Below are 115,343 nucleotides of genomic sequence, written 5' to 3'. Positions count from 1 at the left end.
CGACCAGATCTTCGACGCCAACTCGCTATACTTCAACCCTGGCAATCCAACGCCGGCCTTTCAGCGTAAACAGTTCGGCTTCGCCGCAGGCGGACCCCTCTGGAAAGATAAGATCTTCCTCTTCGGCGACTACCAGGCCCTTCGTCAGAAACAGCCAAAGGACACCGGCTTCTACACCGTCCCCACGCCACTGATGCGTCAGGGCAACTTCTCCGAGCTGCTCGGTCAAAATGTGACCAGCAATCCCGGAACATCTTCTTCGGCAACTGGCTGTCCCGCGCCAGCCGCAAACGCGACGGTTGTCGTCGGAGCCATCTACGATCCAACAACCTGCCAGCCCTTCGCAGGAAATATCATTCCGCAAGATCGCATCAACTCCGCCGGCCTCAAGTACCTCAACGCCTTCGACGCGCCGACACGTAGCGGCATCCTGAACAACTACTTCGCAGTACGCAAGTCTATTCAGAACTTCAACGACTTCGATGTGCGCCTTGACTATCACGTCTCTCAGAAAGATTCCGTCTTCGTCCGCTACAGCTACGGTCAGGACAACCTCGACGTCAATAGCCTCTTCACCAACCTACCGGCAGGTTTTGCCTCCGGAGGCAACGTAAACCATCCACGCGGCGGAGCGGCCGGGTATACCCACATCTTTACTTCGAATCTTGTCAACGAGTTTCGCTTCGGCTACATCCGTCCAGAGTTCGCCTACGTCAATCCGGACCAGGGCACACCCATCTCCGCCAATCTTGGCATCGTCAATGCGAACCGTACCCCGCTTCTGGGAGGCGGCGCTCTCATCGGCGGCAACAACTCCCAAATCGAGTACACCGGCGACGGCGGACCCTACTCCGTGCCTGAGAAGACCTTCCAATATCTCGACAGCGTCACCTATAACCGTGGCAGACACACCCTGAAAGGCGGTGCGAATGTCATTCGGCGCGAGGTCGACTTCTTTCAGGGGAACGACTCCAAGGGCTATTTCATCCTGGGCGGAGTCAACTTCCCCGGCACAGGACGCTTCACCGGATATGAAGCCTCAGAGGTTCTCGCCGGCTTCTCCGACTATGAGATCGGCGCTGCCAGCACCTTCTTCAAGACCTTCAACTACGAGACCGGCTACTTCGTCCAAGACGACTGGAAGGCGACCCGCAGGCTTACTCTCAACCTTGGCGTTCGCTACGATCTCTACACCTACCCCTACGAGCAAAACAACAACCAGGCGAACTATGACTTTGCCACCGCGTCCCTCCAGGTTGCAGGCGTCAACGGAAACTCACGCTCGCTCATCAACACCGACAAGAACAACTTCGCACCTCGCATAGGTTTTGCCTATGACCTCTACGGCAACGGTAAGACCTCACTCCGCGGCGGCTATGGCATCTTCTACTTCCTCGATCGTGGCGGCGTCGGCAACCAGCTCTCCAACCAGCCCGGCTTCAATGGCATCAATCAGTACACCGCCACGAACGGCTACCGCATCACCTTCACCGGCCAAAGCCCCACGATTCCTAACAACGCAGCCACCGCAACCGCTGCTCTACCCCTACCTCCCTTTGGACCAGGAGCGATTAACTCTATCGACCTGTCGAACGCCTCCGTCATCGCTGTGCCAAAGAACAATCAGAACGGCGCGGTTACCCAATACAACCTGCAGATCCAGCAGCAGCTCGATCGCGCAACCTCGCTCAACATTGCCTACGTTGGCAACAAAACCGATCACCTCATGACCTGGTACAACGCCAACGCGCCGGTCCTCGACGGCACCACGAAGGGCCTCTACCCCACCCGCGGAACCATCACCGAAGGTCTGGCCGGCGGCTCCTCGAAGTACGACGGACTGCAGGTCTACCTTGATCGCCGCGTTGGCTCGAGCTTCCTGGCAACGGTCGCTTACACCTGGTCCCACTCCCGCGATAACTCGAATGGCGCCTTCAGTTCTGGCGCCGGTGCAAGCGCTAGCGGACGCATCTTCATCACCCAGCAGGGCGTCGATCTGCCTGCTAACTACGGCAACTCCGACCAGGATCAGCGTAACGTCTTCGTCGCCAGCGCCGTCTACTCTCTACCCGTCGGCCGTGGCAAGATGTTCGGCTCAAACATGAATCGCGCTCTCGACGAAGCCATCGGCGGCTGGCAGCTCAATACCATCGTCACACTCGATAGCGGCACTCCGATCGACTTCAGCACTAACGGCAGCGGCGGCACCATCGACAACCGTCCAGACTTCATCAGCTTCAGCAAGGTACATCGCCAGCTGGTCGGCGGCTCGACGAATTCCAACAACCGAACCTTCTTTAGCGGGGAATTCGCACTGCCGCCTATCAACTCTTCCGGCATCTTCACTCGTCCGGGCACTCTCCAGCGCAACGCCTTCTCCGGCCCAGGCTATAAGACTGTTGACCTCGGACTCTTCAAAGGATTTCGTATCACCGAACGAGTCAACGCCGAGTTTCGCGCTCAAGCCTACAACCTCTTCAACACTCCGCAGTTCGGCAACCCCGACACCAACATCCACGATGGCGCCAACGTCCCCGGATCAACGACCATCTTCACCACCGGTCCAAATACCAGCGGCGCAGACAACGGCTTCGGAAGCATCAACAGCATTCGCCTCAATACCGAACGCCAGCTTGAACTCGCCGCTCACATCAACTTCTAACCCTTAGGAACCCTCAGGCGGCATCATCGAGCGAGTCTCGTGGTGCCGCTGCTCTCTTCGAAGAACACTAACTATAGGCACCCTCACCCTTCACCTCGCTCCCCAGACCACCGCTATCTTCAACCTGAAGTAGCGGCGTCGGAAAGTTGCGCCATTGTTGACCATGTCGATTCGAAGCTGCTCGCTAAGTGTCCTTCGTGCGGTTCTGTCCACGGTGCTTGGATCTCTCTTGCTCTTCTCTACTGCTGCGGCCTTGGCTGAACTGCCCGTGATCACCAAAATAGATCCGCCAAACTGGTGGATCAGCATGCCTCCTCCCATGCTGCTCGTGCATGGCGAGCACCTCACAGGGTGCACGTTCCGACTCCGCAACAGCAAGGCTTCGATAACCAAGCAGAGTGTTTCAACCAACGGACGTTGGGCATTCCTCGACATCTCGACAGCTTCAGCTGCTTCGGGCACGTTTTTGATCGAAGCCAGGAATGCTGATGGCGTGGCCACGAGTCCCTATACTCTCGAAAAGCGCCGGACAGCTTCGGATCAACCACGCGGCTTCTCCTCGGCAGACGTAATGTACCTCATCATGACGGACCGGTTCGCCGATGGCGACCCCAGCAACGACCATCAGCCGGGGATGCCCTACGCTCTCGATATCCCAAATGCCTGGCACGGCGGCGATCTTCGCGGGATCGAGCAACACCTGGACTACCTTGCGGAACTAGGCGTGACCACCATCTGGATTACGCCTGTGGTCCAGAATCGGGAACCGGAAAGCTACCACGGATATGGGGCCACGGATCTATATAAGGTAGACGACCACTTCGGTTCTCTCGACGACTTGAGAACTCTTTCGAACAAGCTACACGAACGGGGCATGAAGCTTGTATTGGATATTGTGCCCAACCACGTGGGGCCGGCGCATCCTTGGGTCGAAGACTCACCTCAGCCCGACTGGTTTCATGGCACCAAGGCAAACCACAGCGAAGCAGTAGGAACGTTTCAAACGCTCCTAGATCCCTATGCTCCCTGGCGTGATCGAGAGAAGGTGCTCAACGGATGGTTCGTCAATCTCCTGCCCGACATGAATCAGGAAAATCCGGCTGTCTCTCGTTACCTCATCCAGAACACTCTCTGGTGGATCGAGGAGTCCGGTGCGGACGGTCTCAGGCTCGACACCTTTCCCTACGTCGGCCGGACCTTCTGGCATGACTTCCATTCGCAGCTCCATGCCACCTATCCGAAGCTAACGACGGTAGGCGAAGTATTCAACGGGACCTTCGATATGTATCCCGTCTTGAACTCATTCTTCGCTGGGGGCGCAGTGCGTAGCGGCGATCAAGGCTCGATCGACACCGGCTTAGATACCCCCTTTGACTACCCTATGTACTCTGCCATCCGGAATACACTGCTGCGTGGCGCGCCCATGTCGCAGATCGCGGATATTCTCAGTCAGGACGGCCTCTACCCGCATCCGGAGCGTCTCGTTCCACTCATCGGCAGCCATGATACGAAGCGCTTTTTGGGTGAACAAGGGGCGACCGAAGAGAAGATGAAGCTGGCGTTCGCAATCCTGTTGACCATGCGAGGCACTCCGCTGATCTATTCCGGCGATGAGATCGCCATGACCGGCGGAGACGATCCCGACAATCGGCGTGATTTTCCCGGTGGCTTTACCCACGATGGACAAAAGACAGAAAACAATGCATTTGACAGTAGCGCGCGGACCGAACCCCAGCGAAAGATGCATGACTGGGTAAGCCTTCTAACTACCCTCCGCAAGACCTCCCCTGAGTTAGAAGCCGGCGGCGTACAGATTGAAGACGTGGCAGCTGATTCGATCAGCTACGTGCGTGGATTTGATTTGGATCGTGGTTGTTCGTCTGGGTCACAACGCGTTCTCGTGATGGTGAATAAAGCAGAGCATCCTAAGGCCATTCCTCTGTCCACTGACAAGACGGCCCTCCAGAATTGCACCAAGGCAGATGTCCTGCTCGGCGATAAAGTCTCCGTAGAGTTATCTGCCCATAAGCTACAGCTACTTGTTCAACCGGAAAGCGCTGTCATTCTTCGATTGAAATAGCAATCCAGTATTTAGGAGCAAAAAGTGTAATTCGGTGATCACAACCCCTGCGGGCCTAGAACGCGCCGCTCCCCTGGGATTCCTATACCAAGCCTGCAGCTCGTTGTTTTGCAAGCAGAGGGTGCAAATTTCCTCTCTGGCCACTATCCTTACGCGCGCCGAAGGACCTGCTCCAGACCTCGAATCAACCTCTCATTTTCAACTTCTGAACGGACTGCGATACGCAAATGGCCCGGCGCGAGCCCTTCGAAGTTCGCGCAGGAGCGAAGCACGATCTGGTGTTCAAGGATCATCCTCTCCCAAAGCAGCGAGACGTCCACCTCTGCGGAAAATCGAAGTAGCAGGAAGTTCGTGTTTGAGGGGTAGGTGACGATCTTCAAACGAGCAAGTTCCCCCAACAGCCAAGTCTTTCGTAAAGAGTTCTTCCGCCGAGTGTCTTCCGCATAGGTCTCATCCTGCAACGCAGCGCAGACTGCACACGATGCCAATGTTGTAACCGGCCATGGCGGAAGCCTCCGGTTCAGATCTTCTATCGAAGAAGGACTGCTGACGACGTAGGCGACACGTAACCCGGGGATTGCAAAAAATTTTGTAACCGAGCGGAACACAATCAAATTCTCATGTTGAGAAGCAGCTTCAGTCAGGGACTGTTCTGGAACATAATCTATGAAAGCTTCATCAAGCAGCACTTTAATTCCTTGCTCAGCGGCCGCTTCTATCAGACGTCGCATCGTCTTCGCTTCACAAAGTGAGCCGGAAGGATTCTGCGGATTCGCCAGCAGGATTGCGTTGCATCTCTCTTTCAGCGCAGCCTGCAACAGGGAGTCCGGAGCGTATGAGAAACTATTTTCTTGGAAGAGGTAGTGCGGAGCGGCCGCAACTCCGGCGTTCTCGAGCGTACGTCGATACTCGCTGAACGAGGGCACAGGCAGAAGGCAACGTGTAATCCCTAACGAACGCAGAGCAGCTTCGAGCAGCGGTACAAAGCCGTTAGCCACAGAGATATTTTCCGGCGAAATATTCGAAGCTTTCGACAGTGCCTGCTTGAGTGCGGCGAGTTCAAGGTCTGGATACGCCGTCAGTGTGGCAAAGTCCGCCAAAGCTCGATTTAGAGTTGCAAGCACTGACGCAGGGGGATCAGCCGGGTTAATGTTGGCGCTGAAATCAACGAGCTGTTCCACCGGGATTTCATATTGCGCAGCGATTTGACGCAGTTGTCCCCCGTGTGCGGGTAAAAAATCCTGCGGAGGGTGACTCATCTTCGTCTCCGATGCAGCAACAGTGCGGTAACTGCGCCAAGGGCAGAGACGATAGTAACTATCCTGATGGCCAGCCTTGCTTTGAGCACATTGGGCGGCGGAAAACCCGCCCCAAGCAGGGGCGCTGCAATAAGCTCGCCGACGTAGTAGTTGTCTCCTCCAAGTCGCACCTTCAGTGCGCCCGCCATGGCGCTCTCTGGCTGTCCCGCGTTCGGACTTTTGTGTTTCATGCCGTCGCGCCACCATGTCTCAAGCGCTGCTGCAGGACTCGCGTCTTGTAAGGCGGCTGCTGCAGCGATACCCAGAGCTGTCAATCGAGAGGGTATAAAGTTGGCGACATCATCCAGCCGCGCTGCGATTTTTCCAAAGTAAAAATATCGATCATCTGCATGGCCGATCATCGAATCAAGAGTGTTGATCGCCTTATAGGCCATGGCAAGCGGAACTCCTCCGATAGCCAAATAAAAAAGTGGTGCGACGACGCCATCCGAACCGCTCTCTGCCACGGTCTCGATGACAGCGCGGCTGATCTCCTGCATGTCGAGTGCCTGCGTATCGCGACCGACGATTCGTGTCAGCCGCTGTCGGGCCAGGATGCTGTCGCCTTCCTCCATAGCGTCGACAACTGCAGAAGCCTCCTTGTGCAGGCTGCGCGATGCAAGGCACGTCCATGCGAGCAGCATCTCCGCAGCGAATCCCAGCCGCCGGTCCGTCTTATGCGCCCAGTCAATCGTCTTTGCCGACGCGAAATACGCCGCAACGACCACTCCTAAGGTCAGTATGCCACCGGCGACAAACTCTGCTGCTGGAGTCTGCCTGGGCCTTCGAAGAATTCGTTCTCCCCCTTCTATTCCTTTGCCAATCAACCGAACGGGATGAGGGAACCATTCAGGATCGCCAGCTACCCAGTCGAACAGATAAGCTGCTGCGATAACGCTTCGACGACTCATCGCATCGCACCTGCACTTCGACGCTGCGGAGATACATCCTCTGTCAGAGGGACCTCATAAGACAGACCCACCCACTTGAAGATTGCTTTCATATCAAGCGAACTCTCAACCTCGCGTGCCAGCCTGTTCAGGGAGTCTTCTCGAAGTTGCTTCCAGGGATTCATCTTCGTCGGCGTGGAGAGCTTGTGAAACCCGCGCGCGGCACTGAGAAACTGATGACGAAAGCAATCATCGTCAAAGATCCCATGAAGATAGGTGCCAAAGACGCGCGTGTCAGCGCTGACGCAACCGTCTCTGCTGTTGCTGGAGGGGTCATTCTCGGGCGAGAGTGTCGAGAAGTGCTTTGCTCCAGCTTCATAGTCAGTGTGTCCGATGTGAATCTCATACCCTGCGAGTCTGCTATCAGTAACGGGGTGGCCGAACAAAACCTCAACCTCAATCTGCCCGCTGGCATTTCTGGTTACTTTTTCGGTGTGCATGACGGTGCCGATGGGAAGCAAGCCAAGACCCGCAACCGATCCCTCGTGCTCCATTCCGGACGGGTCGCTGATAGTTTTACCAAGCATCTGCATACCACCGCAGATACCTGCAACCAAGCCTGTCTGCGCGTGTCGCTTTATAGCGACCTCTAAACCTGAACCTCTCATCCAAAGAAGGTCATCCACAGTCTGTTTACTACCAGGCAGAATGACGACATCAGCGTGTGCGATCGCCTCTGCTGTGCGACAGAAGAGAAGTGATACCGATGGCTCCGCCCGCAAAGAATCGAAGTCCGTAAAGTTCGAAAAAGAAGGGAGTGCAATGACTGCGACCCGCAAGGCGCGATCAGTCCATTGGTCCGCAATCCGCTCTCCAGTCCACTGAGTTTGAGCAGACACCGGCAGACCCAGGCTGTCTTCTTCTTCGAGCATAAGAGAATTCAGATAGGGAACGACGCCGAGACATGGCTTCTTCACACGCTCTTCCATCATTCGTATGCCGGGCTCCAAGAGGCTTGTGTCACCACGGAATTTATTGATCGCGAATCCACGAATCCGCCGCTGCTCGTCCGGCTCCAACAGTTCCAGCGTTCCCAGCAATGACGCGAACACCCCTCCGCGATCTATATCCCCCACCAGCAGGCAGCTGGCATCTGCCATCTCCGCCATTCGCATGTTCGCAATGTCATGCTGTTTGAGGTTGATCTCAGCTGGTGATCCAGCGCCTTCCAGAATCATCACGTCGTACTGAGAGGCAAGCAAGTCATAGCTCTCGCGTACCACGGGCAGCAGCTCTTCTATGCGCCGACGATGATAGTCCGCTGCCGTGACTCGTCCCCAGATCTTGCCGCGCACAACCACTTGGGAAGAGTGGTCGCCCGAAGGCTTGATCAAAATTGGATTCATGTGAACCGATGCGGCAACTCCGGCGGCCTCTGCCTGCAATGCCTGCGCGCGTCCGATCTCAAGACCCTCAACAGTTGCTGCAGAGTTCAATGACATATTCTGTGATTTGAACGGCGCAACGCGATAGCCATGTTGCGCGAAGATTCGGCATAGAGCGGCAGTCAGCAGCGACTTCCCGACATGAGAGCCCGTACCTAGAACCATGATTGCTCGCGCTCTCATGACCGCGGCCGCCCCTGGTCCCAGCTGCTGTCATATTCATCCAGCGAGAGCACGCTCTTTAGAGGCGTTCTTGTCTCCCATCCTGCGCGCTCCAAATCCGGCTCAGTAGCAAACGCATCGACGTAACCCAAGCACAGATAAGCCACCGGAGTAATATGGCCGGGAATCTTCAGAGTCTCGCGCAACAAAGACGGCTCGAGAATACTCACCCAGCCCACGCCGATGCCCTCGGCTCTTGCGGCGAGCCACAGATTCTGAACCGCGCAGACGGCCGAGTAGATCGCGGTCTCAGGCATCGTTCGTCGTCCCAGCTGGTGCCCCTGGCTGCTCTGCGAATCGCACACGATGCACAGATTCTGCGGTGCCTCCAGTATGCCTTCGAGCTTCATCCCCGCATAGCTCTGTTGCTTTTCCTCTTCGTAGTGCGCCAGCGCCTGCGTATTTGCATCAAGGAAGATCTGGTGAACCTTTTGACGTACGGCGAGTTCGCGCACGACAATGAATCGCCAGGGCTGCATCAGACCAACCGAAGGTGCATTGTGTGCTGCTTCGAGTAGCCGATAGAGCAGCTCATTCGGAATCGGCTCCGGGAGAAAGCCGCGGCGCACATCTCTCCGCTCGCGAATAGCCCGGTAGACGGCATTTCGCTCACTCTCGTCGAAGCCTGCAGCCTTCGTCATTTCCATGCCCTTGACCACTTCGGTCCCGCAGTGTCGCCGCTGCGCAGCCGCGCATCAACGCCTGCCTTTACTTCAATGAGTCTGCCGAAGAGCCAGATCACGTCGGACAAGCGATTGAGGTACGAGAGTATCTCAGGCTTGAGCTCTACGCCACTGTTCGCAAGTCGAACCGCGTTTCGCTCTGCGCGCCGGCAAATTGTGCGAGCAACTTCGTATGCGGCAGACTCGGTATGCGCACCGGGCAAAGACCAGTCGGCAAGGATGCCTTCGGTTGCCTCGATCTGATGAACCAGGTCTGTCAGCATGTCAACGTCCTCGGACAAAACGGATGGCGGAGGTTTTTTGCTCTCCGGCGGGGTAGCCAGCGCGGACCCTACTCGAAACAGCGTGCGTTGGATCGTCTCGGTCCAGTCATGAATCTCCTTATTTGTGCAGATGCTTCGGGCAAAGCCTAGAGCCGAGTTCAACTCATCGACCGTCCCATAAGCTTCAACACGCAAGTCAGCCTTCGAGATGCGAATTCCGCCGGCCAGTCCTGTCTGTCCGCCATCTCCACGTTTGGTTGCAATGCTCATAGTCTTTCCTCTTGTTCTTGAACTTCGTCAAACGGCTGCAGCGACTCTTCCACACGAATACGAATCAATTTGCGGAGAGCCGTTCTCTCGTAGTGCAGGATCAGGTCGTCATCAAGAAAATCCGTGACCCGCGGAGGACGATCAGAGAAGATCTGCTCTTCACCGAAAAACCATGGGGCGGTTGCGCCAAGTTCCTCGATGCTCCGTGTGTGGATCACGACGGCAGGAGTGCGATCGACTCCCGCCCGCAGAAGATGGTAGGCGCGATGATAGCCATCGCGCAAAAACCAGCGTCCGCGTAGTTCAGCTACTTCGAAGAAAGGAGTGCCGCCATACAGCGACAGTGGCAAAGCTCCAAATCCGCTCGTCTTCGGAGTAAACCGTAGCTGCAGATCAGGATTATTCGAGTGAAGGCTAATATCCAAACGGTCAGTATCGCTGTCGTTATGAACCAAAACGTGCTCCGTGCTGCGTTGCGAACCGACAGTGAGTGAGATCAAACCGTGCCAATCATTCTGTGCCGGCATACACAATGCCTGCCGTGATGGATTGAAGATCAACCGGCGTTGAAATGCAAGCAGGAGGCGCAGGTCGACCACGCCCAGCATCCAGTTAAGGCCCCGATACTCCGCTTGCAAGTCTTCGCGTTGCGTTACCGTCGCGAGCAAAGGTTGAATGTCTCGTGTCTCTCGCTCGAGTAAAGCGCTGATACTCGTGTACCGAGCATGTTCGGCTAACTTCGCACCTGCTTTCGCAATGCGGGCAGTTAACTCCCTCGAATTGAAACCTGTGACGTCGTCGCGGTAGGAGTATTCATCCAAACCCCAGGCGATCAACTCGCGTACGTCAACCTTACGCGAAGTCATGAGCTTGCTCCGATGATCTGCGTCAGGAGCGGTGGTGCAACCGTATGCCGAACAATGGCACAGTAGCTCTCAGTCTGTCTCCAGGCATCGTCCAGGCTGCAGTTGTCCAGCGAGCACAGCACGGTTCTCAGGACTCCCGCGTGGGTCACGACCGCGATCCTTTGTTCTATTGCCTTTGCACACAAGAACTCCACTTCCTTCAGCACCCGCCGTTCAAAGTCGCTGAAGTCCTCTCCGTCAGGCGCCGCAAGTCTCGGATATTCCGATATCCATCGATGCGCATAAACCGCATCGCGCTGTTCAATGTCTTTCCAGCTAAGCCCCTCCCATGTGCCGAAGCTGATCTCACGCAGGGCCGCACGCACCTCGCACTCAACGCCGGACGCCTCGGCAATTGCGCTGGCAGTCGCCGCAGCGCGACGCAGATCGCTCGTGTAAACGATGTCGATACTCTCCTTGCGAAGTCTGTCTATCAACTCGGAGATCTGTTCCTGTCCGCGCGCATTGATGTCAGGGTCAGAGTGGCCGCAAAAGGTTCCAGCCATGTCTGTCGCCGCATGACGAATGAAGAGTATCTCGCTCATGCGATCCATACCCCGCAGAAGTAAACCGCGATTTCGGTAAGCTGATTGGTTGCGCCGAAGCAATCTCCAGTCACGCCATCAATCCTTCGATAGTAGAACCATCCGCTCAATGTCACTACAAAGAGGGAGACGAGAAGAGGCTGCACGGAAGCCCGTCGAAGAGCGAAGACCACGATTGCGGCAGCGAAGGTCGAACCAAACAGCAGCGAAGGGAGAGAGGTGAGCCGAGCGATGCGCGCACCTTGTCCCTCCTGTTTGCGAGCAGGAGGGAGAAAATAACTCAGCGGAAGGGAGCTCCATCGGCAGAGCACATGGGCGGATATGACGTAAGCGGCAAAGTGCTCCATCGGCATGGAAGACAGCAGGAGATAGCGCGCCAGCAGCGACAGAACAAGAGCAGATGCGCCGTAACTTCCAATCCTGCTATCTCGCAGGATGGCTAATACCCGATCCTTAGTCCAACCACCGCCGAACCCGTCTGCAGTATCCGCAAGGCCATCTTCATGCAGAAAGCCAGTAATCAGTACAAAATAAGTCAGCACGACCAGCGCGGCAAGAGGACGAATAAGGTGCGTTGTCAGCAGCTTTTGCAGCAGCACGGCTCCTGATCCGACAACTAATCCAACCAGCGGGAAAAATTTGACGGCACGCGAGAGGGAATCGGACTCGAACGCAATCGCAGGCATGGGGATTCGCGTGAGAAATTGGAAGGCGATTATGAGCTCCTCGCCAAGTCTCCGAATCTGTGCTGCTACGGTCAATCCCTGGCCTCGCTCACCCTGGCAGATTCAAACGTCGCCATCTGGTTATAAAGGCACATCGCGGACTCAAGGATCGGCATAGCCAGGACCGCGCCAGTGCCTTCGCCCAGACGCATATTCAACGCGAGAATCGGCCTCATTTCCAAGTAGTCGAGCAGCGCCTTGTGCCCGGGTTCTTCGGATTGATGTCCAGCAAAAAGATATCCGCGCACCTGCGGGGCGAACGCGCATGCAATTGCAGCAGCTGCCGTAGAAATGAAGCCGTCGACAACCACTGCGACTCCATGCCGCGCCGCGCCGAGTATGAAACCCGTCATCGCGGCGATCTCCAACCCACCGACGATACGGAGCACATCGACTGGATCAGGCAGAGTGTCACCTTTCGCTTCCCCAAAATACTTCTGCAAAACTGCTTCGATGATCCGGCGCTTGTGCTGCAACGCCTCGGTGTTCAGGCCGGTCCCTTTGCCGGTAGTGAACTCAACTGGTTTCCCGGTAAGAAGAGTGGTGATGGCGCTCGCAGCCGTGGTATTTCCAATGCCCATCTCGCCGACAGCAACCAGGTTGTGCCCCTTCGTCTTCGAATCGTCAGCCAGGTCCAGTCCTACACCAAGAGCTTCCGTCAACTCGTCGCTGCTCATTGCGGGCTCATGCATCATATTGCGCGTTCCCCTGCGCACTTTGCGATGCAACAGTCCGCCGATCCGGTTGAAGTCCGCATCCACACCGACATCGACAACATTCATCTCGACGCCGTGAAGTTTCGCGAGCACATTGATAGCCGCGCCATGAGCAAGAAAGTTGAGCACCATCTGCCGCGTCACTTCGCTTGGATACGCACTGACGCCCTCAGCGGTAACTCCATGATCGGCTGCAAAGATGTAGACAGCCTTTCGTAGCGGCTCCGCAAACTCCTGTTGTCGAATCGACACCATCTGTGCCGCAAAGTCTTCCAACCGGCCGAGACTGCCCAGCGGTTTGGTCAAAGTATCGAGATGCGCTCGTGCCTTTGCAAGCCAACGCTCACTAGGCGACTCAATGGTCGACACGATGTTAGAGTCGCTCACCGCGCCACCGTCTGCAGTGTGCGCGCTCGTCGAATGGCAGCGACAAAATCTCTCGCGATTGTAGGATTCGCCCGGAAGTGTAGATGAACATAGCTGGCCAGCACATTGCCTTGCCTAAATCCCTCAAGCTCCTCTTTGCCGGACATCGAGTACTGCACGCGATAATTTGTTGCCACCTCTCCCCGGGAAACAAGACACGAATAGTGAAAGCTGTGCCCGCGAACGGTGGTTCCTTTCACGCCCAGCAAGCAGTCGGCGGTGAACTCAACAGTGACGTATCCGAACTGCACGAGTTTATCCGTCATCTGCATCGACAGCGGTAGCACGCCAGCCATCGGGTACGTCTCCCCGTCCGTTGTGCTGAGGCTTTCGGATAGATAAATCATCCCTCCGCACTCCGCATAGACCGGTCTTCCCGAAGCCGCGAAGGTACGAACATCCTCGAGCATCCTGCGATTACTGCTCAACTGTTCTGCATGCAGTTCGGGATATCCTCCCCCCAGGTACAGCCCGTCCAGTCCGGGTGGCAGGCACCTGTCGTGTAGCGGACTGAACCAGACAATCTCAGCTCCCTGTTCGCCCAGCAGGTCAAGATTGTCCTCATAATAGAACGAGAAAGCATGATCGGACGGGAAGCCGATTCGCACATCTTCTTCAGAAGGCGAATGCTTCACGCCGAAATCCTGATCCTCGTTCAGCTCCAAACCGCACTGCAGCTCAAGCAAACGATCCAGATCGAAGAACTTTTCCGCGAGCGCGGCCAGTGTGTCGATCGCAGCATCGTCACCAATCGCCGCTTCCGCCGCCCCCTGCAAGCCAAGATGCCGTTCAGGAATCGCAATCGTCGGATCGCGTGGCAGCCAACCGAGAATCTTAGTCCTGCAGCTTGTCTCAATCGCCGCCCTCAGCATCTCGTAGTGCCGCTCCGTCGCAACACGATTCAGAATCACTCCCGCAAGCTGCAGTTGCGGATCGAACATCTCAAAGCCGAGCACCACCGCTGCGATGCTTCGCGCAGTCTTTGCCGCATCGACAACCAGCACCACCGGCAGCTTCAGCAGCTTGGCAATCTCCGCGGTGCTGCCCGCTTCAGTGTTCCCACTCTTTCCATCGAACAAACCCATCATGCCTTCAGCAACCAGAACATCCGCGCCACGTGCTGCATCTCGCAGAACACTTCGGTTCGCCTCTTCACTCAGCATCCACGTGTCAAGGTTGCGAGCATTTCGCCCACATATTCGGGTGTGGTGTCCCGTGTCCAGAAAGTCGGGTCCACATTTGAACGGCTGCACCGCAAGCCCGCGCCGTCGCAGGCCCGCCATAATCGCAAGAGATACCGTAGTCTTACCAACGCCGCTTGCAGCACCTGAAATCAGCAGCCCTCTCACAGAGTCACCTCAAGATGACCCTTCAGCGCAAGCGGCAGGCCAGCTACCATCAGCACCACATCATCGGCGACTCTTGCCACGCTCTGATTGATCTCACCCAGCAAATCACGATAACGCCGTCCCAGGGTGTATGCGGGCACCACTCCGCTGCCTACCTCGTTTGAAACCAGCACAACCGAGCAACGAGCCGACCGCAACGCCTCACAGAAAGCCTCAACGCGACGATTTACGGCGTCTTGGTCATCACCTTCGGTCTCAAGAAGATTCGCCGCAAAGATCGTCAGGCAATCCACCACCATCACATCGCAGCTCTGCCCATGCTCCGTCAGTACCTGTACCAGCTCCAACGGCTCCTCCACCGTGATCCACTCCGCCGGGCGCTCTTTGCGATGCCGTTCGATCTTCCTCTGCATCTCGTCGTCCGAAGCCTTCGCTGTCGCCACAAAGATCACGCGGCTTTCTCGCTCTGCAAGCTGCTGCGCATAACGGCTCTTGCCGCTGCGAACGCCGCCAAGAACGAGTGTCACGGAACTCTGGCGCATCTCCTGCATCGTTAGCTCCTTGCCCGGCACGTTCGAAGCAGCCGAGCAGAGCGGGAATAAAGTTAGGCAGCGCTCGGGCAGACCTCGGTTGCAGTCAGCGAGAATGCTCTTCAGCTCTCCCAGCGAAGCTGAATCAAGCCTGATCGGCCACCGGCAGGTCTCCTGACTTACGCTTCACCGAGCTTCGACTCACCTTCCCAGGACAAATCCCAGTGGCTTAATACCAATCGTCAAAACTCTCAGCGCTTACAGTTACGGGGTAGCGACGGATTTACACCGTCTTCCCAACACCAGTGTAGAAAAAGACTATCCCGGCCATTGCGCCGGGTCAAATATTTACAGCTCCGCGACCCCTGCAAGATCTTTATTCGCACCTGCGATACGCCTCGCCGCAACCCGGGCATCCCGAATTAGGTCGGGCACACCCACGCCACGATATCCGTTGCCAAGCAGCGACAGTCCATCGAGCGCACTCACTCGTTCATCTAGCTTCTTCATCCGTTTCAGATGCCCCACGGCATACTGTGGGAGACTTCGCGGCCATCGCCGAACCACGGTCACTTGAGGCTCCGGCAGCGGCCCCAGAATCCTGGCCAGCTCCATCCGCGCCACTGCGGCGGTCTCGTCGTTACGGCATCGCATCAGCCGTTCTGCAGCTTTGCCTCCAAAGAAGGCTCGCACTAACCGTCCACCCTGCGGTACCCGGTCTTCAAACTTCTGATCGACGAAGGTTGCAGCGAGCAGCAGACTATCGGAGCCTGGCGGCACCAGAAAGCCAAACCCAGGCGGCACGGGAAACTTCGTCGCACCGGGAAAGCCAAATGCCACCACCACCGCGGAGCTTGCCTCCATCTCCATCAAGGGAGCCATCTCCGCGTCCACTGGTTTAAGCAAAGAGCAAGCAACATCAACAGGAGCAGCCATCATCACGGCATCGAACCGTTCCACACCGCGAGCTGTTCCCACCAGCCAACCTTCGTCGCCGCACGACACAAATTGCACTTCGGCAGCCAGTCGAATCCAATCTTCAGGAATGGCCGCAATCATACGATCCACCAGCGTTCCCATACCGCTGCGCAGTGTAGTGAACACTGAGTGTTTCTTCGCTCCCGCACGCGCCTGCAGTGCGACGATCAGACTGCCATGCTCTCGTTCCATTGCGACAAAGGGAGTCATCACCGCCCGCACGCTCAACTTCGATACATCGCCGCCAAACACACCGCTCAGCAAAGGCGCACCGATCTTCGTCAGCACCTCTTCTCCAAAGTGGCGTCGAATAAACTCCGCAACGCTTTCATCCTCATCAGGAGCGTCCGCCCGCAACTGCTCCGCTCGTCCCACCTCTTCGCGATAAGCCCGCTTCGCCGCCGCGCTAAACATCTCCGACGCATCCAGCGCATCGAGATCGACCGGCACCATCATCCGCATCCCATCCGGCATCGCCTGCAGCTTCTTGTCGACCAGAACATAAGTCTTCCGCGTGGCATCGTTGGAAGGCATCACTTCATCGCCCAGGCCAAGCTCTTCTGCCAGCTCACGCGCCCACGGCTTCTCCGTCACCCACGCATCGGGTCCGCACTCAATGACGAACTCACCTTCATGCACCGTCTCGATGATTCCACCCAGCCGCGTCGAGGCTTCGAACAACACCACCTGCAGCGATGCACCGTTGTGGGTCTGCTGCGCCAGCTCATACGCCGCCGCCAGTCCTGCTACTCCACCGCCAACGATCGCGACGCGCTTCATCTTCTCTCCAGGAAAACATCTGCCAATAAAAAGAGCGGAGACCCGAGCCCCCGCCGTCGGCCCTCAAGACAGCCTATACCTACGCCGGAACCATCACCTCATCGACGGTCGCCTTATATTTTCCGGTGATTACGTCCACCAGCGCCTCCACCAGCACCGGCGAGTCGTTCAGGCTCTCCGCCCGCCACAACTTCAGATCCAGCTCGCTCGCCGTCTGACGAAAAGCAACGTCAATGTCGTACAGAATCTCCACATGATCGCAGAGAAACCCCACCGGCTGCATCACGACGCCCACGTGCCCTTCTGCCTTGATCGCTTTGAGCGTGTCCTCCACCGTCGGCCCAATCCACGGTCCTCCGCTCATACCCTGACTCTGAAACGCGAAGTACCAATCGTTCTCGCGAAGACCGGCTGCCGACATTCGATCCGCCACCATCTGCGCAGTGCGCTTGGCCTCCACCGGATAAGGATCCGGCGAATCCTGCACAGGAGTTCCCGGCCGCGCTCCCGCAATCGAAGCCTCACCGGTCATGATCGTTCGGCACGGCACGCTGTGCGCTGTAAACAGAACCGGCACTCGCTGTCCCGACTCAGCGCAGGCTTCTGTCCACACCGGGCGCAGCTTCTCGGCAAAGGCCTCCACCAGCAGCGGACTGTCCGCCCATCCAGCAACAAACTCAACCTCAATGCCTGTCGCCGCAGAGAGCACAGCCTTCCGGTAAAGTCCGACGCTGGTCCGGGAGTTCTGCGGAGCCAGGCACACAGCCTTGATCTTCGTCACTCCCTCGCGCCGCATCTCCGCAACAGTGTCCTCAATATAAGGATGCCAGTTGCGCATCCCAACATACACCTTACCCGCGGCCAATACGTGCTCCAGCATATGCGCCTGTACCATCGTCCACTTCGTCAGCGGCGGAGGCTCCAACCCAGGCGCCTCTTGCAGCCCGATCTGTGCATACCGATGCTGCAGCTCTTTGACAATCTCCTGCGGCATCGCTCGGCCGCCGGTCACCTTGCTCAGATACTCGGCCATCTCACCCAGCATGTCCGGCGTTCCATGGGCAAGCAGCAAAACCGCGCTTTTACCTTTCTCAAAACTCATCGTCGTGTCACTCCAACCGCGCTCAACTCCTTGACCCACTCCACCACGCGAATTACATTCTCCACCGGCGTACCAGGCACAATGCCGTGGCCCAGGTTGAAGATGTGCCCGGGCCGTCCATTTGCGGCGGTCAGAATCTCGCGCACCTGATCCTTCAACACCTCTTCGTTTGCGAACAATGCAACCGGATCAAGATTTCCCTGCACCGCGCAGCCCGGGCCGACTGCCTTCCATCCCGCATCCAAAGGCGTCCGCCAATCCAGCCCAATCACGTCTGCTCCCGTCTCGCTCATCGCCGGCAGCAGGGAAGCGGTCTCCACGCCAAAGTAGATCACCGGCACTCCAAGGGACTTGATGCGCTCGACCAGCTCCGTCGTCCATCCAAGACAGTACCGCCGATAGTCTCGAACGCTCAGCTTTCCTACCCAGCTATCGAAGACCTGGATCACATCCGCGCCAGCCTCCACCTGCTGCTGCGCATAAGCAACTAAAACGGTAACAATCTTCTCCATCAGGAGCGACCACGCAGCTCCATCGGAGTACATCATCTTCTTCGTCTCGATGTAGATGCGATCCCCGCCGCCCTGCTTGCCGCCCTCAATCATGTACCCAGCCAGCGTCCACGGAGCACCGCAGAATCCAATGATTCCCAACTCATCCCCATCCGCCCGCGGAGCAGCAAAGTGCTTTGCAACCTGCTCGATCGCCCGCGCAACGTACTGTAGTTCCTCCACGCGATCGGTCCGCAGCGCCTTCACATGCTCCAGCGTCCGCACCGGCGTATGCACCACCGGCCCTTCTCCCGCAACGAACTCGAAGTCCAGTCCCATCGGCGTAAACGGCAGCAGCAGATCGGCAAAGATAATCGCAGCATCCACGCCCAGCCGTTCAGCGGCCGTAATCGTTACCTCGGCCGCAATCGTCGGAGTCCGGCAGATCTCCAGCAGCGAATGGTGCTTCCGCACGGCCATATACTCCGGCATGTACCGCCCTGCCTGCCGCAGAAACCACACCGGCGTCCTGGCTACCGGCCGACGCAGGCACGCCCGCACAAAGCGGCTGCCGCCCGACGCCGCATCGGCAGACCATACTGTCGCACCTTCCACGATCGCATCACTCAAAAGACTCGTCCTCTATAACCTTTTAAGCCTAGCACTCGTGGCTCGTCGCGCGAACTCGCGCCAGCCTAAGCTGTTCATGGCACCCGAAAAATTCACGTCACTTTAGTATCGGGTGCCGCCCGTCGAGTACAGACCCAAAAAGCCTTCGCTCAGGCCTCAAGCCGGAACGTAAACTCTTCAATCACAGGGTTTGTCAGCACCTCACGCGCAATCCGTTCCACTTCGGCCTGCGCGGCGCTCTGTTCCAATCCATTTTCCAGAGTCAGCAGAAAATACTTCCCCTGCCGTACATCCGCAACGCCGCGATATTCCATCCGCCGCAAAGCATCTGCAACCGTCTGCCCCTGGGCATCCAGCACCGTTCGTTTCAGCGTGACATAGACATGAGCCTTCATCTTGTCTGATTATAGACAAGGTGCAGCCTTCGCCCTCAATCGAGGTCACGAACCTCCGCCAGGCAAGCTCGGACCCAAGCGACACAACGCCGCCCTCCGCCTAAAACTTTGATCGGACAAGAGAAGAGACACCAGCCTTTATGACGAACTACCTGGAACTCCCCGTTGGGCCTAAAAGCCCCGAGGTCATCAACGCAGTCATCGAGATTCCCTACGAGGGTGTCAACAAGTACGAGTACGACAAGGAGCTCCACGTCTTCCGTCTCGACCGCAACCTCTACTCCCCCGTCCACTACCCCGGCGACTACGGCTTCATCCCCAGCACCCTCGGCGACGACGGCGATCCCCTCGACTGCCTCGTCCTCGTCGACACTCCCAGCTTCTCCGGCTGCGTCATGCAGGTCCGCCCCATCGGTGTCCTCGAGATGCTCGACCAGGGCCTCGGCGACGAGAAGGTCCTCTGCGTCGGCCAGGACAACCCTCGCTACAAGGATGTCTGGAATTTCTCCGAGATCTACCCCCACATGCTCAAGGAGATCACCCACTTCTTCGCCATCTACAAGGACCTCGAAGGCAAGCGCGTCGAAGTCAAAGGCTGGCGCGACGCCTCCTTCGCCCGCAACAAGGTCCTCGAAGCCCAGCAACGCTTCCTCGACAACAAGGTCACGCCTATCCCCAAGCCAGTCCCGAAAAAATAGTCTAAGCCAGATCCCGACCAACGGGAGGGCCAAGCCCCTCATCCTGCCGAGACAGGGTACACAAGTCACGAAGTGACCGCCTCACGCGCGGTGAGCCCGTCCGGCAGGACAAGCACTTTCACCCACCCAAGCGGCCCTTCCGCACCATCCGCGCCGCCAGATAAACCACCGGCCCCGCCGTCGCCACAATCCCCGCAAACTCCAGCGCCGGCAGCCCAGCTACCCGTTCCCCTCGCGCTGCCCATAGCGCAAACGCGATCAACACCCCCGGGCCAACCCCCATCCCCACCGCGCCCCAAACCCCACCCGGCACCCTGAACGGCCTTGCCAATCCGGGCTCCTTCACCCGCAATACCACCAGCGCCACAAACTCCAGCATCAACGCCCCTCCATACAGCACCAGGTCAATCGAGATCAGCCGCTCAAATGACAACCGCAGCGCCAGCGCCCACCCCACCGAACACACCGCCAAACTCACCCACGGCACGCCCCACCTGTTCTTCCGCTCCATCACCTCCGGCAGCAGACCCTCCTCTGCCAGCGCATACGGCACACGCGTATAGCTCATCATCAGCGCGTTGAACATCCCCCCACCATTGATCATTCCACCCAGCACCACGCACAGCGCCAGCCAGGGTCCTACCAGCTCTCTCGCCGCATCCGTCCACGCCCCCGTAGAAAACCGTGCCGCCGGAATCCCCACCAGCGCCACCGCGGCCAGCGGCAGCACATATGTCAGCGCTACTAGCCCCGTCGCCGACAGCATCGCCCGCGGATAGTTCCTCTGCGGCTCCTCCACCTCCTGCGCCACTGTCGACGCGTTATCCCACCCCATGTAGTTCCACAGCGTCACCGACACCGCCCCCGCAAAGTCCACACCCGCCGCCCCCGCCCCCACCCCGCCCGCCCCCACCCCGCCCGCGCCACCAAGCATCCCATGCCCGCCCCCGCCTATCAGCCCCTTCCACAACCCCACCGCCGACAGCACCACAAACGGCGACAGCAGTACGCAAAACAGCCCCACCGACCCCTCACCCACCGCCCGCGCGCCCCGCAAGTTCCAAACCATACATACCACCACCACCGCCAAAGCCCACCCCGTCCCGCGATACCCCGCCGTCCACGCCGGTTCAATCCGCCCCAGATAAAGCACAAAGATCGTCGGGTAGATCGCCATATCGAACACGCTCGCCGCCAGGCTCAGCCACGCCTCCTGAAACCCCCAGAACTCCCCCATCGCCCGCCGCACCCACCGGTAGTACCCACCCTCCTCCGGGATCGCCGACGCCAGCTCCCCCACCATCAAACTCGTCGGCAGACTCCACACCACCGGAATCACCAGCAACAGCAGCAGCGCCCGCCCATACCCCGCCATGCCAATTACATCTTCCAGCCCATACGGCCCACCCGCCACCATAAAGTAAGTCGCCGCAATCAGCGGCAGCAGCCGCATCTTCCCCCCGCCCGCCGCCCTCGCTCTTCCCAAACCCACCCGGCCCAGCGCCATTCAGTCTTTATATAGCGAGTCCCGCCAGACCGCGAACCCGAAGCGCCTCACTTACCAGACATTCTTCGTCGTCTCCACCTGTCGTCATGCCACGAAGTGGCCGACTCGTTAACCCGCTGACTCGCGAAGCAGCTGTCTTGCTATAATTGCCTCAGCCGGGCATCACCTATAGGTGATGCTCACCGCAACACAGACGGAGAGTTGGCCGAGTGGCTGAAGGCGGCGGTTTGCTAAACCGTTATAGGGCGAAAGCTCTATCGGGGGTTCGAATCCCCCATTCTCCGCCACAAACTAGTATCAGGATCCCCAAGAGACCTCTAGATTTCCGGTGAAGCAGACGAGGCATCACCTCATCGCGGAAGTTCGCGTGGGCGGACCATCCGTCCGATCCAGCCTCGTTCCCGAATGAACGAACGACAGGCTGTGGCAGTCAAGTCGATCATGACGCGGATTGTCTCCAGCACGCTTTCCATCCAGTGTGAACGCGGCCTACGCGGGCGGTCTTCTCGCCTTTGGAGCCAAGCGTCGACGCGCCTTTTGCTCCATGCGCTTGTGTCCCAATATCATGACGAGCTGCGAAGCAACCGGCTGAGAGTGTGTATGTCTGTGAGTTGCTCGAGCTGGAGGACTGCAGAGATAAGCGCCTTCGAGGACGCAGGTCCGAGGACAGGTTCGATGAGGTCGCGGGACTTGGCGATGATCTCTTCACGACTCATTGGGTTCTCGGCAGTTCCGCGGACGGCGTCGACGTGCTGGGTGAGGACGGTGCCGTCATTCAAAAGGATCTCGACGGTGGCTTCGCGGGCGGGGAGGCGTTTCTCGAGCTCTTCGTCTCCGATCAGAGTGACTTTGGCGCGTTGTTGGAGGATGCCTGAATCCTTCATGAGGGCGGCGTCGTGGGCAGAGCGAAAGGTTAGGGTTCGCTGGACGAGCATGACGGCGACGAGGTGTTGGAGGCAGATGTCGGGGAGTGCGCGGTTGTCGACTATCGTGGCCTCGCGGGTGGCGACTTTTACGGTGACGTGACGAACCTGGTCCGGGGTGAAGGAGTGCTGGTTCAGGAGGAGCTGAACGGCGTCGAGCGGCGCTTGAATGGGCGAGCCGACGCACCATTTCTTGATATTCGTGCGTGTGATCTCGTAGTGCTCTCCGAGACCGCCGACTAGATTCTTGGCGAGCCCCTGAGGATTGGCGTGAGGGGCGTAGGCTGCGAAGAAGCTTTCGGGGCCTGAGAGCACATCATCGACGCCGCTCCAGCCCGCCTGAACCAGCAAAGCGGAGGTGACTCCATTGCGGGCGGGCATGCCGGCGAAGACGAAGGCTTTTTCGACGTGGAGGGTGTCCCGTTGCCACGCAGTGAAGCCTGAGGACTGCTGCGAAGCGTAATCGAGGAGGAGGCGCATCTGGCGTACGTCGAGGGAGGCGGCACAGCCAGCGGCAGCTGCGGCTCCGAAGCCTTCGGAGGTGGCGTGGGGATCACGGTGTGTCTCGGTCTGATAGTTGACTCCACCGAGGGTGACGCCGAAGCGCGGGCCTATGTCGTACCCGAGGGTGACGGCGCGGAGAAAGTGGGAGCCGGAGATGTTGAACTGTTCGCCCACAGCGAGTGCGGCGGGAACTACAGCGCAGCCTGGGTGGGACTGCGACGGGGAGTGGGAGTCATCGGTCTCGTCGGAGTGGGCGAGGACTCCGTTGGCCAGGGCCGCTTCGAGCGGACCGCACAGAATGACGGAGGTGGCGACAGAGGCGACTGGCTTACCGCCGTAGGATTGTGCGAAGGCGATGGCGGCGCGGCCGGGAGGAAGCTGGGAGCCGGAGATCATAGCGGCGAAGGTGTCGAGGATGTGATCTTTTGCCTGCTCGATGATGGCGGGAGGGAGTGGCCGGGTGGCGGCCTGGGCCATGTAGGTGCTGAGGGTCTGCATGACAGGGCCGATGGGGGCGGAGGGCGTCTGCTGCTCCTCTGAAAATAAATACGAAGGAAGAGGTAGAGCGGTGCCGGCCAGCACACAGGCTCCCTTTGCGAGCAGATTCCGGCGAGTGAGTTGGGGGACGGAGTTTGGTGCCTCCAGTGGTTTGAACGATAGGTGCGGTGCGTCCATTGAGTCTCCTGAATTCGGGCGAATCGCGGTGGTGGGGAAGCGGAACAACGAGGATGCCACGCAGGAATCCCCATCACGACACGCGACTAAAGGATGGCCAGCTTCTCTGCGGGAATGCGGCTTATGGAAGAGGCGTCAAGGTTGAGGTGAGCCGAGACCATCTCTGGGGGGAGACGACGTATCCAGTTATTGAGAGAGAACTCGAGGAATTGATCGAGCTTGAACATCTCAAGAAAGATGAGGTCGGAGGAGCCGGTGTTTTCGATGTAGTGGCCTGCAGCCGTGGGGACGAAGCCAACGTCGTTAGCGTTGAAATCCATGGTGCGTGCGCGGCCACCTGGGGCTATGACAGTCATCCTGCCGGAGCCTGCGATGTAGAACTGCCATTCGGCGGCGGTGGGGTGCCAATGCAGCTCGCGCAGGCCTCCGGGTTTGAGGGTTACGATGCCGGCGGCGACGGACTTCGAGGCGGGAAAGTTACGCGAGTCGACGATGCGAACTTCGCCCTGGGGGGAAGACTTTGTGGGCGGCATGGATCCCGCGCGGAAGATGTATTGGATGGGTGATACAGCAGAGGGACCGCCTGCGGATTGGCGGTCGTGCTCGAGGGACTGCGGCAGCGCGGCGGGGAAGATGAAGAGTTCGCGTGTGGGCAGCTTCGAAAGCTCGCTGCTGCTAAGGCGGAAGTTCTTTTCAAGGATCTCTGGCGGGGTGTGAGCGACCCACTCGGAGATGGAAAAGGTGTTCTCCTCGGAGAAAAATCCTTCGTCGAAGACCAAAAGAAACTCGCAGCCGTCGGAGGCGAGGCCCTGAATGGAGTGCGGGAAGCCAGCGGGAAAAAACCAGAGGTCGCCCTTGGAGACATCTTCGATCTGGATGGTCCCGTCCGGATTGAGGACAGTTACGCGGGCGGAGCCGTAGATCATGTAGGCCCACTCGTCTGCGGTGTGCCAGTGAAGCTCGCGGAAGCTGCCAGCGGTGAGGCGCATGTTGACTCCGGCGAGATCCCTGGATGGAGGAAGCTCACGCTGAGTCACTTGATGTGTCCAGCCACCATTCTCCAGGCGTTTGTGGTTAAGGTCGAAGGAGTACCAGATCGGTCCAATGTCTCCGCGGTCAGTGCGGGGAGGAGTATTAGAGCTGGGGTTTTCTTTGAGGAGCGGAAGATTCTCTTGACCGGGATTAGAGCCGGATGCGTTAGGTGAGGTGGCCGATGGCTGTTGGGCGGAGAGGCTGGCACCTCCTAAGGCTGCGGCGGCTAAGGCTACGGAACCGGCCTCCAGGAAGGAGCGGCGTGATAGAGAGTCGGCGGAAGGCCTTTCGTCGTTCTGGTTCAGCATGGATTCCTCGCGAAGGTAGTGGATGGAAAGTTTGTCATGCGAGGGCTCCCAGGCGCGGGAGGTCGCCGGCGTTGTGTTGCTCGGGTAGGTTCCAAGCAAAGGTCAGAAGCTCTTCGATCTGGGCGGGGGGAAGGATGCCGGTGGCGAGCTGGGTGAACTTGAAGGAGAGATCTTTGTCGGAGAGTGGGTTCTGGACGCTGCCTACGGCGTGCTCTACATGCTTGGTGAAGGTTTGACCGTCGGTGGTGGTAATGGTGATGTATGCCTCGTCAGTTTGGACGATGGGATCGACGGCGACGGTGACGCGCTCGCGAAGGGCAATGACTTGGGGATCGCGTGCGGCCTCGTCGGTGTACTCCTTCTCTCCTGCGAAGCCGCGGAGGAGAGCGACTGCGGCGGAGTGGAAGACGCTGAACTTGGCTTCGAGTCCAGTGGTGGGTGTCTTCTTGCCGGTGAGCTCGAGGACAAGGGGGTTGGCGCGGATGGCGATGGAGCGGATCTCGGGGGCTTTGAGGTGGTGCTGGTTGCGGAGCTGGAGGACGCCGTCGATGACGGGATGGATAACGATGCCGCAGGCGAATGGCTTGTAGGTGTTGAGAGCGATCTCGTAGTGTTGACCGAGGCCGTCGACGAGACGGGCGTAATCGTGCTGGCGGGAGGCGGCGAAGATGTAGCCGTCGTGACCTTCGATGCTCTCGTCGGAGCTGGTGAAGTTGTTTGCGGCGAGGAGAGCTGCGAGAAGGCCGTTCTCGGCGGCACGTCCGATGTTAAGGCTCTTGCACATGCTTCCGAACATGATCTTGAGGCCAGCTGCTTCGGTGGCGGCGATGCCGAGCGCCCACCGCATCTGCTGGGCGTTCAGGCCGAGGATGCGCCCGCATGCGGCGGCGGCACCGAAGACTCCGCAGGTTCCTGTGATGTGCCAGCCCATGTCGTAGTGGGAGGGATAGATGACTTTGCCGAGACGGCACTCGATCTCGGTGCCAAGGATGAAGGCGTGGAGGAGATCGGCTCCGCTGACTGGTCGGGTCTGAGCGAGCGAGAAGAGGGCGCTGGCGACGGGGCCTGCGGGGTGGATGATGGTCTCGAGGTGGGTGTCGTCGTAGTCGAGCACGTGGGAGCTGATGCCGGTGATGAAGGCGGCGCGAAGCGGGTCGAGGGTCTCGGAGCGGCCGAAGAGGTGTGCGGAGGAGGTGCCGGTGTAGGGCTGAAGGGTGGCGAGGGCTCGGACGACAGCCTGCTGGCCAGAGCCTCCGACGGTGACTCCGACCCAGTTGACGATGGAGCGCACCGCTTCCTTTCGCACATTGTCGGGTACAGCGTCTTGCGGAGAGGAGACCAGCCAATCGGCGAGGATGCGGGTCGCGGGGGGAGTGGAGGGTTGGACCTCGGTGGGTGCTTGCGGCGTAGGTGTCTGCGCTGCGGGTGTTTGCGGGGATGGGGCGGGGGCGACCGCGTTGGCTGAGACTCCGGCCAGTGCTCCCTGGACGAGGAAGGCGCGGCGGGAGAGCAGATGGGAGAGACTCATAGGAGGAGATTTGCTCGCTTTCCGAAGGTGCACGGGAGTATTCGTGCGGAGTGTCATCATTGTTAAGGAACAAACGCTAAAGACCGGAGTCTGCTGGAGGAGGCTTCTGATCGAGACGCGGAGGCATATCGAGGAACGCTCGCATGGTGTGCCAGAGTTGACTTCGGTTTGTGCCGAGGGCGACCGAGTGAGCGGCCCCGGGGAGGATGACGAACTCGCGGTCGGGAACGGGAAGGCTGCGAAAGAAGTTCAGGAGATCTTCCTCGGTGGCGATGCCGTCATACTCGCCGCGCACGATGAGGACGGGAACGCGGAGTTTGGTGGGGTCGACGAGGGGAAGGTTGGCGGACATATCGAGGTAGGTTCCGGTAGGGGCGGAGTCACCAAATTTGAGTTCAGCGTCGGCCATAGCCTCGGCGACGGCGGGGTCGGAGGTGCCGGGTTTGTCCCGGGTGAAGATGCTGCGGATGGCGTCGCGATCGCGGGGGCGTAGGTTGTGGGTGCGGTAGGAGTCGAGCGACTCGGCACGTTTGGTGAGGGTGGACGAGCCCTTGCCTGTCCAGGTGAAGGCTGCGAGGACGAGGCGACGGACGCTGGCGGGCTGGGCGACGGCGAAGGCTCCGGCGCGGAGTGCGCCGCCGGACTCTCCGTAGAGATGAAAGGCAGGCTGGCCGGTCTCCTGCTGGACGATCAGGCTCGCCGCCTTCAGGTCTTCCACGCCGTCGGCGATGTTCGAGTTGCCGGCGGAGAGTGAGGATCTTCCGTAGCCCTCGAAGTCCATCGTCCAGACATCGAAGCCGAACTCAACGAACTTGTTCATCAGGGAGTATTCGCCGTGGCCGGGGACTTCGAGGTCAAAGGTCGGCCGGGAGGAGACGGAAGAGCCGTGGCAGAGGAAGAGGATGGGGCGGGTGGAGTGGCCTGATGGGGCAGGCCCGGCGTTCTTGCGGAAGAGGTAGAGCTTGATGTCTCCCCTGTGGGCCCAGTACTCGCGGCTCCACGTGGCCGGTTGCGAGGCTGGCCGGGTAGAGGCGTGGGCGCTGTGTGGGGGAGGGTCTCCCAGCAGGGTCATGGTGCTCGCTAGAGCCAAGGGGGAGCGGAGTAGAAAACTTCGGCGCGAAGGCGCGGTCTCTGGAGTGTTGGAACCTCCGAGCACGGGTTCATCCGATGGGTTCATGTTCTTCTTCGCCCTCCGAGATCTGTTGGTCTCTGATTTGTCGGTCCATCCTCGGTTGGTCCATGATCTGCTGTTCGATGGTGCGATTATTTGGCATCGCTAGAGCTTGAGTCAGTGCAGAACCCTCGATCTCATGCTCCCATGAGGCTACAACGATAGTGCCTACGCCGTTGCCGATCATGTTGACCAGGGCGCGAAAGGTGCTGAGAAAGCGATCGATGCCGAGGATGAGCGCCATGCCCGCAACCGGAATCGTGGGCACGACGATGAGGGTTCCGACGAGCGCGACGAAGCCTGCGCCCTGGACGCCGCTTGCACCCTTGGAGGTGAGGATTGCAACAGCAAACAGGCTGAGCTGCTGGCCGATGGTGAGGTGGGTGTTGGTCGCTTGAGCTACGAAGAGCGCGGCCATGGTGATGTAGAGACTGCTGCCATCGGTGTTGAAGGTGTAGCCGGTAGGGACGACGAGACCGACGAGAGCTTTGGAGCAGCCGAGGCGCTCCATCTTCTCCATGAGGCTGGGGAGAGCCGACTCTGAGGAGCTGGTGCCGAGGACGAGAAGAATCTCTTCCTTGATGTAGCGCAGGAAGCGGAAGATGTTGAAGCCGGCCAGCCAGGAGACCGCGCCGAGAACGATGATGACGAAGAGCGCGCAGGTGAGATAGAAGGTGAGGATGAGCTTGAGCAGAGGCCCGAGGGACATGACGCCGTAGCGTCCCACGGTGAAGGCCATCGCTCCGAAGGCGCCGATGGGTGCGAGGCGCATGAAGAGATTGACGATGGTGAAGATGGCCTGGGTCAGCACCTCGAGCAGGCGGAGGAGAGGCTCGGCGCGGCTGTGCATCATGGCGAGGGCGACACCTAAGAGGACGGAGATGAAGACGACCTGCAGGATGTCTCCTTTGGCAAAGGCGTCGACCATAGTGGTGGGAATGATGTGCAGCAGGAATTGCGTGGTGTTTTGCGCCTTGGCCGCGCCGGAGTACTCGGCTACTGCCTTCACGTCGAGGGTTGCGGGGTTGACGTTCAATCCGCTGCCGGGGTGGGCGAGATTTCCCGCGACCAGGCCGATGAAGAGCGCGAGGGTGGAGACGACCTCAAAGTAGAGCAGGGCCTTGCCTCCGACGCGCCCGACCTTCTTCATATCCTGCATGCCAGCGATGCCGGTGACGACGGTGCAGAAGATCACCACGGTGATGACCATGGCGATGAGTTTGATGAAGGCGTCTCCGAGCGGCTTCATGGCGATGGCCGTCTGCGGCGCGAAGCGACCCAGAGCCACCCCTAGAACGATCGCCACGGTGACCTGCACGGAGAGGCTCTGATAGAAAGGCTTGCGCAGCGGAACGTCTGGCTCGATCTCTGTTCTCATGGTCACTTTCCTTGGGCCATGTTCCAGGCCTGTGTGCTGCTCGGGATGCAGGTACTGGCGAGAGGTGTGGGCGAATTAGAAGGTGAGCTTGACCGCTAATTGAATTTGCCTGGAGGTGAGAGTTGTTTGGTCGATCAGACCGGCGGAGGGAACGCCGTTTCCTGAGCCATCGTAGATTTGGAAGTGGTCGGTGGGCGCTGCGAAGTCGGCGTGGTTCATGAGGTTGAAGATCTCAGCGCGAAGCTGGAGGTTGGCGCCTTTGCCGAACCGCTCAATGGGCGTGTTCTTGTAGAGAGAGAAGTCGAAGTTGATGCTTCTGGGGCCGGTGAGCTCGTTTCTCCCAGCGTTACCCATGCGATTGACGGGGTTGGGGAAGGCAAAGCATTTGAGATTGATAAACCCGTTTGGATCTCCGGTGGTAAGACTTTTGCCGCAGCCTTTGATTCGGTCGGGAAAGTCGAAGGGGATGGCGGCGTTGGTTCCGAGGGGATCTCCGCCGATGGTGACGCTGAAGGGAGCTCCGCTGGCCGCGCTGAAGATGCCGCCGGTCTGCCAGCCGTTGATGGCCCATCCGGCGATGCCATGCCGGGCCTGGTCTCCGGGGAGGTTCCAGATTGCGTTGATGGTGAGGTTCTGGCCGACGTTGGTGTCGCAGGGGCCGCGATGGGTGGCGGGTGCGATGTAGAGGTCGACGTTGAGTGAGTTTCTGTACTGATCGGAGGCAGCCGAACCGGAGCTGGTATCGATGCAGCGGGACCAGGTGTAAGAGAGCTGACCCTGGAGGCCGTGCCAGGGAGATTGAGTGATCTGGGTCTCCAGCCCGTGGAAGGAGGAGCTGCCGTTCCAGCGTGCATCGAGGGTTTGACCGACGAGTGGATCGACGACGGTGCCGCTGCCGATGGGCGTGGGCCAGTAGAAGCTCTTTCCATCAGGAGTGGTGGGGAGGACGATGTTGGCGTCGTCGGTCTGGTACCAGTTGTGGACGCCGCGAGAGCCGACGTAGCCGACGAGCAAGGTGGTGTTCTTGGCGATGGCGCGCTGGACGTTGAGATTCCACATCATGATGTAGTTGCGCGGGGGATTGTACTGAAGGACGTAGTAGTTGCGGTTTGCGGGGTTGTTGGCGACGATCTGGTAGGCGGTGGTGGGAAAGGCTCCTGCGGGAAGGACGCCGGTGCTGGCGTCCTGGGCGAAGGGGTAGGCTGCGTCAACGCCGCTGCCCATTTCGACGATGTAAGGAAGCACGTCGTAGATGCCGAAGGCTCCGCGGATGGAGGTGTTGCCATCGTGGAAGGGATCCCAGGCGAAGCCTACCTTGGGCTGAAAGTTTTTGAAGGTTGGGTTCTTGATGTAGGGGTTGCCGAGGTAGGGGGTGTTGCCCTGCAGGATGCGGAGGTTGGAGAGCTTGCCGTTGATCTCGTAGGGGACCGAGGCGGCCTCATAACGGAGACCGAGGTTGAGGGTAAGGTTGGGATTCAGGCGGAGATCGTCCTGAACGTAGGCTCCGAAGATGGTCTGGCGCAGATTGCGCGGGGTGAGGGTGGAGGGCAGAGTGGTGATGAAAGACTGTGGCTGGTTGGTGATGAAGGCGTCAAGCGAGGGGAAGGAGAAGTTGCCGCCGGGGGCGTCGGAGCTCTCCTGATTGTCCTGAATGCGCTCGATGCTGACACCGAAGGTGATGTTGTTCTTGCCGGCGGTGTGGGAGACGTCGTCGTAGCCTTGGAAGGAGTTCCATCGAAAGAGCAGCGGGCTGGCAGCGCTGACGCCTCCGGTGAAGGTGGTGATGCCGGGGACCTGAACGATTCCTGCGCTGTCTCCGGGCTGAAAGCCGAACTGCGGGTCGGCAGCGGCCGGCTTGATGGCGGAGGCGGCGTAGGGGGAGCCGGCGTTGTCGCGGCTGAAGCCAGCGTGGAAGGTATTTACGGTGGCGGAGGAGAGGATGTGCGTTTCCAGGATCGACACTGCCTGGCGAACGGTTTTACTAAGGGTGAGGACGTTGTTGAAGGCATCCGGCTGCTGGCTCGGTGAGTTGTCGTACATGTAGACGACGGCGGCGGTGTCCTTCTGGGAGAAGGTGCGGTCGACTCTGATGGTGAAGTAGTTTTCGCTGGTGACCTGATAGGCGGGGAAGGTAAAGGTGCCGGTGTCGCCCTGGGTGGTTCCGGTGTTGGGTAAGGGGATGAAGGTGTTCAGGAAGTTGACGATGGCGGGGTCGGGGGTCACCTGCATGGTGGAGGCGCAGGGGTTGGAGCCGTCTGGCGAGGGGACGCAGAGGGTTCCGGCGCGTGCGGCTGGAGAAGGAACGGTATCGATGTAGGAGACGCCGAGGTTTTGGCGGACGCCTTCGTAGTCGCCGAAGACGAAGGTCTTTTCTTTTTGAATGGGTCCGCCGAAGGAGGCTCCGAACTGGTTGCGGCTGAAGTCCGGCTTCTGTACGGGATCGAAGTAGTTGCGGGCGTCGAGGGCAGCGTTGCGGGCGAACTCGTAGGCGCTTCCGTGGAAAGAGTTCGTTCCTGAGCGGGTGACGGCGCTGATGACTCCAGCTGCGGTACGGCCATACTGTGCGGTGGGATTGGTGGTGACGACGGTGAACTCCTGGAGTGCGTCCACTCCGATGTTGCCTCCGAGCACGCTTCCGGGGCCTGCGTTGGAGTAGTCGTTGATGTTGATTCCGTCGAGGAGGTAGCTATTCTGCTGGGGACGCCCACCGGCGATGCTGAGTTGACCGCCAAGTCCTCGCTTCATGCGGTCGGGCGCACTTACAGGAGGTTGGGTCTGAATGACGGTGACGCCGGGGGAGAGGGAGGCAAGGTCGGTCCAGGAGCGGCCATTGAGGGGGAGCTCACGCATCTCGTGGCCACTGACGGCGTTGCTAAGCTGGGAGCTGGTGACGTCGACCGAGGCAGGGCTCTCTGTGACGACGACCTCCTGGGTGATACTGCCGACCTTGAGGGAGAAGTTGATGAGGGAGGCTTCCCCGACGGTGAGGACGACTCCTTTGCGCGTTTCGCCGGCGAACCCGGGGGCGGAGACTTTGACGATGTAGTTGCCGGGGGGCAGGGCGGGGGCGTTGTAGATGCCGTCATCGTTGGCCGTGATGCTTCGACTGATCTTAGTGTCGATGTTGGTGATGACGACCAGGGCTTTGGGTATCTTGGCTCCGGTGGCGTCCTCGACAGTTCCGGAGAGGTTTGCGCGGCTGGTCTGTGCGCAGGTGGTGCCGACGGTGAGCACGAGGAGTAGAGCCAACAGGAAGAACACTCCAGAGCGCGGGGCGAGTCTGTGGGTCGCCGGTCTCTTCAGGAGGCTTGGAAGCAGTCCGTGATTCCCGGTGACATCGATGGCGGCTGGGATTTGGTTGAAGGGGCTGATCTTCACCGGATGGTTCGGGCGATGGGCTGCGTCATGCATGGCCGCTCCTCTTTTACGTCTCGACTTGCGTAGTTCGCTGTGCCTATAATCTCGGGCCTACGGAGAACTCCCGTGATGAGGTTCCAGTCACCGTAGATTGAGAGCGGAAGAAAGTCTTTTGAGAAGTGCGAAAAAAAGATAAAGGAATTATTAAGCTCGATGTCCCATACGGTCAGCCACTTATACGAATTTGGAAGCTTCAGTCTGGATCCGGTTCAGAGGCTTCTTCTACGCCAGGGCAGACCTGTTTCCGTAACTCCGAAGGCGTTCGACCTGCTTGTGCTGATGGTGGAGAACAATGGCCAGCTGCTGGTGAAAGAAAAGCTGATGGACGCTCTTTGGCCGAGAGTGTCGGTCGAGGAAGGCAATCTGGCGGTGACGGTCTCGCATTTGAGGAAGATTCTGGGCGACGATCGCGGGAAGCATATCTATATTGAGACTGTTTCGAAGCAGGGCTATCGCTTTGTGGCTCAGGTCGTGGAGGGGCAGGAGGTTCCGCTGGAATCCATCGACCTGCACCCAAAGCACGTGGAGGAAGAGCCGGCGGCTATGACTCCAATCGTGTACGCGGCTTTGCCATCGATGCTGGCCGGGTGGAAGTGGATGGCCGGCCCTGCTATTGCACTCGCTGGTCTATTGGCTATGACTGGCTGGTGGCTGGCGAGCAGGCATGTGGCTACAGCTTCGGCAAACGGCCGTCCGATCAAATCGCTGGCTGTACTGCCCTTTGCGATGATAGGGGGCGCGGGTTCCGATGAGTATCTTGGCCTGGGAACGGCTGACGCGCTGATTACGAGACTGTCCAATACAGGGAAGATCCTGGTCCGGCCGACCAGCGCGATCGAGAAGTACAGGAGCAGCTCCATCAGCGCGGAGGGTGCCGGGAAGGAGCAGCAGGTAGACGCGATCATCGATGGGAGGATTCAGCGCGAGGGGAATCGCGTGCGGATGACCGTCCAGATGGTGAGGGTAGCGGACGGAGCGCAGTTGTGGGCACAGGCGTTCGATGAGGAGTTCACGAATATCTTCAGCCTGGAGGATGAGGTCTCGGAGCGGGTCGCCCATTCCATTCGTCTGCAGCTGAACAACAAGGAAGAGAAGAGGTTTACGAAGAGGCCCACGGAGAATCAGGAGGCTTACAGCGCGTTCGTCAAGGGCAGGTACTACTGGAACAAACGGACGAACGAGGGGATGATGAAGGGGCTGGAGTTCTTCCGCGAGGCTATCCGGATGGATCCGAACTTCGCGGAGGCATATGAGGGAGTGGCGGACTCCTATGCCGCGCTGGGGCTATATGCGGCGATTCCCCCGCAGGAGGCGTTTCCGGCAGCACGGGATGCGGCGAACAAGGCTCTCCGGATGAACGAAGATCTGGCCGACGCGCACGCGACTCTGGGGTTGATTGACTTCTATTACGACTGGAATGGCCCCGCAGCGCAGAACGAGTTTCAGCGCGCCTTCGATGTGAATCCCAACTACGCGATGGCACACTCATGGAATGCCGAAAATCTGGCGGCGATGGGGCGCTTTCCTGAGGCGCTGGTGGAGGCGCGGCGCGCGGTGGAGGAGGACCCCCTGTCGTTAAGCGTGAACAGCAACGCGGGCTGGACGTTTTGCCTGGCAGGCCACTATGAAGAGGCTATCCAGACCTTGAACAAAGCAATCGACATCGATCCAAGCTTTCCGCGTACGCACTTTCGCCTGGGTGACGTGTATGAAACAAGGGGTTTGTACGACCAGGCAATTACGGAGTTCACCCATGCCGTGCAGTTGTCGGGAGGCGACGTCTATTACACTGCCGGGCTGGGGCATGCCTATGCGATGGCCGGCAGGACTCGTGAGGCACGTGAGGTTCTCGTCACTCTGCTGAATAAATCGGCTCACCAATACGTCCCTGCGTTTGCGATGGCGATGATCTACGCTGGGCTGAGGGAGAATGGCCAGGCTCTGAATTGGCTGGAAAAGAGTTCTGCGGACCATTCCACATCCATGGCATACGTGAAGGTGGACCCCACGCTAAATGGGCTGCGTTCCGACCCAAGATTTGGCGAGCTCCTGCAGCGCGTGAAGTTCTAACCGACTGCGGTACGATCATCAAACCAATCTTCTCAAAACCCATCGTCGTGCTTCCTTACGTTCCAGACCTGTCATAGATATTTCAAGCACTACAACGGCTTAATAGGCGAGCCACAGTAGTTCGGAGGTGCGCACCAAGATCCCTGATGCTTCGGCTATCTGAAAGCTATCGGCCAGGCGATCCGCTTGGAGGTCCCTCAATTCCCGCTGGACTTCAAAGGAACCCCCGTCTTCAGCGGCAGCGATTCAACCGAATCACCTACGGAAATCGTGAATCGATTCGATCCAATCGCCCATCTCTTGGCCGCAACATCATAGTAAGAAAACGACCTCGCCTCCAATGGGATCTCGACATGCTTCGTCTCGCCGGGTGAAAGTTCTATCCGCTGGAAGCCCTTCAACTCATGCTCTGGTCGCGGCACCTTCGGGTGGTCCTCCGTCACGTAGAGCTGCGCGACTTCAGCACCTTTTCGACTACCCGTGTTCGTCACGTCGAAGCTGGCCGTGCCTCTAGCCTCATCGCCAGAGCCGTTCTGATCGAACTTCAGATTCGTAAACTTGAAGGTGGTGTACGAGAGACCGTATCCAAACGGAAACAGAGGCTTGACCTTGTTCTTCTCATAACCGCGGTATCCAACAAAGATCCCTTCCTTGTAGTCGACCCGCTTTGAGTCGCCCTCGGGATAATAGTTCGCGAAGGTTGGATTGTCCTCTGCATTGCGCTCAAAGGTGGCGGGCAGATGTCCCGACGGATTAACGTCGCCGAACAATATCTCAGCCAACGCCTGTCCCGCTTGCTGTCCCGCGTACCATGTCTCCAACACGGCGGGTACGCGATCAATCCACTTCGCCGAATCGACATTTCCGCCCGACGTGATAGCGACGATAACCTTCGGATTTGCCGCCGTGATCTCGCGAATCAGTTCGCTCTGCCCATACGGCAACGCAAACGTCCTGTCGCCAGCCTCGCCCTCGCTCTCCTGTTCGAAACCAGCCTCCACAAGCACCACGTCGGCTTTAGCGGCAAGTTGTACGGCCTGCGGATTCACCACCTTGTCTTCCGGCACGATCCCCAGCTCCACATGGCCTCCGATAGGACTCTTTTGCCACTCTTCGACGACTATCTTGTGAGCCCCTTCCGCCAGCTCGAGCGTTACATGCGGCTGAAACGCGCGCACAATCTTCCAGTTGTCGATCACCAGCTTGTCATCGACATACACCCGATTGCCTGATCCTTCCCCAGAGTCCTCCAGTGCGAAGATGTATTTCGTGGGGGTCGCGGCATGATAAAAACCGGTGAGTCGATGCGAGACTTCAGACGGTGGCGAGTTGAACAGCATCTCGATCACCGCATCCACGTTTGCAATCACATCTTTTATAGTGAGTCCTTCCAGGACAGCATGACGTGCAACAGTCTTTGTAGCCGGAGCCCCGGACAGATCCAGATTTTTAAAGCTCTCAAGCGTCAGCCCGGCCTTGCCACCCTTGGCCTCGGTCGTAAACTCCGTCGCGGACGCCAGATGCTCCAACGTCGGAACTCCCCGGTCATACAGCACGGTCGTCGTCGCGCCTACTTCGTTGGAGATACCCTCAAGCGCACTCACCATATGAAACGGCACTACCCCGGCGCTTCCTCCGCCCACCGGCACGCCAGGATAAGAGTCCGGCCCGACAATCAGAATCGTCTTAACCGCCGATCTATCCAGCGGCAACAAATTGCCTGTGTTCTTAAGCAGCACAGCCCCCTCGCGAGCCGAATCAAGGGCAGCCTCTTTATTTTTCGCGTCGACGAAAGAGATCGACGTATCGCGTTGATCGCGATTCAGCCAGCCATAGGAAGCAGCCGTCCCGAGGATATGCCGCACCTTCTCGTCGATCGTCGCCTCGGTTACCTTGCCGGCCTGTATCGCCGGGCCCAGGTTTGCATTGTTCATAAACTTTCCGCTTGGTTCCTCTATATCGAGCCCGCCGTTCGCCGCGCCAATCGCATCGTAGGTCGCATCCCAGTCCGACATCAACACGCCTTTGAAGCCCCATTCCTTACGCAGAATGTCGATGTTGAACTAGCTGTTCTGGGTTGCATGTTGTCCATTGATCAGGTTGTAAGAGTCCATCACCGAGCTCACATGCCCCTGCTTCACCGCCGCCTCAAAGGCTGGCAGATAGATCTCGCGCAAGGTGCGTTCATCAATCTCGGTATCTGAGTCGTGCCGCAAAAACTCACTATTGTTGCCGAGATAATGCTTGACCGTCGCGCTGACGCCCTGCTCCTGCATCCCCGTGATGTAACCAACGGCGATCTGCCCTGAAAGGAACGGATCCTCGCCGAAGTATTCAAAGTTGCGCCCATTTCGCGGCGAACGGTAGATATTCACCCCGGGCCCAAGCATGAAGTGAACACCACGTGCCCGCGCATCACGCCCAATGCCTGCCCCCACCCGCGCCGCCAGCGCAGGATCCCACGAAGCTGCCGTATTGATTCCTGCTCCATACGTCGTCGAAGGAAATCCCGAATTCGATCTCGTCCCAAAGGGGCCATCCGACATATCGAGCGCAGGAATCCCGGCCGACGGAACTGCCCGCACCCCAAACCCTGTTCCTCCGATGTAGTCCAGCTTTTGCTGAAGCGTCATCTGCTTCACCATCGCATCCACACGCTGTTGTTCCGCAGCATCCACCGGATGGGGCGCTTGGGCGAACACTGGCGCACACAAGATTGCAACAGTTGCACTCAGGGCCAACTTCGCCAGGAAAGCAGGATTGAAGGATGTGAGAAATTTCGAATACATGGAAGGGATGTCCTCGTAGTTACAAAATTGTATCTGCATCATCCCGCTCTCGTCGCTAATCGCAAAAACACACAAGCCCGTACCTACAAGGATGTCGTTATCATCCAGTGCGGAAGAGGCAGCGACTAGAAACTAATCTTCAAAATCTGGCCGTTGTTGCCTACGAACCATCCGGCCTCCGGATTCGCAAAAGCGACCGCCCAATAGCCGCTCACCTCCGACAGTTTGATCCAGGTTTGTCCTTCATCCGGACTCCAGGCAGCTGCACCGGAGCTGAAGTTCGGCTGAGTCTCTGTCGTGATCACCACACTCCGGTCGTGTTCATGGCCGAAGTCGTCTCGATGCCGCCAATCATCCTTGTGTTCAACGCCACGAACATAGGCGAGACAGAAGATCGCTCCAGGAATAGGTGGTTTGGTGGTAAGCGTCCATCTCTGGCCGCCATTATCCGAAGTTGCTGCCTGCGTAGCGCTGTCGTTGGTCAAATCGCCGCCACCGACGATGCCGTGCCAGGGATCGCGGAACGCTACCGACAAGGCGCCTGCATTGGCGTTGCTCACGAACGGAGTGTCATACGCATTCCACGTATAGCCGCCATCCCGAGTCGCCAAGATTCGCGCGATGCTTGAGCCGCCTGTGGCAATCCACGCGTTTTGCCATCCTTCTGTAGTGATGCAGGTTCCGCTGGAAGAGAACGACGCTTCGCCTGGCAACGCAGGCGGCATGTGGGCGATCGAGTGCCATGTCGTGCCATCGCTGGTGCGAATGTCGGGAAATACTCCGTTGACGGAATCGCTATGCGTGATGCCGCGATCCGGCCCCCAGAACGCGAAGCAATCATAGAAGGCGTTCGCCGTCTTATTCGTAAACTGAACAGTCCAGTGTGCGCCGGCGTCTTCCGTCTTATAGATGCGAAAATCTCCGGTGTCATTCCCGATCGACATGAGATATGCAACTCGATCGCTTACGCCTTGCACGTCGCGGAACTGCAGACCTTCGGCTCCCGGCACGACTCCGGACTTCCACGTCGAACCGCCATCGGTCGTAACCACGTAAGTACCACCCGCTCCGGCCGCCCACACTACGCGGGAGTTCACGGGACTGACCGCGATCAGCAATTGTGTCGTGCCGCTGTGCTGAGGAACGAGAGAGGGTTTATGGCCTTTCCACTCTTGTGCATACGCGCCGGTAGCGGTTGCAATCAAGAGAACGAACAACAGCACACGCTTTGACATGGACTTCCTCCTTGAATTGCCGTTCGAGTGTGGAGAAGTATAGGAACGCCGGAGGAGCCGAGTCAAATCAGGTACACGTGACTTCTGCATGTGGTAAACATCTACTGTTGAAGCGGAACTCATGGATCGCGGTACTCCCGGCGCTTGAGTTCGCGCAGTGCCTGTTCGTGGCCTTGAAGAGCTGCCTGACGAATCCAGTGACGGGAGTAGGTGTAGTCATGCTCCACGCCGTGGCCTACCGCGTAAAGGTGGCCAAGCTGAAACTGCGCCTCTGCGTTGCCCTGATCAGCAGCCTCGCGATACCACGCGGCGGCCTGAGTGTAACTGAGCGGGACGCCTTGACCCATGTAGTAGAGGTCCGCTAGCTTCTGCTGAGCTTCGGCAAAGTTCTGGGTAGCGGCAAGGCGATACCAGTAAGCAGCTTCGATATCGCTTTGTTGTACCCCCTCCCCTTTTCGATACATCAAGCCAACGTTGTACTGAGCCCAGGCGAGGTTACTGTGCGCGGCGCGTTCGCACCATGCGAAGGCTTCAGCGAAATCATCGGCTGCGTAGTAGCGAAAGCTGAGGTTGGCCTGCGCGTAAGCGTGGCCCTGCTCGGCAGCCTTGCGCTCCCAGTAGGCGGCCTGCCTGTCGTCTTGCGGCAATCCCTGACCAGCGTCGTACAACGTGCTCAGCAGATACTGCGATTCGGCGTGGCCTTGCTCGGCGGCGAGCCGAAAACCGTTTGCGGCTTCGGCGAAGTTGCCGGCGTTGTAGTCGGTGACAGCCTGCCGGTAGTTCGGGTTCGAGGCTGCGTTGGCGGCATCGCGGCGCCCGCGGGCGATGATGCTCGAACGCGTGGAATGGAGTGACAACGCGGCGCCGATAGGAATGTGCTGCAGGCCGGCTTTGGCTTTATCGTCCATCTTTATCTTCCATGCGCGCTGATCTGGCGGTCGATCAGTTCGAAGCGGCGCCGAGCGTCGGCAATCTGCTCGCGGAGGCTGGTAGCGAGTTCCGTGAGGAGGTCGCGGTGCGCCCCGGCTGTGGCTTCCGCGTCGCGGTGCAGTTGGGCGACCTCTCCGGCGAGCAGCGCATCCCGCTCGGCATCGAGCGTGGCGATATCGCGCTCGGCGTGCTGAATCTGGCGCGTGATGCGGAGCAGCTCAGCAGCGGCGCCTTCGCCGGCGATCGAGGCGTTGATCTCGCGATGATCGTCAAGCAGGCGCTGCAGCGTTTCGGTATCGCCGCAACTGTACGCCTGATTAGCGCGGGCCATCAGCAGCGTGAAGTGTCTTTGCTCCACGTCATCGCGCGCGAAGTCGGGGTGGATGCGCTTGGCGACATCGCGGAAGAGGGTCTTGAGGCTGGGTGGTGGGTCGAACTCCTCGGCTTCGCGCGCATCCCCGAAGGCGGCATCATAGGTCTCCTGTGCGCGCTGGCGAACCTCCTCGGCTCGGCGACGCGCGGAGTCGGAGTCGTAGAGGTCGACCTCACGCTCAGCGATGCGCGCCTCCAGGTCGTCGAGTTCGGCGTAAAGGATGCCGACCTGGCGGAGGTAACGGCCTTCGAAGGTCTTGAGCTGGGCTCGGATTTGAGCAAGCTCGGATTCGCGCTCGGCCAGCGTCGTGCGGACAGTGGCAAGTTGCTCCTGCTTGTCGAGGAGGGCGGCGTCATCCGGGGTTTGCTGGAGAATGATTTCGGCTGGCATGCGGCTTCCCCTGAGGGAAGTTCTAGTTTAGCGGAATCAAGCTCCCCGTTTCGCAGAGCAGCCGTGATTGTTGCTACATCGCTTCATTGGTTCGAGACTCTGCCCATTTGTCATTGTCGGAAGCAGGGCTTCCAGTAGGAAGATTAATCGAGACACGCAGTCCAGGCATTGCATTCTCCGCTCGAATAGTCCCACGGTGAAGTTCGACAGACCGCATCGCAATGCAAAGCCCCAAACCAAGTCCGCCTTGGCTAGCTGACCGAGCAGGATCGACCTGAAAGAATGGATCGAAGATACGCTCGAGCAGCTCTTCAGGCACTCCCGGGCCATAATCTCGAACTGTAATCGAAGACCAGGCGTGACTCTGGTTGAGCGTCACTTCAACGGTCGCCTTCTCCGGAGAATGTCGAACAGCATTCCGCAAAACATTTCCGATCGCGCGTCGTAGATGTTCTGCTTCGCCTGAGATCATCTCCCTTGCGGAACCCGTACAGGAAACCGGGCATCCCTTCGCGGCAGCCTCCAGTTCGCAGTCGCGAACAGCCTCAAGCACAATCCCCTCCAGATCAACAGGAGAACTTCCCAGGCCATAGTTAGCGCCACCCGGCGGTCCAAGACTCAATGCGGTCAACTCCGAGACCAGAAAGCTGAGTCGATCGACATCTCGCTTCACTTCATCCATTGCAACACTCTGGTTCGGAGCCGTCCTCGCTAGCTCCGTCGAAAAGCTCAGCCTCGTCAAAGGAGCCCGCAGTTCATGAGAAACATCCTGTAATAGCTGCCGCTCTCTTCGGAAGGCAACCTCCAGCCGATCCGCCATGTCGTCATACGACTTCGCCAGAGCTCCAATCTCGTCGTGTCGCTTCGTTCCGATGCGTGCACTCATGTTGCCCATTCCAAAGCTTTCAACAACGGCAGCCATTCTGCGCAATGGCAGCACAATATACGCCGTTGAAAATGCTCCCAAAGCGAAAACGACACCCGCGATAAGGAAATAAAAGCGGCCGAAGGATACTCCAGGACTTTCGTTCTCTTCTGTGACGAAAAACCAGTACCGGCGATCTTCGGACTGCTGCGTCAGAGTAAAGTGGCCGTTGTGCCAACCCCGTGAATTTGTTTCCGGGATAGGGGGAAGAGAACTGGAGTGGTCTTCTCCTCCATCCATGCTCCGGCCGCTCCCATCCAGCAGAAAATGCTTGCCCCCGAACTGCCTGTCGAGTCTCTGAAGATAAGCCCGCAGCGCCGGAAGCCCCCTGCCTTCGAATGCCGACCGCGCGTCCTCCAACTCCATCCGGTCCATCCTGTGAAACACCGGGTCGAAGTAAACGTGCTCCGTCTGTTGTGAAATCGCAAATGCAGTGAACAGGCAGATGACAAGAACACAGAGCGAGGCAAGCGCGACCGCCGTGCTCAGAGACCGTATCACCGTGGATCCTCATCGTCTATCACCAGAACATATCCGGTGCCCCGAACAGTGCGAATTCTCGAACCCTCTGAACCAAGCTTCGTGCGGATGTGGCTGATGTGAACATCGAGGCTTCGATCAAAGTGGCTCGGTTGCCTGTCTTGAATCGCAGTGGTCAGAGAATCCCTCGTAACCACGCGACCGTTTGCCCGGCTTAGTATCAGCAGTAGTTCAAACTCCACCGCCGTAAAGTTGATACGGGCATTCTCTCGAAAGACCTCACGGCTCGTCTCCGAGATGCGCAGAGGACCAATCCTCTGCCACTGCGAGCTGACTGCAGCAGGTTCGGATCGACGAAGAACTGCGCGGATGCGAGCCAGAAGTTCCTCCGGATCGAACGGCTTGCACAGATAATCGTCCGCACCGCTGTTGAGACCAGTCAAGCGATCCGTTGCCATACTCCTGGACGTCAGCATAATGATCGGAATTGTACTGCTCCGACGCACCTGGTGAAGTACCGCGAAGCCATCGAGAACGGGAAGAGTCACGTCCAGCAAAACTAGATCGTATGCGTTTGAGATCGCCTCAGTGACTCCGTCGCGGCCATTGGCGCTGCAGGTCAACCTGTAACCGGCCTTTCCCAGGTACAACCCAATCAGCCGGCAAAGCTCCACATCATCGTCGATAAGCAGCAGCGAGATCTTTGTGTCCGTATCTGTAGAACGTACTCCGGATATGCCCATTGATTTTGCGCCAGCCGCCCAAAAGGTTCCGCGGGACGAAAGCGAGGGTCCGAAATCGTCAGAAGACCCGGACCCAAACCCATCGCGCTATTTGGCTGCGGTGTCTTTGATCATAAGGTTCCCAAGCTTTGTCGAAAAGCCTTGAAGAAGAGTCTTGTCTCCCGACATTGTAATGATCGCCCCATTGGAAGTCGCCGTACTGGGAGTTACCGTGATCGGAACGGACAAATTATGCCGACTGCCGCTGATCGAAAGTTCTACAACTCCAGTGCCATCGGGCCAATGAAGGGAGTAATCCCCTGCTGGCAATGTATTCGAGCCTACAGTCACGGTCTCATACAGAGTCACCGACGCGGAATGTTGAACTGCCGCGTAGCTGACGGTCACGAATGCGAGGACTAGTGCGAACCCGCTCAAAAGTCTCTTCATAATTTTTTCTCCTTTGCCCGGCACTTCCGGAGCTGGCCTGAGTTAATCACCGCGGCAGCCTTCCGAAACCTAAGAAGTCTTAAGCCGCAAACCTCCGACAGCCTCTAACCTCTAAGTGGCGGGTGCATATAAGATTTTTTGAGGATCGAGGAGAGGAGATGAGAGCTTTTCAACAGTGGTCGCTGATTGCCGAGGTAGCCCTCCTGTTTGGAGCAGCGTCGGTCCTGGCACAGCCGACCACATCCTCTGAAGCGCTCTACACCGAGTCCCGTCCCGCGATGGGTACGGTCTTCACCATCAAATGCTACATGCCCGATCGTGAGAGTGCAGACGAGGTCATGGACGCAGCCTTCGAGGAGATCAATAGGCTGGAAGCGTTGCTGAGCAACTATCAACCATCGAGTGAGCTGTCGCGGATCAGTCGCGAATCGGGTAGCGGCCCCGTGGTCACCGACCCGGAGACATTTGGCTTCCTTGCCAAATCGTTCGATTGGAGCGATCGATCTCACGGAGCATTCGACATCACCGTAGGTCCTCTGCTTCGTGCCTGGGGTTTCAAGGCGCGGAACGGACATGTACCGACGCAAGCAGAGCAGAAGCTTCTCCGCGACCAGGTCGGATGGGACAAGGTGAAACTTGATCCGGCAACGAATTCCGTTCGATTTACCACCCACAATCCAATGGAGCTGGACCCGGGAAGCATCGGCAAGGGTTTTGCGGTAGACAGCGTGGTGGCCCTGCTGCGCGAGAGCGGCGTCCACGCGGCATTCCTCTCGGCTGGGGGCAGCACGTTGTACGGCCTTGGCGCTCCGCCGGGTAAGGCCGGTTGGCCAGTCGAAGTTCCAGATCCCCGAACCGCAGGGAGCATAGCGACCACGTTTCTCCTGCACGATACGTCTCTTTCCACTGGTGCATGCACGGAAAAATTCTTCATCCAGAACGGACATCGCTACTGTCACATCTTCGATCCCCGCACTCTGATGCCAGTGGAAGGTGTTCTTCAGTCCACCGTGATTGCACCGAGTGCGACCGACAGCGATGCGCTCTCGACCGTTGTCTTCGTGCTCCCGCCTGCGCAGACTCGAGAGGTGCTGCGCGGACTGCAGGGTACACAGGCTATCCTGTTCTTATCGGCGCCCGGTGCGCCCACCTGCATCGTCTTCGGAGCGCCGGACTCCGCCTGCGATGCTCATATGCCCGCAACCAGAAAAGGAGTTCGTCCCTGATGGATCATCGGATGGATCGTCGCACGTTTACCCAGAGTCTTTCAGCTCTTGCCCTGGCTTCCTCCGCTTCGCTCAGCAGCTCTGCCCTGCAGGTTGCAGCCAGCGTAGTTGCCCCACAGGGATCCACTGACGACACGCGAGCGGAGCGGCAGACGGCACGAACGACCGTAAAGACGCCGCTGCGATTGGGTCTCATCGGCGCTGGCAGCCGCGGACAAGAGCTGACGCGGAGCTTTCTGCGTGTCCCAGGAGTCAAGGTCACCGCAGCCGCTGACGTATACCCACTACGATTTGAGCAACTCAACAAGGTATGCGGATATGAGGTAGCAAAGCACGCCGAGTACAGCGCGCTTCTCGATCGCAACGACCTCGATGCAATCGTGGTAGCCACACCACTCGGCCTGCATGCGGAACACGTGTTGGCAGCGTTAAAGAGCCGCCGGCCGGTCTACGGGGAAAAGACTATGGCCTACACCATCGAACAGGCGCGACAGATCGTGACAGAGGTGACTGCCGGAAAGCAGATATTTCAAGTAGGTCACCAGTACCGCTACTCTCCCTGGATTCGCGCCGCCATGGCGCGGGTTCAGGCAGGCGAGATCGGCGACGTCACCCACGTTCTGGCTTATTGGAACCGGAACAGTAGTTGGCGGAGACCCGTGCCCGATCCATCGTTGGAGCGGCTGATCAATTGGAGACTCTATCACCAGTGGTCACTCGGGCTGATCGCCGAACTAGGGTCGCATCACATGGATATCGCCAACTGGGCCATGGGCTCCTACCCGGTAGCAGCGCAAGCCTCAGGCTCGATCTGCTGCTACCACGACGGACGTGAGACGGACGATAACGTCCAGGTCATCCTGAGCTATCCAGCTGGCAGACGGATGGTCTTCACCTCGATGACCGATAATGCCAAGATGGGCGATCAGCTCTGGCTCTATGGAACCAAAGGCTCGCTGAACCTGACGCTGCAGGACGCAACCTTCTTTTACGAGCCACGAAAAGTAGAGGTAGACAAGGTTGTAAAAACCGGCGAAGGCCACGAGCCGGCAGTCACAAGCGCCTCCTACAACCCGGCCAACGAGATGCCGTACCGCGGACCTGGAAGTCCCGTTCAGGTTAAAGACGGAGAAGATCCAACGACAGCGGCCACGCGGGCGTTCGTCCACTGTGTCCGAACAGGGGACCGGCCCATCGCAGACGAACACGTCGGCTTGGGCTCTGCATTGGCCGTTGTGTCAGCAAATGAGGCGCGTGTCACCAAGCGAGAGGTTGAGATCGCTATCGTCTAAACACTCGCTGCCGCGCGTCGAACCTTCGTTTTTCGCAACGAATCAGGGATACCCAGAAGTGACGCGAGTGAGCGGGTTCAGTTACTGCCATGTTCTTGGCCCGCCCGCACAAGCATGCCAATACTCTCCTGAATTGGAAAGCCCCAAAATAAATCCCAAATCCTTGTCACATTTTTAGAGACCGGAAAAGTGACTGCCAAAACACCACATCCACCACGCAAAACACCACAACTTCACCACCAAAACACCACGTTAAAACACCCGATTTCCCCAAAAACCCCAGCAAAAACGCACAAAGCATCGCGCAGGAAAAAATCCGTAGTCTGCCGCCCGGTCGAACGCCAAAACACAATCCCCAAAATTCAAATCCGGAGGCGCACGCTACCGCCACCGTCCCGATAATCCCCAATACCAGACTGTAAACTGTACTGAGGACCATACTTATGACAGCAACTCCAATGATAGGCAAACCGGTTGCCGACGCAATCGTGACCAAAGTAAAAGCAGATGTCGTTGATTTAAAAGAGCGCTACGGAATCACCCCACAACTAACGGTGGTCCAGGTAGGAAAAGACGCCTCCTCCGAAGTCTATTTGCAGAACAAAGTAAAGAGCTTCGCCAAAATCGGCATCGCCGTAAAGCCCCACACCTTCGAATCCACCGTCAGCGCCGCCGTGCTCGAAGACACAGTGAGTGCCTTGAGTGAAGACAAATCCGTTCACGGAATCATGATCGGTCTACCCCTTCCACTACACATCGAAAACTCCACCGCCGCAAACAGAGGCAAATTCGATATCTTCGACCGCATCCATCAATTCAAAGACGTCGATGGTGTATCGCGACACTCCACAGCGGAGCTCTATCGAGGGCAACTTGAGCGCCTGACCTTCCTTCCCTCAACCGCCCTGGCTGTAAGTCGAATGCTGAAGTTCTACGGTGTCGAAACAGCAGGGAAACGAGTTGTAGTAGTAGGCAGAAATGACATCACCGGCAAGCCGATTCATCATATGCTAGGCGGCCGAATGGGAAACGCAACGGTCTCATGGTGCCACCGGTTCACGCCCAAGGAGACGCATGACGACCTGACCAGAGCGGCAGATATCGTCGTTACCTGCGTCGGCAGCCCTCGATATCAATTGAAAGCAGATGTTCTTCGCGGCGGATCCACAGTGATCGACGTAGGCACACGAGTCGACAAGGACGGCAATTTGATTGGAGATGTAGACTTCGACGGCGTGAAGCACGTTGCAGCCTTGTTGACGCCGGTACCCAGAGGTGTCGGACCCGTTACAGTGGCCTGTCTAATGGAAAACGTCGTCAGGGCTACAAGGTTTTGCGCCGGAGAAGATGTCCGCGGATATCTCCTCTAGGCCATCTTCTCTAGGCCAATTCAATGCAAGTCTCAATATAATGACGTCTCATGCGTTTTACTAAGACTGTCCTCGTCCTACTTTTCGTATCCTCCTTGCTCTGCGCTCAGGAACTGACCACTCGATATTGGGGCGGGACGCTGCAGAACGAAACCGGCGCATCAATCGATGGTGCAACGATCCGCCTCGTTGCGAAGCAAGGTGAACTTAGCTCGAAAACATCGGCAGACGGCAGCTTTCAACTCCCCAATCCAGCCCCCGGCGACTACATGCTCGAGGTAACAACGGCCGACGGCATCCTTCATCGCTCCGTGGAGCCACTCAAACTCAAAGCGGGCTCACCCCAAGCGATAGTGACACTCTCCGCTGAGGGAGCCATCTCGGTTGTATTTCGCGCAGCCGATGCTGCGAAGACCGGCGGAGAGAAGCTCTCCAGTCAGACAGTCAGCGCAATTCCATTGAACAAACGCGATTTCAGCCAGTTGCTGCTGCTCGCGGCTGGAACGATGACCGACGCCAATGGCCAGACGAACTTCACCCAGCAGTTCGCCATCAACGGACAGCGCGGCGTCGAGGCAGTCTTCGCTATGGATGGCGCCGACACGAGCGACCCCGAGATGGGAGGCGCGACGTTCAGCAACTTCAACGTCGATGCTGTCCAGGAGATCCAATCGACCTCAGGCTGGATGCCCGCCGAGATTGGGCGCGGCGCAGCAGGTTTTACAAACATTACGACACGCTCCGGAAGCAGTGGTTTTCACGGCTCCGTCTTCGAGTTTCTTCGCAACTCCGCACTCGACGCACGCAACTACTTCGATCATCCTTCTATCGCCGAACCGGGTCGAATCCCGCCATTTCGGCGCAATGAATTCGGCTTCACCAACGGCGGCCCGATCATCCTGCCCCATCTTTATGACGGAAGCGGCAAGACATTCTACTTCGCGCAATATCAAGGCTTTCGTCAGGTTCTTGGAACAACACAGGTCCTCCCGGTGCCCACGGCCTCCGAGCGGCTTGGCATCGACACGACCGCGTTTCCAGGCGATACGCTGGTCATTACGCCCAAGCCGGAGATCGCGAAGATTCTCTCCCGCTATCCGCTGCCCAATAACCCGACAGGCTCCTACGGAGCCAATACCTACGCGGCGTCCTCCAAAGTAGTCACGAACGCCAACCAGTTCTCCGTGCGTATCGACCAGGTGCTCTCCCCCAGCAAACACCTTACCGCGAGATTCAACTTCAACAATCTCTTCGGCCCGACCACCAACCCTGATCAAACAGCCATTGATCCCAGCTTCGGCGTCGTGTACGTCGATCATCAGCGCAATGGAGTCCTTACCTACAACCAGACAGTCTCTCCTCGCTTCTCCTTCGAGAGTTCTATAAGCGTGACTCGAACGACACCCCAGTTTCCAACACCGAACCACACCGACCCAGCAGTCAAGTTCAACGACGGACTCTTCGAAGCCTTCAACTCTGCGGCAGGCTCAGTCGCGTCCGCATACGGCAATCTCTTTCAGGCCAGACAGAACTTCGTAGTCACCATCGGACGTCACCTCATCAAGGCTGGCGGAGAGTTCCGCGCCAATCGCGACACGACCTACTTCGGTACCAGCCCAAACGGCGAATACGACTTTGGTGGAGGGACAGCCTATTCTCCTGTAGACATCACCTCGCAGAGCGGTGCTCACAACATCCGCGTCGGCGATCCTCTTCCAGATACCCTTAGCGGGCTGCTCACCGGGAGTGCCTTTGTTTACACAAGGGCGGTCGCGGCACCTTATGTCTCAGGTGGCGATCACATCGGCCCTGCAGCCGTCTCTCGCAACGGCGGAGCAATCTACGCCCAGGACACCTTCAAGATCTCCGACCGGGTCGTGCTCGACTACGGAGTTCGCTACGAGATCTACTCTCCCATCGCCGAACGTGCTCATCGCACCTCAGGCTTCCTCATCAACGGTTCGCAGCAGCAATATCTCGTCAATCCTCAGCCTGGATATCACTTCGACTGGGGCGGTATCGCTCCCCGAGTTCAAGTCGACTGGAAGGTTACAAATACACTTCACCTTCACGCTGGCGGCGGCATCACGACAATCCCGCCCAACATCTGGCAAGACAATTTTCTAACCGGTGCCGTCCCCTTCGTGATCTATCCCCACATTACTGCCGCCGTTGGAGCGCCGATTCTGTATGGATTTCAGATCACCTCAGCGCAGCTTCCCACCTTCTACACTCCCACTGGACAAAACGTCTTTGCCAGCGGCAATACCAAAAGCGTTCCATCCAACACCGTTCTCGACGTGGAGCGCTATCAAAGAGATCTTGCCGCGCTCTCGCCAGGCGCTCAGTTCACGCCGCTAAACCTGACAGGAATCGACCGCCACTTCGGCAACGGTTATCTGCAAACGTGGACACTCGGCGCCGAACGTCAGTTCGGTAAGCTCACCGCGGACGCCGCCTATGTCGGCACTGCATCGGTCAAGCTGCCGCGTACCGCCTTTCCCAACAGCTACTCTGGAGCCAGTCCGGAATTCGCTACTCATACCCAGTTTGACGGTTCTGGCAACGCGATCGGCGGTTTTGGGACGGAACAGCTCATCGTAAATAATGCTCACTCCAGCTATCACTCGTTGCAAACTTCGCTTACTGGGACACCCTTTCAGGGTGGCCCCGGCATTCAACTCAGCTACACCTGGTCAAAGTCGATCGATGACACAAGCGGCGTCACGGCAAACGGAAATACCACTGGCGCGATATCCAATCCGTACCCGCAAAATCCATTCAATACCCACGCAGAAAAGGGGCCATCCAGTTTCGACGTTACCCATGGCTTCACCATGAGCCTCGCTCAAGATCTGCAGTTGGAAAAGATCGAGCTGCTGCAACCGATCAATCGAAAAGTCACAGCCGGGTGGGAGCTGTTGAGCATCTCGACGATCAGCAGTGGTCTGCCCTTCACCGTCTACTCCGGCGTACAGCAGACAGGTGCAGGCTCCAACGGAGTTGATCGGCCAAACCAGATTGCAAAGCCGACTCTCTCCACCGCTAGAAAAGTTCGCGAAGACTACTTTGGACAGGGAGCAAACAACGCCAACTTCTTTTCAATCCCAATCAATGAACCGGGCGGCACAGGACCGAACCAAGGATTCTTCGGCTTTCTTGGTAGAAATACCTTTCGCGGACCGGCCTATTACGACTTTGATTTCTCGCTTATCAAGGACACTCCCGTCGGAAGGCGTGTCGGCGGTTCCGAACTCTTCGACGTGGAGTTCCGGTCAGAGTTCTTCAACCTGTTCAACATCGTAGATATGGGTCTGCCGGCCAATACGATCAAAGGATCCGGCTTCGGCGTAATCAGCAAAACCGCAGGAACCTCGCGGCAGATCCAGTTCTCCGTGAAGCTACTTTTTTGAGCGCCTCTGTTAGAGGAGCGCAAGTCTCGCACATTTTTTGCTTCGACCACTCGCGCATTGCGAAAAGTATGGAAGTATCGGCGCGAATCCTCGCCGCTACTTACTTGCCTGCCGGAGCCTGAGGCGCATCAACTCCGAACCGAGTGATGTTCCAGATATTCCTGCAGTACTCCTGAATCGATCGATCGGAGGAGAACCGACCCATGCGTGCTGCATTGTAGATCGACATCTTCGACCATCCCTCCTGGTCCGAATAAGCTTTACCCACCTGATCCTGACAGTCGACATAAGACTGATAGTCGGCGAACAAAAGATAGGGATCAGTATTGAGCAGACCGTCGACCAGCGGGCGGAAAAGATTGCGGTCGCCTCGCGAAAACTGTCCGGAGACGATGCTATCGATGACCTCGCGCAGCTCCCCATTCGACTCGTAGATTTGATGAGGGTGGTAGCCGGCAGCCTTCTTCGCGGCAACTTCTGCTGCGGTCAATCCGAAGAGGAAGAAGTTTTCATGCCCCACAGCCTCGCGAATCTCAATGTTGGCTCCGTCGAGAGTCCCGATGGTAAGCGCTCCATTCATGGCGAACTTCATATTGCCCGTGCCGGATGCCTCTTTGCCGGCCGTAGAGATCTGTTCACTAAGATCGGCGGCAGGGTAGACCAGCTGGCCGAAGGTGACGTTGTAGTCCGGAAGAAAGACCACCTTCAGCTGTTGATTTACCTCCGGATCATTATTGATGACCTCAGCGACTGAGGTGATCAGCTTGATGATCAACTTCGCTATGAAGTATCCAGGAGCAGCCTTTCCGCCGAACAGGAAAGTCCGCGCCGGAATCTCCAGCCCGGGAGTCTTCTTCAAGCGCTGATACTGCGTCAAGATGTAAAGAAGGTTCAAATGCTGCCGCTTGTACTCGTGAATGCGCTTCACCTGCGCGTCGAACATCGACTTCGGATCGACAGCAATTCCGGTCGTGTTGGCGATGTACTGGGTCAGTCGAACCTTGACGGCGTACTGTACATTGCGCCAATCCGCACGGAAGGCGGAGTCTTCGGCATAGCGCTCTAGCTGTGAAACCCGATCGAGATCCCCAATCCAATCCTGTCCAATCTTGCTGATCATCAGCTCCGTCTGCTCAGGATTGCTAACCGCCAGCCAGCGCCGCGGCGTCACGCCATTGGTTACGTTGATGAACTTCTCAGGCCACAGCTCATAGAAGTCGTGAAGCACGTCGCTCTTCAGCAACTCGGTATGCAGTCGAGCGACCCCGTTGATATGCTCGCTTCCAACGCAAGCGAGGTGGGCCATGCGAACGTACCTCTCCCCATGCTCGTCGATCAGAGACATGCGAGCCACCCGATCTTCATCGTTCGGGAACCGCTCGCGCAGCGCACTCAGAAAGCGCGCATTGATCTCATAAATGATCTCGAGGTGGCGAGGCAGCAATGAGCCGAACATCGGCAGCGGCCAGCGTTCGAGCGCCTCTGGCAGAAGAGTGTGGTTGGTGTAATTAAAGGTATGCGAGGTGATCTCCCAAGCCTTGTCCCATCCCAGACCATGAATATCGATCAGGAGCCGCATCAGTTCGGCGACGCCGATCGACGGATGAGTATCGTTGAGCTGGACGACACACAGCTCGTGGAAGTTCTCAATGGCATGGCCCGCATTCTGATGCCGCCGGATCATATCCTGCAGGGAACACGAGGTGAAAAAATACTGCTGCTGCAGGCGAAGTTCTTTGCCGCGAATCTCTTCGTCATTCGGATAAAGAACCTTAGAAATATTCTCGGCGAAGACCTTCGCCCCGACCGCACCCTCATAGTCACCGCTGTTGAAGCGTTCAAAGTAGAAGGATTCGGTCGCTTCGGACCTCCACAGGCGGAGAGTGTTTGCGACTCCCGAGCGATACCCCAGGATCGGCGTGTCATAAGGAATTCCCTTGACCACTTCCCCGGGAATCCACTGCACCTTGTACTCGCCGAAGGGATCTCTCCAAGACTGAGTATGTCCGCCGAAGGCTACTTCGACGTCGGCCTGCGGACGCCGAATCTCCCAGGGATTGCCGTAGCGCAGCCAGTAGTCCGTGAGCTCGACCTGCCAGCCATCACGGATCGTCTGATGAAACATGCCATACTCATAGCGAATCCCGTACCCCATCGCAGGAACTCCCAGCGTTGCCAATGAGTCGAGATAGCACGCCGCAAGTCGGCCCAGTCCACCATTGCCCAATCCAGGCTCGCTCTCCTGCTTGATCAATAGATCGAGGTCAAGATCGAGCTCCGACGTTGCCTGGCGAACAGCCTCCTGGAGTCCAAGATTGAGTATGTTGTTTGCCAGATGAGGTCCCATCAAAAACTCAGCCGACAAATAATGGACAGTACGCATGTGATGCTTTACGTAATCTCCTTTGGTCGTGAGCCAGCGGGCCAGAATCCGGTCTCGCACTGTATAGGCGAGAGCCATGAAGTGATCCATGTCCGTCGCCACCTCGGCTCGCTTGCCCACAACGTAGAACAGATTATCCAGAATCGCTTGTTTGAGCGCCGGAACCGTGATGCTGGTCCGATCGTCATCAACTATCAGGTCATGCCCCTTCGGCGTTGGTTCCTGCATGGCGTGCCTCGTTTCTAGTGGCCTGCTTCTGTTGCAGAGAGCAGAGAGAGGTGAGAACTTAAAAACTATGCAGTCGACAGGGAAGTACTAGTGTCGTGCCGACTCCTTATGCTGACTCCCTCTATGATCGATGCTAGAGACGGCTCTAAAGCGGCAGCAATAAAATATTGCGAACTCTAAATAATTTACGGGAAAATAATTCATACGACATTCACGAACCATCGGTGATGGCTCCAATCGCCTCGTTCGTCTTGTCACTAGACGTAAGCAAAATCATCGGAACTCACGCGATCCAGGCAGTTCAAAGTTTTCCACTCTACAAACACCTCAAGGCTCGATCGCGAGTTGTGGATTTGCATCGAATATACTAACTACTGGCATGAGCGAAGAAGATCTCAAACAACGGCTTGCATATTTTCAACAGAGGCTCGAAGAGGCCAAGCGAAGGCACTCCGCAAAAGAGCCGCACCCGCGAACCTTCGATGCCGGCTACACCACCGAAACCTTCAAGACTTGGGCCGAATCAATCGCCGTTATTAATGAGCGCCTTGCAACCATCAACGATCAGCTGAAGGTGGAGGCTCGAAAGTCGAATCTGGCCCAAAAAGACCTCTAGGAGATCGCGGTTCCCTGAGGCGGCATCCGTAACTCGACATCGGCGGCAAGTTCCAGGGGCCCCTAGGCAACTCCTGCGACAGTTTACTCATCCGACAACAAAACATAGTTACGTTGTAGAGGAGACCCTATGGCCGACCAAGCCGCTGCAACACATCCCCGTCGCCCTAAGATGGATGGATCATCTGATTCGATTTGTTTGAACTGTTTAGCGACTGTTGTTTCAAAGCATGAACAGGAGGCTGATAAGTCTGGCGTTGACTTGCGCCACATCTGTCATCCGTACTTCTCAGCCAGACGGACCCCTGTCCCGCAGCAGCTGTTGGCCTGAATCCGGGTCGCTCCCCAACAAATTCTCTAAAACTTATCTCAGCGCAACGTTATCTCTCGAGGACACCTCCTCGGTCGCCTCCGCTCGATGGCCTGTCACGAAGCTTCTGCCTCGCTTCTCCGGACCAAACCAGAAGATCAGAAGCAGCGAAACGATCACCAGCGTCTCAAAGGAACATAACGCCCAAGGATAGCCAAATCTGCTCCGCAGCAGATTCTGCAGCGGCAGCACAGGCGAAGCAAACAGCACGCCGAGCTGATACACAAACCCCGGAAACAACCCGCGAATCGCATCCGGAGCCAACTCATTCAAGTGCGCCGGAATCACCCCAAACGCCCCCTGCACACCGCTCTGCATCAAGTAAGATCCAACCACAATCGCCAGCACCGAGCCGCCGAATGCCCACATCGGCATCGCCAGCAGACACACCCCAAGCGCAGCCATCACGGCATACCGACGCCCAATCCGCTCCGACATCGCCCCCACCACAATAGCCCCGATGATCGCTCCAATGTTGTAGATCACCGGAACTCCAAAAGTAGCTCTCATTCCCAGCACGGTGACGCCGTTCATCCATGGCAGTGTCTTCAGGAAGTCGGGATAAAGATCCTGGGTACCGTGAGAGAGGCAGGTGATCGCTGCCATCAACAGCAAAAGGTATCCGAAGACGCCTAAGTGTTGAAACAACGTTCCGAATATCTTTCCGAGAGATGGCGTCCGATGCAACCGCCAGGCCGCCGATTCAGGCGCCACTGCAGCCAGCACAACAATCACTAGCGTGACCCCAACCCCCACAAAGAACATCGCCTGCCAGCCGAACCTCGGCGCTATCGTCTGCATTCCGATTGCCGCCATGAGATACCCAAACGGATAACCACCCTGCATAAGACCAGAGAGAACGCCACGCCTGTGCCGAGGCGCGCTCTCCATCGCATAGGAAGCGCAATACCCCAATAGCCACCCATTCCGAGACCGTACAACAGTCTCATCGCCATAAATATCCAATACGTCGGCGCAAGCCCGCTCAGTACGGTCACCGCCGAGAAGTACAGAACGCAAGCAATCAGCGGTTTCTTGCGTCCGAACTTATCGGCTAGGGCCCCGAAGAATAACGCTCCAATCGGTCGCATGGCCAGCGTCAGTGTCATGCTCCACACAATCGCGGCCTTCCCCACGTGAAATTTGCCCATCAGCTCCGATATCAGAAAGACGACGACAAAAAAATCGAATGCATCGAGAATCCAACCCAGAATGCCGGCCGCTACGGCAAACCTCCACCCTGGAGCGCCCGTCTCCGAGCTTGCAGCGGCTGCTTCGATCTCTTCAAAATGCATAAAAAAAGGGTCTCTCTTCCGGCGAGACTAGGAGATGGGTGATAGGTAGCGTATCCAGACCAGGCCAATCGGCAGTCATAAACACCTATCTGACCCTTGCAGAAATACTATCGTGATGCGGATTACTCCGCACGATGACATTCAGAGGTCATCGTGCCTGCAATTGAATCCGACGAAAAGGTAACTCCCCGGCCTCCAGCCTCCCACCAGATATAGCTCCCAGCCGCATATCGCGCTCCCGACCCCGAAGTTACATTTGCAAAGATCAGAGAATGTCCGGCAACGGGAACAATCGCAAGACTGTTACCCGCTCCGTTTATATACTCCACCGAAAATATTCCTGCAGGCAGTCCCATCTTGCTTCCCTGGCCGTCACATTGGTACTTCATCGTGTTCCGTGAGATCGGCTCTGTACTATTCAGGTGGATCGTTACGTCAGTGGCTCTCGCAAAAGCGCAACAAGCAAGAACAGTCACACCGGCCAGAGACTTCTTCAATGATGTCCGCATAAAATATCTCCTCGTCCTCAACCTCGTAGACGCAAACATCATACCTTCTAAGTCTGTGGCTTTCGATGTCGCGCGCCCGAGCCTTCGCTAACGTTCCGCGGCTGCACCCTGGTAAGTCCATCTTGAGGAGATGCTTCACGACCAAGGTGTCGCAAACTCATCGGTCTACGAGACCCGCCTGAGAGATCGTCCTGAAAAAGTAGAAACCTGCGGAGGTGATGTCTCCCGTCACCTCTCGCAGGCATCACCAGCCCGAACAACTCAACTGGCTGGAACTCAAGATCAATTTGTCCCTGCACACAGTAGTGATGGCTACCACAAGATCGTTTCAACATCTCCGACTACTTGCCTGAACCATTCTAAAGATGGCCAAATCGATCTAAGCCTGTCGAAGACAGCTGCAAATCTCTCACGACCCGGCGTAGAGCTGAAACGCTGCCCAATACATAGGCTTGCGCATCACACCGCTGGAGCGCATCATATCTAACTTAGCCGCTCGAAGCGCCTCGTCCGGATTGCTTCCGCCTTCAAGTCCGCCATACAAGCGATCCATCAGTTGCGGTGTCGAAGCGTCGTTTACCTCCCACAACGCTCCAATGACGTTATGCGCACCAGCCCGCAGGAACGCCCAGGATAGACCCACCATCTCCTCTCCCGCGTAAGCGCGAAGCCCCGATCCATAACAGGACGAGATAGTCACAAGCCGGGCGTGCAACGGATGACGCACAATCTCTCTCGCGTACAGCTTATAGTCATCCGCGTGTGCGGCAGGCGCCGAAAGCACCACCGCCGAATCCAGCGGACTAAGCCGACTCGCAGTTCCATGAGCGACGAAGTGGATGTACTCAAAACGATCCGGCCTGACTGTTCCATATGCCGATGGCACTGCCTCTGCCTGCGTCAACACGGTCTCTCGGTCCGTTGGAAAATGTCTTTTGATCTTATCGACTTCAGCCGGCGCATTGGGCAGGCTTTCATACTCCGAGCCCGAAGAGACCGGATTGCCGATCAACAGCAGATCATTCGCATCTTTGGAAGATACCGAATCTAGCCGCGACAGAAGCCGAATTGAGTTCGCGTTCGTCAGCGTCACATCTTCGATCCAGTAATGCAGTCTTTCGCCACCCGGCTTCAACAGAGTCTCGAAGTTCAACCCATTGAGGCCGCCATCAGGAATGATAAACACCTTTGTCCCATCCGGAATCATCGACGCAGCTGGAGCGACGATCGTGTCATAGAGATATCTACCGTCAACATTCCCCTCGCGCAGCGCATCACTCGACTTCAAAATCGCTCTCTGATAACTCTGAACATGAGATTCGAGCTCCTGTTTCTTCGGAAGCACAAACAGCCTAGTACGAGTAGCTGTCACAGCCCACAAGTAAGACTTCTCTGCTCCCAGAGAATAGAAGAGAATTGCAGCGTTATGTCTGCGAGCGATCGCCTGCGGATCGACGTCCTCCTTTAGAGTCACAAAAATTTGTTTCGCGGCTCCGAGACCCTCCTCCAGCGTTCGTGCGCGACCAAGGTCAAGAAGCTTCAAAGCCTCCCTCTGCCGACTCGAAGAGATTAGAAAATCTGCATAGTCACGATAGAGCGAATCCCCGTGCCCAAAAAAAGGTAACTTCAGCTCTTCGTTCTTAACGGAGTCTCGTTTCGCTTCGAAGGTGTGAATCGATTCACGATACCAGTGCTCCGCTTGAACTGCCTTATGTCTGTCGCTGTAATAATTGCCCAGGGAATCTTCGATATCCCATCTCAAGTAGGGAGTTCCGATCGACTCCTCATGGACTTGCAGCAGCATCTGCTCTGGGTTCTGCCCATTCGGCGTCCGCACCGCCAGAAGTGCCTGGACGTACAAAGGTTCTAACTTCGCCGACTTGTCTGCAGACTCCGCTGCCGCCCGGATCGCTTCATCGCAGTGACTCTTGGCCGAATCGAGCTGTCCTTTCTTAAATAGCACCATCGCCAGTTCAGTATTGGTCCCCGCAATCTCTTCCCGCGCATTGATCGCGGTTGCCACCTTCAGCGATTGTTCATAGTCCAGCTTTGCATCATCAAGTCTTCCAAGTTCGTAGTTCGAAGAACCGGCATTCCAAAGCCACTTAACCTCAAGGTACGTAGAGCCGGTCTCTCTCGCTTCTTTTTCAGCCAGTTTGAAGTTATATAAAGCCTTCTCAAAGTCGCCGAGATGAAAATAAGCGACTCCAAGATTCCCCAGTGCTACTTGAAGAAGCTGCCGCGATTGAATCGTCTTGGCAAAATCAGTTGCCGCATCCAGCGACGCCACCGCTTCGTCATAGTGTTCTTGTTGCAACTCGACGAACCCAAGATTCAAAAGGTCACTGGCTTCAAGGAACGTATCCCGCTGCTCTCGAGCAGCCCCCAGGCTCTTCTTATAGAGAGCTGTAGCTTCTGCCGGATGGTCGTTGGAGAGCTGAATCTTGGCCTCGGCCCGAAGAACCTCGCCGTTTAGCTTTGAGTGACTCAAATCGGTGAGACGCCGGGCCTCGCGCAAATCCTGATCAGCCAACTCCGGCTTATTCAGCCCGGAGTACGCTTGACCACACAGCAAATCTCTCTTGATCGCCAGATCACCATCGGTCGGATAAGAAACACCCTTCTCCGTCAATAGGGCAAGAACATCCTGGCGCTGTCCTTGATATGTGCGGATCTCAGCCTCAAGCATGCGAAACTTCATGGGCCAATCCGAGCCCATTTGAGAGAAGTCTTCTCGTGCCCTCTTCGCCCTCTGCTGGGCAACATCGAGATTGCCCTGCAAGGCATCGCTGCGAATGCTTTGATAAGTCTGCTCAGGATCCCGGCTCACGGAAGAGGAGCGGCAACCTGACGAAGTTGCGGCCAGCACAGTCACCGCAAAGAGCACTATGGTGGAAAAGTTGAACCCCCGCCCCCCACAACTCCCGCGCTGATATTCCCCTGGATACTGCAACCCAACTCGGCCCGAATCATGGAGAGCCGGACCGACCCGCAACTCGGAGTAAACTCCCCTAGAAAGATCCTGCCAAACTCCGGAATCTCCAGAACGTGACCGAACGATCGACCCGGAACGTTTTGATCCACGCCATCCACCAAGGAACATAGAACGCATCGATCTTCTCCTGGCTTCGGTTCCGAATCCATCCAGCTAAATCTGTCGTGCACCCATTTAACTTTCTTAGCATTGGCGCTCTTGATTATAGTGCGACCTTGCTCGCGGCTTGCCTTCTGAAACTCCTTGAGCGGAAGGCAGTCTTCATCCTCGCACTGCAGCGTCATAAACTTTTTGTTCATCACCGGCACAACATCGCGGCCTGCCACTCGCAGCCCATCAAACCGGGAACCGGCAAACGAAATGCGAGGGAAGCGAACGCCCTTGGCGTACTGAAGGGAGACCTGACCCACAATTCGATCGGCCGTCACGACCTCCATAATGTTCAGCCCCTCGATGACAGAGGTAGTCACCATCGACCACGGCCCCTCCTCACCCTGCTCTCTGCCCGAAACGCGTGTGTAAGCCGTTCGGCATGAGACGACCGAGTCGTGATCGAACGCTCCGGTCGTTGTCGTCACATGGCCTCCTACGGCCGGCAGCGAAGAATGTGCCTGTGACGGGATCACTTTTTGCGAAGGATGTTGAACGAATCCGCCCAGCGAGTGAGCATCGGATTGAAAGTAAAATGTCTTCGTTGAAGTGGGTCGCATATCAGCCCTTCAAGTTCAGTAGTCTAATCCTGAATATTCAAAGTAAAGCGATAGTGAGCTAGTTCGACAGCGGGCCCGGTTGAAGCTTGATCTGCATCTCCTCGCACGGTCAAGGTGTAAGTGCCGCTCACCTTGTCCACGCCGGGGACGCGTATCGAAACAGTATCCTTCGCTTCCTGTGCAGACACCTCGACGTGCCACGCAAGCGTGCCGGAAGGAGAATACAGAGAGCAAGTGTAGCCCATAAAGCGATCTTGTGTAGGAACATCCACAAGCAAAAGAAAGGGCTTAGCCTTTAACACCGTTACAGTAGCCGCCTCACCGCCGCCGCGGCTGTTTCTGTTTACTAAAGAGAGCGATGGTAGAACCTCAGGTGCGCTCAACTGAGCAATCTCCCGAGTCAGGTGTGGGTACACCACGATATTCTGATACGCAGTCACCAGCAAAGATGCTGCCAGCGCCGCCCAGGCAAACACCGGCCACTGTAGAACGAAACGGGATCTCTTCGCAGGCTCAGCCGTCGGCTTCGAACGAGGAAAAGACTTCAGCTCCTGTTTCGCTGTATCAAGGAATGCAGCCGTTGCGCGAAGATCGGCAGCGCACTCCGGGCAGTCAAAGAAGTGTTCTTCGAACGCATCGCGCTCTACCGGAGACATCTCCCCCAGCAGATACTTCTCTACCGCTCTGCTCTCTGTGGATTCAAAATGGTTCATTAACAAAGATGCCTCAACTCTATAGTGTTTCAATCCGCAAAATCGTGTCACGGACTTCTTCAGTTCACCCTGCTATCGCCTAAGTGGCTTATATAAAAAGACTTGAAAGACTGCTTCGCGCGGTGTACTAGCACCCTCAGATAGTCCCGGGTTATGCCAAGCTCAGCGCACACTTCATCTTTATCGCGCTCCTCCAGCAGAACCAATTGCAGCAACTGCCGATCCCGGTCGGTCAACTCCGTCAAAATCTGACGAACGACTCGCTGCGCATCCTTTGTCTCCAGAAGACTCAGAGCGCTCGGTTCGTGATTCGCCAGGGTGGCTTCAATGTCGCTGTCGAGATAGGACTCTGTCTTACTCCTGGAACGGTAATGCTCCATCAAAACATGGTTACAAACCGAATTAACAAACGCCCCTAGGCGATCAGGCTCCCTCAGGCCATTGGCCGAGCGAACTAGCCCCAGCACCCGCACAAAAGTCTCCTGCCGGACGTCTTCGATTGCTTCTCTGGAGTTCAGTCGCGAACGCAGCTTCAGCTGGATCAATTCCCCGAAATAGCTGACAAAGTGCTCCTCGGTGCGGGCGTCTCCAGATCGGAGTCTCTCAAGATACGCCGCGTCGAACGCAAAAAATTGCAAGCTCTATCCCCCCAGGCGGCTGTACTTGCGCCCAAGTTTACACCGTGGGACGAACTTGTTACGAACCTCCAGGGTAATCGTGAGTTCTGATCTTTCGGCACCCTGTCGCCTCGCTCAATTGGTCGTTCTTACAGGATCCTCTGGTACGCCCCAGAAGGGAATCGAGGCAGAGAGTAACGCAAAAAAAAGAAAACAAGAGTTTCGCTTACAAGGCGTGACATTTGGATAGTGACCGACAGGTGACAATCGTTTCAGAAGAGATCCAAAAAAAAGACGAGCGCAAACCCGCAAAATTGCTCTCCGCTGGAAGTCTGCACGATTACGCCCCCTCGACCGCGGCTGGTAGGATAAATCTCTCCAGAGGAGGTCCGCCTATGTCCGCCACATCCACACTGACCCCATCCGAATCCACCGCCCGCCAGCTTCGAGAGGTCCATCACTGGGTAAACGGCGAAATCATGGCCGGAGTCTCCGGACGGTTTGGTGATGTCTACAACCCCGCCACCGGTAAGGTCCAGGCGAAGGTAGCCCTCGCAACCAGTGCCGAAGTTGACAAGGCCGTAGCCGCCGCTGCTGCAGCATTTCCAGCATGGTCGGCGCAACCGGTGCTTCGGAGGGCTCGCGTACTCTTCCGCTTTCGCGAGATCTTCGAGCGCCGTCTCGACGAGGTCGCCGCCTTACTCACCAGCGAGCACGGCAAGGTCTTCTCCGATGCAAAAGGCGAGGCCACCCGCGGCCTCGAAGTCGTCGAGTTTGCCACCGGCATCCCGCACCTCCTTAAAGGCGAGTTCACCGAACAGGTAGGCTCCGACATCGATAGCTGGTCTATGCGCCAACCCCTTGGCGTCGTAGCCGGCATCACCCCCTTCAACTTCCCGGCTATGGTGCCCATGTGGATGTTCCCCATCGCTCTGGCATGCGGCAACACCTTCGTTCTCAAGCCCAGCGAGCGCGACCCCAGCGCATCGCTGCTCCTCGCCGAGATGCTCAAAGAAGCTGGCCTGCCCGACGGAGTCTTTAACGTTGTCCACGGAGATAAGACAGCAGTCGACGCCCTCCTGGCCCACCCAACCGTACAGGCGATAAGCTTCGTAGGTTCCACCCCGATCGCCGAGTACGTCTACCGCGAAGCAACCAGCCACGGCAAACGCGTACAGGCTCTCGGCGGTGCCAAGAATCACATGATTGTCATGCCCGACGCCGACCTCGATCAGGCCGCGGATGCGCTCGTCGGCGCAGCCTACGGATCCGCAGGCGAACGCTGCATGGCCATCTCAGTCGCGGTCACAGTAGGCAATGCCACCGCCGAAAAGCTGATAGACAAGATCGAGCATCGCATCGAAGGCCTGCAGATGGGCGACGGCATGCAGCCAGGCGCAGAGCTTGGCCCTCTCGTTACAAAGGCTCATCTCGAACGAGTCACCGGCTATCTGACGCAAGGTCAATCCGAGGGGGCAGAACTAAGAGTCGATGGACGCAACAATGCTCTCACCAAAGGAGAAGGCTTCTTCCTCGGCGCCTGCCTGTTCGATCACGTCAAGCCGGAGATGAAGATCTATCGCGAGGAGATCTTCGGCCCTGTGCTCGGCATCGTGCGAGCCAGCGACTTCGAAACAGCGCTGCAGCTAGTCAACGAGCACGAGTACGGCAACGGCACCTCCATCTTCACGCGCGACGGAGACACAGCACGAGACTTCGCGCACAGAGTCCAGGCCGGCATGGTCGGCATCAACGTCCCCATTCCAGTGCCAATGGCGTTCCACAGCTTTGGCGGATGGAAGCGTTCTCTCTTCGGCGATCACGCCGTCTACGGCCCCGAAGGCGTGCGCTTCTACACAAGGCTAAAGACGATCACCTCACGCTGGCCCACAGGCATTCGCAAAGGAGTAGACACCTCCATGCCAACGCTAGGCTGAAAGCCGTATCCCGACCAACGGGAGGGCCAACCGAAGGGGTATACAAGTCACGAAGTGACCGCGCCACGCGCAGTGGGCCCGTCCGGCAGGACGCAAGGACACGATCAAGCACTCAAAGCAGCATCTGCAATCACAAGATGCTTATCCAAAACCGAGATCCCAAGGTCGATCTGCTCCTTCGTAACAATCAACGGAGGAGCCACCACAAAGTGCGAGACCCAAGCCTGAATCGTGACACCATCCGCCAGTATCTTCGCGGCGATCTGATCCACCAGCAGCGGCTTTCCAGAAACCTTGTCTGAATAAGTATTGAAAGGCTCCTTCGTAGTTCGATCTTTCACGAGGTCAACCGCCCAGAAGAGCCCCTTCCCGCGAACGTCCCCAATACTGGGATGTTTCGCCTTCAACTCCTTGAGCTTGCCTTCAACATAAGGAGCACGTTCGCGAGCCCTCTCCACCAGCCCAAGACGCTGCATTTCACGAATCGTAGCCACCGCAGGAGCAAGCGTAAGCGGATGCGCCTCATACGTATGACCATGAGCGAAATAATGATCCTGAAAGAAATCAGCGATCTTCTCACTTGTCGCGCAAAGTCCCAACGGCACATAAGCCGAAGTAATCCCCTTCGCCGTAACCAGAATGTCCGGCACGACTCCCCAGTGATTCATAGCGAACCACTCGCCAGTGCGCCCCCACCCCGTCATCACCTCGTCCGCAATCAACAAAACGCCATATTCGTCGCAGATCCGGCGAAGCTTCGGCATGTACTCCTCTGGAGGAACAATCACGCCGTTCGTCCCAACGATAGGCTCCACCAGAACCGCAGCCACATCCGACTCATTCCGGATCATGTGTTCGATATAATCCGCGCACGCGATCCCGCATCCCGGATAGGTGTGCTTGATCGGACATTTGTAACAGTGAACCTCCGGCGCAAAGAGAACACCCGGCCCCTTGCCGCCAGGCTCCATCGCCCATCGCCGCGGATCTCCAGTCGCCGCGATAGAACCGGCGGTAGACCCATGATAAGAGCGATAGCGCGCAATGATCTTCGTCTTTCCCGTATACATGCGCGCGATCTTGAACGCCGCCTCGTTAGCCTCTGTCCCGGAGGTAGTAAAGAAAAACTTGCTGATGCCCTTAGGCAAAACTTCCAGTAGAAGTTGAGACAGCTCAGCGCGCGCCGTGGTCGCATAGCCAGGCATCGCGTAACTCAACTCCTGGGCCTGCCGCGCAATCGCATCAATTACAGCCTGATTTTTGTGCCCAAGATTAGAGCACATCAACTGCGACGAAAAATCCAGATACCGCTTGCCCGCACCATCGACGATGGTGCAGCCCTCGGCGTCCGCGATGTGCATCGGGTTCCAGCCCTTTTGAAATCGCCAGGTGCCGTAGTTGTGCTGTCGCGTAATATCCACCACCTGCTGGCTCGTAAGCGACGCTGATTTATTAGAGCTCTTAGGCTCGACGACATCAATCGGACTCATGAGTGCCATCCTATTCCTGAGACGTTATCTGTGTCACGACGCCGGACACACCCGAAGCCGCCGTGCGGTATCCCTGCATAAGCAGATAGTAGCTGGCCGCCGCAACAAAAAAGCCAACGAACCACGCGTAGTCATAGAGGAACCGCAAAGAGGGAACAGCAAGCCCAATCAACGCGACGGTTACCCCACCGACCAGCGCAACAATCGCTCTTGGATTGATCCCGCGTGTGTACTCATAAGGCCCGCCTCTGCGATACAGCGACACCGTATCCAGCCGCGTCCCACGTATCAGGAAATAATCCGCGACCATAATGCCGGCAACAGGCCCGAGCAACCCCGAGTACCCGATCAGCCAGCCAAAGATGTAGTTGCCAAAGCTGCTCATCAGCTTCCACGGCATCATCGCCAGTCCCAGAAAGCCAGTGATCAATCCGCCGGTGCGAAAGCTGATCAGCCCCGGAGCCAGGTTGGAAAAGTCGTTTGACGGCGAAACCACATTCGCGCCGATATTTACATTCAGTGTCGCGATCAAAAGAGCAACCAGCGCCAGCAAAGCCGCAAAGGGCTGATGAAATCGCCCCAGCAAAGTGATAGGCGACCAGACCGGCTCTCCAAAGATAATCTCAGATGCTGAAGTGCAAGCGATGCCGATAAACGAGTAAAGCACCATCGCAACCGGCAAACCGAACGCCTGTCCCACAATCTGCGAATCCTGAGACTTCGCATAACGTGTAAAGTCCGGAATATTCAGCGACAGCGTCGCCCAGTACCCCACCATCGCCGTCAACGAAGGGAAAAAGAAACGAAGAAAGCTGCCAGTCGTATGGAAGTGGCTCGGTGCCGAAAGCATCGGTCCAAATCCACCCGCCTTATGCAGCATCCAGAAGAGCAGCGTCAGCGACATCACCAGCATGAAAGGCGCAGAGAAGCTCTGTAGAAATCGAATCGATTCGACGCCCCGCCACACCACATACATATTCAGCAACCAGAATCCAAGAAAGCTCGCCCACAGCACCAAAGGCATCTGGGCAGTCTGTGGCCAAAGCACTCCAATCATCGCGGCAATCGCCTGCCCTCCAAGCCACGACTGAATACCAAACCATCCGCAAGCCACAAACGCCCGCAGCATCGCCGGAAGATTAGCTCCCCGCGTCCCAAAGCTCGCGCGAACAAACACAGGAAAGGGAATCCCGTACTTCGCGCCAGCATGTGCATTCAGAAGCATTGGCACCAGCACGATCAGGTTTCCCAGAAGAATCGTCAGAATCGCCTGCTTCCAGTTCATGCCACCCGCGATCAGCGACGACGCCAGCATATACGTCGTCACCTCCATCGACATCGAGAACCACAGCGCAATGTAGTTATAGGTCCCCCACGTACGTTGAGCCGCGACCGTAGGTGCAAGATCGGCGTTATAGAGGCGCGAGTCATGTTCCGCTGCAAGATCAGCGGCAGACTGATCAACAACTCGTGTCGAAATCGAACTTACTGCCACGCCCCTCCTCTCGCCTCACGCCGCAGATACTGGCCACGGCCCACCGCCGCCACATAGCGTCCTCCATCCGCAACAAGCTCCCCACGCGAATAAACCTGCCGGGCATTTCCCTTCACCTTCCACCCTTCAAACATAGAAAAATCGCAGCGCATACTGTGGGTAGCCGCAGAGATCACGTGTTCCGCCTCAGGATCCCACAGCACAATATCCGCATCCGATCCAGCAGCAATCGTCCCCTTCTTCGGATACATCCCGAAGATGCGCGCCGGCGCAGTCGACGTAATCTCGACAAACCGCTGCAGCGAAATCTTTCCCGCATTCACGCCGAAGTGATACAGCAACTGCATGCGATTCTCCACGCCCGGCCCCCCGTTAGGGATCTTGGTGAAATCATCCTTCCCCAGCTGCTTCTGATCCGCAAAGCAGAACGGGCAATGGTCGGTCGAAACCACCTGCAGATTGTCCGTCGCCAGCCCATCCCAAAGCTTCGGTTGATTCTTCTTCTCCCGCAGTGGAGGAGTAAAAACATACTTCGCCTCTTCAAAACTCTTCCCCGGCATCTGATCTTCGATCGACAGCAGCAGATACTGCGGACAAGTCTCCGCAAACGCCGGCACTCCGCGATCCCGGGCCTCACGAACCTGATTCAGAGCATCCTCACTCGAGAGATGAACAATATAGACAGGCACTCCAGCCATCTCCGCCAGCGCAATCGAGCGGTGCACCGCCTCCGCCTCCGCCTTCGTAGGCCGCGTCAGCGCGTGATAGACCGGAGCAGTCTTCCCCTCCGCCAGCGCCTGCTGCACGATCACATCGATCGCACTTCCATTCTCCGCATGCATACAAACCAGCGCACCATTCTTCGCCGTCTGCTGCAGCGCCTTAAAGATCGTCCCGTCATCTACCATCAGCACATTCGGGTAAGCCATAAAGAGCTTGAAGCTGGCGACACCCTCCCGCACCATATCGTCCATATCGTGCAGCCCCTGTTTGCCATTATCGGAGCCAAGATCGGTCACAATCATATGCAGCCCGTAGTCGATACAGGCCTTGCCGTCGGCCTTCCCCATCCAGAGATCAAGCGCGTCCCGCATCCGCGTTCCCTTCGCCTGAATCGCAAAGTCGACAATCGTAGTCGTCCCGCCGATCGCCGCCGCACGTGTGCCCGTCAGAAAATCATCCGCAGAGACAGTCCCTCCAAACGGCATATCCATATGCGTATGCGCGTCGATGCCGCCCGGCAAAACAAAGAGTCCAGCCGCGTCCACAACCGTATGCCCCGCAGGATCAATTCCGGCCCGGACCTCCAACACCGTGCTGCCATCAATCAACACATCCGCTTTTTCGAAGCGCTCGGCCGTGACAACGGTGCCGTTCTGAATCAGAGTCCCCATACACATTGCTCCAAACTATTTCCACGCTGTAGTTCAACACGAGAGGATGCTCCATCTCTAAAACACACCGCATCAAGTATTCGTACTCATCACTTCACCCGTCCCCGTCGCGACCAGCCCCTTGGCAACTCGCTCCTCCCAGCTCTCGAACGGAAGATCCTTGTCGATGCGCTCCATCGTGATGCAGTTCTCAACCGGGCAAACCAGCGAGCAAAGATTGCAGCCCACGCAATGGTGCTCATCTACCCGCGGAATGCGCTCAAGCGGAGTAATCGCGTTCGTCCTGCCCGAAGTTCCCGAGTCAAGCTTCGGAATAGGCGTAGTCGAAATTCGTCGCGCAGATTCAGCCTCAACCATCTTCGGCGTCCGTGTCGTATCCGGCGCAGGCGATGTGCGATCAAGATGAATGCACTGATGCGCGCCATCCCAGCACGCCGTATAGCAAAGCTGGCATCCAATGCATAGATCCTCATGAATACGAGCAACAATCTGGTAGTTGAGATTAAGCTGCTTCCATTCGTGAACATTCGGAAGCGACAACCCGCGAAAGTCTTCGATCGTAGCGAAGCCCTTCTCCGCCATCCAGTTCAACAACCCGTCCTGCATATCCTCGACGATCCTGTAGCCGTAGTGCATCGCAGCCGTACACACCTGCACCGTGCTGCATCCCAGCAGAATAAACTCCGCCGCATCGCGCCAGCTTCCAATGCCGCCAATACCTGACAGAGGAAGCGCACTCGTAGCATCAGCCTGTATCTGCTGAACCATGTTGAGCGCAATCGGCTTCACCGCAGGCCCACAGTAACCGCCATGCGAACTCTTGCCATCCACATTCGGATTAGGCTGAAACGTATCCAGATCGATGCCCGTAATCGAGTTGATTGTATTGATCGCCGAGAGCGCATCCGCCCCGCCCTGCTTTGCAGCCCGCGCAGGAATGCGTATATCCGAGATGTTCGGCGTCAGCTTAACGATCACAGGCGTGCGAGCCTTCTCCTTCACCCATCCCGTAATCTGTTCGCAGTACTCCGGCACCTGCCCCACCGCAGACCCCATACCCCGCTCGCTCATCCCATGCGGACATCCAAAGTTAAGCTCCAGCCCATCAGCCCCTGCATCCTCGGCACGCTGCACAATCTCATGCCAGCTCTCGCGCTTACTCTCAACCATCAGCGAAGCGATCACCACATGCTTCGGATACCGCCGCTTCACCTCCGCGATCTCCTGCAGGTTCACCTCAATCGGGCGATCCGAGATGAGCTCAATATTATTGAAGCCCATCATCCGCCGCCCCTCCCAATCGATCGACGAGTAGCGCGAGCTCACATTCGTAATCGGCTCGCCAATCGTCTTCCACACCGCTCCTCCCCAGCCCGCATCGAAGGCCCGCATAATCTGTTCGCCGCAGTTGGTCGGCGGCGCAGACGCCAGCCAGAACGGATTCATGCACTCGATGCCGCAAAAAGTGCTCGCAAGCGTCGGTCTACCCTTTGCCATGTTGCCCCCCCAGCCATCCAGCGATTCCGATTCCAGCGCGCTTCCCGTCCGCCACCGCGTCCACGACCTCGCGCCCCCCGTTCGTGCAGTCTCCCCCAGCAAAAAACTTAGGCTGAGAGGTCTGCCCCGTCGCACGATCGATCACAATCCGGCCACGCTCCAGCTGAATCTTCCCGAACGCACTCGAAGACCCAGAACTCGAAGATCCAGAGAGAAAATTCGCATGCGTAGCCTGCCCAATCGATAGAACAATCAAATCCGCCTCGAGAACAAACGCCGAATCTTTTTCAGGCACAATCGAACCATCCTCAGTCCCCGCAACTCTCGTCAGTTCGAGTCCCTTCACGACTCCATCCCCGCGAATCCCTGTCGGCTGCACATGCCACAGGAACTTCACGCCCTCGTCCTTCGCATGCTGGTATTCAAACGTGAACGCCGACATCTGCTCCTGCCCTCGCCTGTAAAGAATATGGACCTCGCTCGCACCTAGCCGCACCGAAGCGATGGCCGCATCGATAGCAGTATTTCCCGCTCCCACCACCACCACGCGCTCCGGCACCGTCGTCAGCGCACCGGACTTATACCCGGCGATTAGATCCAGAGCATTCGTCACCCCCGCAAGTTCCTCGCCAGCAACTCCGAGCTGATGAATCGCGCCAAGCCCAATCCCCAGAAAAACCGCATCATGCGTCCGTTCCAACTCCGCAAGCCCCGCCGCATCCACCTTCGTCTCGAAGTGAAATTCCACTCCCAGCTGCGAAAGCATCTCAATCTCCCGCAGACTCTCCACCAGCGGAAGTTTATATTCCGCCACCCCATAGGTATTCAAACCCCCAGGCAGAGGACGCGCGTCATAAAGATCGGCACGAATGCCACGCCGTCGCAGCTCAGCAGCACAAGCCAGCGAAGCAGGTCCCGCACCGATCAGCGCGACCGCCAACCCAGTCTCCGGCCCAGGCTCAAACGGCAGCGGAGCTCCACTCTCGTGGAGCGCGTCCATTGCGAAGCGCTGAAGCCGTGCAATCTGAATCGGTTGTTTGTTATACCGGTGCATCACGCATGCACCTTCGCACAGCACCTCAACCGGGCACGCGCGAGAGCAGCTCGCACCCAGAATATTCGCATCCAGAATCGTTCGCGCCGACCCAGAAAGATTTCCGCTGGCAATCTTCTTAATAAAGCTAGGCACATCAATATGCGTCGGGCAGGCGGTCGTACACGGAGCATCAAAGCAATACAGACAGCGATTCGCCTCGGGCACAGCGGCCTGTCTGTCGAAGGGTGGATGCAGATCGCCAAAACGCTCTACCACCTCTGGAGTGGCTACAACCTGCTCAGGAAAGGGAACGCGCTCGTTCATCGGAGTCCGGTCGCCTCTTCGAAACGCCCATCCAATGGAAGCAGTTGCATCATGGAAGAAGACAACATGACCCTCCTTGCCCCGCATATCTTTTCTCAGGAGTGACTATTATGCACCATCACAACAAACTCCTCGTCAGTCGAGAGCGAAATCCACCGTGAAATCACAACACACGCCGTTATCCTCCCCGTTCGCTCAACCACTCCAACGTCTTCCTCGCAAGCCGGTCAAAGGCCTGCACAGCCAGCGTCAAATCTTCGACCCTCGTATCTTCCGCCTTGTTATGACTCAGTCCGGCAAGCGACTGCGTAAACATCATCACCGTCGGAATCCCCGCGCGCGCCACCTCCGCAGCATCATGCAACGGACCCGAGGGCAGTCGATGGGACACGCCCGCCGTCTCGCGGACAGCTTCCTCGGAAAACGCAATAAGCTGCGCATCAAACGGTATCGGTTCGATACTCCAGATCCTCGACCAATCGACCGTGCATCCCTCTTCCTTCGCAAAGCGTTCACTCGCAGCGCGAGCCTCGGCTAACATCGAGGCAAGCACCCCCGCGTCCAGATCCCGCATATCAAGTGTCGCCTCGCAGCGTCCAACCACAGCCGTCACAATCCCAGGAAAAGTCTTCACGCTTCCCATCGTCGCAACCGCGTCCGGATGCCGTCGTGCGATCGGACGAATCTCAAGCGCCAGCTTCGCCGCAGCGGCCAGCGCATCTCGTCTCGCACCCATCGGAGTGGACCCCGAATGAGCCTCCTGCCCAAGGAACGTAATCGCATGCCGCTCCACGCCTTTGGTTCCAAGCACAACTCCCAGCGGCAGCCCCATCCCTTCAAGCACCGGCCCCTGCTCGATATGCAACTCCAGGTAAGCAGCCGCACCGCCTCGTTCTTTTGCCGCGTCTCCTATCTGATCCATGGCGACGCCGCAACTCCGAAGTGCATCCTCCAGCCGAACTCCATCGCGATCCGTACGTCCGCGATCAGCCTCAATCGTATGGGTCCTGGCAAACGCAGACGAGCCGAAGAGACTCCGTCCAAAGCGCGCTCCCTCTTCATCCGCCCAATCCACCAGCCGAATCGTGATTGGCGGTTCGCCCTCGAAATCCTCCGCCAGACTGCGCAACACCTCAAATCCAGCCAAAACACCCAGACACCCATCCAGCCAACCGCCGTTCGGAACCGAATCGAGATGACTCCCCAGAATAAGTGCTCGCTCGGAGCCCCCCCGCAGCGTCGTCCACGAATTTCCCGCAGCATCATAATGATGCTCGAACGGCAGCCCCTCCAGCTTGCTCTGAAACCACGCCCGCGCCTCCTGCCACACGGAACTCCACGCCACCCGCTGGGCACCATTGGCATCTGCCGTTAGGGCACGAAGTTCTTGAAGGTCGGAGATCACTCGCAACGGATCAACGGGCACGCATCGTCTCCTGAAAAGTAGTCCTAAAAACAAATCCTGAAAAAATAAGGTTATACCCAAATCCGCAGCTGCAACTTTCATCAAAACACGGACGTCAGTCTGCCAGAGAATCACTAACATCAATCCAGACCTCTCTGTATCAGCCCACTCGTCCATCAACCAGGCTCATAGCCAAGCAACCAGGGAGCACTGTTTGTTCGCTCGCCATCTCATCCTCAAAGCGTGCCTCATCGCAGCTCTGTTTGCCTCTGCAGCGCAAGGCGTTCGAGCGATCTCTCCCCAGAGCGCTGATAACGGCAAGGTTGTCGAGACCGCCGGGCCTCTCAATTCGCCCAGGCAGCAGAAAAAACACTACGTCGTTCTGGTCTCGCTCGACGGCTTCCGCTACGACTATCCACAAAAGTGGGGCGCACCCCACATCGCCGCGTTAGCAAGCACCGGAGCAACAGCGCCGGAAGGAATGCTTCCCGCATACCCCTCCATCACCTTTCCCAATCACTTCACCCTCATCACCGGCCGCTATCCCGAGCACCACGGCATCGTGGGCAACACCTTCTACGACCCCGCCCGAGGCGAGGGTTATTCCTACAAAGACAACAAGACAAATCGCGACGGAAGCTGGTACAGCGGCACTCCTCTCTGGTCGCTGGCCGAGCAACACGGAATGCGCGCCGCCTCCTTCTTCTGGCCCGGCTCCGAGGCCCAGATCGCCGGCGAACGGCCCGACGAGTACGTCCACTTCGACGACGCCTTCGACGACGAAAAGCGCATCGACCAGGTCATCGCGTGGCTCCAGCTGCCGCCACCGCAACGCCCTCACTTCATCACTCTCTACTACAGCAACACCGATCACGCCGGCCACAACTACGGCCCCAACTCACTCGAAGAGCAGCAGCAGGTCCATCACGTCGATCAACTCATGGGCGACCTGAAGTCCAAGCTCGACGCCACGCACCTCCCCATCGACCTCATCATCCTCGCCGATCACGGCATGACGAAGGTCGAAGGCGACTGGGTCACCCTCGACCAATACGCCGATCTCTCGCACTTCAAAACCGATGGCGCGCTCCTCTACGCGGACACCGAAGCCGATGCGCAGAAGGCCTACGAGAGCTTTCGCGCTCACACCGACCCACGTTTCACTGTTTACCGCCGAGCCGACGTCCCCGCCTATCTGCACTTCAACGAAAACCCACGCGAAGGCGATCCTGTCATTGTGCCCAACGGACCCTACGTCTTTCGCGCCCATGAAAGCTCCCGCAAGCCGCCCGCAGGCGACCACGGCTACGACGCAACCCGCATGCCCGAGATGAAAGCCCTCTTCGTCGCGAATGGCCCGGACATCCGCCCAGGAACAAAACTCCCAAGCTTTCAAAACGTAGACGTCTACGACTTCATCGCAAAACTCCTCCGGCTCAAACCCGCACCCAACGACGGAGAACTTAAACCGCTGCGCCCAGCTCTCAAGTAACGCAGGGGGCTGCGTTCCCAGGCGTCTCGCGATCAATTGGCACACACACCCTCAAGCTCGGCGTCCATACCACATCGACCAGGTCAATGAGCATCCCAACGCCACCTTCAACCACACCCAGTTCTACGGCCCCGTGCGGTCACGTCGTGACGTGTATACCGGTCGCGGTAGGATGAGTTGCACAGGTCCTCCCGTTGGTCGGAAGAGAAGGTCGATTCCGACCAACGGGAGGACAGCGCGAAGCACTAAAAAAGGCGTGTGAACGCCCGCCCCACGCGCAGTGGGCCTGTCCGGCAGCACAGCTTCTAACCAACGGAATTCTCCCAGCAGGTAAACTGTTCGCACCGCCGCGCCAGTCGAACTTACCCCGCTCACGGAGATGCGCCGTTCATGCAGAACAGAAGCTGTTTCAATCCGCTTGTCATCCTCATAGCAATCCTGTTCTCTTCAACCGCACTCCGCGCAATACAAAACGAAGAGCAGACACGCTGGAAGCAAGAAGCAGCCAACGTCACCATCACCCGCGACTACTGGGGAATCGCGCACATCCACGGCAAGACCGACGCTGACACCGTCTTCGGAATGGAGTACGCCCAGGCCGAAGACGACTTCAATCGCATTGAGATCAACTACATCAACGCCATGGGCCGCCTCGCCGAAACAGAAGGAGAATCCCGCATCTACCAGGACCTCCGCATGAAGCTCTTCATCAACCCCATAGCACTGAAGAAGCAGTACGCCGACAGCCCCGCATGGCTCCACGCCCTCATGGACGCCTTCGCCGACGGCCTTAACTTCTATCTCTACCAACACCCCGAGGTAAAGCCGCGAGTCATCCACCACTTCGAACCCTGGATGGCCCTCTCCTTCACCGAAGGCAGCATAGGCGGCGACATCGAACGCATCGACCTCCCGCAGCTCGAAGCCTTCTACTCTCACCCACCGCCCGTCGCTCCTGCCGTTGGCTCTCATCTTTCTAGCGAGCCTCAAATACAGTCATCTCGACCGGATGCGGCGCATCTTGCCGCCGTAGTGGAGAGACACCCGCACTTCATTTTCACGGCAAATCTTCCATACATCCACGACAGCGACCCACCCGAGCCCACCGGCTCCAACGGCATGGCCATCGCCCCATCGAACACCGCCAACCACCACGCCCTCTTGCTCATCAACCCCCACACCTCTCTCTTCTTCCGCTCCGAACTTCAAATGACCAGCGACGAAGATCTCGACGCCTACGGAGCCGTCACCTGGGGCCAGTTCTTCATCTATCAGGGCTTCAACCAGCGTGCCGGCTGGATGCACACCTCGAGCGGTGTCGACGCGGTCGACGAGTATCTCGAAACCGTCGAGAAGAAGGGCGACCACTTCACCTATCGGTACGGCAACCAGCAACGCCCCATCACCGCCGAGCAGATCACCATCCCCTACAAGACCGACCACGGCATGGCCGAAATGAAGTTCACCATCTACCGCACCCATCACGGCCCCGTCATCCGCGAAGAGAGCGGAAAGTGGGTCAGCATCCGCCTCATGCAGGAGCCCATCAAAGCTCTCACCCAGTCCTATCTCCGCACCAAAGCCACCAGCTACAAAGCCTTCCGCCAGACCCTCGAACTCAAAGCCAACTCCTCCAACAACACCATCTTCGCCGACGCCGACGGCGATATCGCCTACTTCCACGGCAACTTCATCCCCCGCCGCGACCCCGCCTTCGACTTCACCAAACCAGTCGACGGCAGCAACCCCGCCACCGACTGGAAGGGTCTCCTCACCGTCGACGAGATCCCCCAACTCCTCAACCCAGGCAGCGGCTGGCTCTACAACAGCAACAACTCGCCCTGGTCCGGAGCAGGCGCCAGCAGCCTCCGCAAGCAGGACTACCCCGCCTACGTCGAAACCGGCACCGAAACCGCCCGCGGCCTCCACGCCATCCGCGTCCTCGAGAACAAAAAAGACTTCACTCTCGACTCACTCATCGCCGCCGCCTACGACAGCTACCTCCCCTGGTTCGACAAGCCACTCCCCGCCCTCCTCAAAGCCTGGGACGAAGCCCCGCGCTCCAATCTCCTCAGAGCGAAGCTGACCGAGCAGATCGCAACCCTCCGCCCTTGGAACCACCGCTGGGCCGTCGACTCCATTCCCACCTCGCTCGCCGTCTTCTGGGGCGAAGACATCCGCCGACACACCCTCGCCGACGCCAAAGCCGCCGGCATCTCCGTCGAAGACTTCATCGCAACAAGAGTTTCATCCGCCCAGCTCCTGCAATCGCTCTCCAACGCCACCGACAGACTCACCGCCGACTTCGGAACCTGGAAGACCCCTTGGGGCGACATCAACCGCTTCCAGCGTCTAGCCGGTAATGGCGTCGCGACTGGGAAAATCGCCCAACCCTTCGACGACACCCAGCCCAGCATCCCCGTCCCCTTCACCTCCTCCCTCTGGGGCTCCCTCGCCTCCTTCGGCGCCCGCCCCTACCCCGGAACAAAGAAGTGGTACGGCACCAGCGGCAACAGCTTCGTAGCCGTAGTCGAGTTCGGAGACAAAGTCCACGCCAAAGCCGTCACCGCCGGAGGCGAGAGCGGTGACCCCACTTCCCCACACTTCAACGACCAGGCCACCCGCTACAGCACCGGCAATCTCCGTGACGTCTACTTCTATCCCTCCGACCTCAAGGACCACATCGCCCGCCAGTACCATCCCGGAAGTCAGGAGCCCGGCAACTAAGAAATCCCTCAAGTAAATCCCCACAAGCCACCGCCATAAGCGGCCTCTGTCCAGTCGTGTAGAATCCTCCAGACCACTATCATGATTAAGCTGGCTAAAATCCCAAACCTCACCGAGCTCACCTACCGGAGCATTAAGCAGAGCGTGCTGAACGGGACCCTGGGCGAGCTATCCCGCCTCACCGAAGAGTCCCTCGCCACCCAGCTCGGCATCAGCAAATCTCCCGTCCGCGAAGCACTTAATCGCCTCGAGGCCGAAGGTCTCGTTCGCATCGAAGCCCGTCGCGGAGCCTACGTTCGCCAGTTCTCCGCCAAGGAGATCCGCGACCTCTACGAGCTCCGCGAGGTCCTCGAGGTCCACGCCATCGAGGCCGCGACCATCACCCCCAAGCTCCTCACCGACCTCGCCGCCAGCATCACCCGCACCAAAAAATTCCTCAAAAACGGCAACAAGCTCGAGCACATCGAAGAGGACATGCGCTTTCACAGCCTCATCGCCGCCGCCACCGGCAACCAGGAGCTCAGCCGCGTCCTCGAAAACGTCCAGCAGAAGGCCCTCCTCTGCCGCTCCAAGTCCTACGAGCTCTCCGCAACCACCGCCCCCGTAGCTCACACCAGGATCTACCAGGCCCTCAAGAAAGACTCCAAACGCGAAGCCCGCCTCGCCATGCGCGATCACATCGTCTTCGTTCGTGAGCGCCTCCTGGCCACCTTCAAAACCCCAAACTGAGCCTCGCAAATTCCGTAACTCACCACGAGCCCCGCCAGCCCCAACCTCGCCCAAAAACCTTCACGCTCTTGTCCATTTTTAGGGACGAATCAAAGGTAGTAAGCACTTCAAGCAGTAACCAGCCAGAGTCCCGCACCCCTCAAAAATCGTCCGACCACTGCCCCCAAGGGCACCCGGCCCCTCCACACACTTGTTGTCGGAATACCGCCCAAAAGCGGCATTCACTCACACAGGGATAACGTGATCCAGCATCTCTGAAAAAACAGTCTTCCCATTCCCGCAAACTGGTATGACCAACCCCGAACCAACCCCGAACCAACCCCGAACCAACCCAGGACAAGCCTCTCGGCCGACCCTCCGAAGTCACTCCCCGGCCAAAAACTTTCTTGACAAGCAATAGGCCGATCCAGCAGAATCCACAGCCGGGGAAGAATGACGACATTCCCCCTACTCAAACGTTTGAAGTAAATGCAGTACGAGCAACATTTGCCGGATACGGCGACTTCTTCGAACAACAGCAGTCAAGTAAGTAGATTCAACGTGCTGAGCAGCTCTAAACAGAAGTCTGCCAACACAAGTACAAGAGTGTCAGATTCACTTAAACGTTTCACAAACCCAAAGCTCGAAGGGCAGGACAACATGATCAACGAGGTAACTACCCAGATGGACCGCTCAGGCCAGTGCGGACGCAGAATTTTTCTCAGAATAGCTAAGGGGTGGAGCAAGCCGGCATATCTCCTGGCGCTCCTCGTCCTCTTTACCTCAGCCGCCTTCGCGCAGCTGACCACAGCCGACATCCTCGGCACCGTCACCGACGCCACCGGCGCCGTCGTTCCCAACGCCACGATCACCCTCACCAACACAGGCACCAACCTGGTGCGCACCATTCAGTCCAACGGCTCCGGAGACTATGTCTTTGCTCTCCTCCCCGTCGGCACCTACTCCATCTCGATCAAGGCCACCGGCTTCCAGTCAGCCAAGACTGTCGTCGCCGTAGAAGCAGGAGACCGCGCCCGTAACGACATCAAACTCCAAACGGGTGCAGAAAGCACCATCGTCGAAGTCACCTCTTCCACACCCCTGCTTCAGGCCGATAACGCCACCGTCAGCTCGACCGTGACCGCCCAGGCTGTGCAGGACCTGCCCCTCAACGGACGCAACTTTGTCCAGCTCATCTCTTCCACCCCAGGCGCAAACGAAGGCGCCGGCAACGGACTCTCAAGCGGTGGCCGTCCCGACGATCGCCGCACTAACGCCGCCGGTCTCTCCGTCAACGGTCAGGACGAATCCCTCAATAACTGGATCGTCGACGGTATCGACGACAACGAGCGCGTCATCGGAACCATCGGAGTCAAGCCCAACATCGAAGGCATCCAGGAGATCACTATCGAGACCAACTCCTATGCTCCCGAAGCCGGACGCACCGCGGGTGGTGTCATCAACATCGTCACTAAATCCGGTACGAACAGGTTCCACGGCTCCGTCTACGAGTACTTCCGCAACGACATCTTCGACGCTCGCAACTTCTTCCAGACCACCGGACCTAAACCCGAACTCCGCCAGAATCAATACGGCGCCAGCATCAACGGCCCCATCTTCAAGGACCGCACCTTCTTCACCTTCGACTATGAAGGCTTCCGCAACGTTCGCGGCACCACCTATACCGGTACGGTGCCCACCCAGCAGGAGTACAACGACATCAACGGCGTCAATGGCGGTTCGCTCACGGATCTCTTCTCGAGAACCAATAACGGCACTCAGGGCGCCGGTGGCGCGGCTGCGGTCAACCCGATCATCCTCGCCTATGAGCGGCTCTATCCCGCTCCCACCAACCCGAATGCGGCTCCCGGCGCGTCTAACTTCGCCATCAGCCCCAACGTCACCCAGAGCTACAACACCTACGACGCCCGCATCGATCACAAGATCAATGACAAAAACCAAATCTTCGCTCGGTTCTCCTACAATAGCGTCAACACCTTCACACCCCCAGCGTTCGGAACTGTTAATGGCATCCAGATCAGCGGCGGACGTTACAATTTTTCTGGTCCGGCCACGAACATCGCCCAGCAGTACGAGCTCGGCTACACCCACATCTTTACCCCCGCGCTCGTCGCCGATCTGCGCGCCGGCTACACGCGCATCAACAACCTCTCACTTCCTCTGAACTATGGCGTCGGCATCGACCAGAAGGTCGGCTTCCCTGCCAGCATGACTAACTTCAGCCCCTTCGCAGACTCCCTCACCCCGGTCTCCATCGGACCCTTTGGGGACATCGGCGACGGTGCCTACGTTCCCTTGCAGGACATCGATGGCACCTACCAGTACAGCGGCACCGTCAGTTGGACCAAGGGCAACCACAACTTCAAGTTCGGCGCAGCTCTTGTCCGCCGTCAGGCCCGCAACGTCCAGAGCGCCTCTGCAGTCGGAGCTTACGGGTTTAATCTCTCAAGCGACGGCCTCAACGCCCAGGGCACATCAAATGATCAGGGGCAGACCCAGGACAACCAGCTAGCTTCGGCGCTGCTTGGAGCCTTCAACAACCAGGCCCGTAACTTCAACCTCTCTCCGCCTGACTACCGCAGCTGGGAGCCTGGCTTCTTCGCGCAGGATAGCTGGAAGCTCAGCCCCAAGCTGACCGTCATCTACGGTGCCCGGTACGACATCTACACGCCCTTTACCGAGGCGCATAACCACATCTCCAACTACGACTACCTCGCTGCTCTCTCCAGCCCCGCTGCAGCAACCTCCAGCGCGTTGAACATCGCCGGAGTCAACGGTGTCAACAACAACGCAGGCATCTCAACCCAGTACAACAACATCGGACCGCGCGTGGGCTTCGCGTTCTCCGCCCGGCCCACAACTGTGTTGCGCGGCGGCTATGGCATCAGCTACTTCCCCGGCAACTACACCTCGAACGGCGACCTCAAAAACGCGCCCTTCACCTCCGTTTATGCTCCAGCCTGCCAGTCCACCTTGGCCGTTCAGCTCGAGGCTTCGATCCCTGGCGCGTCCAAGGGCCAAAACCCAGACTGCGCCACACTTGGTCAGCCTGGCATCATATCGTCTACCGTTGCAATCCCACCGCCCGCTGCACCCAGTGCAGCTCAGCTGGCTAACCTTGCTACTCTTCCCGGTCTTGGGTTCGTCGCCGAACAGAGGAACTTCAAGAATGCTCTCATCCAGCAGTTCAACCTGCAGCTCGAGCAGCAGATCGGTGCCAACGTCCTCACCATCGGCTACGTCGGCAACATCGGCCAGCATCTGCCGGAGTCGATCGACAACATCAACCAACCGTTGCCCTTCAATGTCGTAACCAACCCGGAACTTGCAGCACGTCCGCTGGCGGGGCCTCTGCCCAACCTCAGCGGTGTCAGCTACCTCAACAGCGGCGGCGTCTCCAACTATAACGGTCTCCAGACCTCCTTCCAGCGCCGCTTTACCAAGGGCCTCGCTGTGAACGCCAACTACACCTGGGCCAAGGCGCTGACGGACGTCAGCAGCTACTCCCAGCAGGGCGACCAGGGATGGTCTCACGCGCTTCCCACCAACATCCGGGCGACCGAATACGGCTATGCGGACACGGATATCCAAAACCGCTTCGCCCTGCAACTCAACTACGAGTTGCAGTACGGTAAAAACTTCACGGGCGTCAAGAAGCTGGCGTTCTCCGGGTGGCAGACCAACATGATCGCGAGATGGCAGAGCGGTAAGGTCTTCTCGATCGAGAACGGCGGCGGCAACCAGGGACCCCTCAACAACGACACTGCGATCGAGGCTGACGGCGCAGAGCATGGCTACGGCAATCGCGCCGTTCCGCAGAATGCGGGCGGCAACGATCGTCCTGACACCATCTCCGATCCGCGCCTGGGCCACAAGTCCAATGCCGCATTCTTCAACACCGCATCCTTCGTTCCTCAACCCCTCGGAACCATCAGCAACACGCAGCGCAACTCGCTGTTTGGCCCTCACTTCCGTCAGGTTGACCTCTCCCTCTTCAAGAACTTCGCGGTCGCAGAACGTGCGACCATACAGTTCCGCGTTGAGGCGTTCAACATCTCCAATACACCCAACTTCTTCATCGCCAACAACAACAGCTCAAACGCTCAGCTAGGTAACGCGAACTTCGGCACCATCACCCAGACGGATCCGAACGACGTTCCCCGCGAGTACCAGTTCGTACTCAAAGTGCTGTTCTAACTCAACCGAAACACAGCCCGTCGGCGAAGAGATGTCTTCTTCGCCGACGGGTAATTTTTGCCCTAACCCTCAACTCTGTTCAAAGCCATCATTCCTGTCCCCTGAAAGTCGTCATCCTGAACGGAGTAAAGGATTCCCGTATTTTCGTTTTTGCAAGAAACTGCACCCCAAAAATAAATCACCAAAACCTGGCCCATTTTTCAGACCACAATTCACCATCCAAAACACCACATCCACCACGCATCGCACCACAACCACACCACCAAAAACCACTCTCGAAAACCACATTTTCCCCAAAATCCCCTTCTAAATCCGAGCTTTCACCATCCAATTTTTTCCGCGAACTTCGTTCATAAAATAATCCGCACGGAGACCACCTGACATGAATCGCCGAAGCTTTCTCGCCCAAACCTCCGCATGGGCCGCCGCCGCCGCGCTCCCCAGGCTCTCCGCAGCCTCCATCCTCCCCGCCCTCGACGCCTTGGCCGACCAGGGCCCAGCCGCTGCCGAGGTCAAGTTCCCCAAGGACTTCCTCTGGGGCACCGCCACCGCGGCCTACCAAGTAGAAGGTGCCTGGAATGTTGACGGTAGAGGCGAGACCGTTTGGGACCGCTTCAGCCACTCCCCCGGCAACGTCAAAGGCGCCTACACCGGGGACACCGCCTGCGACGACTACCACCGCTACCCCGGCGACATCGCCCTCATGAAGCAGATGAACATGCGCAGCTACCGCTACTCCATCGCCTGGTCGCGCATCCAGCCCACCGGCGAAGGAGCCGTGAATCAGAAGGGAATCGACTACTATAAGCGCCTCACCGACGCCGTCCTGGCCGCCGGAATGCGCCCTCTCGTTACCCTCTACCACTGGGATCTCCCCCAACCCCTTGAAGACAAAGGCGGCTGGCCCAACCGCGACACCGCCGCCCGCTTCGCCGACTACACCGAGATCGCCGTCAAAGCCCTCGGCGACCGCATCAACACCTGGGCCATCTTCAACGAACCCTGGGTCTTCACCTATCTTGGCTACGGCAGCGGCGTCCACGCCCCCGGCAAACAAGACTTCGACCTCTTCCTCAAAGCCTCCCACACCGTAAACCTCGCCCAGGGAGACGCCTTCCGCGCCATCAAGGCCATCGCCCCAAAATCAAAGGTCGGAAGCGCCTTCAGCATGTCCTCCACGACTCCCGCAACATCCTCGCCGGAAGACGCAGCCGCGGCCAAACGCTTCGACGCCTTCAACAACGTCTGGTTCCTCGAAACCGCCCTCCGTGGCCGCTACCCCGAAGCCTTCGTCCACGGCGTCCCCCTCGAAACCATGGGCTTCCAAAGCGGCGACGACAAGCGCATGACCGCGCCCCTCGACTACATCGGCGTCAACTACTACTTCCGCCAGATCGTCGCCAATCTCAAAACCCCAGCCCCCACCAAGCCCTCCTACGACGCCATGGGCTTCGACCACTTCAACGGAAAGGAAGGCCCCCTCACCGAGATCGGCTGGGAGGTCTACCCGCGCGGCATGTACGAGATCGTGCAACGCGTCTCGCAGGACTACAAACTCCCCATCGAGATCACCGAAAATGGCTGCTCCTACGGCGACTACCCCGATGCCAACGGTCGCGTCGCCGATGTTCGCCGGATTCACTACTACCGCGAGCACCTCCGCGAACTCGCCCGGGCCATTCACGACGGAGCCGACGTCCGCGCCTACCACTCCTGGTCCATCCTCGACAACTTCGAGTGGTCCGAGGGCTACACCCAACGCTTCGGCATGGTCTTCGTAGACTTCCCCACACAGCGCCGCTTCATGAAGGACTCAGCAAAGTGGTACACCCGAGTCGCCGCCACCAACACCATCGAAGCCACCCCAGCCACTACATAACCGCCTCAAAACAGAGGCACAGGGGTAAGCGATAATACCTCTGTGCCTCCGCCCGATCTTTCAATGCCCGATTACTCTCCGTCCGATCTTTCTCCCTCCGAAGAGTACAGGCAGCGCCAGCAAGCCCGCGAGCAGCAGGTCGCGCACTTCGAAAAACTGCACCGCCGCTTCGGAAATCTCCGCCTCCTCGTAGTCCTCGCAACCCTCATCGCCGCCTGGCTCTCTCTCCACAACGACGTCTTCTCTCCGTGGTGGCTGCTGGCCGGCCCCGCAACCTTCCTCGCCCTGGCCATCCTCCATGCCAGAGTGCTCCGCAGTCGCGCCTGCGCCGAACGCGCCGTAGACTTCTACCGCAAGGGCCTCGCCCGCACCGAAGACCGCTGGAGCCAGACCGTCCCCAGCCAAACCGGCGAACGCATCGACACCCACGCCAGCCTCTACGCCACCGACCTCGACCTCTTCGGCCCCGGCAGTCTCTTCGAACTCCTATCCCTCGCCCGCTCCCGCATGGGCGAAGACACCCTCGCCGCGTGGCTCCTCTCTCCATCCCCCGTCGCCGACCTCAAGCAACGCCACGCCGCCCTCACCGAACTTCGCACCCGCCTCGACCTCCGCGAAGACATCGCCATCCTCGGCGAAGATCTCAAGGTCGGCATCCACGCCGAAGCCCTCACACACTGGGCGGAAGCCTCCAATCAGCTCAAGCATCAAGCTCTCCGTTGGATCTCTCTCCTCCTCTCCCTCTCATCGATAGCTTCAGCCGTCTTCTGGGCCGAGCGCGGAGAAAAAACTCCCTTCTTTATAGTCCTCATCCTCGCTTGCATCCTCACCGCCTCTCTTCGCAAACAAACCGCCGAAGTCCTTCAATCCACCGAGCACGCCCTCAAAGATCTCCAACTCCTCTCCTCCCTCCTTGCCCGTCTCGAACGCGAAGATTTCGAATCCCAACGTCTGCAGACCCTCAAGCAGCAACTCTCCTCGCATCACCTCGCCGGCTCTCAAGCCATCGCCCGCCTGCGCACCATTGTGGAGTACATCAACGCCCTCGAAAACCCCATCCTGCGCGCCCTCAACGTGCCACTCCTCTACGGCGTCCAGGTCGCCTATGCAGCCGAGGCCTGGCGCAACGCCCACGGAATCGCAGTCCGTTCCTGGCTCACAGCAATCGGCGAAGCCGAAGCTCTCCTCTCCCTCTCCGCCTACACCTACGAGCATCCCGCCGATCCCTTCCCCGAGTTTGTCGAAGGCCTCGACCACATCCCAGCTCCGCCCTGCTTCATCGCCGAACAACTCGGTCATCCCCTCATCCCCGCCGCAAAGTGCGTTCGCAACAACGTCAGCATCTGCGGCGAAACCCGCGTCCTGCTCATCAGCGGCTCTAACATGTCCGGCAAGAGCACCCTTATGCGCGCCGTCGGCATCAACACCGTCCTCGCCATGGCTGGCGCTCCCGTCCGTGCCCAAAGATTGCAACTCACACCGCTACAAATAGGCGCAAGCATCCTCATCAACGACTCGCTCCAGGAAGGTAGCTCCCGCTTCTACGCCGAGATCACCCGACTCCGCCAGATCTGCGACCTCGCCGAACAAAATCCCCCCGTCCTCTTCCTCCTCGACGAACTCCTGCAAGGCACAAACTCGAAGGATCGTCTCATAGGAGCTGAAGGCGTAGTCCGCGCTCTGCTCGACAGCGGTGCCATCGGACTCATCAGCACCCACGATCTCGCCCTCACCAACATCGGCGAACAACGCGATTCTCGTCTTCACAACGTTCATCTTCAGGACGAAATCAAAAATGGAACGATGAGCTTCGACTTCAAGTTGCACGAGGGAGTCGTCACCAAAAGCAACGGTATCGAACTCATGCGCCTCATAGGCCTAAAGGTTTGATTCGCAACTTCCACCGACCGAAGGGAGGACCAAAGCCGTCAGATCCATCCAGAAAAGGTATGCGAGTCACGAAGTGACCGCCCCACGCGCAGTGGGGCCGTCCGGCAGGACAGAGTTTTTGGGGAGCGTTGACGAACTGAACGCCCATTCAGTATCCTTCTCGCGTTGGACCAAAGCTCTTTTCCCGAACTAATCCCATAAAGAGTCAAGCCAAACAGTCAAACAACGACACACAGGATAAGGTAGAGATGACATGCGCATACTGACCTACATTCGGCAGGTCCTCGACGCCGAAGAGAGCGTACACATCGCGAACAACGCCGTCGCGCTCGAAAACAGCAAGCTCGTCATGGACACCATGGACGAGTACGGCGTCGAAGAGGCGCTGCGCCTCCGCGAGAGCGGTATCGAAGCCGAGATCGTCGCCGTCGCCGTAGGTCCCGCCCGCGTGCAGGACGCCCTCCGCACCGCCCTCGCCATGGGTGCCGACCGCGCCATCCACGTCGAAACCGACACCCGCCTCGACGCCATCGCGCTCAGCAAAGTCCTCGCCCAGCTCGCCACGCAGGAAGAAGCAACGCTTATCCTCTCGGGCGGTCAGCAGGCCGACTGGGACTCGCACGCTCTCGCCGCCGCCACCGCCGAGCGCCTCAACTGGCCGCAGGTCACCTGGACCAGCGCCCTCGAACTTGCAGGCACCACCCTTACCGGCAAGCACGACGCCGACGAAGGTAGCGAATCCTTTACGCTCGAGCTCCCCGCCGTCGTCACCACCCAGCAGGGACTCAACGAGCCGCGCTATCCCACGCTCCCCAACATCATGAAGTCGAAGAAAAAAGAGCTGCGCAAAGAGGCTTTCGACCAATTCGATGCAGCGCCCAAGCTCAAGTTCGTCAGCGCCGAGATCCAGGTAAAAAATCGCCTCAACAAAATCCTCGATGGCAAAGACGCCCCAGCCGCCGCCGTGCAACTTGTAGATCTTCTCCGCAACGAAGCCAGGGTGATTGCATGATTCTCGTCGTCGTGGAGTATGCCAACGGCAAAGTAAGCAAGAGCACCTGGGAGATGATCACCGCCGCACGCGAGTCAGGCCGCGAAGCCCCCGTCACCGCCCTGGTTCTCGGCAGCAACATAGCAGCCATCGCCGCTGAAGCAGCCAAAGCCGTCGACCAGGTTCTCGTCGCCGATCTCCCTGCTCTCGCCCAGTACGACCCCGAACTCTGGTCCACGGCGGTCGCACAGATCGCCACCGAAGGCGAAGCCTCCCTCATTCTCATCGGTGGTAGCCGCAGCGGTCGCGAGTACAGCCCACGCGTAGCCATCAAACTCGACGCGCCCCTGCTCGAAGACGTCATTACACTCAAAGCTACCGGCGAAACTCTTCAAGCCCAGCGCTACACCTTCCTCGCGCGCGTCACCGAGACCATCGAAACCACCGCGCCCATCGCCGTAGTCACCATCAAACCCGGCGTCTTCAATCCCGCAGCGCCGAAGGCCGAAGCTGCAGAGCAGTTCGACGTAGACCTCAACCTCCCCACGCCGCGCCTCAAGATCACCGGCAAGACCGCCGAACGAAGCTCCCGCATCTCGCTCGCCGAAGCCGAGATCGTCATCTCCGGAGGCCGCGGCGTAGGCAGTGCCGAAGGCTTCACCCAGTACGTCGAAGCCCTCGCCGACCAGCTCGGCGCCGCAGTAGGAGCCACCCGCGCCATCGTCGACGCAGGCTGGCGCCCCTACTCCGAGCAAGTCGGCCAGACCGGCAAGACCGTGCAGCCCAAGACCTACATTGCCATCGGCATCTCCGGCGCGGTCCAACACCTCTCCGGCATGAACAAAAGCAAAACCATCGTCGCCATCAACCGCGACGCCGAGGCCCCCATCTTCAAAATCGCCGACTACGGCATCATCGGCGACGTAACCCAGTTAGTCCCAGCCATCCTCGCCGAGCTAAAAAAATAACTTGTTCAAGAGACCATCAGCGCGCGAGATGGCGATCCATCAAACGCGAGGAGTTATCTCAGAAATCGACGTTTTTGCATCTAGGTACCCCAAGGCTTTAGCCTTGGGTCTCTCAATCTGCCTTTAACGCGGGGCTTTAGCCCCTGGGGTATGTCTTTCTCATCCCGCGATTCGTATCAATGCATGGCAAGATCCAACGGTTCATAGAAAACGACGCACAGTTCGTCATAACAAGCACTAGACTAGCGGCTCAAGCCCAATGCTTCCATTCCACCAAAAGATCGCCTTCCTCCTCTTCGCAGCAGTCACCCTCGCACTGGGCTTCCATGGCTTCTATCGCCTCTACCTCCGCATTCGCCGAGGCACCACAGACCCGGAACCCCGCTTCAACAAACTCCCGCGCCGCTTCCTCTACGCCCTCATCACCACCCTCACCCAGCAGCGCACCTTCAAGAAGCGCCCCACCGTCGGCCTCTTCCACTCCTTCATCTTCTACGGTTTCGTCTTCTATGGCCTCGTCAATCTCGTCGACGCCGCCGAAGGCTTCCTTCCCGCATCTTCCGGCGATATAAGTTTCTCCTCAAATGTCCCCGGCCTCACTCATGCGTTTCTCTACACTTACATCACCGTCCTCGCAGCTTACAGCTTCCTCGCCGACCTCCTCAGCTTCCTCGTCCTGCTCGGCGTCGTCGCGCTGGTCATCCGCCGCTTCGCCCTACCCAGTCGCACCGACTTCCGCTTCAACCCACGTACCCTCCTCCACAAAGACGTTCAGCACCAAAAGATCACCCGCGACTCCCTCATCGTCTCCGCCTTCATCCTCTTCCACGTCGGCAGCCGAGCCATCGGAGCTGGAGCAAAGATCGCCTCCGAGGGTCCCGACCCGCTCCAACCCTTCGCCACCCTGCTCTCCCACCTCTTCACCCCCGCCAACGCCGAAGCCTTCCGCATCTTCGGCTACTGGGGAGCGCTCGGCAGCGTCCTGGCCTTCCTCGCCTACTTCCCCTACACCAAACACATCCACATCTTCATGGCCCCGGCGAAGTACCTCGTCGCCCGCGAACCCACCTCCGGAGTCCTCCCTCTAGCAGCCCTCAATCTCGACGCAGAGAACGAAACCGAAGACGAAGCCAACGCAAAAACCATCGGCGCCGCCAAACTCGAAGACCTCGCCTGGCCCCGTCTCCTCGACGCCTACGCCTGCATCCAGTGCAACCGTTGCCAGGACGTCTGCCCCGCCACCGCCACCGGCAAATCCCTCTCTCCCGCCGCGCTCGAGATCAACAAGCGCATGGAGCTCAACGACCTCGCCGCGCAGCAAAGCCCCTTCGCGTTCACCTCCGCGCCCTTCGAAGCCGGAAAACCCAGTCTCCGCCCGCTCCTCCAGTTCGCCCTCTCCCCCGAAGCCGCCTGGGCCTGCACCACCTGCGGAGCCTGCATGGAGGTCTGCCCCACACAAGACGAGCAGATGCTCGACATCATCGACATCCGCCGCAATCAAGTCATGATCGAAGGCGAGTTCCCCAGCCAGCTTCAATCCGCCTTCCGCGGCATGGAGCGAGCCCAAAACCCCTGGGGCATCAACCACGAGCAGCGCCTAGCCTGGGCCGACGGCCTCAACGTCAAGACCACCGACGAGAATCCCACCCCCGACGTCCTCTACTGGGTTGGCTGCGCCGCCAGCTACGATCCCCAGGCGCAAAAAGCCGCCCGTGCCTTCGTAGAACTCCTCACCCACGCCGAGGTCAACTTCGCCGTCCTCGGGAAAAAAGAGTGCTGCACCGGCGACAGCGCCCGTCGCGCCGGCAACGAGTACCTCTACCGCCAGCTAGCCGACAAAAACGTCTCCACCCTCAACACTGTCCAGCCCAAACTCATCGTCGCCAGCTGCCCCCACTGCATGAACTCCATCGGCCACGAGTACAAACAGATCGGCGGCGACTACAAGGTGATGCACCACACCGAGTACCTCGAAACCCTCGTAGCCACAAAAAAACTCACCGCCACGCCCAGCGCAGCGACCATCACCTACCACGACCCCTGCTACCTCGGCCGCCACAACGGAGTCTACGAACCTCCACGCAACCTCCTCAACATCCTCTCCAACTCCACCCCCGAACTCCCCCGCCACCGCGAAAACTCCTTCTGCTGCGGAGCCGGCGGAGCCCAGTTCTGGAAAGAGGAAGAAGAGGGCGACGAGCGCATCTCCGACAACCGCTTCCGCGAAGTCCAGCAAACCCTCTTCCCCGCCGCCGGAGAAAAAATCCTCGCCGTTGGCTGTCCCTTCTGCAAGAGCATGCTCGGCAGCACCCCCACCAAAGCCGACTCCGAAGACATCGCCATCAAAGACGTAGCCGAACTCCTCCTCGAAGGCGTCCGCCGCAGCAAAGGCCTCACCACTCCCGTCACACAAAGCGAACCCGCAGCAACTCCCGTTACCCAATCCATCCCCGAGCCTGCCCCCACATCACTCGTCGCCGCCGCTGTTGCTGAAACTCCCCGCAAGGAAGATGTCTCGGCACCGCATACACCCGCGCCGCCGTCGATCGACAGAAAAAAGTGGCAACCGAAATCTGTCTCACCCGCTCAACCAACACAAAGCATCACCACCCAGACTCTACCCGCTCCTGCAGCGCCAGCGGCTGAAGTCTCGTCAACCCCGTCGACCCCCGAACGCAAGAAGTGGCAACCCAAAGCAGCAACCCCTGTTCAGCCGGAACCAGGCAACGTTCAGGCTTCCACAGTTGAGATCCTTCCGATCGAACCGCCAACTCCCACCGCGCCGGCACCCACGATTACCCCGCCCCCCGAAGCCCCAACGCCGGAACGCAAGAAGTGGCAGCCAAAATCCGCAACCCCAGCGTCTGCCTCGGAACCGGTCCCTACAGTGTCTACCGAAACGGCAACGCCGCCTGTGTCAACCGATGTACCCGCGCGCAAAAAGTGGAGCCCAAAAAAGCCCAGCTGAACTAGCCGCCAGCCTTCACCCAAGCCGCCACCCTCCCCAGCATCTCCTTCGCCTGCGGCAAAAGCGGAAATTCATTCGCCGAAGCCGCGAACCCATGGTTCATCCCCTCCGCAAACACATGGGTCACCTCCACCCCATCAGCCTCCATCCGCCGTGCGTAAGCCTGTCCCTCATCCCGCAGCACGTCATACTCCGCCGTCACCACAAACGCCCTCGGCAGCCCCGCCAGCGAACCCGCCAGCAGCGGTGCCACCCGAAAGTCCGCCGCCTCGCTCTTGTCATTCAGATAGTGATCCCAGAACCAGATCATCCCCCTCCGCGTCAGCCCATACCCCTCAGCATTCTCCAGATAAGAAGGCGTCGGCGGATCATAGTAACTCGCAGCCGGGTAGAGCAGAATCTGCCCCGCCAGCCCACCCACACCCTTATCCCGGAGTAGCAGAGCCACCACCGTAGCCAGCGTTCCCCCTGCGCTATCGCCCCCCACCATCACCTGCGAGCCATCTCCACCCAACTCCCCGGCATGCTCCAACACCCACTCCGTAACCGCTACGCAATCCTCCAGCCCCGCCGGAAACTTATGCTCAGGAGCCAGTCTGAAGTCCACCGCGACCACCACCACTCCAGCCTCTTTTGCCAGCGCCCGGCAGTAGGGATCATGCGTCTCAAGCGTCCCCGCCACCCACCCGCCTCCATGGAAGAACACCACCACCGGCAACAGGCCAACCCTCACCGGCGTAAAAACCCGCACGCCAATCTCTCGCCCCGCCGCCGCAGCAATCGTCCGAGCAGCGATTCCAAGAGCAGCGATCGCCCGATCCGCCACCCTCACATCGGCATACTCCGGCATCGGCACAAACCGCGCCATCATCTCGGCTCTCTCCGTCCGAGCCTCCTCCGGCGTCTGCTGCTCCACCGGCGGCCGACCCAGCGCCTTCCCCGCATCCAAAATCGCTCTTATCTTTGCATCCAGTGTCATGAAGCCATCTTATCGCCGCCCTGCGTGATAATCCTTATCTATGCACCTCGCCGGATCCTGGATCCTTCTCATCTTCCTGGCGGTCGTCACCGCGCTCATCCTGCTCGTCCTCCATCTCACCAGTGCCGGGGAGATTATCTGCCAGCAGATTCCCGACCGCCCCCAGCGGCGCCTCTTCCTCGCCTCGGTCAGCTTCTTCATCACCTTTCTCGCCGTGCGTCTTCTGGTCGCCTCCATCACCCATCACATCGGCCCCTTCGGGTACGTCGAGATGGGCGGCCGCCACATCCACCATCTTGTCTGGGGAATCCTCCTGCTTCTCATCTCCGGCTATGCTGAAATCGCGGGCGTGGGGACCGGAGACACCTCCATGTCCATCCTCCTCAGCCGGCTCCTCGCTCTCGTCTACGGAATCGGCGCTGCCCTTACCCTCGATGAGTTCGCCCTCTGGCTGAACCTTGACGCCGCTGCCTACTGGTCTCGCGAGGGCCGCGAAAGCATCGACGCGATTGTTCTCTTTGGCGCTTTACTCTCCATCGGTGCCTGGGGGGCACCGGTCTTCCGCTGGATCGCTCGTCCTAGAGCCAGAATCTGATCCGGTTACAGCGCCCTCTGTGGGCGGCGGTCACGCCGTGGCGTGTCTACCGGTTTCGCCCGGGCCTTCCGACGGTCGGCATAAGATCTTATTCGCGACCAACGGGAGCGCCAACCGAAGGGGTATACGAGTCACGAAGTGATCGCCGCCCGCGCAGGGCGCCCTTTAAAGAGTTAAAGAATCTATCCGATAGAGCCTGGCAAGGCTTAGTTCTGAAAGCTCAACAGCTCCAGTTTCACCGGGTCGAGCCCCGTGTTGACCATCCGCAGCTGTCTCGCGGCTCCAAGAGAAAGATCGATCACCCTGCCCGGATAAAGCGCCCCTCGGTCAGTGATCGTCACAATCACCGACCGCTGGTTTCGCAGATCGGTCACCTTCACCTTGCTGCCGAACGGAAGCGTCTTGTGCGCTGCCGTCATCTCGTTCATGTCGAAGATCCGTCCACTGGCAGTCCGGCGTCCCTGCCATACCTCGCCATACCAACTTGCCAGCCCACTCTTAATTCGGGTCAAAACCGTGCGCCTGGGGACCGATACCGTGTTCACAATCTCCGATGTGGTGACATCGTGCATTACCGGCACGGGGTCGGTAGGTCGAGCCGATGCCGGATTAGCGTTATCCGTCGCAAAGGCAGACAGAACTACCATCGCCGCCAGAGTAACAGCGGTTCGAGCCCTTCCTGTCAGGATTGCCGTACGGTCGTTTCCGGGTCTCTGTTCCATCCCTTAAGTATAAGAAAAACAACCATTAAAGGGTATTTTTTATGCACTAAAATGAGCTCCGGTTCACCATACCTAGACTACCTTGTCAACCCTTTTCGGGGTTGCCTGGCCGCACGAAAAAGTGCCAAAAACAGTCCCGTTTTGGCAACTCAACGTTACAAAGGGGTTAACCTTAGCCTTCAAGAGAGTGATAGTTCCTCCGGGTACACTCTCTTTTGCATTTTTTTTTGGTCCCACGCCCCAAACAGCCTCGTACAACGAATCTGCCCGAACACGAGGGAATAACAATCCACCCGAAGACTGCCTCCGCAACCAAAAACCAGCCTTCCGCGCTCCCGCCCGAGGAGGGCCTACCTCGTCAGTAATGCCACCTTATCGTCGCTGTTGCCCCCGCTTTCTTGTTGTCATGCCCGAAGGGGATCTGCTGTTGTCTTGTCATCACCCTTGCCCTTGCCGTCATCCTGGGCGTCGCGAAGGATCCCGAAGGTCTCCACCATTCACAACCTTCCGAACCTTTTTGCCAAAAAACTGTTCGGCCATAAACATCTCATTCCAATTAGCTTATTGCTCCCTCTCGTCGCCGGTCAGCACCGACATAGTGTCAGTCTCCCTATTTGCTCTTCTGCTGTTGCCGGTAGTACCGGCGAGCCTTCTCTCGGTTGCCGCAGTCCTTCATGTCGCACCAGCGTCTGCGTCTCCCTCGGCTCTCGTCGAGAAAGAGCCATCCGCAAAGGCCGCCTCCACAGATACCGATCCGAGCCGACCTCCGGGAACAGAACAAAAACAGCGCCTCCCCCGCCAGGATCGCCCTCAGCTGCATCGATGCGAACTGCGGATCAGGCCGCCAATGGAGCCCTCCTCCGAGACTCACAACTATCGGTTTCGGCGCGTTCGCCTCTTCGCGAATCGCCACCAAGTCGTCTTCCGCAACCGGATCTCCCAGGGCAAGCGTTAGCCCAACATGGTAGATCTCCTCTCGAAGCTCCCAAACCTCATCGATAGGCGACGAAGATTCCACCAGTTCGCAGTACAACTCAGGCTCGATCAACCCAACCTGAACCGTCCATCGGACAAACGACTCCCAGTCCGGAAGCAGCTCGTCAGGCTGTTCGGCCAGATGCTCGGCCGCCGTATTGCAAAAGTCGAGCGCCAGGTGGCCACCAATGAGGGAAGCGACAAGCTTCGCAAGTGCAGCCCTGACAGCAACATCGCTCTGTCGATCCTTCATCGGCGTATCCCGCTCTCTATTGCCCGTCTTCCTGGATGCGAGATCTTTATACCACCTAACCGGTTAGACAGCTAAGTCGCAATAACAAAAATTACGCTCTCAAAGTCGCAAGTCATCTTTCTTCGCGAACAACGGGAGCGCCAACCAGAGGGTATACAAGTCACGAAGTGACCGCCGCCCGCGCAGGGCGTACTTAAAGCTTAAAGAAAGCCCGATCAAAACGATCTTTCAAAGGAGCTCGGCTAGTCGCGAAGACCAAAACTCTGTCAAGCCTCCAAATCGCATAACCCAATTCAATTCAGTACATTACGCGTGGCGTATAAGTTACATGCCAGACGCTATAATTGATACATAGATAAAAAGCCCCGGCTCTAAGCCGGGGCTTTTTGTTGCCGTGCTAACTAATTGATAACAAGTATTTTAGGCACAAGCCTTCTGGTTTCTACATTTTGCAGACATCACCCCTCTGCAAATTACTGAATAGAATAACTTTACCGCCAAGATACCCCTCGGGGGGGGAGGGGGTACCAGGGGGAAAGGAGATTCAAAGGGAGGAACTAGACAAACACCAGGCACTGCGGCCGCGACAAAGGAAAACTCTTCCCCGCATCCGTCAGCTTTCCCGTCTTTTCATCACGCGCCAGCACCGAGATATTGTCCGACTCCTGATTGGCAATCAGCAGCCACCGGCCACTCGGATCAAGCGCCAGATGACGTGGAACTTTGCCTCCGCACGGTATCCGGTCCACCACGCTGAGCCTCCCATCGGTCGGCGAGATTGCAAAGATGACCACAATGTCGTCAAACCGGTCGGTCGCATAGGCAAACTTTGCCTCCCGATCGATGACGATATCGTTCCCTGAGCTCACACCCGAAAAGTCGGCAGGCCTCATCACCACCTCCTGCACCGTCTCAAGCGCCCCGCGCGCAGAGTCCCATCGCAGCACCACCACCGAAGACGTCATCTCGGTGACGCAGTACGCAACCCTGCCGTTCGGATGAAACCGCAGCGCCCGAGGCCCAGCCCCCGGAGCAGACTTCCAGGCCGCCGGCTCATTCGGCACCAGCTTCGCCGTAGCCGCATCCAGCCGATAGATGTGGATCGTGTCCAGTCCCAGATCGTTGACCAGCAAAAACCGGTTATCAGGAGACACCGTCACGCGATGGGCATGAGGAGCCGTCTGCCTCTCCGCATTCGGTCCATGTCCACTGTACTGAAAGAACGAAACTGCGGGACTCAATGCACCGCCCGCTCCCACCGCAAACGAAGCCGCGCTGCCCCCGCCATAGTTCGCAGCAAACGCAGCCTTGCCAGTCCGGTCGAACGCGACGTGACAGGTCCCCCCTCCCCCGGAGGCAACCTGACTGACCTTGGACAACCGCGTCTTAGTTCGATCCAGCGTAAAAGTCGATACCGCCCCGCCGTCCTTGCCCTCGAACTTATCCAGTTCATTCGCCACGACGACGGTCTTCCCGTCAGGAGCCAGCGCCAGAAACGTAGGATTCTCCGCCTCAGCCGCAAGGCTGAGCGCCGTCAAATCTCCCGTCGACGACGCAAAGGAGTACGAATAGATCCCCTTGCTCGAGCCGGAGGTCTGAGTCCCGACCAGCAGCCGCCCCCCATCCTTTCCGGCCGCAAACCCAGCCCTCCCCGCCACCGTCAAAGCCGCCGAACCGAAGATAAATCCACGCCGATCAATCTGTCTCAAATCTCGCTCCTTTTTTCCCTCATCCACAATAACGCGATTTGCAGATAGTCTGTTTCCTACGGCGTCGTGTCTTCCCCATCAATAGCCAGACAGCCGCATTCAAGGAAGCATCAAGTGTCTCAAGGCTCGAACCCCTCATTCAACTCGCCCTTCCATCTCCTCCGCGGCCGCATCATCGTCTCCTGTCAGGCTGCAGAAGGCGATCCGCTGGACGATCTCGAAACACTCACCCGAATCGCAACCTCGGTCCTGCGCGGCGGAGCTGGCGGTCTCCGCGCCGAAGGCACAACTCGTATTGCCGCCTTCCGCACCCTCACGCAGCTCCCCATCATAGGCATCATCAAGACATACGACGCCAACGGAGACGTCTACATAACCCCCGACTTCCACTCCGCCAGGGTCATCGTTGACGCCGGAGCCGACATCGTCGCGCTCGACTGCACCGGCCGCCGCCTCACCGCCCCCGAACCGTGGCCAGAACTCATCACCCGCATCCACACCGAGCTGCGCCGTCCTGTTCTCGCCGACATCGCCTCCTTGGAAGATGCCCTTGCCGCCGAGCGCGCCGGAGCCGACGCCGTCGCGACTACTCTGTACGGCTACACCGCTGAGACCGCCGGCATCCGCTCTCCCTCCTGGCTCTTGCTCCAATCCCTGGTGGCCCGCTTGACTATCCCCATACTCCTCGAAGGCCACATCACCCACCCCCAAGAGGCCCGCCACGCACTGGACCTGGGGGCCACCGCCGTTGTTATCGGCTCCGCCATCACCCGCCCCGAGACCATTACGAATCGGTTTGTGCAAGTGACCAGGCAAACGGGGATTCAATCTTCAAGCAAGTAATCCGTCGAAACAGTATAGTCATCTAGACATATAAAAAGACAGTTCGTGCACAAACAGGGGATGGAAATGGCGCTTGGAGTCGCGGGAGAACGCTCGATCACCACGGTCGAGACCAGCAGCAAGAATTACACCGTTCCACTCATGCTGATGGTCTCTTTGTACTTTGGCATCGGCTTCATCACCGCGCTGAACGACATCCTGGTTCCACACTTCAAAGATCTCTTTCATCTCACCAACGTCACTGCGCTGCTGGTTCAGTTCTGCTTCTTCGGAGCATATTTCGTTATGTCGCTTCCGTCAGGATGGATCGTTGGACGGATCGGCTACAAGCGGGGCATTGTGGTCGCGCTGTCAGTTATGGGTTGTGGCCTGCTTCTCTTCCTGCCCGCGTCCATCATCATCTTTTATCCACTCTTCCTCTTCGCTCTGTTTGTCGTCGGCAGCGGACTTGCGCTCCTCCAGGTAGCCATTAATCCCTACGTGGGCGCATTGGGACCTCCGGAGACTGCGGCTTCCCGACTAAATCTGGCGGGCTTCTTCAACTCGATTGCTACAACTTCCGCTCCTCGAGTTGGCGCCGCATTTATCTTCATAGCCGCCGGTGCCTCTACAGTGCAGCTCGCCCACTCTGTGCGTAAGCCCTATCTCATTCTCGCAATCTGCGCCTTTGCTATGGCAGTCATCACAGCCTTCGTGCAGTTACCCGACGTCATTGAAAAGGGCGGCTCCAAATCCGGGACTGATGGCAGCGCGTGGAGCTTCAGCCATCTAAGGCTGGGTGCGCTTGCTATCTTCTTCTACGTAGGAGCCGAGGTTGCCATTGGAAGCATCATGATCACCTATCTTGGCCAGCCATCGATGGGAAGCTTGAGCCACGAGGTCGCCGCGCGATACGTCTCCTACTATTGGGGACTATCCCTGATAGGCCGCTTTGTCGGCTATTTCGCGATGCGCTGGATTCGAGCTCAAAGGGCACTTACCGTCGTCTCGCTGATTGCTGCTGTCCTCATCACTCTCACGGTCGCAGCACATGGACACATTGCAATGTGGGCCGTAGTCTTTTGCGGCCTGTGTAACTCGGTCATGTGGCCTTGCATCTTTCCGCTGGCGGTAAAGGGTTTGGGAAGATTCACGAGCCAGGGCTCTGGAATTCTAATTACTATGGTCGTCGGTGGAGCCGTTATCCCTGAGATTCAGGGCTTTCTCGCCGATACGCTCGGCTATCAGCACAGCTTCGCGATTGTTCTACTCTGCTACGCGTATATTTTCTTCTTCGCGATCAGAGGGCATCGCAACCTGGACTTAGCCGAGGCGTTGCATTCTCAGAGCGCCGCTCTTACTCAATAGTTGTGGTTGGGACACGGATGGAAGCCCGATAGCGGTCACCGCGGTATCGAGAGCATGCTACTTCGATTGGCGTCTCTTCGGTCGTCATGATTGTCCGCGAGACGGAAAGGATGCTCGCCTTCTTGGGAATTGTAAGTAAGTCAGATTCTTCGCGAGTCGCGGGGAGCGCCTCGATTACCTCATCGGCCCAAGCGACGCGCACGCCAAAGGTTTCGCGAAGTACGAAGTAAAGAGATTGCTTGGCAAAGTTGATCTTTTCAAGGCCTGGAAATTGTTTTAATGGGATATGCGACACTTCAAGCGCCATCGGAATTCCGTCGGCCAGACGTAATCGCCGCAGCCGCATTACGATCTCGCCCGTTTCGACCTTCAACTGCTCCGCCAGTTCCGCAGTAGCCTTTATGACGGTTTGCTCGATCAACTTTGAACTCGGAACCATACCGAGATGTTTCATATCTTCGGTAAAGCCACGCAGATGCATGATGTTTTTCTCAAGTTTAGGCCGGGTAACAAATGTGCCGCGCCCCTTCTGGCTTACGGCGAAGCCGCTGGTCTTCAACCCGTGTAGCGCTTGCCGCGCTGTCATTCGGCTAACCTGGTAGATTCGCGCCAGCTCCTCCTCGGAGGCCAAGGGGTCCCCGGTCGAAAGTTCTCCCGAGTGAATTTTTTCCATTAATGCTCGCTGAATCTGGTAATACAACGGTATGAAACCGCTCTTATCCAAAGGACGAATTGTTGAAACAGATTGATTTTGAGGCTTCGGCACTCGATCTCCTGAGACGTTCCGACATCGTGTCTACATACTCACACTGATGGAAGATGGCAGTTTCAGCCAGCATCTTGCGATATACGATGTTGAACTAATTCGCGTCCTAGTCTTTGTAGTCCTATCCCGCTTCGGTTGTCTATACACATTTCGTCAAAACGAGTGGTAGAAGTCACAGATTCGGTTCGTCTGTCGCAAGAGTTAGTGATTCTCCTCAAGCAATCATCGATCTTCCCGACAAGAAGGTTTGTATGACCTCGGCTGACGATGATAGTACGGCGATGTTGGCCGTGCGGCCCTCTTCCAGGCTACCCCAGCTGTCATCAATGCCCATCAGTCGAGAAGGGTTTCGTGATGCGGCAGCGACAGCTGTCCCCAGGTTTGCTCCGGTAAAGTTCATGAGGTTTTGTACTCCGCGGTCGAGAGTCAATACGCTGCCTGCAAGAACACCATCGGAGGTGCAACGCCCATCACGCACCTCCACATTCATATCGCCCAACATATAAGTTCCGTCTGGCATTCCAGTAGCACTCATGCCATCAGTCACCAGAATGATGCGGTCTCTCTCTTTGGCTTTGAAGAACAGCCGAACCATTAAGGGGTCTACATGAATGCCGTCACAGATAATCTCGGCAAACAGAGAATGCTTGTCCAGCACATAGGCCGCTAGTCCGGGCTCTCGATGGTCGATAGCCCGCATTGCATTGAATGTATGGGTCGCGGAACGCGCTCCAGCTATAAAGCCCGCCTCTGCCTCGCAGACCTTGGCGTCACTATGTCCCATGCTGCAACGAACCCCCAGTGCAGTTGCGTGCGCGATCAATTCAATCGCTCCGGGCAACTCGGGAGCAATCGTCATAAGGCGAATTTGGCCCTCTGCTGCCTGCCAGAAACGATCGAAGAGTGAGATAGATGGCGCTTCCAACAAGGCATCCGTATGTACACCTCGCTTCAAATGCGAGAGAAACGGCCCTTCCAGATGTATCCCTAACGGAGTAGCACCATGGCCGGCAGACTCAGCCCACCGCCTGATCTCAGTCGCGAGTCCCGTCAAAGAGCGTAGAGTCTCGTCCGTCGGAGACGTCACTGTAGTTGGAAAGTATGCTCCGACGCCACGGCTGGAAAGGTAGGATCCAATCGCGTTTAGCGCTTTCGAGTCGGCTTCCATAACGTCTTGTCCAGCGCAACCATGAATATGTATGTCGACATACGTTGGTACCAGGGTGGCCTCACGAAAGCTATGTGTTGCCTGCACCCGTTCATGATCAGCGGCATTCAGACTGGCTATCTGGCTGATGCGACCATCTTCCACTGTTACCAACGGATACTCGATCACCAGGCCTGAACTTATGAGTCTCCGTGCCGCTATCGTACTAACCATTGCTGCCCTTTCGTCGACTCCACGCTGAACGCAAACTCTAGTTAACCATGTTCTAAACCTTCGCGCGGAACCCCGTGAAGGCGATAAGCCAGCGGTACTACTTTTTGTAAACAAGCACTATCATCTATATCGCAAGTCCAGTATAGTCGTACATACAAGTTAAAGGATATAAGATTTGTTCTCCAGGCGAAGTAATCCACCGTCAAATTCGGCGTCCAGCGTAATTCAAGCTGCCGCTCTCGAGAAATGCACATATTGTCTTCAACGGTCAGTTACTCCAGCCATTCGTAACCGCAGCTAAACCATTGGGATGCCAAAGCAAATGACAGAACCGACGCCCATTCCTCAGGAGCTTGTGACATTTCCTCACGCCATGCTGCGCGAGATCTATGAGCAGCCCCAGGCCCTTGCCGCGACGATCGAGCGATATGTTCCAGGCGGCATCTCGACAGCAGAGATGTTTCAACCGGTTCTTGATGCACTCGGAGGGCGAGAACGGCTTGTTATTGCCGCCAGTGGTTCTAGCCGACACGCAGGTCTCGCCGGTGAAATCATGCTTGAAGATCTGGCTGGAATCTCTGTCGATGTCGAATACGCAAGTGAATATAGCTATCGCTCAACGCATACGCTACATAACCCCGGTGTTGTCGTGATCTCCCAGTCCGGGGAAACGGCCGATACACTAACCGCTCTCCGAGAAGCCCAGGCCCGGGGACTTGCCACCGTCGCAATCTCCAACAATGCTCGTTCCAGTATGGCAACCGAAGCGAGCGCTTCAATGCCAACTTTCGCCGGCGTCGAGAATGCCATTCCGGCAACGAAAAGCTTTACCACGCAGCTCGCAGTACTCTATTCTCTCGCCCTTCACTTGGCTCGCGTTCGCGGGCGCATGACGCTCCAGGCTGCCGAAGCGCACGGCCGCCAGCTTCAGGAGATCCCGAGCCTCCTTCAAGCCGCATTGCCGGAATGGCAGAGACAGATTGAGGCGTTGACGCCTCAGCTGGCAAGTTCTCGGACGCTGCTTTACCTCGGTCGCGGTGCTCACTATGCGATCGCCCGGGAAGGCGCGCTCAAGCTTAAGGAGTCCGCCTATTTAAATGCAGAAGGATATCCTTCGGGCGAGTTGAAGCATGGCCCCAACGCTCTTGTGAGCAAGGACTCTCCGCTAATCATGATTGCTACTGCTGACTCTGGCGATCCCGACTCCTTGTTGCGCTACTCCAAGGTCCTTCAGCTGATGAAGGACATGCGGACACAAGGTGCAAGAATTATCGCTTTGGCGACCGAGGGTGATCAGGAGGTCCCTCAGTGCAGCGACTCCTGCCTCTTTATTCCCGCGAGCAACGATTTACTCTCAACCATTCTAGAGGTCGTTCCATTTCAGCTGCTTGCCTACTCACTGGCGATCAGCCGCGGCATCGATGTTGATCGGCCCAGAAATCTGGTCAAGGCGGTCATAGAGGAGTAATTCTCGGGCAGCGCTTCCGCTCCAATCCACCTGGCACTCCGACGTGCATCGGAAATAGCTCTCGCTCTAATAATTCCGACCTTCGCCATATCTAGGCGCCGTATCGTCGTGCTCCTTCATTTTGAAAACTCCTCCCAACTACTGCATAGCAGTGATTTAGCTGGCCGCAAGCAAATCCTTTGCCATTCCACTTTATTTGGACTTCTCAAACTGCACCTAGCGTGACTCGGGCCAAACGAGACATCGCTATGGTGCAACTTTCGTGTAATAGGTACTGCTCAGTCAGAAGGTTACGGTGGGTACTAAAGTTTGGTTGAAGTAACGAGCCAAGGGGACCCTATGAAGCGCTTGTTTCACCGTTCGCCTTGTTTTCCTGTCTCGGTATTTATAAGCACTTGCCGCACACGAGTTTTTCTTTCCCTCGTGTTGATGTCAATTCTTTCCTCCGCGGCCTTTGGAATAACGCCCAATCCAACGCCAACTGTCACGACGTTGGCAATCTCAGCTACTTCGGTTGCTTATCAAACGCCCATTACTTTGACGGCAACCGTTACAGCGGGAAACTCGCCAATCAATGCCGGCTTGGTGCTTTTTTGTGAGGCGACAGCAAAGTTTTGCGAAAATAACTCTGCTTTGGGTATTGCCCAACTGACCTTTCCGGCTGCAACCGCATCCGTAAAGATCGGTAGTGGACCGATTGGAAATCACAGCTATAAAGCGGTATTTAAAGCGAATAATATTTATGCCGCTAGTGAGTCGAATACAGTCAGCTATGCAGTTACGGGAACTTATGGTTCGACCCTAACTTTGGCTTCTACAGGTACAGTCGGAAACTACAGCCTCACAGGAACGGTGGCAGGTTTTGGCTCGCTTAATACAGGTCCCACCGGTACTATCTCGTTTCTAGACACCAGCACAAGTAACAGTCTGCTCGGTACTGAGAACCTAACGGTATCTACGCTCTCGACAACCTTTCTTCAAAATCAGCCATTTGCAATAGGGGGAAATGGAACAACCCTGCGGTCTGTGGCAATTGCGTCGGCCTATCTCGATACCGACAACAACCTGGATGTCGTAACCGGAGACGCTGCGCAGACAATCTCTGTACTTCTTGGAAATGGGGACGGAACTTTCAAGCCGAAGGTAAATTACTCTGGCTGCATCGTAGGAAAAGCGCTTCAGATTCTCCTTGCTGATTTCAATCGGGACGGTGTCACTGATATCGCCCTTGGTTGCTCCGACGGAACGAATGGTGGTCTCGTGATCATCCTCGGCAGCGGGGACGGCAAATTTAAAACACCAGTTTATTATCCAACGGGCGATGTCGCGAGTATTGCCATTGGAGATTTCAACGGCGATGGTCTCCTGGATATAGCACTCTCCAATAAGTCACAGCAGAATGTCACAATTTTTATTGGCGATGGAAGCGGCAAGTTTGTTCCCGAGACAGTACCTCTTCTCACTCCCGCTCTCGCACATGGGGTGGTTGTTGCAGACTTCAACATGGACGGCAAAGACGATGTGGCCTATGCAGTCGATACCGCATCGCCCAACAGTTCATTGTCAGACCTATACCTCGCGTTTGGTAATGGTGACGGCACATTTCAGGTGCCAACGTCACCTGTGGCAACCAAAATAGGTGAATTTCTTACCGCCGGTGATACAAACGCAGACGACTTCCCGGATGTTGTAGCTAGTTCCATCACTCGACCGGGTAGCGGAAATAACAACGTCGGCAACAGTCTTTTCGTTCTCCTCGGAGATGGAAAAGGTAACTTTCAGACAACAACTTACGTATCAGACATCCCGTCTGATCCTCACCTTGCTGACGTGAACGGAGATGGAATTCCTGACATCATTGCAGGAGGTAGTACTGGCGCGCTCGTTTATCAGGGCAATGGTGATGGAACTTTTCAGAACTATCAGGAGCCTGGCATAGGTGGCTTCGCACTGACATACGCCGTAAATGCCGGAGACTATAACAACGACGGCAATGCAGATCTCATCGGAACCGATGCGGACACGCCTCGTGCAGCGGTTTCGTTGAGTCAGGTCCAGCAGACATCCGTTGCCTCCGCCCTCACTCATGTAGCTGTCTTTCCACTTGGCAGTGGCGTTCATCAAGTGGATGCGAGTTACTCTGGTGACTCTATCTACATAGGTAGCCTGTCTGCCACAGTGCCGCTAACTGCCGCACCAGTAAATACCGCACTCACTTTGACGGCATCTTCAACTTCAGCAATCTTGCCCGGGCAATCAATAGTGTTGACTTCTGTACTGTCCCCCTACACGGTTGGACCGCCGACTACGACGACCAACAATGAGCCCATTCAATTCTTTACCGGGACTACCCTTCTTGGCTCTGGAAGCTTGGTGAACGGAGTCGCCACACTAACGACAACCGCGCTGCCAGTGGGAGCCGACGTCCTCTCGGCCGCATTTGCTGGAGACTCAAACTACAACCCCAGTAATTCGAATACGGTTACGGCCACAGTTTCTAATGTCCTGCTAAGTTCTTCACCCAATCCCTCAATTTATTCGCAATCTGTTACCTTCACTGGGACCGTAGCTACTGGAAAAACCGGAACAATAACCTTCTTCGATGGCACGACGAGCATCGGAAGCGGTGTCATATCCAATGCCAACGCAACACTCGCAACTTCTAGTCTCTCGGTGGGCAGCCATAATATCACCGCACAATATGGTTCTAATAAGTCCCCCGTCCTCGTTCAGGTCGTCAATAAAGCGACACCGACTGTAAATGTTGTAACCTCTGGGCCTAGCAATTACGGCGCCACTGTTACGATCACAGCTTCGATCCCGACTAATGCGACGGGCACAGTTGTCTTTACGAGTGGCAGCCTCTCTCTTGGCTCGGGAACCGTCGCTGGCGGTACAGTATCAATAACTACGACGCTGCTGTCGCCGCCAAGCGATCTCATCACCGCCACTTATAGCGGAGATGGCAACTACAACTCGGCCGTGGGGACTACTACCCAGACTGTAGCTAAAAACAGCCCCACCTCGACCTTGACATCGTCAGTAAATCCCTCGCTGCCCGGGGGAACGGTCACTTTCACAGATACGTTGTCGGCAAATGTGACTGGTACAGTGTCATTCACAAGCGGCTCGACCCTTCTGGGGAGTTCAACGTTGACGAATGGGGTCACCACACTCACTATTTCGACGCTTCCGCTTGGCAATAATCTCATCACTGCGACATATGGCGGAGATGGGAACAACAATGCTTCCAGCTCTACCTTGACTCAAGTCGTTGCAAAGTTAAATCCATCGGTGACAGTTACAACCTCCGGCTCGAGCATCTACGGCCATTCCGTCACAATTACCGCGTCTCTACCGGCCGGCCCAACTGGCACGATCACGATCACGAGTGGTGGTGTAACGCTGGGATCGGGCTCTGTCACGTCAACTTCCGGAACAGTCACGATATCGACTACCGTATTGCCGGTAGGTAGCGATCTGATTACGGCAAACTACAGTGGAGACAATGTCAATAACCAGGCGACGGGTTCAACGACCCAGACGGTAACAAAGGCATCTCCTACTGAGACGCTCTTGTCGTCGATCAATCCGTCCGCGGCGAATCAGTCTGTGGTCTTTACCGCGTCTGTCCCGACCAATGCAAACGGAACCGTGACCTTCGTGAGCGGTTCAACCACTCTGGGAACATCGCCCTTGGCCAATGGTGTGGCAACGATAAGCAGCACAACGCTGCCAATAGGTCCCGACACGATCACAGCGACCTACAACGGGGATGCCAACAATAACACCGCGACAGCGACTCTGACCCAGACCGTGAATAAGGCGACTCCGACGGTGGTAGTTACTACCTCTGGTCCGAGCACATATGGAAATCCCGTCACGATCACGGCAACGGTCCCCCCTGGTACCACAGGCACGATAACGATCACCAGTGGAGGAACGAGCTTGGGTTCTGGAACAGTAAATCTGACAACCGGAACTGTAACCGTCACTACGTCGACCCTGTCTGTTGGCAGCGATCCAATCACTGCTTCCTATGGCGGGGATACGAATGACAACCCAGCCACTGGCACTACCACACAGAACGTGACCAAGGCCACTCCGGCCGTAACGCTGGCCTCCTCCACAAACCCATCTGCGGTGAATCAGTCTGTGACTTTTACCGCCTCGCTTCCATCTGGCGTAAGTGGCACGGTGACCTTTACCAGTGGTTCAACTCTCCTCGGCACCTCAACGATATCGAGTGGAACTGCAACCATCTCCACCTCTACCCTGCCGACAGGCAACGACATAATCATTGCGACCTACAATGGAGATACCAATAACAACTCCGCAACCGCAAGCCTCACCCAGTCTGTCGGAAAAAATACGCCACCTGTGACGGTGACCACCTCTGGATCCAGCACCTATGGCGGGTCAGTCACAATAACGACGACTGTTCCTCCTGGTACAACCGGCACGATCACGGTCACTAGCGGCAGCGTAACTCTTGGTTCAGGAACAGTGAATCCCACAACTGGAACGGTGACGGTCACTACGACCACACTTCCAGTAGGCAGCGATCCGATCACGGCCTCTTATGGGGGCGATACAAACAACAACCCAGCAACAGGCACCACAACCCAGACTGTCACCAAGGCCTCTCCTCAAGAGATCCTCTCTTCGTCGATCAACCCATCGGCCGCTAATCAAGCAGTTGTCTTTACAGCATCCCTTCCACCGAGCGCGACCGGAACAGTAATCTTCTCTAGTGGGTCGACTGTTCTAGGTACATTCACATTAGTAAACGGTGTAACTAGTGTAAGTACTTCGACGCTCCCAATTGGCTCTGACCCGATCACAGCTACGTACAACGGCGACACGAACAACAACTCTGCAGTCGCAACTCTGACCCAGACAGTTAACAAAGCTACGCCAACCGTTATCGTCACTACCTCTGGTTCGAGCAGCTATGGAAACCCGGTTACCATCACGACGACCGTGCCTCCTGGCACAACGGGCACAATAACGGTTACTAGTGGCGGTACGACGTTGGGGTCTGGCACAGTAAATCCTACGACTGGAACCGTGACAATCACCACAACGGTGCTCCCGGTGGGCAGTGATCCGATCACAGCCTCCTACGGCGGCGACACAAATGACAACCCGGCCACTGGCACTACCACACAGAACGTGACCAAGGCTAGTCCGGCCGTAACTCTAACCTCCTCCGCCAACCCATCTGCGGTGAATCAGTCTGTGACTTTCACCGCCTCGCTTCCATCTGGTGTAACTGGCACGGTGACCTTTACCAGTGGTTCAACTCTCCTCGGCACCTCAACGATATCGAGTGGAGCTGCAACCATCTCAACCTCCACCTTGTCGACAGGCAACGACATAATCACTGCGACCTACAATGGAGATACCAATAACAACTCCGCAACCGCAAGCCTCACTCAATCCGTCGGGAAAAATACGCCGATTCTGCCCCCGCCCGTTGTGTCGTCGTCTAACCTACCCATCGATACACCTGAGACTATTAGCGAGACAGTTCCGGCAGGCGTTACGGGTACAGTTACTTTCTCCAACGGTACGACTCCATTAGGTTCGGCAACCATTGTTAATGGCGTTGCCACTCTTACGGTCCCATCGCTTCCGCTAGGAGTTGATTCCATTACTGCAGCCACCTCAGGAGACGCGAATAATAACCCGGCTGTGTCGCCACCTACTCTCGTCACGGTAGGAAAGACAGCAACTGTTGTGACCCTGACGTCATCGGCTAATCCATCGGCAGTTAGTCAGCTTATAACTTTCTCTGCAACCGTACATCCTGGTGCAACTGGTTTGGTGGCCTTTCTCGATGGCTCAACCACCCTGGGAACTGGAGTAGTCAATACCTCAGGAGTCGCGATCTTTTCCACATCTGCATTGACGATCGGCTCTCATCCCATCACCGCATCCTATGGGGGCAACTCGAGCTATAGCTCATCGATCTCTTCGGTGTTAGTTCAGGTCATCAGTAAGATCCCAACCGTCATCACTATCACTGAAAGTACGCCTGCCCAACTAATCAAAACCGGAATTACCTTCACGGCCAACGTCACCGCTTCGAGCCCAGATGCTACAGGAATGGTAACGTTTATGGATGGCACGACCATACTGGGAACAGCTACTCTCTCATCGAACGGAGGTGTTGCTGTGTCGCTTAGCACTAATGCTAATGCGGCTCTCCTTACTTCCAAGCTCGCCACGGGCTCGCATCAGATCATAGCAATTTATTCGGGAGATAGTTCCTTTGCTCCTAGTACGTCGGCACCTGCGAATGACGTCGTGGAAGATTTTACAAACACAAACAGTGGCCCCACCAGCCAGAACGTCTTCCCGGGATCGACGACCAGCTATAACTTTAGTCTTGCCCCCATTAGTGCTACGACCTTCCTCAATGATGTGACACTAACGGTCGCAGGCCTACCGCCAGGTTCAACCTATACTCTTACTCCATCCACGGTAGCTGCTGGCAGCGGAGTCACTGGAGTTGTTCTTAATATTCAAACCAGTAGCTCCCTCCGTGCAGAAAACCATCCACTCCAAGGCGCGCCTGACACAAGAAACGAGCTGCCAATCGTTGCTGGAATGCTGGGAATTCTAGGGCTCGGAACAATCCGAAAGTTGCGCAAGAAGCTGCCTCGCACTTTGATGCTTGCCTTGCTGGCACTCGGCTCTCTTTTACCAATCGCTGCACTTAGCGGCTGCGCAGGTGGGTACTTTACTCTCACCCCCACAACCTACACCGTCACGGTAACCGGTGTCGAAGGTCCCGTCCAACATGCCGCAACCGCCACTTTGATTGTTCAGTAGGAGAGGAATGATGCATCTTCGAAGCGTCCTGCTGCTGACACTTCTATCCGCTTTGTCCGGGGTTCTGCATGCCCAGGCCATATCGACGAGTGGAAACAACTACGAAATCCCGCGGTTCGAGGTGGGTGCCAACTATAACTACTTCCATGCGAACGCACCCCCGGGTCAGTGTGGTTGCTTCTCGCTCAATGGAGGCAGTGGAACTATATTAATGAACGTGACGCCCGTGTGGGCCGCAGTGGCCGATATCGCAGTAGCCCACGCTAACAATGTGGATAACACTTCGCAGAACATCACTATTATTAACTATCTCTTTGGCGTGCGGTACTCTCGCCGAAATTCAAGTCGTTTCGTACCTTATGGCGAAGTACTGTTTGGCGGAGCGAAAGAGGATGTCAATTTTCAATTCACGATCAATCGCAACTCGTTTGGTTTAGCTGCAGGAGGAGGCGTAAGCACTCGACTAAAGCGAAAGCTGGGCATGACCATCGCTCAATTTGACTATGTCTACACGCAGATCCCCAACGCCGCGAACGACCGTCAAAACAATATTAGAATTAGTACAGGTCTCACATATAACTTTCGGTAGCATGAGTTGACGAACAGGCCATAATTGCCTGTCTAAAATGATTTTTTTCTCAAACCCAAGGGTCTCAACTGGCGAAACCTAATGAGTTATCAAATCTATTCCAATTGGCTTCTGCGCTAGTTCTTTTCTGTCCGCCTTCGGATGCTGATGTAGCGCAGCGCATAGACAATGGAGCCTGCTACCAGGATTAGTTCGGCTGTCCTCATCTCCCGCAAGAAGTTCGGTCTCGAAAAGAGAATAAAGACAAATCCACTTAGCGCCAGCAATACTGGCAGTGGGTACAGCGGCATCCGAAACCCTTGCGTCTTACGCGCGAGACGATGCTTCGGCAGCAGCACGGCCGTTCCCTGCAAAAGAAATTGAAACAAGATGCGAATTACTACAAGAGTCGTAATGACCTCCTGAAGCCTGAAGATGCAACACATCAGGGTTATGCCGCCCAGGGTCAACAGGGAGTGCGTTGGGACTCGATATTTTGGATGTACAACTCCAAACCATGAGGGGAAGTTACCGTCCCGAGCAGCGGCAAACGGAATTCGCGAATATCCAAGCAATAGCGCAAACACGGATGCAAGCGCTGCAAAAGCGATTAGCAGAACAATTACTCCGGCGGCGGCATGCCCGTACAGCTTCTCCATGAAGACTGCCATCGTGAACATGCGGGCGTGGCTGTCGGTATTCTGTGCCATCTCACGCCATGGGAGTACGCCAAGAACGCTTATGTTCATCAGCAGATAGAGTGTCGCGACAACGCCGATTGAGCCCAGTACGGCTCGGGGAATAGTCTTTTCGGGATCGCGGACCTCAGCGCCCAGAAAGCATATCCCGTAATAGCCCCAATAGTCGTAGGCAGAGATCAGCATCCCAGCGCCGAGGCCGGCGAAGAATGCCGAGTTGATATGAAAGGCACCGGCTGGGAAGTCGAAGGCCAGATGCGGGTTGAAGTGGGTAAATCCAACCACAATCAGCAAGATAAGTGTGAGACCTACGGCAACTCCGAGCCAGCGTGCGATTCGGCCGATGGCGAAGATACTGCGGTGCAGAATGATCATGGCGGCTACGCACGCGCTCATTGCAATTAGCGTCTGTCCGCTCAACACCACCGGAACACCGAGCAGCGAGGTGGAGGCGAATGGACGGCTCGTGTTCGGAAGAAAGAAAGAGAGGTATTGTGCGAATCCTATACACCCGGAGGCGATCGAGAGGGGGGCGCTGATCAGGACCTGCCAGGCGTAGAGAAAAGAAAATGCCCGCCCCCAGGTCTTCTCTCCATAGAGGTGCTTCAGGTAGGCGTAAGAGCCGCCGGCCTCCGGATAGGCGGTGCCGAGTTCGCTCCAGATCAGGCCGTCGCAGAGGGAGAGGAGGGCCCCCATCAGCCAGCCGAGCATCGCCTGCGGTCCACCCATGACCCCGACGATCAGGGGCAGCGTGACGAATGGGCCGACTCCGACCATGTCGATGATGTTGAGGCCCAGCGCAGCGCTGGTGGAGAGGCCGCGATGGAGCTCACCTGCTCTGGGCTCGGAGTTCATCCTGCGCTGGCCACGATCCGTTTGCCGAAGAGGGCGGTTCCAACGCGGACGCAGGTGCTGCCCTCTTCGATCGCTACCTCGAAGTCGTTCGACATGCCTATGGACAACTGGGTCAGCTTCGGGAAGCTGGCGACTGACTGGTCTCTCAGCTTGCGGAGGTCGCGGAAGTAGGGCCTTGCCAGCTCTGCGTCCTCGGACCACGGTGGAACCGTCATCAGGCCTACGGCTTCTACCGACTCCAGCGGCTCTATCGCGGCGAGCAGAGCGGGTAGTTCGGCTGGGTCGAGGCCATGTTTGGACTCCTCGTGGCTCAGCTTCACCTCGATCAAGATCGGCAGCTTCTTTCCCAGTGCTTTGGCGGCCGCGTCGAGCCGTTGTGCGATCTTCAGCGAGTCGACGGCGTCGATGGCGTGGAACAGCTCGGCTGCGCGGGCGGTTTTGTTGGATTGGAGCGGGCCGATGAGGTGGAACTCGGCGTCGTTCAATGCGGTGAGGTGCTGGGACTTTTCCTGAAACTCCTGTACCCGGTTCTCGCCGAAGAGGCGCTGGCCGGCGGTGTAGGCTTCGAGGATGACCTCGACCGGGCGGACTTTGCTGACTGCCATCAGGGCTACTTCGCTGTCGGAGCGGTTGGCTCGTCGGCAGGCTTCGTGGATCTGTTGGTGAAGGTGTTCGAGGTTTCCGGCGATGGACATGCTCTTTGCATCTTATCGTTTAGCACTTGCAGCCTTCGGCTGCCTGATCACCGGCGCGTTTTTCATGTTTCACAAGTTCTAGACGTCCCCTGACACCTCCCCCCTCCCCCTTGAGGGGTATCTTGGGCGTAAAGTGTTTGGATGGAGTGGTTTGCAGAGGGTATGCGGCTGTAAAGTATTCCATCAAAAAGACTTACTTGCAAAATATTGTTTCTGAACGGGTTAGAGCGATGAAAAGGGCGTAGAACTTATCCACCTATGTTTCGTGTACATCTTCCCCTACATCCATTATAGAGATTGCTGCATAACTCATACGCCACGTGATTGTTCAGTGCTGGCGCGGGTGTTTGCGTTTTGTGGACTTGACATGGTGTTTTGCTGGCGTTTTGGTGGTGTGCGTGGTGGTTTTTTGCCTTGGGCCATGAGCTACGGCTTGTCGGGTTCTCCGAAGAGGGAAGGGGGCTCCGCGAAGAGCTCCTCCAGGAAGCTGTCGCGGTCGTTGGTGAAACGGCGGACGATCTGAAGGGATGCGGTGTCCTCGTAGGAGATCTCGTGGAGGTGGCCGTCGTCGAAGGAGAAGATCTGCGCGCCGGGGTAGCCGAGAAGGAGGGGGGAGTGGGTGGAGATGAGGAACTGGGCGTCTTTGTACTGGCGGAGAGTGTCCCGGATGAGGATGAGGAAAGACAGCTGGCGCTGCGGGGAGAGGGCGGCTTCGGGTTCGTCGAGGAGGAAGAGGCCAGAGTTACGGAACTTGTTGTCGAGAACTGTAAAGAACGTCTCCCCATGAGAATGGTTATGGAGTGAAACCCCACCATAGCTATCAATGATCCTTCCGCCTGAGCCTGGATCCTTGTCCCATTCGTCGATCTGCGTCGCAAGGCTGAATAGACTTTCCGCACGAAAGTAGAATCCCTTTCCAGTGCGTATATCGAATGAAAGCCGCAAAGATCGCGTAAGTCGTTCGACAGATCGCGAGCTGTCGCTGGTTTCGAACTGAAGATTTCGGTTGCCGCCTTCGGGACCGAAGCCGTAGTGGGCGGCGATGGCTTCGAGGAGAGTCGATTTGCCGGTTCCGTTCTCTCCGGCGAAGAAGGCGATGCGGGAGTGGATCGAGATTTCGGGCAAGGAGGCGATGGTCGGGACGGAGAAGGGGTAGACGGTCCAGTCTTCGACTCGCTCGCGCAGGAGGGTTATCTTTTTGAGCATGGGATGGAACGGAACTCGGCTCCTTCAGCATAACCTGCGAATTTTATGCTTGGTGGTGCATCCATCGCTAGCCAATGCGGTTTTCGTAGTTCGAGGGAGGGAGGGAGGGAGGGAGGGAGGGAGGGAGGGAGGGAGTTGGAGGGAGGGAGTTGGAGGCGAAGACGAAATACGGGGATCCTTCGACTGCGTGGCTCACAAAGTGCCGTGAGTCACTTCGCTCAGGATGAGGACTTCAGGGGGCTCGGATGACAATGTTGTGGGGTGCTCCGAATGACGGCAGCGGGACGCGATTATGACTGAAAACCGAATTCTTGAGCAGCACCTCAATTTGTTGGGAGAGTCGCGATGAATGCGTTCATCTCACGGAGGGTGTCGGCTTCATTCGATTTGAAGACGTAGTGGTCGGCGTTTGGCAGGCGAACAATGTGAGCTGATGGTACGCCAGACTGGAATGCGTCCGCCTGAGCCGTGCAGCGAGCCTCGTCTTCTTTAATAATCGCTGCTTTCCCTTCCGGAGTGGTGTGGAAGTGGAAGTTATCGCCGAAGTCATGCGGGCACGCCACGATGGAGAGGATGGGAGCGGGGATCTGCGTGTATTTTTGCTGCCCGAACATGATCGCTAAACCAAGCGGCGGAGGCGGCGGCGGGTATGGAGGGAGCATCTTCGCCAGGTCATTTTTTGTTTTCTGTAGATCCTTTTCGAGTTGGGCGACACTGGTCAGCATGTTGTCCACAAACTTCGGCTCCAGCACAGCGCCTGCCTGGAGCGCATCGATCTGTGTTCTGACGTCGACCATATCCAGAAATAAGTCGGTGTTGGCGTGGTTGTAGAAGGCGTAGGGGAAGGCTGCATCGAGGTAGATGAGTGCGGCGACTTTTTCCGGGTGCCGGCTTCCGATGGAGCTTAACTCTTCGCCGGCGATCGAGTGGCCGACGACGATGGGGTGATTTAGTTTGAGGGCGCTGATGACAGCCAGGACATCGTCTCCGAGGCGGTCGGCGTTGTAGTTGGCTACGGTGGGGGGTGGTGCGCTGGAGTCGCCGAAGCCGCGCCGGGTAAGACCGTAGACGTGGTAGTTCGCAGTTAGCTTGAGGGCAAACTTGTCGTAGACGTGGGCGTCGTTGCCCAGACCTGTGAGGAGGACGAGTGGGCGGCCGGTGCCTCCCCAGTCGAGTACTTCGAGCTTGACATCTGCTTCGACGGGAACGAACTGGACCTTGTGCGGCGTGGGGTCGAGCGGCCATGCGGTGGCTTCGGTGGCACGGTGGAAGGTGAGGGGTTGGGACTTGCCCTGCGTGAAGGTTCCGGCGATGGAGTTTCCGTCTGGAGAGATCGTTCCTTCATACGACACGTGGTAGTCGTCGACGGTGAATTTGATAAGAGCGCCTGTGATGGTGAGGGTTGTCGTGGGGTAGCCTTTGCGCGTCTGGCTAATGCTGTAAATAGTTCCTTTCCAGGAGCCAGCGATTCCGCTCGTCTCGCCCTTGTCGATCTTCAGCAGGATGCGGAGTTTTTGCGAGTCACCAGGGAGTGTGGCTTGCCAGGAGCCGACGGGATTTTGAGCTTGGAGCTGGCTTGCAGCAGAGAGTGTGATGGCTATAAGTCTCAGGGCCAGTCGCTTCATCTTGGATCTCCTATCTTGGGTCTCTTATCTTGGATCTCTTATCTTGGGTCTGGGGATTGTGGGTTGCGGGTTGAGAGGGATCTTTCAGACGAAGAGATGTTGAGATTGGCATAGACGGCAGGATTGACGTCGATTCGATAGAGATGCCAGTAAGTGAAGCTGTGATGAACTCTGGAGGAGGAGACCAGGGGAGAGTGGGAGAGTCTTGGTTGCGGACCCTGCGGGCCGAAGAGATGGGTGTAAGTTGATACGGCAACGATGGAGAGGAACGCTGCATGGACGATTCGGCGCAGGGGAGGCGTCGAAGAGATCTCCGAGTAGAAGCCAGAGAGCTGTGGCTGGGGGTGAAGCTGGGCGTCGAGATGTTGAACGAAGAGCGAACGCATGACGTCGAAGAGAAGTTGGAAGGAACGGCCTTCGCGGGTCTGCTCGTCGAAGATCCAAAGCATCTCTTCGCCAAAGCGATCCCGGAAGGAGTAGGGATGGAGATGAAGGAGGGCGCGATAGAAGAGACGGATAGGCGAGTTCATACTCTGCGCGGCCTCTTTTCGTTGAGCGTCTGTCTTGCCTCGCGTACTACGTTGTGCAGGCGGTCTATCTCTGCGGAGAGAACAGTGCGGCCTTGAGCGGTAAGGCGGTAGAGTCTGCGGGTCTCATCCTCAGAGAGAGAAGATTTTGGAGCGTCGATGACGAGTCTGTGGTCCATGAGCCTTTTGAGATTGTCGTAGAGTGTGCCAGGGCCAAGTTTGTAGTGCCCGTGTGACTGGCGCGAGATCTCCTGGATGATGCCGTAACCGTGGAGGTCTTCGGCGGCAAGTGCCAGAAGGATGTGAAGCGTGGCAGGGGCGAGCGGCGGGTTGTGGCTGGGGTCGGGCTTCATGGTCGGAATCCGACTATATCAGATTTCGACTATGTGTCGCATTTTGTTTTTATATTTTTTAGTCGGCGACCATGAGCTCGCCGGGGACGATGGGGCGGGTGCGGGGAGAGTGCCTCGATAGGCGGCTAAGCCCATGAGGAGGAGGGAAGCGGCGAAGATGGCTAGTTTCGTCAGGTTGGCTGCGCGGGTTGCGGGGAGGGTCTTCCAGAAGAGCAGCAGGATGGCTTGTGAGATGGTTACGGCCCAGACGGAGCCGTAGAAGTAGCGGCGTTCTGTTCCTTCGCCTTTGGTCGAGGGTCGGACGCGAGGGAGTACGCCCAGAGCGCCTAAGAGCAGGATGGTTCCGCAGAGAGGTAAGTAGGCGTAGTGGTAGATCTGCTGCATATACCAGTGGCCGATGGCTGCGGCGAGGAGGAGTCCGGTGAGGTTGAGGAGAGCGAAGGTGAGGACTGCGCTCCAGGCGAAGGTGTAGCAGACGCGGCGGTAGAGGGGGTTGGGCTTGTCCTCGTCGAAGCGAAGGATGTAGGGGCGCGGCTCGGAGCCGGGAAGGCTGCCGCGCAGGGCGGCGATGCCGGTGCCGATGAGGACTGCGATGAGCCAGGTGAGGTTGCCGCTTCCGAAGCCGTGGGCGAAGAGCGAGAAGGTCAGCGGGCCGGGGGCGAGGAAGAAGACCCAGATCCAGATGGGCCAGTGGGCGAGGCGGTAGAGGGCGGTGTTGCGTTCGCGTATCTTGCGCTGCTGAGCATATTCGACCTTGCCGCTGTATTGCATAGGGGTGAGTCTCGCAGGGGTGTTGAGGGCGGGTCAATCGACCAGGTTGCAGTTTAGCGGCCGTGTTCTTTTACTCATTTGAGAGATGGTCGTCATGAGTGATCGATGGGTGCCGAGCTTCGCGATGCACTGTACAAGATAGCTAAGGCGGCTGAATAAAAAGCCATCCAATGTCCGGAGAATCCTCTCCATACTGTCGCAGGAGGATTTGTACCATTTTCTCCATTGGGAGCATTGACCATGAACAAAAGAAAGTTGACCACTGCATACCCTCCAAAGGCGTAGACCATGTAACGCATCCAGTCAGGGGAATTTCTTAAGACGACCTTCCAGAAATCCTTGCGGTTCGTAGTCCCAACGAGTCTTTGGGCAACTAGCACTGCAGGCAGCCACACAACGAAGACTCCCATGTGAAGAATCCAGAAAAAGGATTCGGGAGCTACACGCTTCCCCATCACGGCGCCGAGATGGACCCACAGACTCAATACGAGACCTACGACGGAGAGAGCAATAAAGATTGGAAGAAGGGAGCTGATCGACGACGGTATTGACCTTGGTGGTGGCAACGACGCGAGAGGTACTGGTGTGCGGCTCTGAAGCAACAATTCGACGTCGCGTTCGAGCAAAGCAGAACGTGAAGGCTTTTCCGGGTTGTAGTGAACTGCTATCGCCTTACCTTGAAGATCGCGGATGAATTCGTCGGCCTCTTCTGCGGCGGGGATGTCGCGAGTGTAACGGCCAGAGTAGCTGACGCCAGCGAAAGAGTAGGAGTAGAGGAGCTCCGCTAGATAGTGACCGCTTTTGACGGTTAAGGAGAAGCCAGGTTTCGAGATTTGTGCAGAGTCGATCCGTCCATCGGCAAGTGGCCAACTCTCTCCTCTGCCCCGTTGTAACCAATGCCAAGCTGGTTTAGCTGCGCCGATTAACGCAAATGCCGCCCACGCGTAAACCATCCAAGGCCATGTCGAAGGACTACTCCAGACTATCGGACCTGCAATCTTCATCGTGCGTCGGTTCTCCTGCGAAGATCGTCCCGGATAGCTTACTCGATCAGCGGCCGTGTTCTTCGAGGTACTTTTCGACCTCGAGGGCGGCCATGCAGCCGGAGCCGGCGGCGGTGAT

The 115,343-nt window shown here is 57.5% G+C and carries 83 protein-coding genes, 1 tRNA gene, 2 pseudogenes and 1 riboswitch (2 of these 87 cut by a window edge); of the genes and pseudogenes, 27 read left to right on the top strand and 59 right to left on the bottom strand.

Translation table 11 applies throughout. The features are described 5' to 3' along the window. Positions 1-2,662: the 3' portion of a TonB-dependent receptor gene (locus HDF08_RS15715; protein WP_179639549.1), read on the top strand. 836 nt of this gene lie to the left of the window's left edge; only the last 2,662 of its 3,498 coding nucleotides appear in the window; its start codon lies beyond the left edge, outside the window; its stop codon occupies positions 2,660-2,662. A gap of 90 nt (positions 2,663-2,752) precedes the next feature. On the opposite strand, the gene HDF08_RS15710 is transcribed toward HDF08_RS15715, so the two are convergent. After that, a complete protein-coding gene (locus HDF08_RS15710; protein ID WP_179639548.1) occupies positions 2,753-2,971 on the bottom strand; it encodes a hypothetical protein in 219 nt (72 codons plus the stop codon). Here HDF08_RS15710 and HDF08_RS15705 point away from each other — a divergent pair. Beyond that, entirely contained in the window at positions 2,970-4,742 is a 1,773-nt protein-coding gene (locus HDF08_RS15705; RefSeq protein WP_179639547.1) for an alpha-amylase family glycosyl hydrolase, read from the top strand. The genes HDF08_RS15710 and HDF08_RS15705 overlap by 2 nt on opposite strands. 149 nt (positions 4,743-4,891) lie before the next feature. On the opposite strand, the gene HDF08_RS15700 is transcribed toward HDF08_RS15705, so the two are convergent. The 15 genes from HDF08_RS15700 to purS form a co-directional block, all read right to left on the bottom strand. Next, positions 4,892-6,001, bottom strand: a complete 1,110-nt coding sequence (locus tag HDF08_RS15700) for a pyridoxal phosphate-dependent aminotransferase (RefSeq protein ID WP_179639546.1) — start codon at positions 5,999-6,001, stop codon at positions 4,892-4,894. Further along, entirely contained in the window at positions 5,998-6,951 is a 954-nt protein-coding gene (gene cbiB, locus HDF08_RS15695; RefSeq protein ID WP_179639545.1) for an adenosylcobinamide-phosphate synthase CbiB, read from the bottom strand. The genes HDF08_RS15700 and cbiB overlap by 4 nt, the downstream gene beginning before the upstream one ends. Next, a complete protein-coding gene (locus tag HDF08_RS15690; protein WP_257031174.1) occupies positions 6,948-8,540 on the bottom strand; it encodes a cobyric acid synthase in 1,593 nt (530 codons plus the stop codon). The genes cbiB and HDF08_RS15690 overlap by 4 nt, the downstream gene beginning before the upstream one ends. 14 nt (positions 8,541-8,554) lie before the next feature. Then, entirely contained in the window at positions 8,555-9,244 is a 690-nt protein-coding gene (bluB, locus tag HDF08_RS15685) for a 5,6-dimethylbenzimidazole synthase (RefSeq protein ID WP_179639543.1), read from the bottom strand. Continuing rightward, the gene (locus HDF08_RS15680) at positions 9,235-9,813 is read right to left on the bottom strand and encodes a cob(I)yrinic acid a,c-diamide adenosyltransferase (protein WP_179639542.1); all 579 of its coding nucleotides are present in this window, start codon (positions 9,811-9,813) and stop codon (positions 9,235-9,237) included. Before HDF08_RS15680 ends, bluB begins: the two co-directional genes overlap by 10 nt. Further along, complete coding sequence (locus HDF08_RS15675) at positions 9,810-10,679, bottom strand: hypothetical protein (RefSeq protein WP_179639541.1); 870 nt, start codon at positions 10,677-10,679, stop codon at positions 9,810-9,812. Before HDF08_RS15675 ends, HDF08_RS15680 begins: the two co-directional genes overlap by 4 nt. Beyond that, the gene (locus tag HDF08_RS15670) at positions 10,676-11,263 is read right to left on the bottom strand and encodes a histidine phosphatase family protein (RefSeq protein WP_257031173.1); all 588 of its coding nucleotides are present in this window, start codon (positions 11,261-11,263) and stop codon (positions 10,676-10,678) included. Before HDF08_RS15670 ends, HDF08_RS15675 begins: the two co-directional genes overlap by 4 nt. Next, positions 11,260-12,024 carry an adenosylcobinamide-GDP ribazoletransferase gene (gene cobS, locus HDF08_RS15665; RefSeq protein WP_179639539.1) on the bottom strand — a complete coding sequence of 255 codons (765 nt, stop codon included), beginning with the start codon at positions 12,022-12,024 and terminating at the stop codon, positions 11,260-11,262. Before cobS ends, HDF08_RS15670 begins: the two co-directional genes overlap by 4 nt. Beyond that, the gene (gene cobT, locus HDF08_RS15660) at positions 12,021-13,091 is read right to left on the bottom strand and encodes a nicotinate-nucleotide--dimethylbenzimidazole phosphoribosyltransferase (RefSeq protein WP_179639538.1); all 1,071 of its coding nucleotides are present in this window, start codon (positions 13,089-13,091) and stop codon (positions 12,021-12,023) included. The genes cobS and cobT overlap by 4 nt, the downstream gene beginning before the upstream one ends. After that, positions 13,088-14,479 carry a cobyrinic acid a,c-diamide synthase CobB gene (locus HDF08_RS15655; protein WP_179639537.1) on the bottom strand — a complete coding sequence of 464 codons (1,392 nt, stop codon included), beginning with the start codon at positions 14,477-14,479 and terminating at the stop codon, positions 13,088-13,090. The genes cobT and HDF08_RS15655 overlap by 4 nt, the downstream gene beginning before the upstream one ends. Beyond that, positions 14,476-15,030, bottom strand: a complete 555-nt coding sequence (cobU, locus tag HDF08_RS15650; protein WP_179639536.1) for a bifunctional adenosylcobinamide kinase/adenosylcobinamide-phosphate guanylyltransferase — start codon at positions 15,028-15,030, stop codon at positions 14,476-14,478. Before cobU ends, HDF08_RS15655 begins: the two co-directional genes overlap by 4 nt. Positions 15,031-15,156: 126 nt before the next feature. Next, positions 15,157-15,331, bottom strand: a riboswitch (cobalamin riboswitch). A gap of 26 nt (positions 15,332-15,357) precedes the next feature. Then, a complete protein-coding gene (hemG, locus tag HDF08_RS15645; protein ID WP_179639535.1) occupies positions 15,358-16,767 on the bottom strand; it encodes a protoporphyrinogen oxidase in 1,410 nt (469 codons plus the stop codon). A gap of 79 nt (positions 16,768-16,846) precedes the next feature. Next, entirely contained in the window at positions 16,847-17,869 is a 1,023-nt protein-coding gene (locus tag HDF08_RS15640; RefSeq protein ID WP_179639534.1) for a ferrochelatase, read from the bottom strand. Then, entirely contained in the window at positions 17,866-18,990 is a 1,125-nt protein-coding gene (gene hemE, locus HDF08_RS15635) for a uroporphyrinogen decarboxylase (protein WP_218884726.1), read from the bottom strand. Before hemE ends, HDF08_RS15640 begins: the two co-directional genes overlap by 4 nt. A 149-nt stretch (positions 18,991-19,139) precedes the next feature. After that, entirely contained in the window at positions 19,140-19,385 is a 246-nt protein-coding gene (purS, locus tag HDF08_RS15630) for a phosphoribosylformylglycinamidine synthase subunit PurS (RefSeq protein ID WP_179581391.1), read from the bottom strand. Between the two features lie 140 nt (positions 19,386-19,525). On the opposite strand from purS, the gene HDF08_RS15625 reads away from it, so the two are divergent. Further along, positions 19,526-20,083: an inorganic diphosphatase gene (locus HDF08_RS15625; RefSeq protein ID WP_179639533.1), complete on the top strand. Its 558-nt coding sequence runs from the start codon at positions 19,526-19,528 to the stop codon at positions 20,081-20,083. 118 nt (positions 20,084-20,201) lie between these two features. On the opposite strand, the gene HDF08_RS15620 is transcribed toward HDF08_RS15625, so the two are convergent. Continuing rightward, on the bottom strand, positions 20,202-21,590 hold the full coding sequence (locus tag HDF08_RS15620) for an APC family permease (RefSeq protein ID WP_257031172.1): 1,389 nt from the start codon (positions 21,588-21,590) through the stop codon (positions 20,202-20,204). A gap of 195 nt (positions 21,591-21,785) precedes the next feature. Here HDF08_RS15620 and HDF08_RS15615 point away from each other — a divergent pair. Beyond that, positions 21,786-21,877: transfer RNA gene (locus HDF08_RS15615), tRNA-Ser, on the top strand. A gap of 276 nt (positions 21,878-22,153) precedes the next feature. On the opposite strand, the gene HDF08_RS15610 is transcribed toward HDF08_RS15615, so the two are convergent. The 6 genes from HDF08_RS15610 to HDF08_RS15585 all read right to left on the bottom strand — a co-directional run bounded on the left by HDF08_RS15610 (position 22,154) and on the right by HDF08_RS15585 (position 32,520). Continuing rightward, positions 22,154-23,692 carry an MmgE/PrpD family protein gene (locus HDF08_RS15610; protein WP_179639532.1) on the bottom strand — a complete coding sequence of 513 codons (1,539 nt, stop codon included), beginning with the start codon at positions 23,690-23,692 and terminating at the stop codon, positions 22,154-22,156. A gap of 86 nt (positions 23,693-23,778) precedes the next feature. After that, positions 23,779-25,032, bottom strand: a complete 1,254-nt coding sequence (locus tag HDF08_RS15605; RefSeq protein ID WP_179639531.1) for a cupin domain-containing protein — start codon at positions 25,030-25,032, stop codon at positions 23,779-23,781. Positions 25,033-25,066: 34 nt separating this feature from the next. Then, positions 25,067-26,560, bottom strand: coding sequence for an MmgE/PrpD family protein (locus tag HDF08_RS15600; RefSeq protein ID WP_179639530.1), 1,494 nt, complete (start codon positions 26,558-26,560; stop codon positions 25,067-25,069). 76 nt (positions 26,561-26,636) lie between these two features. Further along, complete coding sequence (locus tag HDF08_RS15595; protein WP_218884725.1) at positions 26,637-27,737, bottom strand: alpha/beta hydrolase; 1,101 nt, start codon at positions 27,735-27,737, stop codon at positions 26,637-26,639. Then, positions 27,721-29,109, bottom strand: a complete 1,389-nt coding sequence (locus tag HDF08_RS15590; protein WP_218884723.1) for a dicarboxylate/amino acid:cation symporter — start codon at positions 29,107-29,109, stop codon at positions 27,721-27,723. Before HDF08_RS15590 ends, HDF08_RS15595 begins: the two co-directional genes overlap by 17 nt. A gap of 75 nt (positions 29,110-29,184) precedes the next feature. After that, entirely contained in the window at positions 29,185-32,520 is a 3,336-nt protein-coding gene (locus tag HDF08_RS15585; protein ID WP_179639529.1) for a TonB-dependent receptor, read from the bottom strand. Positions 32,521-32,679: 159 nt separating this feature from the next. Between HDF08_RS15585 and HDF08_RS15580 the strand changes: the two genes are divergently transcribed. Then, a complete protein-coding gene (locus HDF08_RS15580) occupies positions 32,680-34,596 on the top strand; it encodes a tetratricopeptide repeat protein (protein ID WP_179639528.1) in 1,917 nt (638 codons plus the stop codon). Positions 34,597-34,793: 197 nt separating this feature from the next. Here the strand turns inward: HDF08_RS15580 and HDF08_RS21985 are convergent, their stop codons facing one another. The 8 genes from HDF08_RS21985 to HDF08_RS15545 all read right to left on the bottom strand — a co-directional run bounded on the left by HDF08_RS21985 (position 34,794) and on the right by HDF08_RS15545 (position 42,890). Further along, positions 34,794-36,611 (bottom strand): glycoside hydrolase family 3 C-terminal domain-containing protein, encoded by a 1,818-nt coding sequence (locus HDF08_RS21985; RefSeq protein ID WP_306459711.1) that lies wholly within the window; start codon positions 36,609-36,611, stop codon positions 34,794-34,796. Positions 36,612-36,659: 48 nt separating this feature from the next. Next, on the bottom strand, positions 36,660-37,385 hold the full coding sequence (locus tag HDF08_RS21980) for a glycoside hydrolase family 3 protein (RefSeq protein ID WP_306459710.1): 726 nt from the start codon (positions 37,383-37,385) through the stop codon (positions 36,660-36,662). Between the two features lie 125 nt (positions 37,386-37,510). After that, positions 37,511-38,620 carry a beta propeller repeat protein gene (locus tag HDF08_RS15570; RefSeq protein ID WP_179639527.1) on the bottom strand — a complete coding sequence of 370 codons (1,110 nt, stop codon included), beginning with the start codon at positions 38,618-38,620 and terminating at the stop codon, positions 37,511-37,513. Between the two features lie 119 nt (positions 38,621-38,739). Beyond that, complete coding sequence (locus HDF08_RS15565; protein WP_179639526.1) at positions 38,740-39,528, bottom strand: tetratricopeptide repeat protein; 789 nt, start codon at positions 39,526-39,528, stop codon at positions 38,740-38,742. A 2-nt stretch (positions 39,529-39,530) separates the two neighbouring features. After that, positions 39,531-40,313, bottom strand: a complete 783-nt coding sequence (locus HDF08_RS15560; RefSeq protein WP_179639525.1) for a coiled-coil domain-containing protein — start codon at positions 40,311-40,313, stop codon at positions 39,531-39,533. A 73-nt stretch (positions 40,314-40,386) separates the two neighbouring features. Continuing rightward, positions 40,387-41,739, bottom strand: coding sequence for a sensor histidine kinase (locus tag HDF08_RS15555; protein ID WP_179639524.1), 1,353 nt, complete (start codon positions 41,737-41,739; stop codon positions 40,387-40,389). Then, the gene (locus HDF08_RS15550; RefSeq protein WP_179639523.1) at positions 41,736-42,461 is read right to left on the bottom strand and encodes a response regulator transcription factor; all 726 of its coding nucleotides are present in this window, start codon (positions 42,459-42,461) and stop codon (positions 41,736-41,738) included. The genes HDF08_RS15555 and HDF08_RS15550 overlap by 4 nt, the downstream gene beginning before the upstream one ends. Positions 42,462-42,548: 87 nt before the next feature. Beyond that, positions 42,549-42,890, bottom strand: a complete 342-nt coding sequence (locus HDF08_RS15545) for a hypothetical protein (protein ID WP_179639522.1) — start codon at positions 42,888-42,890, stop codon at positions 42,549-42,551. A 158-nt stretch (positions 42,891-43,048) separates the two neighbouring features. Between HDF08_RS15545 and HDF08_RS15540 the strand changes: the two genes are divergently transcribed. From HDF08_RS15540 to HDF08_RS15525, 4 genes are all read left to right on the top strand, one after another. After that, positions 43,049-44,116 carry an FAD:protein FMN transferase gene (locus HDF08_RS15540; RefSeq protein ID WP_179639521.1) on the top strand — a complete coding sequence of 356 codons (1,068 nt, stop codon included), beginning with the start codon at positions 43,049-43,051 and terminating at the stop codon, positions 44,114-44,116. After that, complete coding sequence (locus HDF08_RS15535; protein ID WP_257031171.1) at positions 44,116-45,408, top strand: Gfo/Idh/MocA family protein; 1,293 nt, start codon at positions 44,116-44,118, stop codon at positions 45,406-45,408. Before HDF08_RS15540 ends, HDF08_RS15535 begins: the two co-directional genes overlap by 1 nt. 443 nt (positions 45,409-45,851) lie before the next feature. Further along, on the top strand, positions 45,852-46,778 hold the full coding sequence (locus tag HDF08_RS15530; RefSeq protein ID WP_179639520.1) for a bifunctional 5,10-methylenetetrahydrofolate dehydrogenase/5,10-methenyltetrahydrofolate cyclohydrolase: 927 nt from the start codon (positions 45,852-45,854) through the stop codon (positions 46,776-46,778). 50 nt (positions 46,779-46,828) lie between these two features. Further along, complete coding sequence (locus HDF08_RS15525) at positions 46,829-50,191, top strand: TonB-dependent receptor (RefSeq protein ID WP_179639519.1); 3,363 nt, start codon at positions 46,829-46,831, stop codon at positions 50,189-50,191. Between the two features lie 100 nt (positions 50,192-50,291). Here HDF08_RS15525 and HDF08_RS15520 read toward each other — a convergent pair whose 3' ends face one another. Continuing rightward, positions 50,292-52,802, bottom strand: coding sequence for a glycogen/starch/alpha-glucan phosphorylase (locus tag HDF08_RS15520; protein WP_179639518.1), 2,511 nt, complete (start codon positions 52,800-52,802; stop codon positions 50,292-50,294). A gap of 379 nt (positions 52,803-53,181) precedes the next feature. Here HDF08_RS15520 and HDF08_RS15515 point away from each other — a divergent pair, with 379 nt between their 5' ends. Beyond that, positions 53,182-53,418, top strand: coding sequence for a hypothetical protein (locus HDF08_RS15515; RefSeq protein ID WP_179639517.1), 237 nt, complete (start codon positions 53,182-53,184; stop codon positions 53,416-53,418). 363 nt (positions 53,419-53,781) lie between these two features. Here HDF08_RS15515 and HDF08_RS22210 read toward each other — a convergent pair. The 6 genes and pseudogenes from HDF08_RS22210 to HDF08_RS15485 form a co-directional block, all read right to left on the bottom strand. Next, positions 53,782-54,938, bottom strand: a pseudogene (locus HDF08_RS22210) (MFS transporter). Between the two features lie 266 nt (positions 54,939-55,204). Continuing rightward, the gene (locus tag HDF08_RS15505) at positions 55,205-55,591 is read right to left on the bottom strand and encodes an MliC family protein (RefSeq protein WP_218884722.1); all 387 of its coding nucleotides are present in this window, start codon (positions 55,589-55,591) and stop codon (positions 55,205-55,207) included. Positions 55,592-56,000: 409 nt separating this feature from the next. Then, positions 56,001-58,292, bottom strand: a complete 2,292-nt coding sequence (locus HDF08_RS15500) for a CHAT domain-containing protein (protein WP_179639516.1) — start codon at positions 58,290-58,292, stop codon at positions 56,001-56,003. 185 nt (positions 58,293-58,477) lie between these two features. Continuing rightward, positions 58,478-59,296, bottom strand: a complete 819-nt coding sequence (locus HDF08_RS15495; RefSeq protein ID WP_179639515.1) for a hypothetical protein — start codon at positions 59,294-59,296, stop codon at positions 58,478-58,480. Positions 59,297-59,319: 23 nt separating this feature from the next. Further along, complete coding sequence (locus HDF08_RS15490) at positions 59,320-60,009, bottom strand: anti-sigma factor family protein (RefSeq protein WP_179639514.1); 690 nt, start codon at positions 60,007-60,009, stop codon at positions 59,320-59,322. 59 nt (positions 60,010-60,068) lie between these two features. Beyond that, the gene (locus HDF08_RS15485) at positions 60,069-60,647 is read right to left on the bottom strand and encodes an RNA polymerase sigma factor (RefSeq protein WP_257031170.1); all 579 of its coding nucleotides are present in this window, start codon (positions 60,645-60,647) and stop codon (positions 60,069-60,071) included. A gap of 374 nt (positions 60,648-61,021) precedes the next feature. Here HDF08_RS15485 and HDF08_RS15480 point away from each other — a divergent pair, with 374 nt between their 5' ends. Further along, complete coding sequence (locus HDF08_RS15480; RefSeq protein WP_179639512.1) at positions 61,022-62,563, top strand: CoA-acylating methylmalonate-semialdehyde dehydrogenase; 1,542 nt, start codon at positions 61,022-61,024, stop codon at positions 62,561-62,563. A 104-nt stretch (positions 62,564-62,667) separates the two neighbouring features. Here HDF08_RS15480 and HDF08_RS15475 read toward each other — a convergent pair whose 3' ends face one another. The 6 genes from HDF08_RS15475 to HDF08_RS15450 all read right to left on the bottom strand — a co-directional run bounded on the left by HDF08_RS15475 (position 62,668) and on the right by HDF08_RS15450 (position 71,225). Further along, entirely contained in the window at positions 62,668-64,053 is a 1,386-nt protein-coding gene (locus tag HDF08_RS15475) for an aminotransferase family protein (protein WP_257031169.1), read from the bottom strand. 10 nt (positions 64,054-64,063) lie between these two features. Continuing rightward, positions 64,064-65,548, bottom strand: coding sequence for an NCS1 family nucleobase:cation symporter-1 (locus HDF08_RS15470; RefSeq protein ID WP_179639510.1), 1,485 nt, complete (start codon positions 65,546-65,548; stop codon positions 64,064-64,066). Continuing rightward, entirely contained in the window at positions 65,539-66,942 is a 1,404-nt protein-coding gene (gene hydA / locus HDF08_RS15465) for a dihydropyrimidinase (protein ID WP_179639509.1), read from the bottom strand. The genes HDF08_RS15470 and hydA overlap by 10 nt, the downstream gene beginning before the upstream one ends. Positions 66,943-67,014: 72 nt before the next feature. Then, complete coding sequence (gene preA, locus HDF08_RS15460) at positions 67,015-68,439, bottom strand: NAD-dependent dihydropyrimidine dehydrogenase subunit PreA (RefSeq protein WP_179639508.1); 1,425 nt, start codon at positions 68,437-68,439, stop codon at positions 67,015-67,017. Further along, positions 68,426-69,799: an NAD(P)-dependent oxidoreductase gene (locus tag HDF08_RS15455; RefSeq protein WP_179639507.1), complete on the bottom strand. Its 1,374-nt coding sequence runs from the start codon at positions 69,797-69,799 to the stop codon at positions 68,426-68,428. Before HDF08_RS15455 ends, preA begins: the two co-directional genes overlap by 14 nt. A 178-nt stretch (positions 69,800-69,977) precedes the next feature. Then, on the bottom strand, positions 69,978-71,225 hold the full coding sequence (locus HDF08_RS15450; RefSeq protein ID WP_373563205.1) for a Zn-dependent hydrolase: 1,248 nt from the start codon (positions 71,223-71,225) through the stop codon (positions 69,978-69,980). Positions 71,226-71,418: 193 nt separating this feature from the next. Here HDF08_RS15450 and HDF08_RS15445 point away from each other — a divergent pair, with 193 nt between their 5' ends. The 9 genes from HDF08_RS15445 (at position 71,419) to HDF08_RS15405 (ending at position 89,045) form a co-directional block, all read left to right on the top strand. Then, positions 71,419-72,696: an alkaline phosphatase family protein gene (locus tag HDF08_RS15445; RefSeq protein ID WP_257031168.1), complete on the top strand. Its 1,278-nt coding sequence runs from the start codon at positions 71,419-71,421 to the stop codon at positions 72,694-72,696. A gap of 390 nt (positions 72,697-73,086) precedes the next feature. Then, on the top strand, positions 73,087-75,423 hold the full coding sequence (locus tag HDF08_RS15440) for a penicillin acylase family protein (RefSeq protein WP_179639506.1): 2,337 nt from the start codon (positions 73,087-73,089) through the stop codon (positions 75,421-75,423). An 81-nt stretch (positions 75,424-75,504) separates the two neighbouring features. Then, positions 75,505-76,152, top strand: coding sequence for a GntR family transcriptional regulator (locus HDF08_RS15435; RefSeq protein WP_179639505.1), 648 nt, complete (start codon positions 75,505-75,507; stop codon positions 76,150-76,152). Positions 76,153-76,737: 585 nt separating this feature from the next. After that, entirely contained in the window at positions 76,738-80,349 is a 3,612-nt protein-coding gene (locus tag HDF08_RS15430) for a TonB-dependent receptor (protein ID WP_373563204.1), read from the top strand. A 382-nt stretch (positions 80,350-80,731) separates the two neighbouring features. Next, complete coding sequence (locus HDF08_RS15425; RefSeq protein ID WP_179639504.1) at positions 80,732-82,228, top strand: GH1 family beta-glucosidase; 1,497 nt, start codon at positions 80,732-80,734, stop codon at positions 82,226-82,228. A gap of 63 nt (positions 82,229-82,291) precedes the next feature. Beyond that, the gene (locus HDF08_RS15420) at positions 82,292-84,118 is read left to right on the top strand and encodes a MutS-related protein (RefSeq protein WP_179639503.1); all 1,827 of its coding nucleotides are present in this window, start codon (positions 82,292-82,294) and stop codon (positions 84,116-84,118) included. A 253-nt stretch (positions 84,119-84,371) separates the two neighbouring features. Further along, on the top strand, positions 84,372-85,130 hold the full coding sequence (locus tag HDF08_RS15415) for an electron transfer flavoprotein subunit beta/FixA family protein (protein ID WP_179639502.1): 759 nt from the start codon (positions 84,372-84,374) through the stop codon (positions 85,128-85,130). Next, positions 85,127-86,077 carry an electron transfer flavoprotein subunit alpha/FixB family protein gene (locus tag HDF08_RS15410; protein ID WP_179639501.1) on the top strand — a complete coding sequence of 317 codons (951 nt, stop codon included), beginning with the start codon at positions 85,127-85,129 and terminating at the stop codon, positions 86,075-86,077. The genes HDF08_RS15415 and HDF08_RS15410 overlap by 4 nt, the downstream gene beginning before the upstream one ends. A 259-nt stretch (positions 86,078-86,336) precedes the next feature. Continuing rightward, the gene (locus HDF08_RS15405) at positions 86,337-89,045 is read left to right on the top strand and encodes a (Fe-S)-binding protein (protein ID WP_179639500.1); all 2,709 of its coding nucleotides are present in this window, start codon (positions 86,337-86,339) and stop codon (positions 89,043-89,045) included. A 1-nt stretch (position 89,046) separates the two neighbouring features. Here the strand turns inward: HDF08_RS15405 and HDF08_RS15400 are convergent, their stop codons facing one another. Beyond that, a complete protein-coding gene (locus HDF08_RS15400) occupies positions 89,047-90,024 on the bottom strand; it encodes an alpha/beta hydrolase (RefSeq protein ID WP_179639499.1) in 978 nt (325 codons plus the stop codon). A 40-nt stretch (positions 90,025-90,064) separates the two neighbouring features. Here HDF08_RS15400 and HDF08_RS15395 point away from each other — a divergent pair, with 40 nt between their 5' ends. After that, positions 90,065-90,619 (top strand): hypothetical protein, encoded by a 555-nt coding sequence (locus tag HDF08_RS15395; RefSeq protein WP_179639498.1) that lies wholly within the window; start codon positions 90,065-90,067, stop codon positions 90,617-90,619. Between the two features lie 206 nt (positions 90,620-90,825). Here the strand turns inward: HDF08_RS15395 and HDF08_RS15390 are convergent, their stop codons facing one another. From HDF08_RS15390 to HDF08_RS15380, 3 genes are all read right to left on the bottom strand, one after another. Continuing rightward, positions 90,826-91,341 carry a septal ring lytic transglycosylase RlpA family protein gene (locus HDF08_RS15390; protein ID WP_218884720.1) on the bottom strand — a complete coding sequence of 172 codons (516 nt, stop codon included), beginning with the start codon at positions 91,339-91,341 and terminating at the stop codon, positions 90,826-90,828. 610 nt (positions 91,342-91,951) lie between these two features. After that, a complete protein-coding gene (locus HDF08_RS15385) occupies positions 91,952-92,569 on the bottom strand; it encodes a CGNR zinc finger domain-containing protein (RefSeq protein WP_179639497.1) in 618 nt (205 codons plus the stop codon). Positions 92,570-93,126: 557 nt separating this feature from the next. Then, a complete protein-coding gene (locus tag HDF08_RS15380; RefSeq protein ID WP_179639496.1) occupies positions 93,127-94,278 on the bottom strand; it encodes a lactonase family protein in 1,152 nt (383 codons plus the stop codon). Between the two features lie 114 nt (positions 94,279-94,392). On the opposite strand from HDF08_RS15380, the gene HDF08_RS15375 reads away from it, so the two are divergent. Continuing rightward, positions 94,393-95,121, top strand: a complete 729-nt coding sequence (locus HDF08_RS15375; RefSeq protein ID WP_179639495.1) for an N-acetylmannosamine-6-phosphate 2-epimerase — start codon at positions 94,393-94,395, stop codon at positions 95,119-95,121. Positions 95,122-95,187: 66 nt separating this feature from the next. Continuing rightward, complete coding sequence (locus HDF08_RS15370; RefSeq protein WP_179639494.1) at positions 95,188-96,468, top strand: sugar MFS transporter; 1,281 nt, start codon at positions 95,188-95,190, stop codon at positions 96,466-96,468. Here the strand turns inward: HDF08_RS15370 and HDF08_RS15365 are convergent. Together HDF08_RS15365 and nagA are read right to left on the bottom strand one after the other, a co-directional pair. Beyond that, positions 96,458-97,234, bottom strand: coding sequence for a GntR family transcriptional regulator (locus tag HDF08_RS15365; RefSeq protein WP_179639493.1), 777 nt, complete (start codon positions 97,232-97,234; stop codon positions 96,458-96,460). The genes HDF08_RS15370 and HDF08_RS15365 overlap by 11 nt on opposite strands. A gap of 214 nt (positions 97,235-97,448) precedes the next feature. Next, entirely contained in the window at positions 97,449-98,615 is a 1,167-nt protein-coding gene (gene nagA, locus HDF08_RS15360; protein ID WP_179639492.1) for an N-acetylglucosamine-6-phosphate deacetylase, read from the bottom strand. Positions 98,616-98,937: 322 nt separating this feature from the next. Here nagA and HDF08_RS15355 point away from each other — a divergent pair, with 322 nt between their 5' ends. From HDF08_RS15355 to HDF08_RS15345, 4 genes and pseudogenes are all read left to right on the top strand, one after another. Continuing rightward, positions 98,938-100,083, top strand: a complete 1,146-nt coding sequence (locus HDF08_RS15355; protein WP_306459709.1) for an SIS domain-containing protein — start codon at positions 98,938-98,940, stop codon at positions 100,081-100,083. A 339-nt stretch (positions 100,084-100,422) separates the two neighbouring features. Then, positions 100,423-100,854: pseudogene (locus HDF08_RS22205) on the top strand (Ig-like domain-containing protein); the annotation flags it as partial. Between the two features lie 255 nt (positions 100,855-101,109). Continuing rightward, the gene (locus HDF08_RS15350) at positions 101,110-106,923 is read left to right on the top strand and encodes an Ig-like domain repeat protein (RefSeq protein WP_373563227.1); all 5,814 of its coding nucleotides are present in this window, start codon (positions 101,110-101,112) and stop codon (positions 106,921-106,923) included. Positions 106,924-106,930: 7 nt separating this feature from the next. Next, positions 106,931-107,512, top strand: coding sequence for an outer membrane beta-barrel protein (locus HDF08_RS15345; RefSeq protein WP_179639489.1), 582 nt, complete (start codon positions 106,931-106,933; stop codon positions 107,510-107,512). Between the two features lie 116 nt (positions 107,513-107,628). On the opposite strand, the gene HDF08_RS15340 is transcribed toward HDF08_RS15345, so the two are convergent. The 9 genes from HDF08_RS15340 to trxB all read right to left on the bottom strand — a co-directional run. Continuing rightward, a complete protein-coding gene (locus HDF08_RS15340) occupies positions 107,629-109,044 on the bottom strand; it encodes an APC family permease (RefSeq protein ID WP_179639488.1) in 1,416 nt (471 codons plus the stop codon). After that, positions 109,041-109,739: a YggS family pyridoxal phosphate-dependent enzyme gene (locus HDF08_RS15335; RefSeq protein ID WP_179639487.1), complete on the bottom strand. Its 699-nt coding sequence runs from the start codon at positions 109,737-109,739 to the stop codon at positions 109,041-109,043. The genes HDF08_RS15340 and HDF08_RS15335 overlap by 4 nt, the downstream gene beginning before the upstream one ends. A 426-nt stretch (positions 109,740-110,165) precedes the next feature. Then, a complete protein-coding gene (locus HDF08_RS15330) occupies positions 110,166-110,945 on the bottom strand; it encodes an AAA family ATPase (protein WP_179639486.1) in 780 nt (259 codons plus the stop codon). A gap of 323 nt (positions 110,946-111,268) precedes the next feature. Beyond that, a complete protein-coding gene (locus tag HDF08_RS15325) occupies positions 111,269-112,570 on the bottom strand; it encodes an alpha/beta fold hydrolase (protein WP_179639485.1) in 1,302 nt (433 codons plus the stop codon). 38 nt (positions 112,571-112,608) lie between these two features. Then, positions 112,609-113,100: a hypothetical protein gene (locus tag HDF08_RS15320; protein WP_179639484.1), complete on the bottom strand. Its 492-nt coding sequence runs from the start codon at positions 113,098-113,100 to the stop codon at positions 112,609-112,611. Continuing rightward, positions 113,097-113,450: a PadR family transcriptional regulator gene (locus HDF08_RS15315; protein WP_179639483.1), complete on the bottom strand. Its 354-nt coding sequence runs from the start codon at positions 113,448-113,450 to the stop codon at positions 113,097-113,099. The genes HDF08_RS15320 and HDF08_RS15315 overlap by 4 nt, the downstream gene beginning before the upstream one ends. Before the next feature lie 18 nt (positions 113,451-113,468). Then, the gene (locus HDF08_RS15310; RefSeq protein WP_257031167.1) at positions 113,469-114,221 is read right to left on the bottom strand and encodes a hypothetical protein; all 753 of its coding nucleotides are present in this window, start codon (positions 114,219-114,221) and stop codon (positions 113,469-113,471) included. A 92-nt stretch (positions 114,222-114,313) separates the two neighbouring features. Continuing rightward, positions 114,314-115,225: a DUF3592 domain-containing protein gene (locus HDF08_RS15305; RefSeq protein ID WP_179639482.1), complete on the bottom strand. Its 912-nt coding sequence runs from the start codon at positions 115,223-115,225 to the stop codon at positions 114,314-114,316. 46 nt (positions 115,226-115,271) lie between these two features. Then, positions 115,272-115,343 carry the end of a thioredoxin-disulfide reductase gene (trxB, locus tag HDF08_RS15300; protein WP_179639481.1) on the bottom strand. 882 nt of this gene lie beyond the right edge of the window, so only the last 72 of its 954 coding nucleotides appear in the window; the start codon falls outside the window, past its right edge; it ends in the stop codon at positions 115,272-115,274.

Source organism: Tunturiibacter empetritectus (assembly GCF_013410875.1).
Taxonomy (GTDB): domain Bacteria; phylum Acidobacteriota; class Terriglobia; order Terriglobales; family Acidobacteriaceae; genus Edaphobacter; species Edaphobacter empetritectus.
Note: the sequence above shows the minus strand (reverse complement) of the source record. Positions and strands in the feature narration are given on the sequence as shown.

Coding starts and splice junctions, on each gene's coding strand:
- HDF08_RS15595 (WP_218884725.1), bottom strand. CDS start 27,737: ATGAACCCATCGGATGAACCCGTGCTCGGAGGTTCCAACACTCCAGAG.
- HDF08_RS15675 (WP_179639541.1), bottom strand. CDS start 10,679: ATGACTTCGCGTAAGGTTGACGTACGCGAGTTGATCGCCTGGGGTTTG.
- HDF08_RS15425 (WP_179639504.1), top strand. CDS start 80,732: ATGAATCGCCGAAGCTTTCTCGCCCAAACCTCCGCATGGGCCGCCGCC.
- HDF08_RS21985 (WP_306459711.1), bottom strand. CDS start 36,611: ATGTCGGACTGGGATGCGACCTACGATGCGATTGGCGCGGCGAACGGC.
- HDF08_RS15525 (WP_179639519.1), top strand. CDS start 46,829: ATGCGTTTTACTAAGACTGTCCTCGTCCTACTTTTCGTATCCTCCTTG.
- hydA (WP_179639509.1), bottom strand. CDS start 66,942: ATGGGGACTCTGATTCAGAACGGCACCGTTGTCACGGCCGAGCGCTTC.
- HDF08_RS15700 (WP_179639546.1), bottom strand. CDS start 6,001: ATGAGTCACCCTCCGCAGGATTTTTTACCCGCACACGGGGGACAACTG.
- HDF08_RS15390 (WP_218884720.1), bottom strand. CDS start 91,341: ATGGAACAGAGACCCGGAAACGACCGTACGGCAATCCTGACAGGAAGG.
- HDF08_RS15640 (WP_179639534.1), bottom strand. CDS start 17,869: ATGAGTTTTGAGAAAGGTAAAAGCGCGGTTTTGCTGCTTGCCCATGGA.
- HDF08_RS15580 (WP_179639528.1), top strand. CDS start 32,680: ATGTCCCATACGGTCAGCCACTTATACGAATTTGGAAGCTTCAGTCTG.
- HDF08_RS15570 (WP_179639527.1), bottom strand. CDS start 38,620: ATGTCAAAGCGTGTGCTGTTGTTCGTTCTCTTGATTGCAACCGCTACC.
- HDF08_RS15395 (WP_179639498.1), top strand. CDS start 90,065: ATGCACCTCGCCGGATCCTGGATCCTTCTCATCTTCCTGGCGGTCGTC.
- HDF08_RS15670 (WP_257031173.1), bottom strand. CDS start 11,263: ATGAGCGAGATACTCTTCATTCGTCATGCGGCGACAGACATGGCTGGA.
- bluB (WP_179639543.1), bottom strand. CDS start 9,244: ATGGAAATGACGAAGGCTGCAGGCTTCGACGAGAGTGAGCGAAATGCC.
- HDF08_RS15440 (WP_179639506.1), top strand. CDS start 73,087: ATGCAGAACAGAAGCTGTTTCAATCCGCTTGTCATCCTCATAGCAATC.
- purS (WP_179581391.1), bottom strand. CDS start 19,385: ATGAAGGCTCATGTCTATGTCACGCTGAAACGAACGGTGCTGGATGCC.
- HDF08_RS15305 (WP_179639482.1), bottom strand. CDS start 115,225: ATGAAGATTGCAGGTCCGATAGTCTGGAGTAGTCCTTCGACATGGCCT.
- HDF08_RS21980 (WP_306459710.1), bottom strand. CDS start 37,385: ATGTATTCGAAATTTCTCACATCCTTCAATCCTGCTTTCCTGGCGAAG.
- HDF08_RS15405 (WP_179639500.1), top strand. CDS start 86,337: ATGCTTCCATTCCACCAAAAGATCGCCTTCCTCCTCTTCGCAGCAGTC.
- HDF08_RS15705 (WP_179639547.1), top strand. CDS start 2,970: ATGCCTCCTCCCATGCTGCTCGTGCATGGCGAGCACCTCACAGGGTGC.
- HDF08_RS15320 (WP_179639484.1), bottom strand. CDS start 113,100: ATGAACTCGCCTATCCGTCTCTTCTATCGCGCCCTCCTTCATCTCCAT.
- HDF08_RS15505 (WP_218884722.1), bottom strand. CDS start 55,591: ATGCGGACATCATTGAAGAAGTCTCTGGCCGGTGTGACTGTTCTTGCT.
- HDF08_RS15400 (WP_179639499.1), bottom strand. CDS start 90,024: ATGACACTGGATGCAAAGATAAGAGCGATTTTGGATGCGGGGAAGGCG.
- HDF08_RS15410 (WP_179639501.1), top strand. CDS start 85,127: ATGATTCTCGTCGTCGTGGAGTATGCCAACGGCAAAGTAAGCAAGAGC.
- HDF08_RS15335 (WP_179639487.1), bottom strand. CDS start 109,739: ATGTCCATCGCCGGAAACCTCGAACACCTTCACCAACAGATCCACGAA.
- HDF08_RS15550 (WP_179639523.1), bottom strand. CDS start 42,461: ATGGGCATATCCGGAGTACGTTCTACAGATACGGACACAAAGATCTCG.
- HDF08_RS15495 (WP_179639515.1), bottom strand. CDS start 59,296: ATGCGACCCACTTCAACGAAGACATTTTACTTTCAATCCGATGCTCAC.
- HDF08_RS15340 (WP_179639488.1), bottom strand. CDS start 109,044: ATGAACTCCGAGCCCAGAGCAGGTGAGCTCCATCGCGGCCTCTCCACC.
- HDF08_RS15530 (WP_179639520.1), top strand. CDS start 45,852: ATGACAGCAACTCCAATGATAGGCAAACCGGTTGCCGACGCAATCGTG.
- HDF08_RS15455 (WP_179639507.1), bottom strand. CDS start 69,799: ATGAACGAGCGCGTTCCCTTTCCTGAGCAGGTTGTAGCCACTCCAGAG.
- HDF08_RS15520 (WP_179639518.1), bottom strand. CDS start 52,802: ATGCAGGAACCAACGCCGAAGGGGCATGACCTGATAGTTGATGACGAT.
- HDF08_RS15515 (WP_179639517.1), top strand. CDS start 53,182: ATGAGCGAAGAAGATCTCAAACAACGGCTTGCATATTTTCAACAGAGG.
- HDF08_RS15710 (WP_179639548.1), bottom strand. CDS start 2,971: ATGCTGATCCACCAGTTTGGCGGATCTATTTTGGTGATCACGGGCAGT.
- HDF08_RS15370 (WP_179639494.1), top strand. CDS start 95,188: ATGGCGCTTGGAGTCGCGGGAGAACGCTCGATCACCACGGTCGAGACC.
- HDF08_RS15565 (WP_179639526.1), bottom strand. CDS start 39,528: ATGGACGATAAAGCCAAAGCCGGCCTGCAGCACATTCCTATCGGCGCC.
- HDF08_RS15605 (WP_179639531.1), bottom strand. CDS start 25,032: ATGCTGAACCAGAACGACGAAAGGCCTTCCGCCGACTCTCTATCACGC.
- HDF08_RS15490 (WP_179639514.1), bottom strand. CDS start 60,009: ATGAACCATTTTGAATCCACAGAGAGCAGAGCGGTAGAGAAGTATCTG.
- HDF08_RS15435 (WP_179639505.1), top strand. CDS start 75,505: ATGATTAAGCTGGCTAAAATCCCAAACCTCACCGAGCTCACCTACCGG.
- HDF08_RS15560 (WP_179639525.1), bottom strand. CDS start 40,313: ATGCCAGCCGAAATCATTCTCCAGCAAACCCCGGATGACGCCGCCCTC.
- cbiB (WP_179639545.1), bottom strand. CDS start 6,951: ATGAGTCGTCGAAGCGTTATCGCAGCAGCTTATCTGTTCGACTGGGTA.
- HDF08_RS15480 (WP_179639512.1), top strand. CDS start 61,022: ATGTCCGCCACATCCACACTGACCCCATCCGAATCCACCGCCCGCCAG.
- HDF08_RS15610 (WP_179639532.1), bottom strand. CDS start 23,692: ATGGACGCACCGCACCTATCGTTCAAACCACTGGAGGCACCAAACTCC.
- HDF08_RS15475 (WP_257031169.1), bottom strand. CDS start 64,053: ATGAGTCCGATTGATGTCGTCGAGCCTAAGAGCTCTAATAAATCAGCG.
- HDF08_RS15585 (WP_179639529.1), bottom strand. CDS start 32,520: ATGCATGACGCAGCCCATCGCCCGAACCATCCGGTGAAGATCAGCCCC.
- preA (WP_179639508.1), bottom strand. CDS start 68,439: ATGGCAAAGGGTAGACCGACGCTTGCGAGCACTTTTTGCGGCATCGAG.
- cobU (WP_179639536.1), bottom strand. CDS start 15,030: ATGCAGGAGATGCGCCAGAGTTCCGTGACACTCGTTCTTGGCGGCGTT.
- HDF08_RS15315 (WP_179639483.1), bottom strand. CDS start 113,450: ATGAAGCCCGACCCCAGCCACAACCCGCCGCTCGCCCCTGCCACGCTT.
- hemG (WP_179639535.1), bottom strand. CDS start 16,767: ATGAAGCGCGTCGCGATCGTTGGCGGTGGAGTAGCAGGACTGGCGGCG.
- HDF08_RS15690 (WP_257031174.1), bottom strand. CDS start 8,540: ATGGTTCTAGGTACGGGCTCTCATGTCGGGAAGTCGCTGCTGACTGCC.
- HDF08_RS15310 (WP_257031167.1), bottom strand. CDS start 114,221: ATGCAATACAGCGGCAAGGTCGAATATGCTCAGCAGCGCAAGATACGC.
- HDF08_RS15540 (WP_179639521.1), top strand. CDS start 43,049: ATGAGAGCTTTTCAACAGTGGTCGCTGATTGCCGAGGTAGCCCTCCTG.
- HDF08_RS15625 (WP_179639533.1), top strand. CDS start 19,526: ATGACGAACTACCTGGAACTCCCCGTTGGGCCTAAAAGCCCCGAGGTC.
- HDF08_RS15680 (WP_179639542.1), bottom strand. CDS start 9,813: ATGAGCATTGCAACCAAACGTGGAGATGGCGGACAGACAGGACTGGCC.
- HDF08_RS15415 (WP_179639502.1), top strand. CDS start 84,372: ATGCGCATACTGACCTACATTCGGCAGGTCCTCGACGCCGAAGAGAGC.
- HDF08_RS15325 (WP_179639485.1), bottom strand. CDS start 112,570: ATGAAGCGACTGGCCCTGAGACTTATAGCCATCACACTCTCTGCTGCA.
- HDF08_RS15420 (WP_179639503.1), top strand. CDS start 82,292: ATGCCCGATTACTCTCCGTCCGATCTTTCTCCCTCCGAAGAGTACAGG.
- HDF08_RS15590 (WP_218884723.1), bottom strand. CDS start 29,109: ATGAGAACAGAGATCGAGCCAGACGTTCCGCTGCGCAAGCCTTTCTAT.
- HDF08_RS15355 (WP_306459709.1), top strand. CDS start 98,938: ATGACAGAACCGACGCCCATTCCTCAGGAGCTTGTGACATTTCCTCAC.
- HDF08_RS15545 (WP_179639522.1), bottom strand. CDS start 42,890: ATGAAGAGACTTTTGAGCGGGTTCGCACTAGTCCTCGCATTCGTGACC.
- HDF08_RS15330 (WP_179639486.1), bottom strand. CDS start 110,945: ATGCTCAAAAAGATAACCCTCCTGCGCGAGCGAGTCGAAGACTGGACC.
- HDF08_RS15345 (WP_179639489.1), top strand. CDS start 106,931: ATGATGCATCTTCGAAGCGTCCTGCTGCTGACACTTCTATCCGCTTTG.
- HDF08_RS15600 (WP_179639530.1), bottom strand. CDS start 26,560: ATGAGTCTCTCCCATCTGCTCTCCCGCCGCGCCTTCCTCGTCCAGGGA.
- HDF08_RS15500 (WP_179639516.1), bottom strand. CDS start 58,292: ATGAAGTTTCGCATGCTTGAGGCTGAGATCCGCACATATCAAGGACAG.
- HDF08_RS15385 (WP_179639497.1), bottom strand. CDS start 92,569: ATGAAGGATCGACAGAGCGATGTTGCTGTCAGGGCTGCACTTGCGAAG.
- nagA (WP_179639492.1), bottom strand. CDS start 98,615: ATGGTTAGTACGATAGCGGCACGGAGACTCATAAGTTCAGGCCTGGTG.
- HDF08_RS15620 (WP_257031172.1), bottom strand. CDS start 21,590: ATGGCGCTGGGCCGGGTGGGTTTGGGAAGAGCGAGGGCGGCGGGCGGG.
- HDF08_RS15535 (WP_257031171.1), top strand. CDS start 44,116: ATGGATCATCGGATGGATCGTCGCACGTTTACCCAGAGTCTTTCAGCT.